The organism is Thalassovita autumnalis (genome assembly GCF_001458255.1).
GTDB lineage: Bacteria > Pseudomonadota > Alphaproteobacteria > Rhodobacterales > Rhodobacteraceae > Thalassobius > Thalassobius autumnalis.
Window position 1 is genome coordinate 57,339 of record NZ_CYSB01000010.1, and the last position, 88,912, is coordinate 146,250.

Annotated in this window: 91 protein-coding genes (1 of these 91 running past the window's edge); 61 read left to right on the top strand and 30 right to left on the bottom strand. The window is 59.8% G+C overall.

Annotation, left to right across the window (positions count from 1 at the left end):
• From ffh to TL5118_RS04020, 3 genes are all read right to left on the bottom strand, one after another.
• A protein-coding gene (ffh, locus tag TL5118_RS04010) for a signal recognition particle protein (RefSeq protein WP_058245541.1) crosses the window boundary here: on the bottom strand, positions 1-868 show its 5' portion. The gene continues 665 nt to the left of window position 1, outside the view; only the first 868 of its 1,533 coding nucleotides appear in the window; the start codon lies at positions 866-868; the stop codon falls past the left edge of the window.
• A gap of 234 nt (positions 869-1,102) precedes the next feature.
• Positions 1,103-2,302: a hypothetical protein gene (locus TL5118_RS04015; RefSeq protein ID WP_179945304.1), complete on the bottom strand. Its 1,200-nt coding sequence runs from the start codon at positions 2,300-2,302 to the stop codon at positions 1,103-1,105.
• A gap of 97 nt (positions 2,303-2,399) precedes the next feature.
• Positions 2,400-3,470 carry an alcohol dehydrogenase family protein gene (locus TL5118_RS04020; protein WP_058245540.1) on the bottom strand — a complete coding sequence of 357 codons (1,071 nt, stop codon included), beginning with the start codon at positions 3,468-3,470 and terminating at the stop codon, positions 2,400-2,402.
• Between the two features lie 88 nt (positions 3,471-3,558).
• On the opposite strand from TL5118_RS04020, the gene TL5118_RS04025 reads away from it, so the two are divergent.
• Positions 3,559-4,116 carry a TetR/AcrR family transcriptional regulator gene (locus TL5118_RS04025; RefSeq protein WP_058245539.1) on the top strand — a complete coding sequence of 186 codons (558 nt, stop codon included), beginning with the start codon at positions 3,559-3,561 and terminating at the stop codon, positions 4,114-4,116.
• On the opposite strand, the gene TL5118_RS04030 is transcribed toward TL5118_RS04025, so the two are convergent.
• Both TL5118_RS04030 and TL5118_RS04035 read right to left on the bottom strand, forming a co-directional pair.
• A complete protein-coding gene (locus TL5118_RS04030; protein WP_058245538.1) occupies positions 4,113-5,207 on the bottom strand; it encodes a serine hydrolase domain-containing protein in 1,095 nt (364 codons plus the stop codon). The genes TL5118_RS04025 and TL5118_RS04030 overlap by 4 nt on opposite strands.
• Positions 5,208-5,403: 196 nt before the next feature.
• Positions 5,404-6,000, bottom strand: coding sequence for an FMN-dependent NADH-azoreductase (locus TL5118_RS04035; protein ID WP_058245537.1), 597 nt, complete (start codon positions 5,998-6,000; stop codon positions 5,404-5,406).
• 175 nt (positions 6,001-6,175) lie between these two features.
• On the opposite strand from TL5118_RS04035, the gene TL5118_RS04040 reads away from it, so the two are divergent.
• Positions 6,176-7,051 carry a LysR family transcriptional regulator gene (locus tag TL5118_RS04040; RefSeq protein ID WP_058245536.1) on the top strand — a complete coding sequence of 292 codons (876 nt, stop codon included), beginning with the start codon at positions 6,176-6,178 and terminating at the stop codon, positions 7,049-7,051.
• Between the two features lie 5 nt (positions 7,052-7,056).
• Positions 7,057-7,944 (top strand): DMT family transporter, encoded by an 888-nt coding sequence (locus TL5118_RS04045; RefSeq protein WP_058245535.1) that lies wholly within the window; start codon positions 7,057-7,059, stop codon positions 7,942-7,944.
• Here TL5118_RS04045 and TL5118_RS04050 read toward each other — a convergent pair.
• Positions 7,941-8,312 carry an ArsR/SmtB family transcription factor gene (locus tag TL5118_RS04050; protein ID WP_058245534.1) on the bottom strand — a complete coding sequence of 124 codons (372 nt, stop codon included), beginning with the start codon at positions 8,310-8,312 and terminating at the stop codon, positions 7,941-7,943. The genes TL5118_RS04045 and TL5118_RS04050 overlap by 4 nt on opposite strands.
• A 289-nt stretch (positions 8,313-8,601) precedes the next feature.
• Here TL5118_RS04050 and TL5118_RS04055 point away from each other — a divergent pair, with 289 nt between their 5' ends.
• The 5 genes from TL5118_RS04055 (at position 8,602) to TL5118_RS04075 (ending at position 11,145) form a co-directional block, all read left to right on the top strand.
• The gene (locus TL5118_RS04055; RefSeq protein ID WP_058245533.1) at positions 8,602-8,931 is read left to right on the top strand and encodes an AtpZ/AtpI family protein; all 330 of its coding nucleotides are present in this window, start codon (positions 8,602-8,604) and stop codon (positions 8,929-8,931) included.
• Between the two features lie 53 nt (positions 8,932-8,984).
• Positions 8,985-9,692, top strand: a complete 708-nt coding sequence (locus TL5118_RS04060) for a F0F1 ATP synthase subunit A (RefSeq protein WP_370701662.1) — start codon at positions 8,985-8,987, stop codon at positions 9,690-9,692.
• 52 nt (positions 9,693-9,744) lie between these two features.
• Entirely contained in the window at positions 9,745-9,969 is a 225-nt protein-coding gene (locus tag TL5118_RS04065) for a F0F1 ATP synthase subunit C (protein ID WP_058245531.1), read from the top strand.
• A gap of 82 nt (positions 9,970-10,051) precedes the next feature.
• A complete protein-coding gene (locus TL5118_RS04070) occupies positions 10,052-10,582 on the top strand; it encodes a F0F1 ATP synthase subunit B' (protein WP_058245530.1) in 531 nt (176 codons plus the stop codon).
• Between the two features lie 5 nt (positions 10,583-10,587).
• Positions 10,588-11,145, top strand: coding sequence for a F0F1 ATP synthase subunit B (locus TL5118_RS04075; protein ID WP_058245529.1), 558 nt, complete (start codon positions 10,588-10,590; stop codon positions 11,143-11,145).
• An 87-nt stretch (positions 11,146-11,232) separates the two neighbouring features.
• Here the strand turns inward: TL5118_RS04075 and TL5118_RS04080 are convergent, their stop codons facing one another.
• Both TL5118_RS04080 and TL5118_RS04085 read right to left on the bottom strand, forming a co-directional pair.
• Positions 11,233-11,706, bottom strand: a complete 474-nt coding sequence (locus TL5118_RS04080; RefSeq protein ID WP_058245528.1) for a GNAT family N-acetyltransferase — start codon at positions 11,704-11,706, stop codon at positions 11,233-11,235.
• 66 nt (positions 11,707-11,772) lie between these two features.
• Positions 11,773-12,612 (bottom strand): prephenate dehydratase, encoded by an 840-nt coding sequence (locus TL5118_RS04085; protein WP_058245527.1) that lies wholly within the window; start codon positions 12,610-12,612, stop codon positions 11,773-11,775.
• Positions 12,613-12,734: 122 nt separating this feature from the next.
• Here TL5118_RS04085 and TL5118_RS04090 point away from each other — a divergent pair, with 122 nt between their 5' ends.
• The 5 genes from TL5118_RS04090 to TL5118_RS04110 all read left to right on the top strand — a co-directional run bounded on the left by TL5118_RS04090 (position 12,735) and on the right by TL5118_RS04110 (position 19,177).
• The gene (locus tag TL5118_RS04090) at positions 12,735-13,256 is read left to right on the top strand and encodes a c-type cytochrome (protein ID WP_058245526.1); all 522 of its coding nucleotides are present in this window, start codon (positions 12,735-12,737) and stop codon (positions 13,254-13,256) included.
• Positions 13,257-13,479: 223 nt separating this feature from the next.
• On the top strand, positions 13,480-15,390 hold the full coding sequence (locus tag TL5118_RS04095) for an extracellular solute-binding protein (RefSeq protein WP_058245525.1): 1,911 nt from the start codon (positions 13,480-13,482) through the stop codon (positions 15,388-15,390).
• Positions 15,391-15,397: 7 nt separating this feature from the next.
• The gene (locus tag TL5118_RS04100; protein ID WP_058260749.1) at positions 15,398-16,483 is read left to right on the top strand and encodes a microcin C ABC transporter permease YejB; all 1,086 of its coding nucleotides are present in this window, start codon (positions 15,398-15,400) and stop codon (positions 16,481-16,483) included.
• A 16-nt stretch (positions 16,484-16,499) separates the two neighbouring features.
• Positions 16,500-17,606, top strand: coding sequence for an ABC transporter permease (locus TL5118_RS04105; protein ID WP_058245594.1), 1,107 nt, complete (start codon positions 16,500-16,502; stop codon positions 17,604-17,606).
• Positions 17,603-19,177, top strand: a complete 1,575-nt coding sequence (locus tag TL5118_RS04110) for an ABC transporter ATP-binding protein (RefSeq protein WP_058245523.1) — start codon at positions 17,603-17,605, stop codon at positions 19,175-19,177. Before TL5118_RS04105 ends, TL5118_RS04110 begins: the two co-directional genes overlap by 4 nt.
• A 65-nt stretch (positions 19,178-19,242) precedes the next feature.
• Here TL5118_RS04110 and hemN read toward each other — a convergent pair whose 3' ends face one another.
• On the bottom strand, positions 19,243-20,598 hold the full coding sequence (gene hemN / locus TL5118_RS04115) for an oxygen-independent coproporphyrinogen III oxidase (RefSeq protein WP_058245522.1): 1,356 nt from the start codon (positions 20,596-20,598) through the stop codon (positions 19,243-19,245).
• Positions 20,599-20,662: 64 nt separating this feature from the next.
• On the opposite strand from hemN, the gene fnrL reads away from it, so the two are divergent.
• The gene (gene fnrL / locus TL5118_RS04120) at positions 20,663-21,409 is read left to right on the top strand and encodes a transcriptional regulator FnrL (protein ID WP_058245521.1); all 747 of its coding nucleotides are present in this window, start codon (positions 20,663-20,665) and stop codon (positions 21,407-21,409) included.
• 74 nt (positions 21,410-21,483) lie between these two features.
• On the opposite strand, the gene TL5118_RS04125 is transcribed toward fnrL, so the two are convergent.
• Positions 21,484-22,323, bottom strand: a complete 840-nt coding sequence (locus TL5118_RS04125; RefSeq protein ID WP_058245520.1) for a universal stress protein — start codon at positions 22,321-22,323, stop codon at positions 21,484-21,486.
• A 228-nt stretch (positions 22,324-22,551) separates the two neighbouring features.
• Here TL5118_RS04125 and ccoN point away from each other — a divergent pair, with 228 nt between their 5' ends.
• From ccoN to ccoP, 4 genes are read left to right on the top strand one after another with little or no spacing between them, the layout of a single operon-like run.
• Positions 22,552-24,156 carry a cytochrome-c oxidase, cbb3-type subunit I gene (gene ccoN, locus TL5118_RS04130; protein WP_058245519.1) on the top strand — a complete coding sequence of 535 codons (1,605 nt, stop codon included), beginning with the start codon at positions 22,552-22,554 and terminating at the stop codon, positions 24,154-24,156.
• 14 nt (positions 24,157-24,170) lie between these two features.
• Positions 24,171-24,902, top strand: coding sequence for a cytochrome-c oxidase, cbb3-type subunit II (gene ccoO, locus TL5118_RS04135; RefSeq protein WP_058245518.1), 732 nt, complete (start codon positions 24,171-24,173; stop codon positions 24,900-24,902).
• A gap of 14 nt (positions 24,903-24,916) precedes the next feature.
• Positions 24,917-25,108 (top strand): CcoQ/FixQ family Cbb3-type cytochrome c oxidase assembly chaperone, encoded by a 192-nt coding sequence (locus TL5118_RS04140; protein WP_058245517.1) that lies wholly within the window; start codon positions 24,917-24,919, stop codon positions 25,106-25,108.
• Between the two features lie 3 nt (positions 25,109-25,111).
• Entirely contained in the window at positions 25,112-25,981 is an 870-nt protein-coding gene (ccoP, locus tag TL5118_RS04145) for a cytochrome-c oxidase, cbb3-type subunit III (RefSeq protein ID WP_058245516.1), read from the top strand.
• Positions 25,982-26,178: 197 nt separating this feature from the next.
• Here the strand turns inward: ccoP and TL5118_RS21310 are convergent, their stop codons facing one another.
• A complete protein-coding gene (locus tag TL5118_RS21310; RefSeq protein ID WP_165590014.1) occupies positions 26,179-26,337 on the bottom strand; it encodes a hypothetical protein in 159 nt (52 codons plus the stop codon).
• A 99-nt stretch (positions 26,338-26,436) separates the two neighbouring features.
• On the opposite strand from TL5118_RS21310, the gene TL5118_RS04150 reads away from it, so the two are divergent.
• From TL5118_RS04150 to ccoS, 5 genes are all read left to right on the top strand, one after another.
• Positions 26,437-27,309 (top strand): LysR family transcriptional regulator, encoded by an 873-nt coding sequence (locus TL5118_RS04150; RefSeq protein ID WP_058245515.1) that lies wholly within the window; start codon positions 26,437-26,439, stop codon positions 27,307-27,309.
• 94 nt (positions 27,310-27,403) lie between these two features.
• A complete protein-coding gene (gene ccoG, locus TL5118_RS04155) occupies positions 27,404-28,894 on the top strand; it encodes a cytochrome c oxidase accessory protein CcoG (protein ID WP_058245514.1) in 1,491 nt (496 codons plus the stop codon).
• Between the two features lies 1 nt (position 28,895).
• Positions 28,896-29,351: a FixH family protein gene (locus tag TL5118_RS04160; RefSeq protein ID WP_058245513.1), complete on the top strand. Its 456-nt coding sequence runs from the start codon at positions 28,896-28,898 to the stop codon at positions 29,349-29,351.
• 4 nt (positions 29,352-29,355) lie between these two features.
• A complete protein-coding gene (locus TL5118_RS04165; protein WP_058245512.1) occupies positions 29,356-31,554 on the top strand; it encodes a heavy metal translocating P-type ATPase in 2,199 nt (732 codons plus the stop codon).
• A 44-nt stretch (positions 31,555-31,598) separates the two neighbouring features.
• On the top strand, positions 31,599-31,757 hold the full coding sequence (gene ccoS, locus TL5118_RS04170; RefSeq protein WP_058245511.1) for a cbb3-type cytochrome oxidase assembly protein CcoS: 159 nt from the start codon (positions 31,599-31,601) through the stop codon (positions 31,755-31,757).
• Between the two features lie 77 nt (positions 31,758-31,834).
• On the opposite strand, the gene TL5118_RS04175 is transcribed toward ccoS, so the two are convergent.
• The 4 genes from TL5118_RS04175 to TL5118_RS04190 all read right to left on the bottom strand — a co-directional run bounded on the left by TL5118_RS04175 (position 31,835) and on the right by TL5118_RS04190 (position 35,342).
• Entirely contained in the window at positions 31,835-33,214 is a 1,380-nt protein-coding gene (locus TL5118_RS04175; RefSeq protein ID WP_058245593.1) for a D-alanyl-D-alanine carboxypeptidase family protein, read from the bottom strand.
• A 291-nt stretch (positions 33,215-33,505) separates the two neighbouring features.
• Entirely contained in the window at positions 33,506-34,021 is a 516-nt protein-coding gene (locus tag TL5118_RS04180) for a GNAT family N-acetyltransferase (protein ID WP_058245510.1), read from the bottom strand.
• Between the two features lie 9 nt (positions 34,022-34,030).
• Positions 34,031-34,570, bottom strand: coding sequence for a helix-turn-helix domain-containing protein (locus tag TL5118_RS04185; protein WP_058245509.1), 540 nt, complete (start codon positions 34,568-34,570; stop codon positions 34,031-34,033).
• Between the two features lie 64 nt (positions 34,571-34,634).
• Entirely contained in the window at positions 34,635-35,342 is a 708-nt protein-coding gene (locus TL5118_RS04190; RefSeq protein WP_058245508.1) for an HAD family hydrolase, read from the bottom strand.
• Between the two features lie 150 nt (positions 35,343-35,492).
• Between TL5118_RS04190 and clpS the strand changes: the two genes are divergently transcribed.
• The 5 genes from clpS to TL5118_RS04215 all read left to right on the top strand — a co-directional run bounded on the left by clpS (position 35,493) and on the right by TL5118_RS04215 (position 39,488).
• Positions 35,493-35,816 carry an ATP-dependent Clp protease adapter ClpS gene (gene clpS, locus TL5118_RS04195; RefSeq protein WP_242601722.1) on the top strand — a complete coding sequence of 108 codons (324 nt, stop codon included), beginning with the start codon at positions 35,493-35,495 and terminating at the stop codon, positions 35,814-35,816.
• Positions 35,817-35,847: 31 nt separating this feature from the next.
• Complete coding sequence (locus TL5118_RS04200; RefSeq protein WP_058245506.1) at positions 35,848-36,840, top strand: class I SAM-dependent methyltransferase; 993 nt, start codon at positions 35,848-35,850, stop codon at positions 36,838-36,840.
• A 56-nt stretch (positions 36,841-36,896) separates the two neighbouring features.
• Positions 36,897-37,694 carry an SDR family NAD(P)-dependent oxidoreductase gene (locus TL5118_RS04205; RefSeq protein WP_058245505.1) on the top strand — a complete coding sequence of 266 codons (798 nt, stop codon included), beginning with the start codon at positions 36,897-36,899 and terminating at the stop codon, positions 37,692-37,694.
• Positions 37,695-37,943: 249 nt separating this feature from the next.
• A complete protein-coding gene (hemF, locus tag TL5118_RS04210; protein WP_058245504.1) occupies positions 37,944-38,837 on the top strand; it encodes an oxygen-dependent coproporphyrinogen oxidase in 894 nt (297 codons plus the stop codon).
• A 246-nt stretch (positions 38,838-39,083) separates the two neighbouring features.
• Entirely contained in the window at positions 39,084-39,488 is a 405-nt protein-coding gene (locus TL5118_RS04215) for a GFA family protein (protein ID WP_058245503.1), read from the top strand.
• Positions 39,489-39,584: 96 nt separating this feature from the next.
• On the opposite strand, the gene TL5118_RS04220 is transcribed toward TL5118_RS04215, so the two are convergent.
• From TL5118_RS04220 to TL5118_RS04245, 6 genes are all read right to left on the bottom strand, one after another.
• Positions 39,585-39,809 carry a formate dehydrogenase subunit delta gene (locus tag TL5118_RS04220; protein WP_058245502.1) on the bottom strand — a complete coding sequence of 75 codons (225 nt, stop codon included), beginning with the start codon at positions 39,807-39,809 and terminating at the stop codon, positions 39,585-39,587.
• Positions 39,806-40,612, bottom strand: coding sequence for a formate dehydrogenase accessory sulfurtransferase FdhD (fdhD, locus tag TL5118_RS04225; RefSeq protein ID WP_058245501.1), 807 nt, complete (start codon positions 40,610-40,612; stop codon positions 39,806-39,808). The genes TL5118_RS04220 and fdhD overlap by 4 nt, the downstream gene beginning before the upstream one ends.
• Positions 40,612-43,494 carry a formate dehydrogenase subunit alpha gene (fdhF, locus tag TL5118_RS04230; RefSeq protein ID WP_058245500.1) on the bottom strand — a complete coding sequence of 961 codons (2,883 nt, stop codon included), beginning with the start codon at positions 43,492-43,494 and terminating at the stop codon, positions 40,612-40,614. Before fdhF ends, fdhD begins: the two co-directional genes overlap by 1 nt.
• Positions 43,491-45,017: a formate dehydrogenase beta subunit gene (locus TL5118_RS04235; RefSeq protein WP_058245499.1), complete on the bottom strand. Its 1,527-nt coding sequence runs from the start codon at positions 45,015-45,017 to the stop codon at positions 43,491-43,493. Before TL5118_RS04235 ends, fdhF begins: the two co-directional genes overlap by 4 nt.
• Positions 45,014-45,493, bottom strand: coding sequence for a formate dehydrogenase subunit gamma (locus TL5118_RS04240; RefSeq protein WP_058245498.1), 480 nt, complete (start codon positions 45,491-45,493; stop codon positions 45,014-45,016). Before TL5118_RS04240 ends, TL5118_RS04235 begins: the two co-directional genes overlap by 4 nt.
• A 92-nt stretch (positions 45,494-45,585) precedes the next feature.
• The gene (locus TL5118_RS04245) at positions 45,586-46,494 is read right to left on the bottom strand and encodes a LysR family transcriptional regulator (protein ID WP_058245497.1); all 909 of its coding nucleotides are present in this window, start codon (positions 46,492-46,494) and stop codon (positions 45,586-45,588) included.
• 165 nt (positions 46,495-46,659) lie between these two features.
• On the opposite strand from TL5118_RS04245, the gene TL5118_RS04250 reads away from it, so the two are divergent.
• Complete coding sequence (locus tag TL5118_RS04250; RefSeq protein WP_058245496.1) at positions 46,660-47,271, top strand: crotonase/enoyl-CoA hydratase family protein; 612 nt, start codon at positions 46,660-46,662, stop codon at positions 47,269-47,271.
• A gap of 77 nt (positions 47,272-47,348) precedes the next feature.
• Here the strand turns inward: TL5118_RS04250 and TL5118_RS04255 are convergent, their stop codons facing one another.
• The 3 genes from TL5118_RS04255 to TL5118_RS04265 form a co-directional block, all read right to left on the bottom strand.
• Positions 47,349-48,311: an acetyl-CoA carboxylase carboxyltransferase subunit alpha gene (locus TL5118_RS04255; RefSeq protein ID WP_058245495.1), complete on the bottom strand. Its 963-nt coding sequence runs from the start codon at positions 48,309-48,311 to the stop codon at positions 47,349-47,351.
• Positions 48,312-48,416: 105 nt separating this feature from the next.
• Positions 48,417-49,034 (bottom strand): hypothetical protein, encoded by a 618-nt coding sequence (locus TL5118_RS04260; RefSeq protein ID WP_058245494.1) that lies wholly within the window; start codon positions 49,032-49,034, stop codon positions 48,417-48,419.
• A 70-nt stretch (positions 49,035-49,104) separates the two neighbouring features.
• On the bottom strand, positions 49,105-49,692 hold the full coding sequence (locus tag TL5118_RS04265) for a LysE family translocator (RefSeq protein WP_058245493.1): 588 nt from the start codon (positions 49,690-49,692) through the stop codon (positions 49,105-49,107).
• 72 nt (positions 49,693-49,764) lie between these two features.
• On the opposite strand from TL5118_RS04265, the gene TL5118_RS04270 reads away from it, so the two are divergent.
• Both TL5118_RS04270 and TL5118_RS04275 read left to right on the top strand, forming a co-directional pair.
• Entirely contained in the window at positions 49,765-50,217 is a 453-nt protein-coding gene (locus TL5118_RS04270) for an Lrp/AsnC family transcriptional regulator (RefSeq protein WP_058245492.1), read from the top strand.
• Between the two features lie 175 nt (positions 50,218-50,392).
• Positions 50,393-51,229 (top strand): AraC family transcriptional regulator, encoded by an 837-nt coding sequence (locus tag TL5118_RS04275; RefSeq protein WP_058245491.1) that lies wholly within the window; start codon positions 50,393-50,395, stop codon positions 51,227-51,229.
• A gap of 82 nt (positions 51,230-51,311) precedes the next feature.
• Here TL5118_RS04275 and TL5118_RS04280 read toward each other — a convergent pair whose 3' ends face one another.
• Complete coding sequence (locus TL5118_RS04280) at positions 51,312-52,271, bottom strand: L-malyl-CoA/beta-methylmalyl-CoA lyase (protein ID WP_058245490.1); 960 nt, start codon at positions 52,269-52,271, stop codon at positions 51,312-51,314.
• 289 nt (positions 52,272-52,560) lie between these two features.
• Between TL5118_RS04280 and dgcN the strand changes: the two genes are divergently transcribed.
• The 3 genes from dgcN (at position 52,561) to TL5118_RS04295 (ending at position 55,642) form a co-directional block, all read left to right on the top strand.
• Positions 52,561-53,562, top strand: coding sequence for an N-acetyltransferase DgcN (dgcN, locus tag TL5118_RS04285; protein WP_058245489.1), 1,002 nt, complete (start codon positions 52,561-52,563; stop codon positions 53,560-53,562).
• A gap of 80 nt (positions 53,563-53,642) precedes the next feature.
• Positions 53,643-54,608 carry an N-acetyl-D-Glu racemase DgcA gene (gene dgcA, locus TL5118_RS04290; protein WP_058245488.1) on the top strand — a complete coding sequence of 322 codons (966 nt, stop codon included), beginning with the start codon at positions 53,643-53,645 and terminating at the stop codon, positions 54,606-54,608.
• 170 nt (positions 54,609-54,778) lie between these two features.
• Positions 54,779-55,642, top strand: coding sequence for a D-amino-acid transaminase (locus TL5118_RS04295; protein ID WP_058245487.1), 864 nt, complete (start codon positions 54,779-54,781; stop codon positions 55,640-55,642).
• Positions 55,643-55,924: 282 nt separating this feature from the next.
• Here the strand turns inward: TL5118_RS04295 and TL5118_RS04300 are convergent, their stop codons facing one another.
• The 4 genes from TL5118_RS04300 to TL5118_RS04315 form a co-directional block, all read right to left on the bottom strand.
• Positions 55,925-56,719 carry a DODA-type extradiol aromatic ring-opening family dioxygenase gene (locus TL5118_RS04300; RefSeq protein WP_058245486.1) on the bottom strand — a complete coding sequence of 265 codons (795 nt, stop codon included), beginning with the start codon at positions 56,717-56,719 and terminating at the stop codon, positions 55,925-55,927.
• Between the two features lie 226 nt (positions 56,720-56,945).
• Positions 56,946-57,263 (bottom strand): DUF1244 domain-containing protein, encoded by a 318-nt coding sequence (locus TL5118_RS04305; protein ID WP_058245485.1) that lies wholly within the window; start codon positions 57,261-57,263, stop codon positions 56,946-56,948.
• 20 nt (positions 57,264-57,283) lie between these two features.
• Positions 57,284-57,628 (bottom strand): 5-carboxymethyl-2-hydroxymuconate Delta-isomerase, encoded by a 345-nt coding sequence (locus TL5118_RS04310; RefSeq protein ID WP_058245484.1) that lies wholly within the window; start codon positions 57,626-57,628, stop codon positions 57,284-57,286.
• A 12-nt stretch (positions 57,629-57,640) separates the two neighbouring features.
• Positions 57,641-58,381 carry an N-formylglutamate amidohydrolase gene (locus tag TL5118_RS04315; protein ID WP_058245483.1) on the bottom strand — a complete coding sequence of 247 codons (741 nt, stop codon included), beginning with the start codon at positions 58,379-58,381 and terminating at the stop codon, positions 57,641-57,643.
• Positions 58,382-58,514: 133 nt separating this feature from the next.
• Between TL5118_RS04315 and pyk the strand changes: the two genes are divergently transcribed.
• The 9 genes from pyk (at position 58,515) to TL5118_RS04360 (ending at position 66,787) form a co-directional block, all read left to right on the top strand.
• Positions 58,515-59,963 carry a pyruvate kinase gene (gene pyk, locus TL5118_RS04320; protein ID WP_058245482.1) on the top strand — a complete coding sequence of 483 codons (1,449 nt, stop codon included), beginning with the start codon at positions 58,515-58,517 and terminating at the stop codon, positions 59,961-59,963.
• A 33-nt stretch (positions 59,964-59,996) separates the two neighbouring features.
• Complete coding sequence (locus tag TL5118_RS04325) at positions 59,997-60,221, top strand: hypothetical protein (protein ID WP_058245481.1); 225 nt, start codon at positions 59,997-59,999, stop codon at positions 60,219-60,221.
• A 161-nt stretch (positions 60,222-60,382) separates the two neighbouring features.
• The gene (rpmI, locus tag TL5118_RS04330; RefSeq protein ID WP_043871133.1) at positions 60,383-60,583 is read left to right on the top strand and encodes a 50S ribosomal protein L35; all 201 of its coding nucleotides are present in this window, start codon (positions 60,383-60,385) and stop codon (positions 60,581-60,583) included.
• Positions 60,584-60,599: 16 nt separating this feature from the next.
• The gene (gene rplT, locus TL5118_RS04335) at positions 60,600-60,962 is read left to right on the top strand and encodes a 50S ribosomal protein L20 (RefSeq protein ID WP_058245480.1); all 363 of its coding nucleotides are present in this window, start codon (positions 60,600-60,602) and stop codon (positions 60,960-60,962) included.
• A 110-nt stretch (positions 60,963-61,072) separates the two neighbouring features.
• Entirely contained in the window at positions 61,073-61,570 is a 498-nt protein-coding gene (locus tag TL5118_RS04340) for a P-loop nucleotide/nucleoside kinase family protein (protein WP_082626447.1), read from the top strand.
• A 176-nt stretch (positions 61,571-61,746) separates the two neighbouring features.
• Positions 61,747-62,595 (top strand): 2OG-Fe(II) oxygenase, encoded by an 849-nt coding sequence (locus TL5118_RS04345; RefSeq protein ID WP_058245592.1) that lies wholly within the window; start codon positions 61,747-61,749, stop codon positions 62,593-62,595.
• 119 nt (positions 62,596-62,714) lie between these two features.
• Positions 62,715-63,788 (top strand): phenylalanine--tRNA ligase subunit alpha, encoded by a 1,074-nt coding sequence (gene pheS / locus TL5118_RS04350; protein WP_058245478.1) that lies wholly within the window; start codon positions 62,715-62,717, stop codon positions 63,786-63,788.
• A 168-nt stretch (positions 63,789-63,956) separates the two neighbouring features.
• Positions 63,957-66,356 carry a phenylalanine--tRNA ligase subunit beta gene (pheT, locus tag TL5118_RS04355; RefSeq protein WP_058245477.1) on the top strand — a complete coding sequence of 800 codons (2,400 nt, stop codon included), beginning with the start codon at positions 63,957-63,959 and terminating at the stop codon, positions 66,354-66,356.
• Positions 66,357-66,361: 5 nt separating this feature from the next.
• A complete protein-coding gene (locus TL5118_RS04360) occupies positions 66,362-66,787 on the top strand; it encodes a GNAT family N-acetyltransferase (RefSeq protein WP_058245476.1) in 426 nt (141 codons plus the stop codon).
• A 5-nt stretch (positions 66,788-66,792) separates the two neighbouring features.
• Here TL5118_RS04360 and TL5118_RS04365 read toward each other — a convergent pair whose 3' ends face one another.
• Positions 66,793-67,704 carry a LysR family transcriptional regulator gene (locus TL5118_RS04365; RefSeq protein ID WP_058245475.1) on the bottom strand — a complete coding sequence of 304 codons (912 nt, stop codon included), beginning with the start codon at positions 67,702-67,704 and terminating at the stop codon, positions 66,793-66,795.
• A gap of 138 nt (positions 67,705-67,842) precedes the next feature.
• Here TL5118_RS04365 and TL5118_RS04370 point away from each other — a divergent pair, with 138 nt between their 5' ends.
• The 18 genes from TL5118_RS04370 to fusA all read left to right on the top strand — a co-directional run bounded on the left by TL5118_RS04370 (position 67,843) and on the right by fusA (position 88,769).
• Positions 67,843-68,487, top strand: coding sequence for a class I SAM-dependent methyltransferase (locus TL5118_RS04370; protein ID WP_106404172.1), 645 nt, complete (start codon positions 67,843-67,845; stop codon positions 68,485-68,487).
• Positions 68,488-68,580: 93 nt separating this feature from the next.
• Positions 68,581-69,030 carry a YtoQ family protein gene (locus TL5118_RS04375; protein WP_058245473.1) on the top strand — a complete coding sequence of 150 codons (450 nt, stop codon included), beginning with the start codon at positions 68,581-68,583 and terminating at the stop codon, positions 69,028-69,030.
• A 101-nt stretch (positions 69,031-69,131) separates the two neighbouring features.
• Positions 69,132-69,329 carry a preprotein translocase subunit SecE gene (gene secE, locus TL5118_RS04380; RefSeq protein WP_058245472.1) on the top strand — a complete coding sequence of 66 codons (198 nt, stop codon included), beginning with the start codon at positions 69,132-69,134 and terminating at the stop codon, positions 69,327-69,329.
• A 221-nt stretch (positions 69,330-69,550) separates the two neighbouring features.
• Positions 69,551-70,084, top strand: coding sequence for a transcription termination/antitermination protein NusG (gene nusG / locus TL5118_RS04385; RefSeq protein WP_058245591.1), 534 nt, complete (start codon positions 69,551-69,553; stop codon positions 70,082-70,084).
• Between the two features lie 304 nt (positions 70,085-70,388).
• Entirely contained in the window at positions 70,389-70,814 is a 426-nt protein-coding gene (gene rplK, locus TL5118_RS04390; RefSeq protein WP_058245471.1) for a 50S ribosomal protein L11, read from the top strand.
• A gap of 1 nt (position 70,815) precedes the next feature.
• Positions 70,816-71,514 (top strand): 50S ribosomal protein L1, encoded by a 699-nt coding sequence (gene rplA / locus TL5118_RS04395; RefSeq protein ID WP_058245470.1) that lies wholly within the window; start codon positions 70,816-70,818, stop codon positions 71,512-71,514.
• Between the two features lie 251 nt (positions 71,515-71,765).
• On the top strand, positions 71,766-72,680 hold the full coding sequence (locus TL5118_RS04405; RefSeq protein ID WP_058245469.1) for a LicD family protein: 915 nt from the start codon (positions 71,766-71,768) through the stop codon (positions 72,678-72,680).
• A complete protein-coding gene (tagD, locus tag TL5118_RS04410; RefSeq protein WP_058245468.1) occupies positions 72,677-73,132 on the top strand; it encodes a glycerol-3-phosphate cytidylyltransferase in 456 nt (151 codons plus the stop codon). Before TL5118_RS04405 ends, tagD begins: the two co-directional genes overlap by 4 nt.
• A gap of 421 nt (positions 73,133-73,553) precedes the next feature.
• Positions 73,554-74,072, top strand: a complete 519-nt coding sequence (rplJ, locus tag TL5118_RS04415) for a 50S ribosomal protein L10 (RefSeq protein WP_058245467.1) — start codon at positions 73,554-73,556, stop codon at positions 74,070-74,072.
• Positions 74,073-74,141: 69 nt separating this feature from the next.
• Positions 74,142-74,519, top strand: coding sequence for a 50S ribosomal protein L7/L12 (rplL, locus tag TL5118_RS04420; RefSeq protein WP_058245466.1), 378 nt, complete (start codon positions 74,142-74,144; stop codon positions 74,517-74,519).
• Between the two features lie 252 nt (positions 74,520-74,771).
• Positions 74,772-78,911 (top strand): DNA-directed RNA polymerase subunit beta, encoded by a 4,140-nt coding sequence (rpoB, locus tag TL5118_RS04425; RefSeq protein WP_058245465.1) that lies wholly within the window; start codon positions 74,772-74,774, stop codon positions 78,909-78,911.
• A 6-nt stretch (positions 78,912-78,917) separates the two neighbouring features.
• The gene (locus TL5118_RS04430; protein WP_131727402.1) at positions 78,918-79,163 is read left to right on the top strand and encodes a hypothetical protein; all 246 of its coding nucleotides are present in this window, start codon (positions 78,918-78,920) and stop codon (positions 79,161-79,163) included.
• A gap of 28 nt (positions 79,164-79,191) precedes the next feature.
• Entirely contained in the window at positions 79,192-83,430 is a 4,239-nt protein-coding gene (rpoC, locus tag TL5118_RS04435) for a DNA-directed RNA polymerase subunit beta' (protein WP_058245463.1), read from the top strand.
• A 104-nt stretch (positions 83,431-83,534) separates the two neighbouring features.
• Positions 83,535-84,362 carry a PhzF family phenazine biosynthesis protein gene (locus TL5118_RS04440; RefSeq protein WP_058245462.1) on the top strand — a complete coding sequence of 276 codons (828 nt, stop codon included), beginning with the start codon at positions 83,535-83,537 and terminating at the stop codon, positions 84,360-84,362.
• A gap of 190 nt (positions 84,363-84,552) precedes the next feature.
• The gene (locus TL5118_RS04445; RefSeq protein ID WP_058245461.1) at positions 84,553-85,458 is read left to right on the top strand and encodes a DMT family transporter; all 906 of its coding nucleotides are present in this window, start codon (positions 84,553-84,555) and stop codon (positions 85,456-85,458) included.
• 317 nt (positions 85,459-85,775) lie between these two features.
• Positions 85,776-86,147 (top strand): 30S ribosomal protein S12, encoded by a 372-nt coding sequence (gene rpsL, locus TL5118_RS04450; RefSeq protein WP_005621086.1) that lies wholly within the window; start codon positions 85,776-85,778, stop codon positions 86,145-86,147.
• Positions 86,148-86,159: 12 nt separating this feature from the next.
• On the top strand, positions 86,160-86,630 hold the full coding sequence (gene rpsG, locus TL5118_RS04455) for a 30S ribosomal protein S7 (protein WP_058245460.1): 471 nt from the start codon (positions 86,160-86,162) through the stop codon (positions 86,628-86,630).
• Positions 86,631-86,651: 21 nt separating this feature from the next.
• Positions 86,652-88,769, top strand: coding sequence for an elongation factor G (gene fusA, locus TL5118_RS04460; RefSeq protein ID WP_058245459.1), 2,118 nt, complete (start codon positions 86,652-86,654; stop codon positions 88,767-88,769).
• Positions 88,770-88,912 lie beyond the last annotated feature (143 nt).

Genomic DNA, 88,912 nt, shown 5'->3' on the forward strand with positions numbered 1-88,912 from the left:
GGTCCGGCTCGAAGGTTTCGAGCGCGTCCATCTTTTCGCCAAGACCGACGTATTTGATTGGCTTGCCAGTCACGGCACGCATTGACAGGGCAGCACCGCCGCGGCCGTCACCGTCCATCCGGGTCAGGACAACGCCGGAGATGCCGATCTTGTTGTCGAACTCCTCGGCCACCTCAACGGCGACCTGACCGGTCAGACCGTCAACCACCAAGAGGGTTTCGCGCGGGCTGACAACGTCACGAACGTCCTCAACCTCTTTCATCAGCACTTCGTCGATCTGCAAACGGCCCGCGGTGTCCAGCATGTAGACGTCATAGCCGCCCATGGTGGCCTGCTGTTTGGCGCGTTTGGCGATATCAACCGGGGTCTGGCCCGGCACGATCGGTAGGGTGTCCACACCGATCTGCTGACCCAGAACGGCCAGCTGATCCATCGCTGCCGGGCGATAAACGTCAAGCGAGGCCAAGAGCACGCGCTTGCCGTCTTTCTCTTTCAGACGTTTGGCCAGCTTACCGGTGGTGGTGGTTTTACCCGAGCCCTGCAGGCCGACCATCAGAATCGGGGCAGGCGGGTTGTCGACCTTCAGCGCGCCGGGATCGCCTTCGCCGCGCAATACATCGATCAGCGCGTCATGCACGATCTTCACGACCTGCTGGCCGGGGGTCACCGATTTGGTCACGGCCTGACCAGTTGCCTGTTCCTGCACCTTCTTGACGAAGTCACGGGCCACCGGCAGCGAAACGTCCGCTTCCAGCAGGGCCACACGCACTTCGCGCAGGGCGGTTTTGACGTCCTCTTCGGACAGCGCGCCCTGTTTTGTCAGACGATCAAAGACACCGCCAAGGCGTTCAGATAGATTTTCAAACATTGGCGCCGCTCCTAACTTCAGCACATTTCCGATGTCCTACAGGTAGGTAGAACAGCCCCATAAGCCAATGTCCCCCGTGGGCGAAACTCGCTGACGGGGGGCGATCCTTGCAAAGGCGAAGGACCGGAAGACAATTGGGGCTTCCGGATGTTGGGTTGGGCGATACGCCGATTGCAGGGCAGAGTCAAGCGCCGTAGGGGTTTGACCTGCTTTTGGCGGTCTAAACCTGCGTGCTCAGCGTGCCGCCATGCGTTGGTTCAGCCGCCACAGCCCCCAGGCCAGCGGAACCGCGGCCAGACCACCAATGACATAGGCCAGTGGCTCATCGGCAAAGGTCTCAAAGAACTGGGTGTAGGCATGGATCGCGGCAAAGGTCATGGCCGTGTTGAACAGCCCGCGGATATTGCGATGGGCCGCCCAGAAAATCATGGCAACCAGCGCAACCGCCCAGAGGATCGAATAGACATCATCCGAAATGCGGGTGGCCTGATCGTAAAAGGCATCACGCGCCGCGCGGTAGGCGGCCCACTGGGCGTCATTGTCACCGGCGTCGGCAAAATCAAAGAAGTCCGGGCCCCAGAGGTGCTCCCCAATGACATCCCCCCAAAGCGATCCGACCAGCGCACACATATTGGCCACAACAAAGGCCAGCACCGCCGCGATCCGTGCATGGCGCGCTGTGCGTTCTGTGCTGCGCTGCGCCAATAGGACACAGCCCGCGATCAGCAGTCCCATCTGCAGGATCGAAAGGGTCGGCTCGGGTGAGTAAAACACATAGATTGCGTGGAAATAGCCAGATCCCGTGTCCAGCGCCTGGGCAAAGGGCACGATGGCAATGGCGGTGATCAGCCGTATGTCGGTGTGCCACCCTGTCAGCGCCAGCAGCACCGCCGCATAAAGGAAAAACAGCGCTTTGATCCCGCCGAACAGATCCGCCTGTTCCAGCAAGAGGGCAAAGCCCCCGATATGCAGGGTAACCCCGGTCAGCAGCAGCGCCGTCAGCACAAAGCCTGCTTTTGGCGCGGGTAGTGACAATCGCCAGGCGCAGAGGCCCGCGATGCCGGCACCGGCCAGGGCAAAGGCCCAGCCGGCGATGTCTTCGGCCTTGTCTATCAGCTCCACCGTGCCGCCACCGATCAACATGCCGGCCCCGATCAGCGCGGATGCATTACCAAACATCCGGTAGGTGTCGCCATCACGTGACAGCACCCAAAGACCGGCTGCCAGCATCAGGCCGCCCAGCACCGCAACGGCAAAGGCATCGGCCAGCCAGAATATGAACCCGCCGGTGGCCGCCAGAATGCCGAAACACAGCACCGCGTTGACGGCCATGGTCACCATGGCATCGCGGGCGCGGGCCTCAATCTCGCGGGCTTGGTCGGGGGTGATGATCTGGTCAGCAACCAGTTGTTTGGTGTCGGCAACGGCGAACATGATGAAATCCAATGTGTAAAAGCACCCATCACAGGGCACGGCGCCAGCATAGGCGCGCCAGGCTGGATTTCAAAATGATTGGTTAATTATTGGGCAGTCAGCCCGAAACGGTTATCCCGATTTTGCCCACATGGGCCTTTTTCAGGAATGCCTCCTGCGCGGCCCTCAGCTCTGCCAGCGGGTAGGTCATCGCCACGGTCGGCTTGATCTCCCCCTGTTCGATGTAGCGCACCAGATCGCTGAAAACGCTGTCCGCCTGCTGGGTGCAGCCAAAGAATGTCAGGTCCTTGAGGTAAAGCGTGCGCAGATCCAGATCCACAATCGGCCCGGCAATGGCACCGGACACGGCGTAGCGCCCACTGGGGCGCAGTGCATCCAGCAGACGCGGCCAGCTGTCGCCCCCCACCAAATCCAAAACCACGTCAAAGCTGTTCTCTGCCAGAGCCGCGTCACGGTTCAGTGTTTCATCCGCGCCGAGATCGCGCAGCGCCTCAGCCTTGCTGGCGCTGGTCACAGCGGTCACATGGGCACCGCGCCGTTTCGCCAGTTGGATCGCCGCCGAACCCACGCCGCCTGAAGCCCCGGTGATCAGCACCCGCTCGGCACCAAGGCCCGCGCGTTGGATCATCCCCTCGGCCGTGGAAAAGGCGCAGGGGAAGCTGGCCAGTTCCACATCGCTGAGGTGGGAGGTGATCCGCACCGCATCATGGCTGCGGATGGTGGTGTATTCAGCAAACCCCCCGTCGCGTTCGGATCCAAAGGTGATCAACGGAAGGTCAGGGTCGTTGGGGCCGGGCCTGTGCATGGCGCGGATCAACACGCGTTCGCCCACCCGCGCCTCCGACACCTCAGCGCCGACCGCCACGATGCGGCCACAGCAGTCTGCCCCTTGGATACGCGGGAACTGCAACGCCCCTGACCAGCCACCATCGGCATCGGCGGCTGCGCCAAACCCATCGGTGCCTGAGGCGGTATCGCCCTCAACCGATTTGGAATACCAGCCGATGCGGGTGTTGATATCTGTGTTGTTCACCGCCGCGGCGCCCACCTGCACCAGCACCTCATCCGGGCGGGGCTGCGGCACCGGCAGATCCTCGCGCCACTCCAGACAATCCATTCCCCCATGCGCGGTGAGAACCATGGCTTTCATCGTTTTGGGCAGGGACATTGCGGCCTCCGGTCTGTGGGGTGCTAGCTGAGGTAGAGCGATCACTTTACCTTTGCATGGGTAGAGCGTTCACTCTACATCTGTCAATATGTCAGACACGCCCAACCAAACTGCACAGAAAATCGCTGCCGGATTAGAGCAGGCTTTTGCAAAACATGGTTTTGCTGAACCAAATGTCGAGGTTTTGCGCGATGCGGCCGGGGTTAGTCTGCGCACGCTTTACAAATACATGCCGTCCCGATCGGACATGGTACTGGCCGCGTTGGAGCATCGCCATCAGCGGTATCTGAACCACATGTTTTCCGCCTTGCCTGGGGGGGCAGGGGACGCGGCAACAGGTCCCGCTGTGTTTGCCGAACTGTTGCGGCGCGTCGGTCAGTGGATGGTTGAGGAGGCTTCACATGGCTGCCTGTTCCACGCCGCGGTTGCAGCGGCGCCGACGGATCAGGCCCTTCAAAGTCTCTTGCAGCGACACAAGGCTGAGGTCGCCGGCAAAGCGGCCAGCGCCGTAGGGCTGCCGGATCAAAGCGCCGCCCTTTTGATGATCTTTGAAGGGGTCACGCAATGCTGGCCCTTGCAGGGGCAGGCTACCTTGCGCACAGCGCAGGCGCTGGGCCGGGGGCTGTTCGCGGCTGAACTGGCTTAAGCCTTTAACGGTACGGCACGAGTTGTATCGGTGGCGGTGAAATACCCCTGCGCCTGTTTCGGCTGATCAGACAGGTCCAGTTTGATGCTGCCCCAAAGGTTTCCCGCGATACCGTTGTTTGACAGGACCGCGCAGGCCTGCGCCCGCTCCGCGCAGATATAAAGCCCGCAGGTGGACCCGGCGGTGCCGCCTGAATGAAACAGAAACCCGGGTGCGGCGGGGTCATAGTTGATCGAAATCCAGCCCCAGGCCTGCGCCATGGGTTGAAAGCTGCCCTTTTTGCCTAGCCCCACAAGCGGTGTGGAAGACCGTGCAATGGCACGGTCCAGCGGGGTGCTGGAACTGCTGAACGCATGGATCACCCGGTCTGAGAACAGCGCCAGATCGCGCCCCGTTGATTTCAGGCATCCAGCGCCTGCCAAGGCTTCAAACACCCAAGGGTTCACCGGCTTGCCCTTGGGCAGCCGTGGCGTGGCAAATCGCGTCAAGTGCTCAGGGCTAAGCTGGTCTGTGGTGTCTTGCAGGCCTAGCGGGGCGATCACCCGTTCTGTCAGCAGATCCACAAAGGGGCGTCCGGTCTGCATCGCCAGCGCCTCCCCCAGCAGACCATACCCTAGGTTGGAATAGGCATGGCGCGGCGTGGCACCGGGATCTTTGCCCGACCAGTTGCGAAACCAGTCCAACAACTCGGCGCGCGCAAAGCTTGCATAGGGGCCGTCCGCTGACTGGTTCAGCACCGCCTTCCACAAGGGCTTGTAGTAATTCGGCAACCCACTGGTGTGGGAGGTCAGGCGTTCCGGCGTGATCCACTCGGGCACCACGCCCAGATCCGGTGCCATCTCGCGCAGGGGCGCTTGCGGATCAACCTTGCCCTCTTCGATCATCAGGCATAGCAAAATCGCGGTGAACACCTTGGTGATGGACCCAATCTCATAAATCACATCTTCGGGCGCGACCCCGGCCAAGGGCACGCCCGCTTGCTGATAGGCGGCCTGTCCACCAGCAAAACGGACCCCCGTCACAGTGTGCTTGGGGCCGGTATAGGTGTTCATCATGGCCGTCAGGCGTTCAGTCTGTGGATGTATCGTCATAGCGGGCACACGGTTTGCTTTCACTGACGAACAATGGGGAGCGTGGTGGCGAATTTCCAGAGTGGCCCCAGCAGATAACCGTCAAATACCTCAAGTGCGACGCCCAAAGGCCCCTTTAGCTGAGGCGCCCCAATGCAAAAAAGCCCCCGACGCGAAGGTCAGGGGCTTTTGACAGTCGTGGAGTGGCGCGTGGGGATCAGGCCGCCAGTTCCGCGATATGTGCGTTGGCCGCTTTCAGCGAGGCCTCGGCATCGATGGCGCCTTTGTCTGCGACGACAAACTGAACATCGGTGATGCCGATAAAGCCCAGAACATGGCGCAAGTAGCCCGAGGCAAAGTCATAATCCGACCCAAAGGCTGTGCCGCCCGAGGTATAGGCGATGATCGCACGGGTGTTTTTGATCAGGCCCTCGGGGCCATTTTCCGTGTAGCTGAAGGTGACGCCAGCGCGGGCAACGTGGTCAATCCAGGCTTTCAGCTGGCTTGGCGCGGAGAAGTTGTAGACGGGCAGGCCAATCACAACGGTATCGGCCTCTTTCAACTCGGCAACCAGCGTGTCTGCCAGATCGGCCGCGTCGTTCTGGTCTGCGGTGCGGGCATCCGCAGGGGTGTTCACGGCTGCCAGCCAGGCGCCGTCAATCTGGCCCAGATGGGTGGCCGCCAGATCGCGATAGGTCACTTCTGTGTCAGCGTGGCTGGATTGCAGCTTTTCGACGATCGCGCGGGTCAGCCCTTTGGAGACCGAATTGTCTGCAGTGATGGCTGAGTCGATGTGGAGAACTTTATGGGTCATTGTCTTATTCCTCAGAGTGGTGGGGTGGTGCTGTGGTTTGTCTGGAACGCAATTTAGCTCTTGCACATTCGAACACAATTTGCGTAATTCGACATAAAGTGTGATAATTTGCACATATGGGCGAGCCTGGCCACAGACGGCCCTTCGCCGATCATTGAGCATTAGGGCAGGTGATATGGACAACTGGGATGAGGTGCGGACCGCCTATCAGGTGGCCAGAATGGGAACCGTCAGCGGGGCGGCAGAAATCCTGGGCGTGCACCACGCCACGGTGATCCGTCACATCGACGCGCTTGAGGGGCGTTTGGGCGTCAAACTGTTCCAACGCCATGCGCGCGGCTATACCCCAACCGAGGCAGGCACCGATCTGATGCGGGTGGCCCAGACCACCGACGAACAGCTCAGCCAGCTGGCCAGCCGTGTCAAAGGGCAGGGCAATGATGTCTCAGGTGAATTGGTGATCACCTCGCTGGCGGGCCTCTCCGGCCTGTTGATGCCAGCGTTAGCAGATTTTCAGGAAAAATACCCTGAGGTAATTCTGCGCTTCCTGACTGGGGACCGATTGTTCCGCCTGGAATATGGTGAGGCGCATGTGGCGATCCGTGCAGGACGCGCGCCAGAAGAGCCTGACAATGTTGTGCAGCCGCTGATGTCGCAGGGGTCCAGCCTCTATGCCTCCAAGGAGTATCTGGAAAAATACGGCATGCCCCAGTCGGAGACGGATTTTGCCAATCACCGCTTTGTCTGCTCGGACGATCGCAACAGTCGTGCCCCGTTCAATCGCTGGATCTGGGAAAACATCCCTGAAGAAAACATCGTCTTCCGCTCCTCGGACCCACGCGCTGTGGGCATGGCGATGCAGGCGGGCATTGGCATTGGCTACGCCACCAAGTGGAGCGCCGAGCAAAACCCCGAGCTGGAAAAGATCTGCGCCCACAAAGAGGAATGGCCGTCGCCCCTGTGGCTGGTGACCCATGTGGATCTGCACCGCACCACCAAGGTGCAGGCTTTCCTGAGCCATATTAAAGAATACGCCAAAAGCTGGACCTAATCCCAATGCGTCAATCCACGCGCGGCCATCTGGCCATGCTGATCTTCTCGTCGCTTGTGGCGGGGTCGTTTTCGCTTGGCTCACTTGCGGCCAATGAACTGGCCCCGGCCGCGCTGAATGCAGTGCGTTTTGCCATCGCGGCGGCGGTTCTGGGGGCGGTGGCTCTGGCGACCACCGGCTTGCCGCGCCAGATGTGGCAGGCACCGTGGCGCTACCTGCTGTTGTCGGGGTTCTTTGCCAGCTATTTCATCCTGATGTTTGAGGGGTTGAAGACCGCCCCGCCGGTCTCTGCCGCAGCGGTCTTTACGCTGACACCGATCATGAGCGGGCTGGCGGGCTATGTCCTGTTGCGCCAGATCACCACGCGCCACATGGCAACGGCCTTGGTGATCGGTGGGGCTGGCGCCCTCTGGGTGATTTTCCGCGCAGACCTGCAGGCGCTCCTGGGGTTTGAGGTTGGCCGGGGTGAGGTGATCTATTTCATCGGCTGCGCAGCCCATGCGGTCTACACGCCTATGGTGCGCAAGCTAAACCGGGGTGAATCGGCGCTGCAGTTTTCCTTTGGTGTGACGCTGGCCTGCTGTTTGGTCGCCATGCTCTGGGGCTGGGGTGATATCGTGGCCACGGATTGGTCGGCGCTGCCGGGTATTGTCTGGATCACCATCCTCTATGTGGCGATCTTCGCCTCCGCTGCCACCTTTGTGCTGTTGCAGTTCGCCGCACTGCGCATCCCGTCCGCCAAAGTGATGGCCTATACCTATCTGGTGCCCAGCTGGGTTCTGGTCTGGGAGGTGGCGCTGGGCCACGGCGTGCCGCAGGTGTTGGTTCTGGGTGGTGTGGCGCTGACCATCGTGGCGCTGATCATGCTGCTCAAGGACGAAGGAGCGGGTTAGCCGGCTTCCTGTTCGGGCTCAATTGGGTCCTTAACGGGATCATCTGCCAGTTCGACTTCGAGGAACCGCTCAAAAGCGTCCAGATTGATCGCTTCAAACTGGCCAAACCCCTGCATCCAGACGCTGGCTTCGCGCAGGGCGTCTGGCTCCAGCTTGCACCATTTCACCCGGCCGCGCTTTTCTTGGGAGATCAGCCCGGCATTGGCCAGGATTGTCAGGTGTTTGGACACTGCTGCCAGTGACATATCAATCGGTTCGGCCACATCCGTGACCGCCATGTCATCCTCCAGCAGCATCGAAAGGATCTGTCGCCGGGTCGGATCCGCCAAGGCCGCGAAGACCGTGTCCAATGTAGGTTTATCAGCCATAGGCCCTGCCTAGCGGCTGTGTTGGGGGATGGTCAATGGCTGGCAGTAGCTCGTGCTGAGGCCGGTTCTGAGATCGGTGCTAAATAAAACTCAACCAATTCGTTAAATAACGCAAAACCCCTTGAATTTGCCTTGGGGTCACCGGTCCGCCCGACGCGGTTGCGCAGTGAGGCGGAAAAATTTGTTTTAAAACAGTACATTGAGTGGTTGCAAATGCCGCATTCAGCGCTGTTGACTCTGACCCCCCAGCCCCTTAGCAAGGCGCCAGTCATCCATAGGGGCTTTGCGCGTGACCGATCCAGAGCAAAAACAGCGACTAGAAGCGCTGGAAGCTAAGATCGAGGCGGCCAAAGAGGCACAGGCACCGAGGCCCCGCGTGGATGAACACTATTCCATGGCAAATCATGCCTGGCGAATGGTGGTCGAATTAGTCTCCGGTCTTGGGATCGGGTTTGGCATAGGATACGGGCTGGACAGCCTGTTCGGGACGATCCCGATCTTCCTTGTCACATTTACATTGTTGGGTCTTGCGGCCGGGATACAGACGATGATCCGAACCGCGCGTGAGATCGAAACGCAGAAATTGGCCGAAGAGGCCGAGAACGACGAGAGGGCATAAACGTGGCAAGCGAAGCACAAGGCGCCAAAGAGGGTGGTCTCGAATTTCACCCGATGGATCAGTTCATCGTTAAGCCGCTGTTCGGTGGTGATGAAATCGCATGGTACACCATCACCAACGTGACCCTGTGGATGGCGCTGGCCGTGATCGGCATCACCGCAATGATGGTGATCGGCACCTCGCGTCGCGCCATGATCCCGTCGCGCAGCCAGTCGATCGGTGAACTGGCCTATGGCTTCATCTACAAGATGGTTGAAGACGTCGCCGGCAAAGATGCGGTGAAGTTCTTCCCCTACATCATGACTCTCTTCATGTTCATCGTCTTCGCCAACTTCCTTGGCCTCTTGCCGATGAGCTTCACCACCACCTCGCATTTCGCTGTGACCATCACTCTGGCCCTCCTGGTGTTTGTCACTGTGACCGTGGTTGGTTTTGTTAAAAACGGCGCTGCCTTCCTTGGCCTGTTCTGGGTCAGCTCGGCACCGCTGGCGCTGCGTCCGATCCTGGCCGTGATCGAAGTAATTTCCTACTTCGTCCGCCCGGTCAGCCACAGCATTCGTCTGGCAGGCAACGTGATGGCCGGCCACGCAGTTATCAAGGTGTTCGCAGGCTTCGCTGCGCTGGCTGTTGTCAGCCCGCTGTCGATCGTCGCCATCACCGCGATGTACGGTCTTGAGGTCCTGGTGGCCTTCATCCAGGCCTACGTCTTTACCATTCTGACCTGTGTATATCTGAAAGATGCTCTGCATCCGTCGCACTAAGGTCTGAACCTCACACCACTTTTTCTAACTTCCAATCGTAAGGAGATACACAATGGAAGGTGAACTCGCACACATCGGCGCCGGTCTGGCAGGTCTGGGTACTGGTCTCGCAGCTCTGGGTGTTGGCAACGTTGCTGCTAACTTCCTGGCAGGCGCACTGCGCAACCCGTCGGCAGCAGCGTCGCAGACCGCGACCCTGTTCATCGGCATCGCATTTGCAGAAGCACTGGGCATCTTCTCGTTCCTGGTTGCTCTGCTGCTGATGTTCGCCGTCTAAGCCTTACGGAACACATCCTTACGGCCGGGTGGGTGCAACGCACTCACCCGGTGTAACCAGGAAGTTCCCGAAGGAGGACGTTATGGCGACCAATACCAACGCCGCCGAAGCTGCTTATTCGGTACACCCTATGCCACAGCTGGAACCCTCGTTTTGGGGCAACCAGGTGTTTTGGCTTCTGGTCACGCTGGTCGTGATCTATTTCGTCCTGTCGCGCATCGCGCTGCCGCGCATTGCTGCGGTTCTGGCCGAGCGTCAGGGGACCATCACCAACGACCTCGCCAAAGCTGAAGAGCTGAAAGCGAAAGCGGTTGAAGCGGAAGAGGCTTATAACAAGGCTCTGGCAGACGCCCGTGCAGAAGCACAGCGCATCGCCGCCGAAACCAAGGCCGAAATGCAGGCCGAACTCGACGCAGCGACCGTTAAGGCCGATGCCGAGATCGCCGAAAAACTGGCCGAAAGTGAAAAAGCTATCGCCGAGATCCGTGCGAACGCCCTGGCATCGGTGGAAGCCGTCGCCAAGGATACCGCAGCGGAACTCATCACTGCCCTGGGCGGTGAAGCCGATGACAAAGCCGTCGACGCAGCTGTGGCTGCTCGCATGAAGGGGTAAGAGATATGCGTAAACTTGCAACTCTCGTCGCTCTGACTGCGGCCAGCCCCGCCTTTGCTGCTGGTGGCCCGTTCTTCTCGCTGCGCAACACCGATTTCATCGTGTTGCTGGCATTCCTCTTGTTCGTCGGCATCCTGCTGAAGTTCAAAGTGCCCTCGATGATCGGTGGCCTGCTGGACAAACGCGCTGACGACATCAAGAACGAGCTGGACGAAGCCCGCGCCCTGCGTGAAGAAGCCCAGGCAATCCTGGCCTCTTATGAGCGCAAGTCGAAGGAAACGCAGGAGCAGGCAGATCGCATCGTGGCTCAGGCCAAAGAAGATGCAGCCGCCTTTGCTGCGCAGGCCAAAGAAGACCTGCAGAAGTCGATCGAGCGCCGCCTGAGTGCTGCGCAGGATCAGATCGCTTCGGCAGAAGCCTCGGCCGTACGTGACGTGCGCAACGCGGCGATTAATGTGGCTGTTGAAGCTGCCGGTGACATCGTTGCCAAGCAGATGAACGCAACCGCAGCCAACAAGCTGATCGACGCTGCGATCGGCGAAGTGGACGCCAAGCTGCACTAATCGCTTTGCATCGTGACATTCAAAACACCCCGTAGCCCGGCTGCGGGGTGTTTTGCTTTTGGTCTGTTTGGTTTTGAACAGCGCTGATCAGCGCAGGTGTTTTTCCATAGCCCAGTTGTGCAGCGTGACACCATTGCGCGCGATTTCACGCCGTTCAAGCACCCCAAATCCCTGTCTTAGAAAGAACCGTTTGGCGGCATCGCTGGCCTCGACCCAGAGCCGGGTGATGCCTTGGCGGCGCGCCTGATCTTCCAGATGATCATAAAGCGCCGTGCCGACACCGCTACCCGCATGCTCGGGATCACGATAGAAACAGTCGATGTGCCCGTCCGGCTGAAGCTCGACAAAGCCAGTGGGGTAATCGTTGGTATCAACCGCGACATAGACTTGATGGTCACCAGCCTGAATGCGGGCCAGATAGCGCTCCGCCGGGATTGGCCTGGCGCTCCAGGCCTGTCGTTGGTCGGCAGAATATTCACCCTCTGGCGTTGCCTGAACCGCCCGGTGAAAGATTCGGCCAAGCGCAGTGGCATCCTCATTGCGGAACGGGCGAATCTGCATGAAACCAATCCTGGGGCTGGGCATGGGCAGCGCCTGCCATCCGGCGGCGCTGCCTGATGTCACGAATTAGGCTCCGTGGTGGGGACGGGCCGCCGGGTAGACGCCAACGATCTTCAGCTCATTGGTGAAATAGCTCAACTCATCCAAGGCAAGCTGCACATTGGCGTCATCCGGGTGACCCTCAATATCCGCATAGAACTGAGTCGCGGTGAATGAGCCGTTCTTCATATAGCTTTCCAGCTTGGTCATGTTGACGCCATTGGTGGCAAAGCCGCCCATCGCCTTGTAGAGCGCCGCCGGGATGTTGCGCACCTCAAAGACGAAGGTGGTGATCATCTCAGCCTCACCCCGCCGTGCGTGGTTTGGTTCACGCGACATGATGACAAAACGGGTGGTGTTGTGGCCGTGATCTTCGATGTCTTTGGCCAGCACATTCAGCCCGTAGATCTTGGCCGCCATTTCCGATGCCAGCACACCCGTGGTGCGCTCATCGGATTTCGCCAGATCGGCGGCGGCACCGGCGCTGTCAGCTGCGGCTTCACCGCGAATCCCGTGTTTTTGCAAGAAGTTAGCCGATTGCGGCAGCAGCACCAGATGGGCTTGAACCTTCTCCAGCTCCTCCAGCGCAACACCCTGATGCGCCATCAGGGCAATGCGCACCCGCACAAAGGTTTCCCCGATGATATGCAGCCCGCTTTCCGGCAGCAGGCGGTGGATGTCCGCAACCCGACCATAGGTCGAATTCTCAATCGGCAGCATGGCCAGATCCGCCTCGCCGTTGCGCACGGCGGCGATCACGTCTTCAAAGGTCCGGCAGGGCAGGGCCTCCATTTCGGGGTAGCAGTTGTGGCAGGCCTCATGTGAGTAGGCGCCCAATTCTCCCTGAAAGGCGATACGATTGGTCATTGCTGATATTTCCCCGTCAAATAGACCCGTTTAGGGCGTTTGGTCGCGGAAACTATACCTTGCGCAAGGCAAGGGGAAGCGGGTAGATACGCCTCTGAACACATGTAACAAACGGGCGACCCATGCTTGATACTATGACCCTTACCAAAGCCGTCGGTGCATTCTGTGGTGCGCTGCTGGTTTTCTTGCTTGGCAACTGGGCGGCAGAGGCACTCTATAACACCGAAGTTGGCGGTCATGGTGATCACCACGCACAGGCCTATGTCATCGACACTGGTGCTGACGACAGCCACGGCGGTGCCGAGGAAGAAGGTCCTGACTTCGCGACCCTGTTGGCAGAAGCTGACGTGGCCAAAGGTGCCAAGGTTTTTGGCAAATGTAAGGCCTGCCACAAACTGGACGATGGTGCGAACGGCACCGGTCCGCACCTCTATCAGATCGTAGACCGCGCCGTGTCTGCAGCCGATGGCTTCGCCTATTCGGGCAAGCTGGTGGCAGTTGCTGACACCTGGACTGTCGACAATCTGAACGGTTTTGTTGAAAACCCCAAGAAATTCGCGCCGGGCACAAAAATGTCCTTCTCGGGCCTGAAAAAAGAGACCGACCGCGCCAATCTGATCGCCTATCTGCAGAGCCTGCAGTAAGCCATTGGCGTCCGCCGTCTGACCGGCGATCTGTTACAGAAAGGACCGTTGCCCAGCCGGGCAGCGGTCCTTTTCTTTGTGCGCAGGTCGCGCCTGATCGGCTATCTTGCTAGAATGTAATCACTATTGGGTGAGGCGTGGCTTGATGTAATGGGCGTGCCGATTTAGCTTTAATCAACGAAGAGATGCGAAGAACGCGTTCCAACAGCTGGAGGATCTTTCAATGGCACCATCCAAAATGCGCGCCCAAACGCACGCAATCGTGGCTGAACCTTCTGCTGGGCTGTACTGGCTTGGGGGTGGATTGACCGCCTTGGCGCTGCTCGGTCTGGCAGGGCAGGCGGGGGCTGAAGAAAAGATCATCACCAGCCATGGTTACAACTTCTTTGGTGAGCTGGAATATGGCGCTGATTTCGATCACCTGCGCTATGTGAACCCCGAAGCACCCAAAGGCGGTGAGATCTCGATCTGGACGCTGGGCACCTTCGACAGCTTTAACCTCTACACCCGCAAGGGCAACGCCGGTGCCCTGTCAAACATTGGCCATGAGGATGTTCTGACCTCCTACGCGGATGATCCCACAGGTGTTTACTGTTTCCTTTGCACGACGATGGAATATCCGGAATCAATCGATTGGGTGACCTTCAACCTGCGCGACGATGTGACGATGGCGGACGGCACACCATGGACCGGCCACGATCTGAAGTTCACCTTTGATATGTTCATGACCGACGGCCTGCCGTCGTTCCGTGCGGCCTTTGGCGCCTTTGTCGAAGAGGTTGAGGTGCTCGACACCTACAAGGTGCGGTTCCACTTCGCCCCCGACAGCCCTGAACGTGATCGCATCGGATTGGCCGGGGGCATGCCTGCCTTCTCGCAGAAATGGATCGAAGAGAACGGCTATAATATCGATGAGGCAAACGTCACACCGATCATGGGTTCAGGCCCATATCAGCTGGACAGCTACGATATTCCCAGCCGCATCATCTACAAGCGCAACCCTGACTACTGGGGCAACGATCTGGCGGTGAACAAGGGGCGCAACAACTTTGACAGCATCCGGGTCGAATACTTTGGTGACAGCGTTGCCGCCTTTGAGGCCTTCAAAGCAGGTGCCTATACCTTCCGGTCTGAAAACAGCTCCAAGACCTGGGCGACAGGTTACAATTTCCCCGGTGTGGTCAACGGCTATGTGAAGCCGGAAAAGCTGCCTGATGGCTCGCTGTCGTTGATGCAGAGCTATGTGTTCAATCTCCGTCGTGAAATCTTCCAGGATCGTCGTGTCCGCGAAGCGGTTGGGCTGATGTTTAACTTCGAATGGTCCAACGAATCGCTGTTCTATGGCCTCTATTCCCGGGTCACCAGTTTCTGGGGCAACTCGGACCTGCAGGCCACCGGCGTGCCCTCTGAGGGTGAATTGGCGCTGTTGCAGCCATTGGTCGATCAGGGGCTGCTTGAGGCATCGATCCTGACCGATGAGGTGGTGATGCCGCCGGTTTCAGGCAGCCGTCAGCTGGATCGCAAGAACCTGCGCAAAGCCTCGAAACTGCTGGATGAGGCGGGCTGGATCGTTGGCGACGACGGCTTGCGCCGCAAGGACGGTCAGGTGCTGACCATTGAGTTCCTGGACGATTCGCCAGCCTTTGACCGCATCACACTGCCCTATGTTGAAAACCTCAAACGTCTGGGCATCGATGCCAGCCTGAACCGTGTTGATCCGGCGCAGGCCAGTGAGCGTGAGCGCAAGTACGACTTTGACATGACCACCCACAACGGCCGCATGTCGCTGGAACCCTCCACCGGGTTGAAGCAATGGTTCGGGTCTGAGGGCGTCAACGAAAGCTCGCGCAACCTGATGGGCGTTGCCGATCCCGCCGTAGATGCGCTGATCGAAGAGGTGGTGGCCGCCACCAGCAAGGCCGAGTTGAAAACCGCAGTACATGCGCTGGACCGGGTGCTGCGCGCGAAACTCTTCTGGGTGCCGCAGTGGTTCAAGTCGGAGCATACGGTGGCCTACTACGACATGTATGAATACCCGACGCCGCTGCCGGCCTATGCCCGCGGAGAGTTGGATTTCTGGTGGTATAACGCCGAAAAGCACGAGGCGCTCAAAGCCGCTGGCGCGCTGAGGTAACGGGGCGATGGGCGCCTATATCCTCCGACGTTTGCTCTTGGTGATCCCGACGCTGATCGGGGTCATGATCATCAACTTTGCCCTGGTGCAGTTTGTGCCCGGTGGCCCGATCGAACAGATCATCGCCCAGACACAGGGCGAAGGAAACGTCTTCGAAAGCTTCGATGGCTCAGGCTCTGAGGTGGCGGGTGGCGATCTGGGTGGCGATGACCGCTATCAGGGCGCCCGTGGCCTGCCGCCTGAATTCATCGCTGAGCTGGAAAAAGAGTTCGGCTTTGACAAGCCGCCGTTGGAACGCTTCCTGTCGATGATGTGGAACTACATCCGCTTTGATTTCGGCGAAAGCTACTTCCGCTCAATCTCGGTGGTGGATCTGGTCATCGAAAAGATGCCGGTGTCGATCACGCTGGGCCTGTGGTCCACTGTCATCGCCTATATCATCTCGATCCCCCTTGGCATCCGCAAGGCAGTCAAGGATGGCTCTCGCTTTGATACATGGACCTCCGGCCTGATCATCGTGGCCTATGCGATCCCGGGCTTCCTCTTTGCGATCCTCTTGCTGGTGCTGTTTGCCGGTGGTTCCTACTGGCAGATCTTCCCGCTCAGGGGGCTGACCTCGGACAATTGGGAACAACTCAGCTGGTTCGGCAAGATCATCGATTACTTCTGGCACATCACCCTGCCGGTGGTGGCCTCCACCATTTCGGCCTTCGCCACGCTCACCCTGCTGACCAAGAACAGCTTCCTTGATGAAATCAAGAAACAGTATGTGGTCACCGCGCGCGCCAAGGGCCTCAGTGAATCGCGGGTGCTTTATGGCCATGTCTTCCGCAATGCGATGCTGATCGTGATTGCGGGCTTCCCGGCGGTGTTCATCGGCGTGTTCTTCGGCGGCTCCCTGATTATTGAGACACTGTTCAGCCTCGACGGTCTGGGCCGCATGGGCTTTGAGGCGGCCGTGGCACGCGACTACCCGGTGGTCTTTGGCACCCTCTTCGTCTTTGGCCTGATCGGGCTGGTTGTCGGGATCATTTCCGATCTGATGTATGTGCTGGTCGATCCGCGCATCGACTTTGAAAAGCGGGAGGGATGAGACCATGGCATTTGGTATGACACTCTCACCGCTGAACCAGCGCCGCTGGTCCAACTTGAAGGCCAACCGCCGCGCCTACTGGTCGCTGATCGTCTTCAGCGTGTTGTTTGTGATCTCGCTCTTTGCCGAGCTGGTGGCAAACGACAAACCCATTCTGGTGAACTACCGCGGCGATTACTTCACCCCGGTCTTCCAGTTTTATCCCGAAACCGCCTTTGGCGGCGATTTCCAGACCGAGGCCGTCTATAGCGATCCTGAGGTGAAATGCCTGATCCGCTCCGGCGGGATGGAGGATTGTTGGGACGATCCGGAAGGGGTGATTGAACAGATCAACGCTGGGGAGTACAGCGCGGAAGGCTTCCACAAAGGCTGGTCGATCTGGCCGCTGATCCCCTACAGCTATCAGTCCACCGTGGACCGCCCCGGCGCCGCGCCGCTGCCGCCGAACGCGCAGAACTGGCTGGGCACCGATGACACCAAACGCGATGTCATGGCGCGGGTGATCTATGGCTTCCGCCTGTCGATCCTGTTTGCGCTGATCGTCACCACGCTTTCCAGCATCATCGGCATCATTGCCGGCGCGGTGCAGGGCTATTTCGGCGGCTGGGTCGACCTGATTTTCCAGCGGATCATTGAGATCTGGAGCGGCACGCCCTCGCTCTACGTAATCATCATCCTGTTTGCGATCATCGGGCGAAGTTTCTGGCTGCTGGTGTTCATCACCGTGCTCTTCGGCTGGATCGGGCTGGTGGGCGTGGTCCGGGCGGAGTTCCTGCGCGCACGTAATCTGGAATATGTCCGCGCTGCCAAGGCGCTTGGCGTCTCCAACATCACCATCATGTTCCGCCATATGCTGCCCAACGCCATGGTCGCCACCGTAACGTTGCTGCCCTTTATTGTGACAGGCACGCTGGCAACATTGGCGGGGCTCGACTTCCTTGGTTTTGGTCTGCCGTCCTCGGCCCCGTCGCTGGGGGAATTGACGCTGCAGGCGAAACAAAACCTGCAGGCGCCATGGCTGGGCTTCACCGCCTTCTTTGTCTTCGCCATCATGCTGTCGCTCCTCGTGTTCATCTTTGAAGGTGTGCGCGATGCCTTTGATCCAAGGAAAACCTTCCAATGAGCATTCTTGAGGTCAAAGACCTGACCGTCAGCTTCCGTCAGGAAGGCAAGGTCAACAGGGCGGTGAAAGGGGTCTCCTTCACCGTGGACCGCGGTGAAACCGTCGCATTGGTCGGGGAAAGCGGTTCGGGCAAATCGGTGACGGCGATGTCCACTGTTTCGCTGCTGGGCGAAAACGCCGAAGTGGGCGGATCGGTCACTTATGAAGGCACCGAAATGATCGGCGCCAGTGAGGCCGAGTTGCAGCGCGTGCGCGGCAATGACATCTCTTTCATCTTTCAGGAGCCGATGACCTCGCTCAACCCGCTGCACACGATTGAAAAGCAGTTGAGCGAATCGCTGATGCTGCACCAGGGCATCGCGGCTGATCAGGCCCGGGGACAGGTACTGGAGCTGCTGGATAAGGTTGGCATCCGGGATGCGGAAAAACGCCTGACCTCCTATCCGCACCAGCTGTCCGGCGGTCAACGCCAGCGGGTGATGATCGCCATGGCGCTGGCCAACAAGCCCGACGTGTTGATTGCGGATGAGCCTACCACAGCCTTGGATGTGACCATTCAGGCGCAGATCCTTGATCTGCTGGTTGAGCTGAAAGAAAGCGAAAACATGGGGCTGTTGTTCATCACCCATGACCTGGGGATCGTGCAGAAACTGGCCGATAAGGTCTGTGTGATGAAAGACGGCGAAGTTGTTGAGGCTGGACCAACCGCCGAGATCTTTGCCAATCCTCAGCACGAATACACCCAGATGCTGTTGTCCGCCCGCGCCGCCGGGGTGCCTACCCCGGTTCCGGAGGGGGCAGAAACCATCCTGACCACCGACAGCCTGCGCATCTGGTTCCCGATCCAGCGGGGCTTCTTCAAACGCACGGTGGGCCACATCAAGGCGGTGAATGACGCCAGTTTTTCCCTGCGGGCAGGCGAAACGCTGGGGGTTGTGGGGGAGTCGGGGTCCGGCAAAACCACATTGGCCCTTGCCGTGATGCGTTTGATCGCCTCGGAGGGCGGGATCAATTTTGAGGGTCGCGACATTCGCAACATCTCAACCAAAGAGTTGCGGGCGCTGCGCAAGGACATGCAGATCGTCTTTCAGGATCCCTTTGGCAGTCTGTCCCCCCGGATGAGCTGCGCCCAGATCATTGCCGAAGGGCTATCGGTCCATGGCGGCGGCAAGAGCGATCAACGCACCAAAGTGGCCGCCGTGATGGAGGAGGTGGGCCTCGATCCCGCCACGATGGACCGCTATCCACATGAGTTTTCCGGCGGCCAACGCCAGCGCATCGCCATTGCGCGCGCGATGATTCTGAACCCGCGCCTTGTGGTGCTGGATGAGCCAACCTCGGCCCTGGATATGACGGTGCAGGTGCAGATCGTTGATCTGCTGCGCGACCTGCAACAAAAACACGGGCTGACCTATCTGTTCATCAGTCACGACCTGCATGTGGTGCGGGCGATGAGCCACAAGATGATTGTGATGCAACAGGGCGATGTGGTGGAGGCCGGGCCGGCAGATGCCCTGTTCAACAACCCGCAGACCGATTACGCCAAGACTCTGCTGGCCGCGACGGTCTGAACCGAAAAACGCCCGCCCCAACATTGCTGGGACAGGCGCCGCATCACTGTAAATATCAAACCAGTTCAGATTGCTGAGCTATGGCCCGCTTTGGACAGGTCATAGGCGTCAAATGCGCGCGCAATCATCCGGGTCAGTGGGCGGGCCGCTTCGGGAATGAACAGATCGCCATTGCGGCGATCAAGCATACCTGGGAAGGCGCTGTCAGCTTGATCCAGCATCGCCTGCAGCTGCGCGGCAGGGACGTCAAAACCATCCAGCAGCTCGGCACTGTCAACCTTGAAGTCGCACATGATCATCTCAATGATTCGGCTGCGCAGCTTGTCCTCAGGTGTGAACCGATGGCCCTTGGTGACTGAAAAACGGCCCTCCCGGATCGCGCCGGTATGGGCACCGGTGGCCGGGGCGTTCTGCGTGTAGCCCTGCGGGAACCGCGAAATTGAAGAGGCCCCAACCCCGATCAACACATCCGATGTGTCATCGGTGTAGCCTTGAAAATTCCGCCGCAACCGCCCGGCCTTCTGCGCGATGGTCAGACCGTCATCCTGCGTCGCAAAGTGGTCGATGCCAATTTCAGCGTAATTGTCCCAGACGAACAGTTTGCGCGCCGTCTCAAACAGTTCCAGTCGTTCTTCGGGTGTTGGCAGCGCGTCCGAGGGGATCATCTGCTGCCGTTTGGCCATCCAGGGCACATGGGCATAGCCGTAAAGTGCCACGCGATCGGGCTCCAGCGACAGCAGCTTCTGCACGCTTTCAGTGATCCGTTCCTGGCTCTGATGCGGCAGGCCAAACAGGATATCAGCGTTCAGGCTGTAGACACCGTGGCTGCGGATCGCCTCCACGGCGTCGCGGGTGATGTCATAGCCCTGAATACGGCCAATGGTTTTCTGGATCTCGTCGTCGAAATCCTGCACCCCGATCGAGGCGCGGTTCATCCCCGCCGCGGCCAAGACCTTGAGCCGCGCGTCGTCAATCTCATTCGGGTCAATCTCAACCGAAAACTCAGCATTGGGCGCGAAAGGCGCCACATCAGCAATTGCGCCGGCCAGCTCATTCATCATCTCAGGTGACAGCAGTGTCGGCGTGCCGCCGCCCCAATGCAGCCGTGACAGGCTGATGCCTTCGGGCAGCTGACGCTTCAGCATCTTCAGCTCAGCCTTGAGCACCTCAAGGTAGGCGGCCACAGGTGATTCACTCTGCGTGCCCTGGGTGCGGCAGGCGCAGAACCAGCACAACCGGCGGCAAAATGGCACATGCACATAGAGCGAAATACTGGAGCCAGGCGCTAAGGCGCTGATCCAGCTGGCATAATCGCTCCCGTTCACTTCCGTCGAGAAGTGCGGGGCAGTGGGATAAGAGGTGTAACGCGGGACTTTCGCGTCAAACAGTCCCAGTTTGGCAAGTTGCGTTTTCGTTTCCATGGACATAGCCTTTAGGAGAACGGCGTCAAAGCCTCTTTGACCCAGATCAAGCGCGAACGGATAGATGCTGAAAGAGATTTCCCTCCCCAGCCCCCATGATTGTTCTGATTGCCCGATTCGGCATCGGGCAGTCTGTGCCAGGTGTGATGCCGATGAATTGGAGCACCTGGATAAGATCAAATATTACCGCAGCTTCGAGGCGGGCCAGACTGTTGTCTGGTCAGGGGATCCGATGGATTTCGTCGGCTCGGTTGTCTCGGGCATCGCGACCCTGACCCAAACGATGGAAGACGGCCGCACCCAGATGGTTGGTCTGTTGCTGCCCAGCGATTTTGTTGGTCGCCCGGGCCGTGATGGTTCGGCCTATGACGTGGTGGCAACCACCGATCTGGTGATGTGCTGTTTCCGTAAAAAACCGTTTGAAAAGATGATGTTGGAAACGCCCCACATCGCGCAGCGGTTGTTGGAAATGACGCTGGATGAACTGGATGCAGCGCGTGAATGGATGTTGGTCCTGGGCCGCAAAACCGCACGCGAGAAAATCGCCAGCCTGCTGTCGATCATCGCAAGGCGCGACGCCACGCTGCACCTGCGCCCGGCGCAGGGCAAGGTGGTGTTTGACCTGCCGCTGACCCGCGAAGCGATGGCGGATTATCTGGGTCTGACGCTGGAGACGGTCAGCCGCCAGATCTCGGCGCTGAAGCGCGACGGGGTGATCCAGCTGGAAGGCAAACGCCATGTGACCGTGCCCGATCTCGACCGGTTGATGGATGAGGCAGGGGATGATTCTGACGGTGGCGTTTTCGCCTGATACGCGCCTATATCCTCAAATGCACATCTGAAAATGGCGGGGCTGGCCCCGCCATTTTCGTTTTCGGGCATTTTTTAGTGCGCCATGAATACTGGCAGCGGTGACAGTTCCAGCATATCCCGCGTGGCACCGCCTAAGATCGCCTCGCGGAACCGCGAATGGCCATAGGCCCCCATCACCACCAGATCGCAGTTGATGTCGCCCGCATGGCGTAGGATCACGTCAGAGACCCGCGGCAGGGTTTTCGACAGCACGTCGATTTCGGTTTTGACGTCGTGACGGGCCAGAAACTGGGACAGCATACCACCGGGATCGGACCGGCTGGGCCCATGGGCTGGCGGGTCCACCACCACAACACAGACGCGCTCGGCCTGTTTCAGGATCGGTAGGGCCGCGCGCACTGTGCGCAGCGCCTCGGGGCTTTCGTTCCAGGCAACCAGAACGGTTTTCGGGGTCGGCAGGGCCGTCACACCTTCTGGCATCACCAGAACCGGCACACCGCCATCAAACAGGGCCGCTTCGACAACCGCTTCCAGCTCCAAACCCAGCCCTTCGCCATAGGGTTTGGCCAGAACCGCCAGATCACTGAACCGGGCATGCAGCCCGACGTGCCGGCCAATGTCGGCCAATTGTGACACGCCGCTTTCAACACCCCAGCGCACATCCTGCAGACCCAGATATTTGTCGGCGCTGTCTTCAAGAGACTTGGCCTCTTCATGCGCGCGCGTTAGGGTTTCTTGTACGACCAAAGCGTTTGTGCCGGCGTAGTGGTACCCTGTTTGGGTGCGATCTACGCCAAGTGCAAGCACCTCAATATGTGCGTCATATTTTCGCGCAATTGTGGTGGTTTGGTCGAGAAGACCGGGGATTTGTGCCGGATCTGTCAGCACAGAAAATAGTGTTTTAAAGGCCATTTCCGAGTTCCTCCTGAGCAGATTGGCTGAATTTGAATTTAACGCCCCAACTGATGTGTGACTTTGACACGTGTCAATTTCACACCCTCTTGTGTCAGAGCCTCGTGAGAACGGTGGATTTTGATGCAGATCAAGGCGGTGACAGGCCCAGGGCCGCATTAAGCCGCCAGTCTGGAACCGCCCGTACGCGAAACGAATCGTGCGGGTTCAGAGACGAAGGGACGCAAAATGGTTAACTATATCAAGCTGATCGCGCTTGGTCTCGCAACGCTCGGTGCGTTGATCGCGGCCAACTACGGTCGGGACTTGGCCTACTCGGTGAACATGCTGATTGCAGCTTTGTTCGCGATTGTGGCTTTTATCTTTATTCTACGTCGCACGGATGAGCCAGCAGGCTCTGACGTGTCAGGCGAATACATGGATGGCGTGGTCCGCTACGGCGTGATCGCTACAGCTTTCTGGGGAGTGGTGGGCTTCCTGGTGGGTGTGGTCATCGCTTTCCAGCTGGCATTCCCAGCACTTAACTTGGATTTCATGCAGGGCTTCACCAACTTTGGTCGCCTGCGCCCGCTGCACACCTCCGCGGTGATTTTTGCCTTTGGCGGTAACGCGCTGCTGGCCACCTCGTTCTACATCGTGCAACGCACCTCGGCCGCGCGGCTGTGGGGCGGCAATCTGGCGTGGTTCGTGTTCTGGGGCTACCAGCTGTTCATCCTGATGGCGGCAACCGGCTACCTGCTGGGTGCAACCAACGCCAAAGAATACGCTGAACCGGAATGGCATATCGATCTGTGGCTGACCATCGTCTGGGTCTGCTATCTGCTGGTCTTCGCCGGTACGATCATGAAACGGAAAGAGCCGCATATCTACGTGGCCAACTGGTTCTTCCTGGCCTTCATCATCACCGTAGCCATGCTGCATATCGTCAACAACCTGGCGATCCCGGTCTCGATCTTCGGCTCCAAATCGGTGCAGGTCTTCTCGGGTGTGCAGGACGCGATGGTGCAGTGGTGGTATGGCCACAACGCTGTGGGCTTCTTCCTGACTGCGGGCTTCCTGGGCATGATGTACTACTTCGTGCCGAAACAGGCGGAACGTCCAGTTTATTCCTACAAACTGTCGATCATCCACTTCTGGGCGCTGATCTTCTTGTATATCTGGGCCGGTCCGCACCACCTGCACTACACCGCGCTGCCGGATTGGGCTTCGACCCTTGGCATGGTGTTCTCGATCGTGCTGTGGATGCCCAGCTGGGGTGGCATGATCAACGGCCTGATGACGCTGTCTGGCGCCTGGGACAAGCTGCGCACCGATCCGGTTCTGCGGATGATGGTGATCTCGCTTGGCTTCTACGGCATGTCGACCTTCGAAGGTCCGATGATGTCGATCCGCGCTGTGAACTCGCTCAGCCACTACACCGACTGGACCATTGGTCACGTGCACTCCGGTGCGCTGGGGTGGAACGGTATGATCACCTTTGGTGCGCTCTACTTCCTGATGCCCAAGCTGTGGAACAAAGAGCGTCTCTATAGCCTGAGCCTGGTGTCCTGGCACTTCTGGCTCGCCACCATCGGCATCATTCTCTATGCGGCCTCGATGTGGGTGACCGGTATCATGGAAGGTCTGATGTGGCGTGAAGTGGATGCCAACGGCTTCCTGGTGAACTCGTTCGCCGACACCGTAAGCGCCAAGTTCCCAATGTATGTGGTCCGCGGACTGGGTGGGGTTCTGTTCCTCGCGGGTTCCTTGATCATGTGCTACAACCTCTGGATGACTGCAAAGCGCGCCCCGGCCTCTGAGGCCGAAGGCTCCGCCGCAGTTCCGGCTGAATAAGGAGGGCCGGACAGATGGCAATTCTAGACAAACACGCGATCCTCGAGAAAAACGTTACCCTGTTGGCAATCTTTGCCTTCCTGGTGGTGACCATCGGCGGCATCGTTCAAATCGCACCGCTGTTCTGGCTGGAAAACACGATTGAGGATGTAGAGGGCATGCGCCCCTACACCCCGCTCGAACTGGCCGGTCGTGACATCTACATGCGCGAAGGCTGCTACGTCTGCCACAGTCAGATGATCCGTCCGATGCGTGACGAAGTGGAGCGTTATGGCCACTACTCGCTGGCGGCGGAGTCGAAATATGACCACCCGCACCAGTGGGGGTCCAAGCGGACCGGCCCGGATCTGGCCCGTGTTGGTGGTCGCTACTCGGATGAGTGGCAGGCAGACCACCTGCGCGATCCGCAGTCGGTGGTGCCGGAATCGGTGATGCCCAAATACGGCTTCCTGGAGAAGACCCGGATTGATGGCAAATACATCGATGAGCTGCTGAACGCACATCGCATCGTGGGCGTGCCCTACACCGATGACATGATTGCAAATGCGCAGGCGGACTTTGCCGCGCAGGCCGATCCTGACAGCGACTATGACGGTCTGCTGGAACGCTACGGCGAAGACTCGGTTCAAGTGCGCAACTTCGACGGTCAGCCTGAACTGACCGAAGCGGATGCGATGATCGCTTACCTGCAGATGCTGGGGACCTTGGTTGATTTCTCAACCTTTACCCCGGACGCAAGCCGCTAAAGGAGGGCGAGAATATGGAAACCTATTCCCTGCTCAGAGAGTTCGCGGACAGCTGGATGTTGCTGGCACTGTTTACGTTCTTCATGGGGGTCGTCGTGTTCGTGATGCGCCCTGGAAGCACCAAGACCTACAGCAATGTCGCTGACATTCCTTTCCGGCACGAAGACAAGCCCGCCGCCAAAAGCGGCGACGCCAAGGAGGCGTGAAACATGGCTAAAAAACCTACGCAAAATAAAGACGTCGGCACCACAGGCCATTCCTGGGACGGCATCGAAGAGCTGAACACCCCATTGCCGCGCTGGTGGCTGTGGACCTTCTACGCCACCATCGTCTGGGGCCTCTACTATGTGGCAGCCTATCCAGCCTGGCCGTTGATCAACGGCGCCACGCAGGGCTTCCTTGGCTTCTCAACCCGTGCCGAAGTTGCGGCTGACATTGCAGAATTTGAGGCCAAACAGGCCCCAATGAACGACAAGCTGGCCTCGGTTGAGCTGACCGCGATTGCCGATGATGCAGAGCTGCTGGGCTATGCAAACTCGGCCGGTGCGGCGGTGTTCAAGACCTGGTGTGCCCAGTGTCACGGTTCTGGTGCGTCGGGGGCCGTTGGCTATCCGAACCTGGTGGATGACGATTGGCTTTGGGGTGGGGATATCGAATCGATCCACACCACCATCACTGTCGGCGTCCGTCAGCCCACCGACGAAGACTATCTTCGCCAGTCGGAAATGCCCGCCTTTGGCCGCGATGAGCTGTTGGAGGATGGTCAGATCGACGAAGTGGTTAATTTCGTGATGTCGCTGTCAGGTGACGCACAGGATGCCACCCTCGTTGAGGCCGGTGCCGTGGTTTACGAAGAAAACTGCGCCGCCTGCCACGGTGACGAAGGAAAAGGTGACATAGATCAAGGCGCGCCGAATCTGGCTGATGCAATCTGGCTCTATGGTGACAGTTACGACGCCATCCGCGAGTCGGTCTATTACGCCCGTTACGGTGCAATGCCGGCCTGGAACACCCGCCTGTCTGAGGCGGAGATCCGCGCGGTATCCACCTTTGTCCACACTCGTGGTGGTGGTCAGTAACACCTGAGATACCCCGGGGCGTTTCCCGACGCCCTAGGGGCTGGCACCGGCCCTTCCGTCCTGTTCGCGCGTTTCCTGGAAGGCCGGTGCCCCTTATTCAGTAAAGCGTGTTGCGTTCCCTTAAAAAGACAAGAGGTCTCGGTTTTCCACCGGGATCTCTTGCTCGTTATGCCCTCTGGGGAGTCGTAGGGCAGGGATTACAGCTGGCGGATCTTGACCATGCCGCGGGCGCTGTCAAAGGCGCAGCAGGATTGGCGCGGCACGCGCAGTTTCGGTTTTTCCTCTGCCCGGGGATCCTGGACAGGCTGGTCCTGCCGGGTTGCAGTCAGAAAGCTATGTGCAAAAATATTCAACATGACCTTGTCTCTATCACTGGGTTTCTTTTGTCTTTTTGCGCTTTATTGTTGGCTATGACGACTCTGGTCTGATTTCTATAATGTAAGTTGAGGTTACACATGGATTGGCGTTCCCTGCCGCCCCTGACAGCACTGCGTGCCTTTCTGGCGTTCCATGAGGCGGGCAATATGGCGGCGGCGGGCCAGTCGCTAAACGTCAGCCACGCGGCAATTTCACAGCAAATCAAATCGCTTGAGGCCCATTTGGGCGTGACCCTGTTGGACCGCCGCGCCCGCAAAACCTCTCTGACCGAAGAGGGGCTGCAGCTGGCTCAGGCAATTGAGCGCGGCTTTGGCGAGATGCTGCGTGTGGTTGAGGTGCTGACCGGGGGTGAGGCTGCGCGCCCTGTGCAGATCTCCGTCACCCCGTCCTTTGCCGCAAACTGGCTGATGCCCCGTCTGGCTGATTTCCGCATCAAACACCCTGAGGTTTCGCTGATGATCGATCCCAGCGCTGAGGTGAAACAGCTGGAACCCGGCGGCATCGATGTGGCGATTCGTCATGGGGATGGGCATTGGCCGGGGCTGGATGTGAAGCTGATCGTGGCAGCGCCGATTGTTCTGGTCGCCGCGCCGCATCTGGTGCCCAAGAAAAACGATCTGCGGCCTGAGGATCTGCTGGACCTGCCTTGGCTGCAGGAGCTGGGCACCCATGAATGCAGCAGTTGGCTGCGCAAACAGGGGGTCAGCAGCGATCCCGCCTTTGGCATTTCCTCGATGCCCGGTAACCTGATGCTGGAAGCGCTGCGACTGGGCCAGGGGATCGGCGTTGCCGCCCGTCCCTTGATCGCCCCTGATATTCAGGCGGGCCGGCTGCAGGTGATCTTCGAAGAGCCCGAAGGCACAGGCTATTACATGGTCACGCGCCCGGGCGTGCAACGCAAGCCGCTGAAAACATTCGCCCGCTGGATGGTGCGACAAAGCGGCCAATAGATGAATTGAAGATGTGAGTTTGATTCAGGTCAAAGTCACCTTAGGTGCATCCCTGTGAGAAGGGTTCAAATGTCATAGCCAACGGAGCGAGTCCGTGTCGCAAAGCCAACCAGATGCCCCGCAAAACCTATATGCCGCCCGCGAGCCCGTATTTCCGCGCCGCGTGAGCGGGAAGTTCCGCAACATGAAGTGGGTGATCATGGCGATCACCCTGGGCATCTACTACTTAACCCCATGGATTCGCTGGGATCGCGGCGTGAACCTTCCGGATCAGGCTGTGCTGGTGGATCTGGCGAACCGCCGTTTCTACTTCTTCTGGATCGAAATATGGCCGCATGAGTTCTACTTCGTTGCCGGGCTATTGGTGATGGCCGGCTTGGGGCTGTTCCTGTTCACCTCCGCGCTGGGGCGGGTCTGGTGCGGCTATGCCTGTCCACAAACCGTCTGGACCGATCTTTTTATTCTGGTCGAACGCTGGGTTGAGGGGGATCGAAACGCCCGCCTGCGTTTACACCGGCAGAAAAAATGGGACGCACGTAAGCTGCGTCTGCGGCTGACCAAATTTGTGCTGTGGATTCTGATCGCTTTGGCGACCGGGGGCGCTTGGGTCTTCTATTTCACCGATGCGCCGCAGCTCGCGGTGGATCTGGTGACGCTGAATGCGCATCCGATTGCCTATTCCACCATGCTGATCCTGACGGCGACCACCTTCTTCTTTGGTGGCATCGCGCGCGAACAGATCTGTATCTACGCCTGCCCCTGGCCGCGTATTCAGGCGGCGATGATGGATGAGGACACGCTGACCATCGGCTACCGCCACTGGCGCGGTGAACCCCGGGGCAAGCTGAAACCGCATAAGAAAACGAAACCCGCCGCTGCGGCTGCGGCCAGTGATGCCCCTGTCATCTCTGAAGCCGCGGCGCCACAGGGCGACTGTATTGACTGTATGGCCTGCGTGAACGTCTGCCCGATGGGGATCGACATCCGCGATGGCCAGCAGATGGAATGCATCACCTGCGGTCTCTGCATCGATGCCTGCGATGATGTGATGGAGAAAATCGGCAAGCCCCGCGGGTTGATCGACTATCTGGCGCTGACTGATGAAACCGCTGAACAGGCCGGGAAAGAACCGAAATCGGTTTGGAAACATATCTTCCGCCCGCGCACCATCCTCTACACCACGCTGTGGTCACTGGTGGGGATTGCGCTGGTGGTGGCGCTGTTCATCCGCGCTGACATCGAACTGACGGTCGCCCCGGTGCGTAACCCGGTTTACGTGACCCTCTCGGATGGCTCGATCCGCAACACCTATGACGTGCGCCTGCGCAACAAAAACGGTGATGACCGACCCTTCAAGATCTCGATCAAAGGGCACCCGACGCTGCGCCTGCAGCTGGAAGGCACCCCTTATGATACAGTGGACGTGCCAGCCGACACCATGAGCCTGCAACGGGTCTATGTGGTGGCCCCCAAAGGGTCAGAGCCAGCGCTGAGCGAACGCATGGACCTGCGGATCTGGGTTGAAGATATCAGCAACGGCGATCGCGCTTACAAAGACACACTCTTTAACGGAAAAGGAAACTGACATGGCCAAGGAACTGACCGGCAAACATGTCTTGCTCATTTTTGTCGTCGCCTTCGGGACCATCATTGCGGTGAACCTGACACTTGCCTTCAACGCCGTCAGCACGTTTCCCGGCCTTGAGGTGAAAAACAGCTACGTGGCATCGCAGCACTTTGACGAACGCAAAGCTGCGCAAGAGGCGCTGGGATGGATTGTCGCCGGCACCCATGAGGCCGGTCAGCTGCGCCTGACCATCACCGGTGCGGATGGTGCCCCGGTTGAGGTGGCTGAACTGCAGGCAACGCTGGGCCGCGCCACCCATGTGGCCGATGACCTTGAGCCAAACCTTGTGTTCGATGGCACCGCCTATGTCGCCAGATTGGACATCGATGATGGCAACTGGAACATTCGTATGAAGGCCACGGCGCAGGACGGCACTGAATTTGTGCAGCGCGTTATTCTGGATGTGATCAGGTAAGCCAATGACCGAAACCCTCCGCCCACAAGTGGCCGCTTGCCCGGCCTGTGTCGCTGCCCCCTCCGCCGAAGCGATTGCCGCCAGCGCCGCCCCGAAAGAGGCGCGTTTGGCCCTTTCGGTGCCTGCCGTGCATTGTGCGGCCTGTATCTCCACGGTGGAAAAAGCATTGGCAGCGGTGCCGGGGGTGCATTCGGCGCGGGTCAACCTGACCCTCAAACGGGCTTTGGTCGAGGCCGATCCCGAGGTGGACGCCACCCCGCTGATCACCGCGCTGGAGGGCGTGGGCTACGAAGCGCATGAGTTGGACGCGGGCGCGCTGAGCGCAACCGAAACCGACAAAGCCGGGCGTGAACTGCTGATGCGCCTTGCGGTGGCGGGCTTTGCCTCGATGAATGTGATGCTGCTGTCGGTTTCGGTCTGGTCCGGGGCGGAGGATGCAACCCGCGATCTGTTCCACTGGATCTCAGCCGCGATTGCCTTGCCCACTATCGTCTTTTCCGGCCAGCCGTTTTTCCGCAATGCCTTTGCCGCGCTGCGGGCGCGGCGGCTCAACATGGATGTGCCGATTGTGCTGGCCATCGTGCTGGCCGTTGCCACCTCGCTCTGGGAAACCTCGCTTTCGGGCGAACACGCCTATTTTGATGCCGCCCTGACCCTTGTCTTCTTCCTGCTGGCGGGCCGTTATCTGGATCACCGCACCCGCGCGGTGGCCCGATCCGCCGCCGAAGAACTGGCCGCGCTGGAGGTGCCGCGCGCCATCCTGCTGCGCGACGGGCAGGAACATCAGGTTGCTGTGTCTGAGGTGCAGGTGGGCGATCTGGTCCTAGTGCGCCCCGGCGGCCGGATGCCGGTCGACGGTGAGATTGCCCAGGGCACCTCTGAAATTGACCGCTCCCTGCTGACCGGGGAAACGCTGCCGGTCTTTGCCACCGCAGGCCAGACGGTCTCCACCGGTGAGGTCAACCTGACCGGTCCCCTGACCCTGCGCGCCACCGCCGTGGGCAAGGACACCTCGCTGCATCAGATGGCGGAACTGGTGGCCATCGCTGAATCCGGCCGATCACGCTACACCTCGCTGGCGGACAGTGCGGCCAAGCTCTACGCGCCGGGGGTTCATATCCTATCTGCGCTCAGCTTCCTGGGCTGGCTGATCTACTCCGGTGACATGCGCACTTCGCTCAACATCGCGGCGGCGGTTTTGATCATCACCTGCCCCTGTGCGCTGGGTCTTGCGGTACCGGCGGTGACCACCGCGGCCTCGGGCCGGCTGTTCCGCAAGGGGATGCTGATCAAGGATTCCACAGCCCTGGAACGTCTGGCGCAGGTCGACACGGTGGTCTTTGACAAAACCGGCACGCTGACCGCAGGCACCCCTGAACTGACGAACCTCAGTGATCATGACGCAACCGCCCTGCAGGTGGCGCTTGGCCTTGCCGAAGGCTCCGCCCACCCGTTGTCACAATCCCTCTCCGCCGCCGCCCGCGCCGCCGGGGTGGAACCTGCCGCCCTGACCGACCTGCGCGAAGTTCCGGGCTACGGGGCTGAGGCCCGCTGGGGCAACAAACAAGTCCGTCTGGGACGTGGCGCCTGGGTTGGCGCCCCCAGTGGGACGATCAGCAATGCCATGACCGTGGCGTGGCTGGCGATTGAGGGGCAAGCGCCCGTGCCCTTCACCTTCACCGATCGGCTGCGCGCCGGGGCTGCAGAGGCAGTGCGCGATCTGCAGGCCGCGGGCAAGGAGGTCCTCCTGATGTCCGGTGACACCTCCGGCGCGGTTGAGGCACTGGCGGATCGTCTGGGCATCCAGCACTGGATGGCCGAGGCGCTGCCCGCCGACAAAGCCGCCCGTATCGATCATATGACCCAGCAGGGCAAAAAGGTGCTGATGGTGGGCGATGGCCTGAACGACACCGCCGCGCTGAGTGCCGCACATGTCTCCATCTCACCTGCGTCAGCACTGGATGCGGCCCGCGTGGCCTCAGACATCGTGCTGCTCGGCGGCGACCTCACACCGATTGCAGATGCTTTGGACACGGCGCAGTCCGCCACCAAACGTATCCGCGAGAACTTTCAAATCGCGACGCTTTACAACGTTATCGCCGTGCCGATCGCCGTCATCGGCCTTGCCACCCCTCTGGTGGCGGCCTTGGCGATGTCGACCAGCTCGATTACAGTGTCGCTGAACGCGTTGCGGCTGCGCTGACGGCCCCCGGGCGACCCGTCGCGACGCATCTAAAGGAACACACTATGGAAATCCTCGCCTATCTGATCCCGATCTCACTGTTTTTGGGCGGCGTGGGACTGGCGGCCTTTGTCTACACGGTGCGCAGCAACCAATATGATGATCCCGACGGCAACAGCCAGCGGATCCTCAGCACCGAATATGACGACAAGCCGAAAAGCTGACGCGATCGGCTGAACAAACAAAAGCCCCCGCGGTGCGTGACCCGCGGGGGCCTTTATGTTCCGGATATGTGAGGGCCTTACCCCGGCCCAACCATGAAACAGGTGACCTGTCGGGCCTGCAGGCGACGGCAGGCAAGATCGGCCTTTTCGCGCGGCATTCCCATGAATTGGGCGTCAAAGCCGCTTTTGCGTTTCACCACTTTGCGCAGCGATCCATCCAGCGTACTCATCTCGGTCAGTGCGGTTTTCAACAGCATCCGTTCCGCCGCATAGCGGCTGGGGAAACGGCCAACGTTGATGCCCCAGTGATTGCCGCCTGAGGTCGACAGGCGGCTGACCACCTCCTGGCCGTCATCCGTTGTGTCCGTCTCTTCCACGGCAGCGGCCAGGCTGGCGGTGGGGTCGGTGCTGGCCAGAACCACATCCTTGGCCTCCATCCGCGCCTTCGGGCGTTTGGTGCTATTGGCTTCGGCAACGGCTTTGTTGATCTCATCCCCCAGCGCCAGCAACACTGGATCTTTCGCCTTCTCCGTATCAGATCCTGTGCCAGATCCGGGGCGGGCCACGGGCCTCAGGCTGCGTTTGACGGTGGTGACCGTGCGAATGATCTTACCCGTGCCGGGCTCTGCGCTATAGACGGGGCGCGCGGGTTTGCGCACCGCGACGCGGGTCTTGGACTTTTGGAACCCCATATCCAACAGCTCGGCCACCCGGGCGTTGCGGGTGGCGGTGGAGCGACCGCCAAACACCGTGGCGATGATACGTTCACTGCCCCGCTCGGCCGAGGCCACAAGGTTAAAGCCCGCCGCGCGGGTGTAGCCGGTCTTGATCCCATCGGCGCCGCGATAGTTGGCCAGCAGGCGGCGGTTGGTGTTGTTCACCGTTTTGATCCCGGCATGGGTCGAACGACGGGAGAACAGATTGTAGTAATCGGGGTAGTCATAAAAGATGTGCCGCCCCAGCGTGGTCATATCGCGGGCGGTGGACATGTGACCTTTCTCGGTCAACCCATGGGCGTTCTTGAAAGTGGTGCGGCTCATCCCCAGCGCTTTGGCAGTGCGGTTCATCCGGCGGGCAAAAGCCGCCTCGGACCCCGAAATCGCTTCGCCGATGGCGGTTGCGGCATCATTGGCGGATTTCACAGCCGCCGCACGGATCAGGTAGCGCAGTTTGATGCGCTGACCGGCCACCAGCCCCAGCTTGGACGGCGGTTCTGCCGCTGCCTTTGAGGAAATTCGCACCTTTGTGTCCAGAGAGATTTCGCCGTTCTCAACCGCCTCAAAGGCGATGTAGAGCGTCATCATTTTGGTCAGCGAGGCCGGATGCAGCCGGGTATCGGCATTGCGCGTATGGATCACACGCCCGTCACGGGCATCGATCACCATCGCTGCATAGGGCGCGGCCTGCGCACCCTGCGGAAGGGCTGCGAAGATGCAAAGGAAGGAGAGAATCAGCATGCCACAAAAAGCACGCCGCCCCTGTCGGAGGGTTTCGATCACTGCCATGTCTGCCTCAGTGCCGCCGGTTTTCCGGTCTGGCCTCAATTATTGTTGCACCAACGCTAGCACAGGCCGGGCGTCGAATAAAGCGTGCAATGATACCGCTTTGGTATGTAAACGCCCGCCCGGCACCCTTTGGGGTAGATCTTGTGGCTGCGGGTAGGGCAGGGGCCAGACCGGGGATTTAACGGGGATTTACGGTGCAGAAAATGGCTGAGTTTGGCTGCGGGGGATGCCGCTAACCGGAGCCTAATCCAGCCGTTTGAACATGTAAGTGGTCGAATCGTAACGTTCCCCGTGCACATCCAGGCAGTAGCCGGGAATGACCCCGGCGGTCTGAAATCCCAGCGCGCTGTACAACGGCTCCGCCGCGTCACCCGTGCGGGTGTCCAGCGTCAGCAGCCCCTTGCCAATCCGGCGCGCCTCCGCCTCAAGATGGTGCATCAGCTGCCGGGCCAGTCCCTTGCGGCGGTGACCGGGATGCACCAGCAGTTTGGAGACTTCACCGCGGTGCGGCTGGTTGCCGGGCATCGCTGTGATCAGCGTCACCACCCCGGCGGGCTGACCCTGATCCAGCGCTACGTACAGACGCCGCGCGCCGCCGTCGACCTCTGCCAGCAGCCCCTGCCAGAAGCTTTTCGCCTCCGCCTGGGTATGGGGCAGAATAAAGCCGACGCTGGCACCATCGGCCACACAGGCGTGCAGAATTTCGGCCAGATCATCCAGCCGCTGCGCCATGTCATAGGCGCTCCATTCAGTGATCATCGGATCCTCTCACAGCAGAAAAAGGTGGTAATGGGCGGCGCTCGCGCCTGTCTCAAACCGGGTCGCGCCGTAAAGCCGGTAGCGCAGGCAATCGCCGGGGCTGAGGCTATGCGCTTTGCCTTCAACGCTCACCGTCAGCTGACCGCTGAGCAGCAACAGGTGATGTTCCAGCCCGGCCCGTGGCGGTGCGTCATAGCTGATGCACTGCCCCGCTGGCAGCTGGCAGTCCAGCCATTCCCCCGCCAGATCCGCACCGGGGGGGGAAATGACACTGCGCGTGAAGCCCGTGTCGCCATCCCGCCAGGACTTGCGACCATCGGCTGGGATCACCGCCGGGGCCTGATCTTCGACCAGCGCCAGCAAGCGCGACATTGAGGTGCCGTAAGCCCGGCACAGCTTGGCCAGGGTGTCTGTTGTCGGGCTGACCTGCGCCTTTTCCACCCGCGCCAATGTGGCCCGGCTGACCCCGGTTTCCTGCGCTAATTGGTCCAGTGACCATCCGGCCTCGGCCCTGAGGCGGGTTAAATGTTGGGCGAGCAAGCTGTCCATGTCTCAATTCCGGTCAATTCTCTCATTTGTGAGAATTGCGACCGAATGTGAGAATGTAAAGGGATTAGCTCTGTTCGATCCGATCGATTAGCGAAACAAGCTGCCCCAGATGGTCCAATGCCTCATATTTAGGCGCGGTTTCGGGGGCCGGGGCTTTTTCGAACTCCCAGACCTCACCATGGGGCACGTAGACCCCCCAACCGCCAGCATCGACCATCGGCACAACATCGGACTTCATCGAATTGCCCGCCATCAGCCCCCGCACCGCGCCGTCGCCATGATCGGCAAAGATCCGAGCGTAGACCTCAGGGGTTTTGTCACTGACAATCTCCACCCCATCAAACAGATCGCCAAGGCCTGATTGCGCCAGCTTGCGCTCCTGATCGATCAGATCGCCCTTGGTGATCAGCAAAACGCGGTGGCTGTCGGCAATGGCCTCCACCGCCTCATGTGCGTGGGGCAACAGCTCAATCGGGTGCTGCAACATCTCTTGCCCGGCATCGATCAGCTCACGCAAGACAGCGCCCGGCACCCGGTTTTCGGTGACCTCCAGCGCGGTTTCGATCATCGACAGCACAAAGCCCTTCACGCCGAACCCGTAGTGCCCCAGATTGCGCCGTTCAGCCGCCAGCAGCCGGTCACTCAGGTGATCAGGGTCGGCATGATCGCGCAGCAAATCGGCGAATCGCTCCTGTGTGATCCGAAAGAACCTTTCGTTGTGCCAAAGCGTGTCATCAGCATCGAAACCAATTGTTGTGAGTTTCTGTGCCAAAATTCACCCCCAATTTCATATCAGTTGCGGGTCTGCGCGCTGCTGACCTCTTTTCTAACCTACAACACAGGTTATATAGACCGTTCAAAGCGTAGTAGCCTCAAACCGAAGACCCTTCTTATGATTGACTGTGCCGTGATGACAACTGTGATGACATCCGACAATGATGATGACTTCGGCGGCGACAGCTCTGTCGCTCTGCAGACCAAGCCGAAGACCAAGCGCCCGCCACTCTACAAGGTGATGTTGCTCAATGATGACTACACTCCGATGGAGTTTGTGGTGCACATCCTTGAGCGTTTCTTTGGCATGACCCACAGTCAGGCGTTTGAGATCATGCTGACCGTGCATAAGAAAGGCGTCGCCGTTGTGGGCGTCTTCAGCCACGAGATTGCAGAAACCAAGGTGACACAGGTGATGGATTTTGCCCGTCGCCATCAGCATCCGCTGCAATGCACCATGGAAAAGGAGTGAACCGCCCCGGTTCACGCATTTAGGTCCTGACATGAGCCACCCGCGTTTGTCCCTCGCCCTTGATGGCGGTGGGCTGGATATTTCGTCTGGCCGCATCGTTGTGTTTGGCGCCCGCAGTGATCTTGATCTGCGCGATCTGCCGAAAGAGCGCTGCCAGCTGATCACCGGCTATAAACCGGATGTGGATACGCTGAGCGCGCAGGGCTGGGAGGTGGCGACAGGGGCCGATGGATCATTTGACACCGCGATCGTCTTTCTGCCCCGCGCCAAGAAACTGGCCAAAGCGATGATCGCTGAGGCCGTGGGTCTGGGTGTGGCCACTGTGGTGGTGGATGGTCAGAAAACCGATGGCGTCGACTCGCTCCTGAAAGAGATGCGCAAACGCGGTGAGGTGGCCAATGTCCTGTCCAAGGCCCATGGCAAACTGTTCTGGGTCACCGGGCTGTGTGCCGCAGATCTGGCGGACTGGCAGGCCCCCGCAAAACAGGAAATCGAAGAGGGGTTTGTGACCGCGCCGGGGGTGTTTTCCGCTGACGGTATCGATCCTGCCTCCCGCCTTTTGGTGGATGTGCTGCCGCAGAAGCTGGGCAAACACTTGGCCGATCTGGGGGCCGGTTGGGGCTACCTGTCGCGCAATCTCTTGACCCGGGATAGCGTCAAAACGCTCTCTCTGGTAGAATCAGACCATGCGAGTCTGACCTGCGCCAAGGCCAATCTAAGCGATGATCGCGCGACATTTCACTGGGCGGATGCCACCAAATGGCGCTCGGACCGGCTGTTGGATGGGGTGATCATGAACCCGCCGTTCCACACTGGTCGCGCGGCAGAACCTCAATTAGGTCAAGCATTTATCGCAAATGCTGCGCGAAATCTTTCGCAGTCCGGCCAACTTTGGCTGGTGGCAAACCGCCAATTGCCTTATGAAACATCTCTTGCCGAACTCTTCCTGGATGTGGAAGAAATTGGCGGAGATAATCGGTTCAAGGTTCTTCACGCTGCGCGGCGCCGCCGCTCGGGTCGTTAACACAGCTCGTCACCAAATCGCCGCCGGCTGACCCCGCGGCCCCGCAGGAGAAACCCATGTCATTTGCGATTTCCGGCAAAACTGCCATCGTCACTGGTGGCGCTAACGGCATCGGTTTGGCCATTGGCCGCCATTTCCTCGACAAAGGCGCCAATGTGATCTTCGCCGATATGGACGAAGACAACCTGATCCGCGAATTGGGCCCGAATGAGGAAGGCAACCCGCACCGCTACTTTGCCGGCGATCTGCGTGAGAAACTGACCTTGGCGAACCTGCTCTCGGCCACTCTGGACGCTTTTGACAGTGTCGACATTCTGGTCAACGCCTCACGCCAGATCATCGCCGCCGACCCGCTGAACGGGGATGACGCGATGGAGATCATGCTGCAGCAGAACCTGCTCACTGCGCTGAAACTGTCGCAGCTGGTGGCCAAGCGCATGATCAAACAGGGCGCTGAGGAGGAGGAGGGCATCCTTGGCACCATCGTTAACATCTCTTGCATCGCCTCACGCCGCACCTCGCCGGACCTGCTGGCCTATTCGGTCAGCTCGGCGGCATTGGATCAGATGACCCGCTCCCTGGCTGTGGCCCTCGCGCCCAACCGGATCCGCGTCAACGGTCTGGCTTTTGGGTCGGTCATGTCGAACAGCCTGAAAGAGACCCTGCGCGAACATGGTGAGTTCCGCGATGAGATTGAGGCGCGCACCCCGCTTGGTCGGATCGCCGCCCCCACCGAACTGGCCGAAGCGGCACAGTTCCTGGCCTCAGACGCCTCGGGCTTTATGACCGGTCAGATCATGACCGTGGACGGCGGCCGCACCCTGATGGACCCGGTCACCGCACCGGCGCATTAACTGACCTTCCGTCCGGGTCACGTAGTGAGCCGGTTCGCACCCGACCCGCCCCCAAGGCGGGTGCGAATTCTTGATGATCGTCCAGTGCACAACGACTCTTTGGGCCCAGAGGCCACGCAAGTTATAGAGCCGCCTTCGGATCGGGCGCGAACCTCCCGTTGCACTCTATTCGTGACGCGACCGAACGCGCGCTTTTCGCCCTTCGCCGCACCTGCTACATCCCTAACAATAGGATGAAGGAGCGCCGCAATGTCGGAAGAGTTTGCACAAGAAAAACAACGCGCCAGCCAGTGGTTCCGCCAGCTGCGTGATGAGATTGTTGCCGCCTTTGAGGCGCTGGAGGACAGCCAGACCACCGGCCCCTTCGCGGATCAGCCTGCCGGACGCTTTGAGGTGACCGAGACCAAACGCGCTTCGGCGGATGGCTCGGACGCAGGCGGCGGCTTGATGAGTGTGATGCGCGGCGGCCGGGTGTTTGAAAAAGTGGGGGTTAATATCTCCACTGTTTACGGTGAGTTGGGCGAACGGGCGCAGAACGCTATGGCCGCGCGCAAAGGCATCCCCGGCATGAAACAGGATCCGCGCTTCTGGGCCTCGGGCATTTCGCTGGTGGCGCATATGCAGAACCCGCATACCCCTGCCGTGCATATGAACACCCGCATGTTCTGGACCCCGCATGCCTGGTGGTTTGGCGGTGGATCGGACCTGAACCCCTGCATCGAATATGATGAGGACACCGCGCATTTCCACGGCGTGCAGAAAGAGTTCTGTGACAAGCACGACACCGCGTTCTATCCGCGCCTGAAGGAATGGGCGGATGAGTATTTCTTTGTGCCCCATCGCGGCCGCGCGCGCGGGGTTGGCGGCATCTTTCTGGATGATCACAACTCGGGCGACTGGGAGGCGGATTTTGCCTTTATTCAGGACGTCGGCCGCGCCTTCCTGCCGGCTTTCCTGCCGGTGACTGAGAAACGCCGTGATACGGTCTGGAGCGAGGCGGACAAAGACCAGCAGCTGCAGCACCGTGGCCTTTATGCGGAATATAACCTTGTCTATGACCGTGGCACCAAGTTTGGTCTGGAAACCGGCCATGACGCCAATGCGGTCCTGATGAGCCTGCCGCCGATGGCGAAATGGGTGTGAGCGGATCCACACGACCGGCTTAGAAATGGGCCTCCACCGCGGTGGGGGCTTTTTCTTTGGCGAGCTTCGTAGCAGTGTCTGGAAGGTATCAGAAGAGCCCAAAGGTGATTGCCTTCAAGCTGGGCCACTGCGGCCGAACCGAGGGGCAAAGCGAAGCGCCCGCCCCGTGGGGGCGGTTCGGGCGCTGCCAAATCGAAGATTTGGCTGAGTGAAACTGTGGAAGGGGCAAGAGTAAGGGAGAGAGCCATGGCCAAAGGGGAATGCAATTGCGGCGCGGTCCGGTTTGAGATCACGTCCGAGATCCGCGATGTCTACATGTGCCACTGTTCCATCTGTCGCCGTATGACCGGCGGCGCAGGGGTGCCGGTGGTCGTGGTCCCGAATGAGGATTTCCGCTGGCTGTCAGGGCAAGACAACATCGCCACCTGGAAAAAGCCAGACGTCGATTGGCAGGGCTGGTTCTGCCGCACCTGTGGTTCGCCTTTGCCGGGCGACAATGATCCGGCGCGCACCTATGTGCCTGTGGGCGTGCTGACCGAAGGCGCCGAGGCTCTGGAGGTGAAACATCACATCTGGGTTGGCTCCAAGGCGCATTGGGATGTGATTGGGGACGCGGGCAAACAACACCCCGAGGCCTTTGGCACTGGCTGAGTGGCTCAGGCTGAAAAGGGGCAGGGGGCGTTGCCCCCTCCGTTCAAAAGGGTTTTGAACGTCACCCCCAGAGTATTTGTGAAACGATGAAAAGCGTCAGTCGATCTCAACTGGTTTGCGGATCTGCGGCGCGGCTTTCAGCACCAGCGGTTTCAATCCTTGGCCGCCGGCGGCGATAATTTCGGACAGTTGATCGCGCATCCGTGGCTCCCAGAAGTCACTGATATGGGCAGCCACACCTTCGATGCCTTCAGCTTCTTTTTTGCTTTCGAAAAAGGTGGCGATCTGGTTCGCCATATAGATCAGTTTTTCCGGTTTCATTGCGGTTCTCCGCTGTGGATGCGGTGGGTGTGGGTGAAGACGTCAAAGCGGGTGCCGCGGGCGCGGGTCACCAGGGTGAGCCCGGCCTGATCAGCCAGATCCACCCCCAAGGCGGTGGGGGCGGAGACCGCGATCAGCACTGGCGCGCCGATCTGGGCGGTCTTCTGGATCATCTCAGACGACAGGCGGCTGGTGACGGTGATGGCACCGGTGCTGGCGTCGATCCCGGCAAGGGCCAGGGCGCCTGCCAGCTTGTCCAATGCATTGTGGCGGCCTACATCCTCGCGCACGAGGATCAGCCCGTCGCCGGGGCGATAAAACCCGGCCGCGTGGGCGGCATGGGTTTCGTCATGCAGCGGCTGTTGCTGGCGCATGGCTGTGGTGGCCAGATGGATGTCCTGACGGCGCAGCCGCAGGTTGGCGGTGACACGCGGCAGGGCGCGCATCGCCTGTTCTAGGCTTTCCACCCCGCAAAGGCCGCAGCCCACAGGACCAGCCAGCGCACGGCGGCGCTTGGCCATTGCGGCGGCACGCTCCTCGGGCAGCCACATCTGCAGCTCCACGCCTTGGGCGTGGCGGATCACCTCCACCTCACCCAGCTCATCGGCACTGTCGACCAGCCCTTCGGTCAGGGAAAACCCAACGGCAAAGTCGATCAGGTCCGCAGGCGAGCCCATCATCACCGCCAGCGTGGTGCCATTATAGACCAGCGCAATCGGCATCTCCTCGGCCAGCGCGGTGGTCTGGTCGCTGAGGCCCAGAGGCCCGGCCGTCAGGCCCGGTTTATCAACCGCCGCCCGCATCACTCGGCCGCCGGCAGGATGCGGCGCGATTTCTCGGCCTGGGCGTTATAATCTTCCTGCCAGTCGCTGGGACCGTTTGACAGGCTGACCTGCACTGCGGTGACCTTGTATTCCGGACAGTTGGTGGCCCAGTCGGAGTAATCCGTGGTGATCACATTGGCCTGCGTATCGGGGTGGTGGAAGGTGGTATAGACCACGCCGGTGCTGACCCGATCGGTAATCTTGGCCCGCAGCGTGGTTTCGCCCGAACGCGAGGCCAGCTTCAGCCAGTCGCCATCCTTGATGCCGCGCACTTCGGCGTCATGGGCGTGGATCTCCAGCTCATCCTGATCGTGCCAGACCACGTTCTCCGTCCGCCGGGTCTGCGCGCCCACGTTATACTGCGACAGGATGCGGCCGGTGGTCAGCAGCAGTGGGAAGCGTGGGCCGGTTTTCTCATCCGTGGCGACATATTCGGTGACGATGAAGCGGCCTTTGCCCCGGACAAACCCATCGACATGCATCAAAGGCGTGCCTTCGGGGTTGGCCTCATTGCAGGGCCACTGGATCGAGCCTTTCTCCTCCAGCATGGCGTAGTCCACACCGGCGAAGCTGGGGGTGGTGGCGGCAATTTCGTCCATGATCTGGCTGGGGTGGGTGTAGTGCCAGTCTGCCCCCATCGCCTGCGCCAGCAGCTGCGTCACCTCCCAGTCGGCATAGCCGTTTTTCGGCGCCATTACCTTGCGCACGCGGTTGATGCGGCGTTCGGCATTGGTGAAGGTGCCGTCCTTTTCCAGGAAGGTCGAACCGGGCAGGAAGACATGCGCGTAGTTGGCAGTTTCATTGAGGAAGAGGTCATGCACGATGACACATTCCATTGCCGCCAGACCAGCTGCTACGTGTTTGGTGTCGGGGTCTGATTGCAGGATGTCCTCACCCTGACAGTAAAGGCCCTTGAAGGTGCCATCGACCGCCGCGTCCAGCATGTTGGGGATGCGCAGACCAGGTTCGGGATCGATGGTGACACCCCAGGCGTCTTCGAAAATGGCGCGGACTTCCGGGCCTTTCACATGGCGATAGCCCGGCAGTTCATGCGGGAAGCTGCCCATATCGCAGGAGCCCTGCACGTTGTTCTGACCCCGCAGCGGGTTCACCCCCACACCGCGCCGGCCGATGTTGCCGGTCAGCATGGCCAGGTTGGCGATGCCGATCACGGTGGTGGAGCCCTGCGAATGTTCGGTCACCCCCAGCCCGTAGTAGATTGCACCGTTGCCACCGGTGGCAAACAGACGCGCGGCCGCGCGCAGTTCGGCCGCTGGCACGCCGGTCAGCAGTTCGACGGCTTCGGGGCTGTGACGCGGATCGCTGACAAATTCGGCGTATTCCTGGAACTCTTCCCAGTCACACCGCTCCTGGATGAAGGCCTGATCCATCAGCCCTTCGGTCACGATCACATGGGCCAGCGCGGTCACAACCGCCACATTGGTGCCGGGGCGCAGGGCAAGGTGATGCTGCGCCTCAATGTGGTTCGAGCGCACCAGATCGGTGCGGCGCGGGTCCACCACAATCAGCTTGGCGCCCTGACGCAGACGTTTCTTCAACCGGCTGGCAAATACCGGATGCCCGTCGGTCGGGTTGGCGCCGATCACGATCACCACATCGGTGTCTTCGACACTGTCGAAATCCTGGGTTCCTGCCGAGGTGCCAAAGGTCTGCCCCAGCCCGTAGCCGGTGGGCGAATGGCAGACACGGGCGCAGGTGTCGGTGTTGTTGTTCATGAACACGCCACGCGCCAGTTTCTGCACCAGGAAGGTTTCCTCATTGGTGCAACGGCTGGAGGTGATCACCCCGATAGAGCGGCGGCCATGTTGTTCCTGCAGCCCTTTCAGACGGTTGGCCGCAAAGCTCAGCGCCTCGTCCCAGCTGACCTCTTGCCACGGCTCATCGATCGAGTCGCGGATCATCGGGTTCAGGATGCGGTCTTTGTGGTTGGCATAGCCATAGGCAAAACGGCCCTTCACGCAGGAATGGCCACGGTTCGCCTTGCCGTGTTTGTAGGGCACCATACGCACCAGTTCGTCACCGCGCATCTCCGCCTTGAAGGAACAGCCGACGCCGCAATAGGCGCAGGTGGTGACCACGGATTTGTCCGGTGTGCCCAGCTCGATCACGGATTTTTCCTGCAGGGTTGCGGTGGGGCAGGCCTGCACACAGGCGCCACAGCTGACGCAATCGGACCCCAGGAAATCATCCCCCGCCATCCCGGCGGAGACACGGCTGTCAAAACCACGGCCTTCGATGGTCAGCGCAAAAGTGCCCTGCACCTCTTCGCAGGCGCGCACGCAGCGCGAACAGACGATGCATTTGGAAGGATCATAGGTGAAATAGGGGTTGCTGTCGTCTTTGGGCAGCCACTGCGGGTTTTCTTCGCCGCTGGTGTTGCGGGCCTCGAAATGGGTCTCTTTGGCCTCATAACGCACATCGCGCAGGCCCACGGCCCCGGCTGCATCTTGCAATTCACAGTCGCCGTTGGCGGCGCAGGTCAGGCAGTCCAGCGGGTGGTCCGAGATGTAAAGCTCCATCACGCCTTTGCGCAGCTTCTGCACCTTCTCGGTCTGAGTTTTCACCACCATGCCTTCGCTGACCGGCGTGGTGCAGGAGGCCGGGGTGCCCCGGCGGCCCTCAATCTCCACCAGACACAGGCGGCAGGAGCCAAACGCTTCAACCGAGTCGGTGGCGCAAAGCTTGGGGATCTTGATCCCCGCCTCCATCGAGGCCCGCATGACCGAGGTGCCTTCGGGGACCGAAACCTCAAAGCCATCCACGATGAGCGAGACCATATTGGTGGATTTCGACGCGGGCGTGCCCATGTCGTAATCGTCGGGCATCATGAAATCTTTCATTCTGCGGCCTCCTTCGCGGGGGTGAATTCTTCGGGGAATTGTTCAAGGGCGGACATGACGGGGAAGGGGGTGAAGCCCCCCAGCGCGCAGAGTGATCCCTCTTTCATCGTGTCACACAGGTCGGTCAGCAGCTCCACCGCGGCGCTGTCACCGGCTTTGATCCGGTCGATGGTTTCCACACCGCGCACCGCGCCAATCCGGCAGGGGGTGCATTTGCCGCAGCTTTCCACCGCGCAGAACTCCATCGCGAACCGCGCCATGCCCAGCATGTCGGCGCTGTCATCAAAAACCACAATACCGGCGTGACCGATCAGCGCGTCCTCGGCGGTGAATTCCTCATAGCCAAAGAGCGTGTCGAACTTGGCTGGCGCCAGATAGGCGCCTAAGGGGCCACCGACCTGCACCGCCTTGACCGGACGGCCCGTCGCGGTGCCACCGGCGATGTCGTTGATCAGATCCCCCAGCGGCATGCCAAAAGCGGTTTCAAACAGCCCGCCAAACTTGACGTTGCCCGCGATCTGGATCGGCATGGTGCCGCGCGACCGGCCAAGGCCGAAGTCCGCGTAATGCTGCGCGCCTTTTTCCAGAATGACCGGCACGGTGGCCAGCGAGATCACGTTGTTGACCACGGTGGGTTTGCCCAGAAACCCCTCAAGCGCGGGCAAGGGCGGTTTGGCCCGCACGATGCCGCGCTTACCTTCCAGCGAGTTCAGCAGCGAGGTTTCCTCACCACAGACATAGGCCCCCGCACCCACGCGGATTTCCATGTCGAAGGCTTTGCCTGATCCCAACAGATCCGCGCCCAGCAGACCGTTCAGCCGCGCGATGCGCACCGCCTCATTCATCACACGGATGGCAACGGGATATTCCGAACGCAGGTAGACATAGCCCTTGGTCGCCCCAACGGCGAGGCCGGCAATCGCCATGCCTTCGATCAGGGTGAAGGGGTCCCCTTCCATGATCATCCGGTCGGCAAAGGTGCCGCTGTCGCCTTCATCGGCGTTGCAGATGATGTATTTCTGATCCGCCTCAGCGCCCAGAACCGTGTTCCATTTGATGCCCGTCGGGAAGCCCGCGCCGCCCCGGCCCCGCAGGCCCGAGTCGGTGACTTCCTGAACCACATCGGCAGGCGTCATCGCCAGCGCGCGGCGCAGACCGGTCAGACCGCCATGCGCCTCATAATCCGCAATCGACAGCGGATCGATCACGCCGCACCGGGCAAAGGTCAGGCGGGTCTGGCGCGCCAGATAGGGGATCTCCTCCACCGGACCCAGCGCCTTGGCGTGGCCCTCAAGATCGTCAAACAGAAACGGCACATCGGCGGTCTCCATCGGGCCGAAGCCGATGCGGCCCGCCTCGGTCTCAACCTCGACCAGCGGTTCCAGCCAGACCATGCCACGGGTGCCGTTGCGGATCAGTTCCACAGGGATGTCGCGGGCTTTGGCTTCTGCCACGATCGCTGCGGCAACCTCATCTGCGCCAACCGCAACGGCGGCGGTGTCGAGGGGCACGTAGATCTTCATGCGCTTGCCTCCGCCAGTAGGGTTTCCAGCTTCTCTGCGGTCAGCCGGCCATGCAGCGTGTCATCCACCATCGCAGCCGGACCTGAGGCACAGAGGCCCAGGCAATAGACCGGTTCAATCGTCACCGCCCCGTCCTTTGAGGTGCCGTGCCATTCCAGCCCCAGCTTTTGCAGCGCGTCATCGGCCATCTGGTTCACACCCATGGCCTGACAGGCCTCGGCGCGGCAGATTTTCACCACATGGCGGCCCGCAGGCAGGTCGCGGAAATCGTGGTAGAAGCTGACAACGCCATGCACCTCGGCGCGGCCGATGTTCAGGTGATCCGCGATGACCGGCACCGCAGCAGCGGGGATATGGTCGAATTCTTCCTGCACTGCATGCAGGATCGGCAGCAGCGGTCCTTCCAGCCCAACATGCTGGGCGAGGATATTGTGCAGCGCCTCGGCTTGAGTATCGGCAAGCAATGCATCTGGCATCGCAGGGCCCTCCCTAACAGTAACTTACCACGATTTGGGTGATTTTTACATCACCGATCAATATCGAAATTTCGTTACTTGATAGAAATTGACTATCGTTGACCCAACCGTTCCGAAAGCGACATGGCAGAGTCGAGAAGCGCCGTCAGCACCGGCGCATGGGGTTCGCGGTGTGGCGCAATAAGCCCAATTCGATGGCTGGCTTCGGGGCTGACCAGCGGAACGGCCACCAATCCGCCGTCAGGTGATTCGTTTTGCAGGAAGATTTCGGTGCTTTTCTGCGGCAGGATCGACGCCCATCCGCCGCTCATCACATGGGAAATCAACACGATCAGGGAGGAGGCTTCGATCTGCGGCTGCGTTTCCACCCCGGCGGTGCTGAGATGGGTGTTGATGATACGGCGGTTCTGCATGTCCGGGGTCAGCAGGCACAGCGGCAGCTCTGCCAGTTCGGCCCATTTCACCTGCGCCCGGCTGGCCAGCGGGTGATCGCGCCGCAGCATCAGCACATAGCGTTCGGCATGGATCGGCACCGTGGTCACCCGGCCCAGCGGTTCATTGTCCAGATAGGTCAGCCCGGCATCGATCTGCAAATTGTCCAGCATCGACAGGATCTCACCCGAGGTGCGCGACCAGATGGTCAGCCGCACATTTGGATGGGCACGAGCAAAATCCGCCGTCAGGTCAGACACCAGCGTCAGCGCGGTCGGGATCACCGCCAGCCGCAGATTGCCGGAAAGCCCCTGCCGCGCGGTGCGCATCTCTTCTTTCATGGTGCGCACATCGCCCACGATCTGGCGCGCCCAGTCCAAAACCCGTTGCCCTTCAGGCGTCAGCCCCTGAAACCGCGATCCCCGATGCACCAGCACCACGCCCAGCTGTTCCTCCAGCTGCTTGATGGCGGCCGAAAGGCTGGGCTGGGTGACCCGGCAGGCCTCCGCCGCGCGGCCAAAGTGCTGCTCACGGGCGAGGGCGATGAACATTTCCAACTTGTCGATCATCCGGCGACTATTGCGCGTCCCTGCGGAAAACGGAACCGGGGGGGCAGCAATTCCTTTGGCCCGACTCTCGGTGATGGATGCAAGCCAAGTGACGGCCAAGTGACGGGGCGAAACAATTTACAGCCTTTCGCGTGCCGTGTTCCCTGACCGCAGGGAGGAACCGAAATGAGCAAAGTGTTGTATGAACGCGTCGGCCGCATCGCGCGGATCACCTTGAACCGGCCTGAGGTGATGAAACCGGTGATCTGCAAGGTGCACGGGTTTGCGGTTGCCGGGGGTTCGGACATCGCGCTCTGCGCAGATCTGACCATCATGGCGGAGGAGGCGCAGATCGGCTACATGCCCGCCCGCGTCTGGGGGTGCCCGACCACCGCGATGTGGGTCTATCGTCTGGGGCCGGAACGGGCCAAGCGGATGCTGTTCACCGGTGACAAGATCACCGGGCGTGAGGCTGCGGATATGGGGCTGGTGCTGAACGCCGTGCCCGCCGCGGATCTGGACGCTGAGGTTGAGGCGATGGCCGAACGGATGGCGGCGGTTCCGATCAATCAGCTGGCGATGCAGAAGATGGTGATCAATCAAGCGATGGAGCAGACCATGCAGGCCACGCAACGTCTGGCCACCGTGTTTGACGGTATCACCCGCCATTCGCCCGAAGGGTTGAACTTCAAACAGCGGGCTGAGGCGGTGGGCTGGAAACAGGCGGTGTCGGAACGCGACAGCGGCACCTGGGATTGGACGGCAAACGGCCCGTTGCCCGGCGCGAACCGCCCGTAACCACTAGACCTTGATTGCAAAAGAAAAGCCGCCCGGCAGACAGCGCGGGCGGCTTTTAATCTAACTCATTTATAGGCTTAGGCAGCCAGGCCCTTGCTGCCCATATCGAGGAACTTCTGGCGGCGGTCTTTGACCAGCTGCTCCGGCGACTGGCCGGCCAGCTCATCCAGCATTGACTGGATGTGTTCGCCAACCGCTTTGATCGAGGCACCGGCATCGCGATGTGCGCCGCCCAGCGGTTCGTCGATCACCCGGTCGGTCACGCCCAGCTTGGTCAGGTCCTGCGCGGTTAGACGCAGCGCCTCAGCGGCTTCGCGCATCTTGTCGGCGTTCTTCCACAGGATCGAGGCACAGCCCTCAGGCGTGATCACCGAATAGACCGAATGTTCCATCATCGCGACGCGGTTTGCCGTGGCAAAGGCCACCGCCCCGCCCGAGCCACCTTCGCCAACGATCACCGAAATCAGCGGCACGCCGATCTGCAGGCATTTTTCTGTCGAACGGGCGATGGCTTCGGACTGGCCGCGCTCTTCCGCGCCTTTGCCGGGATAGGCACCGGGGGTGTCCACCAGGGTGATCACCGGCAGGCCAAACTTGTCTGCCATTTCCATCAGACGCACGGCTTTGCGGTAGCCCTCGGGGCGCGCCATGCCAAAGTTGCGGTCGATTCGGCTTTTGGTGTCATTGCCTTTTTCGTGGCCGATCACCATCACCGGGGTGTCGCCGAAACGCGCCAGGCCGCCCATGACGGCGTGATCATCGGCAAAGTTCCGGTCACCCGCCAGCGGCGTGTATTCGGTGAACAGCGCGTCGATGTAATCTTGGCAATGCGGCCGGTCGGGATGCCGTGCCACCTGGCATTTGCGCCACGGTGTCAGGGTCTTATACAGTTCGGCCAGCATTTCGGACGCTTTTTTGTCCAAAGCAGCAGCTTCTTCTTCGACGTCCATTTCCTCGTTCTGGCGGGCCATCGCACGCAGCTCTTCGGCTTTGCCTTCGATCTCGGCAAGGGGGCGTTCAAAGTCGAGGTAGTTGGTCATTTTATGTCAGTCTCCAGCCTTGGATGGCAGGTTATATGGCGCTGCCTGCGCTCAGATGCAACAACGCATGTGACCTAAGGGGAGGGGCAGGCGTATTTTCCCCAATCAAATCGCGCCAGAGAGCGCCGCTCGCAGCGCCAATTCAGGCGAGGTCAAAACAGGGCAGGGCAGGTCTTGCAATGCCGCTGCCGCCCCCGCCATGGAGGCCTGCGCCAGAACGATGGCGCTATACTGCCCTTGCCCGGCCACATGCCGGATATCCTGGCTAAGCGCCGTGGCAAATCCCTGCAAATCACCAGTCTCGAACAGCGGCCAATGTTGACCCAGAAACAGCGGCGCGGCTGGGGTCATGTTGCCCTCGGCCTGCAACTCCCGCTCAAGCAGCGACAGGCTGGGCGCCTCGGTTGAGCGCAGGCAATAGACGATCAGCACCCGCCCCCCGGTTTGTGCGGCGGTGCGCATCATCGGCTGATCGATGCGAATGGCGCCAAACGCCTCAGCGATCGGGCCCAGGCTGGTGCAGCTGCACAAAACAGCCCCCTCCGCGGCGTCAATCGCCGCGCCAACCTCATCGCGCAGTGCCTCACTGATCCCGGCCTGCGCCTGCGCCAGCCAATCGGGACGCACCAGATGGGTCAGCGCAGCCTCCGGCGCCAACTGCTCGCGCAGAGTATTAAAGGTCAGGCGGTGCACATCGGCAGTGTGGATCAGGGTCAGTGTCATGAAACAGAGATTAGGCTCAGAACCCATTAATGTTCCAGCACCGGTGCGGAAAAATTATTGATTTCTGAGCCTAGAGAACCGGCAGGAGCGACGCCACCAGCAACACGGCCATAAAGATATTGAACGCTCGCAGCCGTTGCGGTGAGGACAGTACACGGCTCATCTGCTGGCCCAGCGCCGTCCAGCTGCTGACCGAAGGCAGGTTCACCGCGCCGAAAATCGCCGCCACCATCAGGATCGAAAACACCGTGCGTTCCGGCGCATAAAGGGTGATCGCGGTCAGCGCCATCTGCCAGGCCTTGGGGTTCACCCATTGAAACGCCGCTGCCTGCAGAAAGGTCATCGGCGTGCCGGTGCTTCCGCTGGTATCCGGCATGCCCGCATTGGCAATCTTCCACGCCAACCACAACAGATAGGCGATCCCGGCAACCTTCAACACCGTGTGGGTTACTGGAAAGGCATCAAACAGACCCATCAGCCCAACCCCGACAAGGGCCACCATCAGAACAAACCCCAGCGCCACCCCCAGCATATGCGGAATGGTGCGCCGGAACCCGTAATTGGCGCCTGAGGCCATCAGCATCAGGTTGTTCGGGCCAGGGGTGATGGAGGTCACAAAGGCAAAAGCGGCGAGGGCGGTGAGCAGGTCGTAAGTCATTGGGCAAGAATATGCTGTTCTTGCTGCATTGAAATTGCAATGTTGGGCGTGGATACGCAGATGAGACAATAAATGGCGAAGATAGATCAAATCAACGACAGGATATTGCAGGAATTGTCGCGTGACGGTCGGATTTCCAACCTGGAACTGGCGGATCGGGTGGGCCTGTCGCCCTCGGCCTGCCTGCGCCGGGTGCAGGAGCTGGAGCGTTCAGGCGTCATTCAGGGCTATCGCGCGGTGATCAACCCGGCGGCGCGGGATGTTGGCTTTGTGGCCTATATGACGGTGGGGCTGGGGCTGCACACCAAATCCGCGCAGGAGGCTTTTGAGCGCTCCATTGCTCTGGCTCCGGAAGTGCGCGAATGCCACAACATTACGGGCACGGTCGAGTATCTCTTGCGGGTCGAGGCGCGGGATCTGGCGGACTACAAGCGGTTCCATACCGATATCTTGGGCACCTTGGATCAGGTCAATTCGATCACCACCTTTGTTGTCATGGGCTCCCCCAAGGATGAACGGGCGTGATCTGCGGGGGGTGACGGGGGCGGTTCGGTTGGCGGAATGGGGCGCTGCCCCCTTGGCCTGCGGCCAATTCCCCCGGAGTATTCGGGAAACAGTGAAAAATGCAGCATCTGCAGGTCAGCAAGACTTGTTCATCCGGGCTGGGGCACATCTGCCCTGCGAAATGAAAGAGGGCGTTATGGCTGGAAGCTACGAAGACCGGATCCTGCGGGTGGTGAAATATATCCACGACCATCCGGCGGGGGATCTGTCGCTGGACCGGCTGGCCGATGTGGCGGCGATGTCGCGGTTTCACTGGCATCGGGTGTTTCATGCGATGATGGGGGAAACCTGCGCCGAGATGGTGCGCCGGGTGCGGCTGCATCAGGCTGCGCTGCGGCTGGTGCAGGGCACCGATCCGGTGGCCGAGGTTGCCACCCAGGTGGGCTATCCCACACCGCAAAGCTTTGGTCGCGCCTTTCGGGCGGCCTATGGGCTGACGCCTCTGGCGTTTCGCAAGCAAGGGGTGCCGCTGGTGGCGCTCCGGCAGATGAAACCTGAGGAGTTTAAAGTGTTTGATGTAAAAATTGAGGAGCGTGGCGCGTTGCGTCTGGCAGGCTGGGAACATCAGGGATCCTATATGGGGATCGGTGCCAAGTTTGAGGAACTGGCGGCCTTGGCCACGGCGCGGGGCCTGTGGGAGAAGACCTGCGGCATGGCGGGGATCTACTGTGGCGATCCAACCGAAATGCCTGAGGAGCAGCTGCGCAGCTTTGCCGCGCTGATCCTGCGCGACGGTCAGGATCTGCCCGAAGGTCTGGAAGAACGCGGCTACGCTGCCGGTCGGGTGGCGGTGCTGGTCTTCAAAGGTCCCTATTCCAGCATGGCAGAGGCCTATCAGTATCTTTACGGCCGCTGGTTGCCGGAAAGCGGTGAAGAGGCCGCCGATGCCGCGCCCTATGAGGTCTATCTGAATTCACCCGCCGACACCCCGGCGGAGGAGTTGCTGACCCAGCTCTGTGTGCTGTTGAAGTAAAGCGAAACGCGGTTCAGAAATGCAAAAGGGCGCCGGGTGTCGGCGCCCTTCTTGGTGTTGGGGATAGCGTATTGGGGATGGCTCAGCTGCCGGCGATCAGCTCGGCCTGGGCGACGATCACCTCGGCCTGTTTGATCGAGGCGATATCGACCAGACGGCCCTTGTAGACCGTGGCGCCTTCGCCGTTGGCCTTGGCCTGTTCCATCGCGGCAAGGATTTCGCGGGCTTCGGTCACAGCGGCTTCAGACGGGGTGAAGACCTCATTGGCCAGTGCGATCTGTTTCGGGTGGATCGCCCATTTGCCGACCATGCCCAGAGTGGCCGAGCGTTTGGCCTGCGCGATGTAACCTTCGTCATCCGAGAAATCGCCAAACGGCCCGTCCACCGGCAGCACACCATGGGTGCGGCAGGCGGCAACAATGGCGGCCTGAGCCCAGTGCCAGGGGTCGGACCAGTGTTTCTGGCCTTCGTGCAGCATGTAGTAGTTTTCCTGCGTGCCACCGATGCCGGTGGTCTGCATGCCCATTGAGGCGGCGAAATCCGCGGCGCCCAGGCTCATCGCGGCCATCCGGGGGGAGGCGGCGGCAATCTCTTCAACATGGGCGATGCCGGCGGCGGATTCGATGATCACCTCAAAATCAATGCGCTTGGTGCGGCCCTTGGCGACCTCAATCGCGGTGACCAGTGCATCGACGGCGTAGATATCCGCAGCGCAGCCCACTTTCGGGATCATGATCTGATCCAGCCGATCGCCGGCTTGTTCCAACAGATCCACCACATCGCGGTACCAATAGGGGGTGTCCAGCCCGTTGATCCGCACTGACAGGGTTTTGCTGCCCCAATCGATGGTGTTGATCGCCTCAATCGCATTGGCACGTGCCATGTCCTTGTCCGAGGGGGCCACCGAATCCTCAAGGTCGATGTTGATCACATCCGCAGCCGACGCCGCCATCTTGGCAAACAGCTTGGTGTTGGAGGCCGGGCCAAACAGCTGGCAACGGTTGGGGCGTGCAGGGGCGGCTGGTTGCAGGCGGAAGCTCATTGGGCGATTCCTCTGGGTAACGAAATTGCAGATTTTTCACCTTGAGGGTTATTAAATTGCGCCCCTGTTCGCAAGGATATTTTGCACCTGCGGCATCGCGCCTGCAGAGAAACCCGCGATGCGGTGATTAATTCGCAGGCAGAATGTAAACTTCGAAGAATTTTCGAGTGATCGGCCAAAATTCAGAGGTTTCTCCCAATGACGCAGGGTGCCCAGCTGCAATCGCGAAGACACTCCCGGTACGAATCCATCACACTGCGCCAGCTAAAAGAAATGAAAGGCCGATACGATGATCAAGACCCCCTATCTGCTGTTTTTGGGTGACGCCCCGGACCAACTGGCTGCAAAAGTGGCCCAAGGTATCAAGGACTGGCGTCCTGAATTTGCTGTAGGCCAGTATCGGATGGACGGCTGCAAGGCCGACATGGGCCTGCCCGACATGACCCTGGAAGAGGCCAAAGCGGCGGGCGCCAAAACCCTGGTGATCGGCGTGGCCAACCGCGGCGGCGTGATCAGCCAGGCCTGGAAAAAGGTTCTGGTCACCGCGCTGGAAGAGGGTTTTGATCTGGCCTCCGGCCTGCACAACCTGCTGAAAGACGAAGAAGACCTGGTTGCCGTGGCCAAAGCCACCGGTCAGGAACTGCACGACGTGCGCGTGCCTGAGGTCGACTATCCGATCGCCAACGGCAAAAAACGCACCGGCAAACGTCTGCTGGCGGTGGGCACCGACTGTTCGGTGGGCAAGATGTACACTGCCCTGTGCATGGAAAAGGAAATGCGTGAGCGCGGCATGAAAGCCTCGTTCCGCGCCACCGGCCAGACTGGCATCCTGATCACCGGCGACGGTGTGCCGCTGGACGCGGTAATTGCTGACTTTATGGCGGGTTCGATCGAATACATCACCCCCAACAATGACACCGATCACTGGGACATCATCGAAGGTCAGGGCAGCCTGTTCCACGTCTCCTACTCGGGCGTGACCATGGCACTGATCCACGGCGGTCAGCCAGATGCGCTGGTGGTCTGCCATGAGCCGACCCGCGATCACATGCGTGGTCTGCCGGATTACCAGCTGCCGTCGCTTGAAGCGGTGCGCGATATGGCGCTGTCGCTGGCCAAAGTGGCCAACCCGGACTGTCAGGTTGTGGGCTATTCGATCAACACCCAGAACATGCCCGAGGATGAAGCCAAGGCCTATTGTGCCAAGGTTGAAGCCGAGCTGGGCCTGCCGGCAACCGACCCGTTCCGCTTTGGCGCGGGCAAGCTGGTCGACGCGCTGGACGCGATCTGATCTAACAGCCTTGAAGGCCGGAGCGGACGACCCCTCCGGCCTTTTGAGTATTTAAGGAACATTGAAAGGGGAGGGGCGGCATGACCATCACCGTTCAAAAAGACGTCTTTAAACTGGCGCAGGTTTTCACCATCAGCCGGGGCAGCCGGACCGAGGCCAAGGTGCTGACGGTCAAGATCGAACGCGACGGCCATGTGGGCTGGGGCGAATGTGTGCCTTATGCGCGTTATGATGAGACGCTTGAGTCGGTCACCGCTGAAATCGAAGGCCTGCCCGCAGATGTCACCCGTGACGCCTTGCAGGATCTACTGCCTGCAGGCGCAGCCCGCAACGCGGTTGATTGTGCGCTCTGGGATTTGGAGGCGAAACAGGCTGGCAAACGGGTCTGGGAACTGGCGGGCCTGCCCGCGCCGGAGCCGGAAATCACCGCCTATACCCTGTCGCTTGCCTCCCCTGAGGAGATGCAGGCACAGGCCGCCAAGAACGCCCATCGCCCGCTGTTGAAGATCAAGCTGGGCACGCCCGACGATATGGTTCGCCTTGAGGCCGTGCGCAAAGGCGCCCCCGATGCGCGGATCATCGTCGACGCCAATGAGGGCTGGAGCGCCGAGGTCTACGCCGATCTGGCACCGCATCTGGTGCGTCTGGGGGTGGATCTGGTGGAACAGCCCCTGCCGGCCGGTGAAGATGACGCGCTGCTCGGCATGGACCGTCCGGTGCCAGTCTGCGCCGACGAAAGCTGCCATGACCGCACGTCGCTGGCGAAGCTGAAGGGCAAATATGATGTGGTGAACATCAAGCTCGACAAAACCGGCGGTCTGACCGAAGCGCTGAAGCTGCGCGATGCCGCGCTGGCCGAAGGTTATAAGGTGATGGTGGGCTGTATGGTCGGCTCCTCCCTCGCGATGGCACCGGCGACGCTGGTGGCACAGGGCGCCATGGTCACCGATCTGGATGGTCCGCTGCTGCTGGCCGAAGACCGCGATGCCCCGCTGACCTTTGATGAGGCCGGTGTGCACGGACCTGAGGCAGCGCTCTGGGGCTAAGCCCTGGCGCGTCCCATCAAAACCCTAACTGACAGCCCCATTCCGCCTTTCACAAAGGCGGGGCTGTTGTTGCGCCCTGTTGCCGCGTCCTGTTGCGGTGCAGCCAGCTAATGCTTGACACATCGGGCAATGCGCCCAAGAAGAAACCAACCCAAATTCAGGAGCCAGTGATGACCCGCACCGTATTCGTTAACGGAGAGTATTTGCCCGAAACCGACGCCAAAATCTCGATCTTTGATCGTGGTTTCCTGATGGCGGATGGCGTCTATGAGGTGACCAGCGTGCTGGGGGGCAAGCTGATCGATTTTGACGGTCACCTGAAACGTCTGGAGCGGTCGCTGAATGAGCTGGACATGGAGAAACCATCTGAGTTTGACGACCTGCTGGAGATCCACCGCAAACTGGTCGAGTTGAACGGCATCGAAGAGGGCATGATCTACCTGCAGGTCACCCGTGGCGCCCCCGGCGATCGTGACTTCGTCTTCCCCGATCCGGCAGAAACCCGTCCGACGCTGGTTCTATTCACCCAGAACAAACCCGGTCTGGCCGATAGCCCTGCCGCCCAGAAAGGCATCAAGGTCATTTCGATCGAAGATATCCGCTGGGGCCGCCGGGATATCAAAACGGTGCAGCTGCTCTACCCGTCGATGGGCAAGATGATGGCGAAGAAAGCTGGTTGTGATGACGCCTGGCTGGTCGAAGAGGGCAAGGTGACCGAAGGCACCTCGAACAACGCCTATATCGTCAAAGACGGCAAGATCATCACCCGCGCGCTGAGCAATGACATCCTGCACGGCATCACCCGAGCGGCCGTCCTGCGGTTCGCCCGCGAAGCGCAGATGGAAGTGGTGGAGCGCAGCTTTACCATTGAAGAGGCGCAACAGGCTGATGAGGCTTTTGTGACCTCTGCCTCAACCTTCGTGATGCCGGTTGTTGAAATTGATGGCGCTGAGATTGGTGAAGGCGCGGTTGGTCCGGTGGCCAAACGTCTGCGCGAGATTTACCTGGATGAGAGCCTGAAAGCAGCGGTCTAACCCACCCGACAGGACGAAATTTGCAAGGGCGGCCAGGGGCCGCCCTTTTGCGTTGCGTTGCCGCTAGGTCGCAGTCTCCCGGTGGTTGCGCGTAGCGCAAGTTGCCGGAATAGCAAGATATTCTAATGGGGGGCGCTAGTTTTTTGACAGTTATGCTCTTTTCGGTTGAAGTGCCTGTGTCATATCCGATACCCGACGGTATGGGCAGCCAAAGTGAGTGGCGCTGTTTTCAGCGGTGGCTGCCCAAGGCTTCTGCCTGCCGGGGGGCGGGCAGAAGCCGATCTACCCTTCAAACCGATAGCTTGAGGCCGTGACGCCACCAAAGATGTCCTTCTGGTGGTAGGTGCGCTGGGCAGTGGCGCCTTCGGCGGCACCAAGGGCGGCAAACAGCGGCGCCAGATGGTCCTCTTTGGCGTGACACTCGCGGGCATAGGGGGCCTGTTCCCAGTTCAGGATCGCCTCACGCCGTGCTTCAGGCGGCAGCGCCAGTGTTTCATGCAACCAGGCATCAAAGGCTTCGGAGGGCACTTTGGCCTTCGGGCCGAACTGGCGCAGGTTGTGATAGCTGAGGCCTGAGCCGATGATCAGCACGCCCTCATCGCGCAGGGGCGCCAAGGCGCGGCCCATTTTCCAGTGTTTTTCAGGGTCATACCCCTTTTGGAGGGAGACCTGAAACAGCGGCACATCCGCCTCGGGATAGATCAGCGCCATCGGCACGAAGGTGCCGTGGTCATAACCCATCGCATCATCCAACCGCGTCGGCAGACCCGCCTGATGCAACCGCTGTGCCACATCCTCGGCCAGTTCCGGCGCGCCGGGGGCGGGGTAGCTCAGCTCATAGGTTTCAGGTGGGAAGCCGTGATAGTCATAGACCATCCGCGGACGTTTGCAGTGCATCACCGCAAAACTCTCGGTTTCCCAATGGCCCGAGATCATCAGCACCGCTTTGGGCTTCTGATGCAACTCGGCTGAGATCTGGCGCAGGGAGGCCGCAAGCGGTTCCAGCTCCTGTGCCATGTTGGGCACCCAGGGCCAGGGGCCGCCGCCGTGCGAAATGAAATGTGTGGGCAGGGTCATGTCACGTGCCTTTGCTGCTAAGAAGGTGTTGCATCAAAGGTAGGGGGGCACTGCGCGGGCGAAAACGCCCCGTGCCCCACAGATTATGTGCAGATCTGCGCGGTCACCTTCGCCGTTTTGGCGGTGCCACAAAGATGTTGGTCTGGTGCCAGCCCACAGCGGCAACAAAAAACCTGAGGCCGGTTTGCGCAGCCTCAGGTCAAAGAATGCTTGGCAATGCGGCGGCTTATTTGCCCGCGTCACCAACGTTTTCGGCAAAGGCCTTGGTAAACTCGGCCTGTTTTTCCGCGCTGGCGTCGGTTTGATAGTTGGTTTTCCACTCATCCATCGTCATGCCGTAGAAAATCTCACGCGCGGCGTTTTTGTCCATCTCGATGCCACGTTCATTGGCGGCTTCCTGATACCAGCGGCTGAGGCAGTTGCGGCAGAACCCGGCGAGGTTCATCATGTCGATGTTTTGCACATCGGTGCGCTTTTCCATCAGGTGTTCACGCAACGCGCGGAAGGCGGCGGCTTCCAGCTCAATCCGGGTTTGATCGTCCATGTCTGTCTCCTTTTAGCGTGTCACAACACGCGTTTGGCGTAAGAGGCACCGTGCATATCCACCGCCTCAGCTGTCAGGCTGCCCACCTCTGGCAGGTGGGCTTTCATCACATCTAGCACAATCCCGGTGAGATGCGATTTGGTCGCATCGTCGCGCCCTGGCAGTAGCCGCAGGGTGGCGTGGGTGTAGCTTTGCGGATCCGTTCCAATCACGCCAAAGGGCTGCGGGCAGGCGCGGATTTTCAGGCTGGCGGGGTTGGGAATTGCCGGCTCTTTCGCCAGCGCGCCAAACAGGGCCTGGCAGAGCGATTGCAGATCAGCCTGCGTTTCAAGGCCGGCAGAATATTCCAGAACAACATGGGGCATGATGGGGCTTTCTCAGACGCCGCTGCGCGACAGGGTTTCGGTCAGGATCGGGGCCAGGCGCTGCCCCCATTGGGCCTGCTGCTGGTCGGTTTCGATCAGGTCATTGCGGATCTCAATCAGGGCGTTGGGGCGGCCATGCGCAGTGGCATGGGTGTCAATCGCATCGCCGGGCAGATAGCCGGTGTAGGGTTCATTGTCCCCGACACAAAGGTCCGGTTCCTCCTTCAGCCGGGTGATCAGCGGCTGGGCATAGCGCCCGTCCTCCGCCCAGAGCACACCGATATGCCAAGGGCGCGGCGCGCGGCCCTGCAGCTGCGGGGTGAAGGAATGCATCGAGATGATCACTGTATCGTCGCGCCGTGCCGCCAGATCTGCCAGGGCTGCATGATAGGGCCGGTAACAGGCGTCGAGCCGCCGCTCCAGCTCAGCCGCGTCGGCATGGCGGTTGGCGGGGATGATGGTGCCGTCATAGAGCTTCATCAGCAGGGTCGGATCATCGTCACCACGGTTGGGGTCAATCACCAGCCGGGAGAAATCCGACAGGATCGCGGCACATCCCAAGGCATCGGCCAGCGCCCGGGTCACCCCGGCAGCACCGACGTCATAGGCGATGTGGCGGTTCATATCGCCCGCGCCCAACCCCAATTCGCCGCCATTCACAAAGGGCGGCACGGTATTGGTGGCATGGTCGCAGGTGATCAGGAAGCGGCTGTCGCGGTCATCGCCGTGAATGTGGAAGGGATGGTAGGTCATGAAACTTTCACTTGGTTTGAAAAGCCTCTATGCCACTTTGCGCGTGATTGGAATTGTTTCTGCCGTACCATATGCGTATAAGGCAGCGAAGTTAGCGGTAACATTAGCCTGCTAGGAAGGGAATTGATCTGATATGAGACGCTTTCGCAACGTGAAAATCGTGGCCACTTTGGGCCCGGCCTCCAGCGACTATGAAACCATCCGTGCGCTGCATGAAGCCGGGGCGGACGTGTTCCGCCTGAACATGAGCCACGGCGACCACGAAGAAATCCGCGAACGTCACGCGATCATTCGTCAGGTGGAAAAAGATCTGAACAACCCGGTGGGCATTCTGGCCGACCTGCAGGGCCCGAAGCTGCGTGTGGGTGTCTTCGTCAATGATGCGGAGGAGCTGGAAAACGGCGCAAGCTTCCGTCTGGATCTGGATGAGACCCCGGGTGATGCAACCCGCGTCTGCCTGCCGCACAAAGAAATCTTTGATGCGCTGGAAGTGGGCACCACCCTGTTGGTCAATGATGGTAAGATCCGCCTGAAAGTCACCGAATGCGGTGCTGACTTCGCCGAAACCGAAGTGATTGCGGGCGGCACGATCTCAAACCGTAAAGGTGTGAACGTGCCGGATGTGGTGCTGCCGCTGGCGGCGCTGTCGGAGAAGGACAAGAAAGACCTGGAGTTCGTCTGTCAGCTGGGTGTTGACTGGCTGGCGCTGAGCTTTGTGCAGCGTCCCGAAGATGTCTGGGAAGCGCGCAATCTGGCCAATGGCCGCGCCGCCATCCTGTCGAAGATTGAAAAACCTGCGGCGGTGAAAGCCTTTGAAGAGATCCTTGATGTCTCGGACGGGATCATGGTGGCGCGTGGCGATCTGGGTGTGGAGCTGCCGGTGCAGAACGTCCCGCCGATCCAGAAACGCCTGATCCGCAAGTGCCGCAAAGTAGCCAAGCCAGTGATCGTGGCAACGCAGATGCTGGAATCGATGATCGATTCGCCGATGCCGACCCGGGCTGAGGTGTCGGATGTGGCAACCGCTATCTATGAAGGCGCCGATGCCATCATGCTGAGCGCCGAGTCCGCCGCCGGGTCCTTCCCGATCGAAGCGGTGACCACGATGAACAACGTGGCAGTCGAAGTGGAAAGCGATGCCACTTACACCGAAATCATCGAGGCCAGCCGGATCGCGGACCGCAAAACCGTTGCCGATGGCATCGTTGCGGCTGCACGTGAGATTGCGGAAACCACCGATATTAAGGCGATCTGCTGCTACACCCAGTCGGGGACAACGGCGCTGCTGGTGTCACGGGAACGTCCGCGGGTGCCGATCATCGCGCTGACCCCGCTGCGCGATACGGCGCGTCGTCTGGCGCTGAGCTGGGGCACCGACTGTGTGGTCATCAGCGGCGACGTCGATCGCTTCAAACAGGCGGTGGTCAATGCGGCGCGGGCAGCGCGGATGGGCGGCTATGCCACTGAGGATGATCAGATCCTTGTCACCGCGGGTGTGCCGTTCAATGTGACCGGCACCACCAACATTCTGCGGGTGGCGCCCTGTGCAGAACGTTTGATCTACGCGCACGATCCGGAATAACCTCTGCTGCAGGGCAGCCAGAGGGGCATCAAGATGCAGGCGGATTTGATCATGGTTATTGGCGTGGTGATCGCCTGCTTTGCGATCCCCGCCCTTGTGTCTGCCTGGAGTGAGAAAGAAGCGCCGCGTGCAGCGGCGCTTTTTGTACTTATCGGCTTTGCGCTGGGCTATTACGCCACAACGGTCAAACCCGGCGGCTTTGCCTTGGTGGATATTCCGATGGCCTTTGTCGTCGTGGCAGGTCAGGTACTGAACTGATTCTGAGGGGTTTCGGTCGTCCGCCTTATTTTATTGGCGATTACGGTGCAGATTCCCCCTTGCCAGCGGCGCCTATCCCCCCTAAAGAAGCGGCCTGTCTGCGCGGCCGGCTATATGGCATGCCGAGTCGCGTGTAATCGTACAAAGACTAGGAGACGAAAATGCCTAAGATGAAGACCAAGTCGAGCGCCAAAAAGCGCTTCAAGGTGACCGCGACCGGTAAAGTGATCGCAGGTCAGGCCGGCAAACGCCACGGCATGATCAAACGCACCAAGAAATTCATCCGCGACGCTCGCGGCACCACCACGCTGTCGGCTCCCGACGCGAAAATCGTCAAGGGCTACATGCCCTACGACCGCTAAGTAGAGGAGAGCTGATATGTCCCGCGTTAAAGGTGGTACCACGACTCACGCCCGCCACAAGAAGGTCATTAAGGCAGCAAAAGGCTATTACGGCCGCCGCAAGAACACCTTCAAGGTCGCCCGTCAGGCCGTTGACAAGGCGAACCAGTACGCAACCCGCGACCGTAAGAACCGCAAGCGTAACTTCCGTGCGCTGTGGATCCAGCGTATCAACGCTGCTGTACGTGCACATGACGAAGCGCTGACATACTCGCGTTTCATCAACGGTCTGGGCCTGGCTGGCATCGAAGTTGACCGTAAAGTACTGGCCGACCTGGCCGTACATGAGCCCGACGCTTTCGGCGCAATCGTCGAAAAAGCCAAGGCCGCTCTGGCGTAAGCCAAGCACTCGGTTACAAGATCAAAGGCGGTGCCCCCGGGTGCCGCCTTTTTCTTTGTTTATCAGGATTTCGCCGTGGTGGACGCGGCATCAGCAATTTTGAGGCTGTTATGACAACTGATCGATCCCCTACGCTGCATATGCTCTGTGGCAAAATCGCCTCGGGCAAGTCGACGCTTTGCGCCCGGTTGAGTGCGGCGCCGGGCACGGTTCTCTTGTCTGAGGATGATTGGCTGGCCGCGCTTTATGGGGATCAGATGCAAACGCCGCAGGATTTCCTGCGCTGTTCGGCGGCGCTGCGCTCGGTCGTTGGGCCGCATGTGGTGCAGTTGCTGGCTGAGGGCCTGTCGGTGGTGTTGGATTTTCAGGCCAACACAGTGGCAAGCCGGACATGGATGAAGGGGCTGCTGGCGCAGACAGGGGCCGATCATCAGCTGCATGTGATGACCACACCGGATGCGCTGTGCCTGCAACGTCTAAAAGCCCGCAATGCGGCGGGGGAACATGCCTTTGCCGCGACGGAGGCGCAGTTTGCCCAGTTTGCCAAACACTACGCCGAACCCACCGCTGAGGAAGGGTTCAACATTGTGCTGCATGACGCAAGCTAGCGGCGTCAGTGCGCGTGTTGAAGCGCTGTTTGTCTGAAGCACCCCGATCCAAATTCGCCTAGCGGTGCGCAAATGTGCCGCCGCCGCGTTGTTTTGTGCCTGAAGGGCCGCATTGCTTGACAGTGACGGGCGGCGCCCTGTTTGCTGTTGTAAATTATAGCCATTTGGATTGTGCGATGACTGCTTTTTACCCTCTGGACCCGGAAACGCTGAGCATTCCGCAGCAGCGCGCCAAGGAAATTGGCGCCACTTTGGCGGCGGAGTATCAGGCGCAGGCGCCTTATCACTACACCAGCGTCGACAATTTTCTGCCGTTGGAGGTGCTGGAAAAGGTGCGGGCTGAGGTGATGGCGCTGCCGGATCAGGATCCGGAGTTTTCCAGCGGCAATGAAAAGCTCAAGACCTCCTATAACCCCGACCGTCTGCCGCCCTACACCCGCTCGGTGTTTCAGGCGTTGAACGCGCGACCTTTCATTCAGTTTCTGGAAAACATGTCAGGCATCAAAGGTCTGATCCCCGATCCCTATTTCATGGGCGGCGGCATTCACCGGATCAACACCACCGGGTTCTTGGACATCCATGCGGACTTCAACCACCATTCGATCATGAACCTGGAACGGCGCCTCAACGTGCTGATCTACCTCAATCCTGACTGGCAGGAGGACTACGGCGGATCCTTTGAGATCTGGACCAATGACATGAGTGAGAAGGTGGAAAGCTTCGTGCCGATCATGAACCGGATGTGCTGTTTTTCCACCGGGAATAACACCATGCATGGCAACCCAGAACCGGTGAACCATCCGGACGGTCTGCCGCGGCTGTCCATTGCGCTTTATTACTACACAGCCACCTGGGAAGAGGGGCGCACGGCGCAGTCCACCGTGTTCAAGCGTCGCCCCGGCAGTGAGGATGCGCGCAGCTATGAAGGCACGTTGCGGGTGGTGCGCGGTGTGGTGCCGCCGGTGCTTTATCGCAAGACCAACAATCTGATCCGCAAGCTGCGCGGCGTTGACCGCGCCAAGTAGAGCGGCGGAGTTGTGCCTCCGTTGCGTCTGGGTCTCAACCCGGGCGCGCCCCTGTGTCCAACCCTTGCGTTTTATGGCTCTGCTCGCTAGCAGGGGCGTAACGGAATTGGAGGGGTCGGATGGACGATCTGAAACAGAAATACCTCAGCGCGATTGCCGATGCCGGTGATGAAGCCGCGCTAGAGGATCTGCGCCTGCAGGCAGTGGGTAAAAAGGGCGAGGTCAGCCTGAAGATGCGCGAGCTGGGCAAGATGACGCCAGAAGAGCGCCAGGTGGCAGGCCCGGCACTGAACGCGCTGAAAGATGAGATCAACTCGGCCCTGGCCGCGAAGAAAGCCGCACTTGCCGATGCCGCGCTGGAAGAGCGTCTGCGCACCGAATGGCTGGATGTGACCCTGCCGGGCCGGACCGAGCGCCGTGGCACCATCCACCCGATTTCGCAGGTCAGCGAAGAGATCGCTGCGATCTTTGCCAATCTGGGCTTTGCCGTGGCCGAAGGCCCGCAGATCGAGACCGATTGGTACAACTTCGACAGCCTGAACATCCCGCCGCATCACCCCGCGCGGCAGGAGTTTGACACCTTCTACATGAACCGTGCCGAAGGCGACGACCGCCCGCCGCATGTGCTGCGCACCCACACCTCGCCGGTCCAGACCCGCGCGATGGAAAAACAGGGCGCGCCGATCCGTGTGATCGCGCCGGGCCGTGTGTACCGTTCGGACTATGACCAGACCCACACGCCGATGTTCCACCAGGTGGAGGGGCTGTGCATCGACAAGGACGTGTCGATGGCGAACCTTAAGTGGGTGCTGGAAGAGTTCTTTGCCGCCTTCTTTGAAATCGATGGCATCAAGACCCGTTTCCGCGCCTCGCACTTCCCGTTCACGGAACCGTCGGCCGAGGTGGATATCCAGTGTTCCTGGGTTGATGGCCAGCTGAAGATCGGTGAAGGCGATGACTGGATGGAGGTGCTGGGCTCCGGCATGGTGCATCCGAAGGTGCTGGAAGCGGCCGGTGTGAACCCCGACGAATGGCAGGGCTTTGCCTTTGGCATGGGGATCGACCGTCTGGCGATGTTGAAATACGGCATCCCCGACCTGCGCGCCTTCTTTGACAGCGACCTGCGCTGGCTGCGCCACTACGGCTTTGCCTCGCTGGACGTGCCGACCCTGCATGGGGGCCTGAGCCGTTAAGCCAACGCCCGGCCGATAGGCCGGGCAGCGCCCGACCCGCCCCATGGGCGGGCGCTTTACGCCCACCCCGGGACGGGCGCTGCCCTTTGGGCAAGTCCCGAGACATGAGATACTTGCGCGCGATACCGCCGCATCCGAACCGAATATTTGCCAAAAGGGCGCTGAGACATGAAATTCACCCTCTCCTGGCTGAAAGAGCACCTGGACACCCAGGCTAGCCTTGATGAAATCCTCTACGCCCTGACCGATCTGGGTCTGGAAGTGGAAGAGGTCACCGATCCGGCGGCGACTTTGCAGGGCTTCACCCTTGCCAAGATCGAAGAGGCCGAAAAACACCCCGACGCGGATAAGCTGCGGGTCTGTCAGGTCGCCACCGACGAAGGCGAAAAACAGATCGTCTGCGGCGCCCCCAACGCCCGCGCGGGCATCACCGTGGTGCTGTGCAAACCGGGCATGTATATCCCCGGCCTCGACATCACCATCAAGGTGGGCAACATCCGCGGCGTTGAAAGCCACGGCATGATGGCCTCTATGCGTGAGCTGGAACTGGGCGATGATCACGACGGTATCATCGAACTGCCCTCGGGCGAGGTTGGTGAGAGCTTTGCCGATTGGCTGGCCGCCAACATGCCGGAAAAAGTGGATCCGGTGATCGAAATTGCGATCACCCCGAACCGTCCCGATGCTCTGGGTGTGCGCGGCATTGCGCTGGATCTGGCGGCGCGGGGTCTGGGTGAGATGAAACCGGCCAAGACCGCATCGGTCGCGGGCGGGTTCAAATCCACCATCAACGTCACCATTGACGAAGACACCCGCGAAGGCGGCTGTGAGGTCTTTGCCGGGCGTCTGATCAAAGGTGTGAAAAACGGCCCCTCGCCAGAATGGCTGCAGCAGCGTCTGACCGCCATTGGTCTGCGCCCGATTTCGACGCTGGTCGATATCACCAACTTCTTCACCTATGACCGCAACCGCCCGCTGCACGTCTTTGACGCCGATAAGGTCAAAGGCGACCTGCGGGTGCATCGCGCCAAGGGTGGCGAGACCCTGCTGGGTCTGGATGAGAAGGAATACACCTTCTCCGCCGGTCAGGTGGTGATTTCGGATGACAACGGTGTGGAATCCATCGGTGGCATCATGGGGGGTGAGGTGTCTGGCTGTACCGAAGAGACCGTGAATGTCTTCCTTGAGGCGGCGTTCTGGGACACCATTCAGATTGCTAAAACCGGCCGCGCGCTGAAGATCAACTCGGACGCGCGGTATCGCAACGAACGCGGCATTGATCCGGCCTACAACATGCAGGCGATGGAAGATGCCACCCAGATGATCCTGGATCTCTGCGGTGGTGAAGCCTCCGAGGTTGTGGTTGCAGGTGAGGTGCCCGATGTGGCGCGTGCCTATAAGCTGGACACCGATCGCGTGCAGTCGCTGGTGGGGATGGAAATCCCTGCTGACACCCAGCGCGAAACCCTGACCAAACTGGGTTTCGTGATGGAAGGTGACATGGCCCATGTGCCCAGCTGGCGCCCTGACGTGCAGGGTTCTGCCGATCTGGTGGAAGAGGTGGCGCGGGTTGCCTCGCTCACCAAGCTGGAGCCGATCCCCTTGGCGCGCCCCTCGGCCGGGGTGCCACGTCCGACGCAATCGCCCATTCAGCGCCGCGAACAGATCGCGCGTCGCACCACGGCGTCGCTGGGGTACAACGAATGCGTGACCTATAGCTTCATCGACCGCAAATCGGCGGAACTGTTCGGCGGTGGTGACAATGCCACCATGCTGGACAACCCGATTTCTTCCGAGATGAGCCATATGCGCCCGGCGCTGCTGCCCGGTCTGTTGCAGGCCGCGGCCCGCAATCAGGCGCGTGGTTTCAACGATATGGCGTTGTTTGAATGTGGTCCGGCCTTCCACGGTGGGGAGCCGGGCGAACAGCACCTCTTGGTCACCGGCCTGCTAATTGGTCAGACTGGTCCCAAGGATGTGCATGGTGCATCGCGCGCGGTGGATGTTTATGACGCCAAGGCCGATGCCGAGGCGGTTCTGGCTGCGATCGGTGCGCCTGCCAAGGTACAGATCCTGCGCGGCGTGCAGGATTGGTGGCATCCGGGCCGTTCGGGCAAGATTTGCCTCGGCCCCAAAAAGGTGCTGGGCGTCTTTGGTGAGGTACACCCGAAGATCCTGCAGGAAATGGGCGTGAAGGGCCCGGCCGTGGCCTTTACCCTGTTCCCCGAGGAAATCCCGCAGCCGAAAAAGAAATCGGCCACGCGCCCGGCGCTGGATATCAGCGATCTGCAGGCGGTGGAGCGGGACTTTGCCTTTGTGGTGGATGCTGAGGTTGAGGCGCTGACGCTGGTCAATGCCGCGGCTGGCGCCGACAAGGCCCTGATCGAAGAGGTGCGGGTCTTTGACCAGTTCATCGGTGGGTCTTTGGGCGAGGGCAAGAAATCCATCGCCATCACCGTGCGCCTGCAGCCAAGCGATAAGACCCTGAAAGAAAAGGATATCGAGGCTGTGGCAAGCAAGATCGTCGAAAAGGTCAGCAAGGCCACCGGCGGCGCGCTGCGCGGTTAAACCTGATGCAAGAGATCCGATCAGCCCGACCAGATGAGGCAGACGCCTTGGCCGGGCTGATCGACGCGGCCTATCAGCCCTACCGCGACTGTGGCCTTGTGTTGCCCGATGTCAGCGGCGGCTTGGATGAGGCCATTGCGGCCGGACAGGTCTGGGTCATTGGTGAAGTGCCTTTGGGTGTCCTGATGATGGCTACCACGCCACCCGACGCCCATCTGATGAACATCGCCGTCTCTGCCGCTGCCAAAGGGCAGGGGATCGGCGGGCAGCTGATCCGCTTTGCACTGGACCATGCCCGCGCGACGGGGTGCAGCCGGATGGCCTTGGCCACACATAAAGACATCCCCGAAAACGTTGCGCTTTATGAACACCTTGGCTGGCAGGTGACTGCGCGTGACGGCATGAAAGTGCTGATGTCGCGGGATCTGTGACAGGGTCAGTCTGAGAATTTGGCCTCAGGCTTTTGCGCCAGAAATTCGGCCAGCAGATCAAAGACCAGCCGGATGCGGCGGCTGGTGTGCAACTCGCGGTGGGTGGTCAGCCAGACCGGAAAGACCACCGGCGCCAGATCGGGCAGCACACGTTCCACATCGGGGGTGGCAGCGGCCACATCATCAGCCATGGCCGCAATACCAAAGCCCTGGCGTACCAGCTCCCATGAAACCACGCCGCTTTCACTGCCGATGCGAAAGTTATTTTCGCTGATCGGGAAGCCCAGCGGATGCAGGAAACCAAGCATCTGCGTCACGTTACCAAAGCTGATGAAGTCATGGTCGCGCAGATCGTCCAGCGTTTCAGGGCGGCCCTTGCGGTCAAGGTAGTCGGAGGAGGCGTAGAAGTATCCCCGCGCCTCACGCACCAGACGGGCAATCAGATCGGGTTGATCCGGGCGGACGTGGCGGATGGCGATGTCGGCCTCACGTCGCATCAGATCGCGGATGTCATTGGCGGCGACAATGTCAATTTCCAACTGCGGGGCGCGGGCGCGCAGCTCTTTCATGATCGGGGGCAGCAGATAGGCTGAGAAGACATCGCTGGCGGTGATCCGCACCACGCCCTCCACCGCCTGCGATTGGCCCGAGGCAACCAGCGCCACCTGATCAGCGGCGGCGTTCATGGCGCGCACGTGCTGCAGCAGCTCCTCCCCGGCCTGGGTCAGCACCAGATTGCGCCCGACCCGTTCAAACAGCATCAGGTTCAACTCAGCCTCCAGCGCGGTGACCTGACGGCCCAGCGTCGGTTGGGTCAGCCCAAGTTTGCGGGCCGCAGCCGAGAGCGAACCCTCCTCGGCAGTGGCCAGAAAGGCGCGCATATGGTTCCAGTCAAAACTGTTGGCCCCTTGGATCATGGTATCCTCAGCTGCGCCTGAACAGGCGGCGTTTATGCGTTTACGTATGGATGACTTGCAAATTTCCGCAATTTTTATCGCCTTTCTGCATGGCTATCTTCAAGGTGAAAAGATGAGGATGTGCAAATGACGGCTCAAATGACCAATCAGAAGACGGCGAAGTTCTGGGACAACGTGGCGGATGGCTATGTCAAATCCAAGATCGGGGATATGGCGGCCTATGAATATACGCTGGAACGCTCGGCCTCTTATATGAAGGCGACCGATGAGGTGCTGGAACTGGGCTGCGGTACCGGGATGACGGCGGTCCGGCTGGCACCGCATGTGGCCCGTTTCACCGGGTCGGACGTGTCGGAGGGGATGCTGAAACATTGCCGTGCCCGCGCCGAGGAGGCGGGGGCAGAGAACCTGACCTTCACCCAGGCGATGGTGGGCGATCAGACCTTTAAGGGGCAGCAGTTTGATGTGGTGATGGCCCATTCCCTGCTGCATCTGCTGCCGGATCTGGAACAGCGGCTGACCGATATTCGCGACCTTGTGAAACCCGGTGGTCTGCTGATCAGCAAAACCGTCTGTCTGGGCGAAGGACGCAGCCTGAAGGCGCGGGGTATCCGCATGCTGATCCCGATGATGCAGATGGTCGGCAAGGCGCCCTATGTGAACTCCATCTCGGTCTCAGAGTTGGAGGGGCTGTTGACCTGGGCGGGCTTCAAGATCGTGGAAAGCGGCAACTTCCCCAACAAGGTGCCGCCGGCGCGGTATCTGGTGGCCAGAAAGATCTGAGCGCGGTCCTGTGGTCTGATTTGAAACTCCTTCGCTCTGGGCAAGGGGCATGTGGCGGGCTAGACAGGTTTCCAAATGAATGGAGGGCGCGATATGACGCTGAAAGTATACCTGTCTGGCGAGATTCACACCGATTGGCGTGAGCAGATCATTGAGGGCGCAAAAGAGCTGGATGTCAGCTTCTCTTCGCCCAACACCGATCACGATTCCAGCGATGACTGTGGTGTGGCGATTCTGGGCGAGGAGCCAAACAAGTTCTGGCACGACCACAAAGGCGCCAAGCTGAACGCGATCCGCACCCGCACCCTGATTGGTGAGGCCGATGTGGTGGTTGTGCGCTTTGGCGAGAAGTACAAACAGTGGAACGCCGCCTTTGATGCGGGCTATGCCGCCGCGCTGGGTAAATCGCTGATCGTGCTGCACCCGCCAGAGCATCAGCACGCGCTGAAAGAGGTCGACGCGGCCGCATTGGCGGTGGCGGAACAGCCGGGTCAGGTGGTTGAGATGCTGCGCTATGTGCTGACCGGCGCGTTGCCGAAGTGATCACAACAGCCGGGGCAGAGGGGTTCAATGCACCGCTGCCCCTTGAAATCGGGCGCGGATAAGCGTATCTGCGCCCCATCCTGACAGAGAAGACAGACATAATGGCACGTACAAATCCGCTTCAGTTCATTCAGCAGGTCCGCGGCGAAGTGGGCAAGGTTGTCTGGCCGACCCGTCGTGAAGTTCTGCTGACCACCGTAATGGTGTTCATCATGGCCACCGTCACGGCGCTGTTCTTTGCCCTTGTTGATATGGGGATCAAAGGCGGTTTGCGCGGGGTTCTGTCGCTGTTTGGCTGATCCGATCAGGCGCGGCCGGGGGACCGGTATCTGCGCCTTTTCTCTTGAAATCCTGCGCCCTGCGGCGTAGGTGGGAAATCTAACCGGTTAGGGCGTGCGGCGATTCGAGTTGCACGCCGTATTTTTGTTCCGGGTAGCCGCAGATCAGATCTGCGAATGAGTTTTGAATTCCGACCAGAGGGCCAGAGATGCCCAAGGTCGCAGGTGCGGAGACACAGAAGATGGCGAAGCGTTGGTATTCGGTGAGCGTTCTCTCGAACTTCGAGAAGAAGGTGGCCGAGCAGATCCGTACCTCCGTGGAAGAAAACGGTCTGGAAGATGAGATCGTAGAGGTGCTGGTGCCGACCGAAGAGGTCATCGAAGTACGCCGCGGTAAGAAAGTCACCACTGAGCGTCGTTTCATGCCCGGCTACGTGCTGGTGCGCATGGAGATGAGCGATCGTGGCTATCACCTGATTTCGACCATCAACCGCGTGACCGGTTTCCTTGGTCCGCAGGGGCGCCCGATGCCGATGCGCGATGCTGAGGTGAACCAGATCCTCAACCGCGTTCAGGAAGGCGAGGAGCAGCCGCGTACCCTGATCCGCTTCGAAGTGGGTGAGAAGGTAAAAGTGAACGACGGCCCGTTCGAAGACTTCGACGGTATGATCGAAGAAGTGGACGACGAGGCCCAGAAGCTGAAGGTTTCGGTGTCGATCTTTGGTCGCGAAACCCCGGTGGAGCTGGACTTCACCCAGGTGACCAAGCAGGGCTGACCCGCCCCCGCTTGAAGAGACAGAGTTCTGCAAAGCGCGTTCCGATCGGGGCGCGCTTTTGCTGTTGGTGGTGCAATCTTCTCGACCTAACTTTGGCTGGAAAACGCCAATAAAACAGCACCAGATTGCCTGTTCTGCAGCTGCTGGGGCTTGTCAAAACCCGGTCCCCGGTGTAGATCGCGCGTCACTTGCCGCTCATGCGGCGAATCCCTCGTGGGAGGCACGGCCATCGCGATGGTCTAACCCAACCACGGCAACGTAGGCCAAAGGACGCGTCCCGCGGCTGTTTGAAAAGGAAAAGACAATGGCTAAGAAGCTCGTTGGCACCCTGAAACTGCAGGTGCCCGCCGGTCAAGCTAACCCGTCCCCGCCGGTAGGTCCGGCTCTGGGTCAGCGCGGCATCAACATCATGGAATTCTGTAAGGCCTTCAACGCGAAGACCCAGGAAATGGATCCTGGCGCGCCTTGCCCGACCGTGATCAGCTACTACCAGGACAAGTCCTTCACCATGGACATCAAGACGCCGCCCGCGTCTTACTACCTGAAGAAAGCTGCCAAGCTGAAATCCGGCGCCAACAACCCCGGTCGTGAGACCGTAGGTTCGGTGTCCGTGGCTCAGGTGAAAGAAATCGCCGAAGCCAAGATGAAAGATCTGAACGCCAACGACATCGACGCGGCAATGCAGATCATCCTGGGCTCCGCCCGCTCCATGGGCATCGAGGTGAAGTAAGATGGCAAAGCTCGGAAAACGTACCGCCGCTGCGCGTGAAGCTTTCGCTGGCAAAGCAGACGTCACCGTTGAAGAAGCTGTTGCACTGGTGAAAGCCAACGCAACCGCCAAATTCGACGAGACCGTTGAAATCGCTGTGAACCTGGGTGTTGATCCGCGTCACGCTGACCAGATGGTCCGCGGCGTTGTTGGTCTGCCGAACGGCACCGGTAAATCGGTTCGTGTTGCTGTATTTGCACGCGGCCCGAAAGCCGAAGAAGCTCAGGCTGCAGGTGCAGACATCGTAGGCGCCGAAGACCTGATGGAAACCATCCAGGGCGGCACCATCGATTTCGATCGCTGCATCGCGACCCCAGACATGATGCCGGTTGTTGGCCGTCTGGGTAAAATCCTGGGCCCGCGCAACCTGATGCCGAACCCCAAAGTTGGCACCGTGACCATGGACGTGAAAGCGGCCGTGGAAGCTGCCAAAGGTGGTGAAGTTCAGTTCAAAGTCGAAAAAGCTGGTGTGATCCACGCCGGTGTTGGCAAAGCCTCCTTCGACGAAGGCAAGCTGGTTGAAAACATCCGTGCCTTTGTTGACGCGGTTCAGAAAGCCAAGCCCGCAGGCGCCAAAGGTGCCTACATGAAGAAGATCGCAATCTCTTCGACCATGGGCCCGGGCGTTTCTGTCAACGTGGACAACGCCAACGGCAACTGATCTGACGGATCAGATTTGAATTTGAAAGGCGCGCCCCAACGGGTGCGCCTTTTCTTTTGCCTTTGTCGCGCCAGAAAAAGGCGACGCTGCCGGGCGGGCGGTTTTCAGAACATTGTGCTGAAAAAGATGCTGTTTTCCGGCTTGGCGGTTAGGGGCTTGGAAACCCTTTGGCGGCGATGCGCATCAATGATAGGGTCACCGCAATTGCAGCAAGGATCGCGGAACACCGCGGCGTAGGAAGCAGGCATATTTTGGACAGTAAAGCGTTGATTGAACGCGCCAAGACGCTGAAAGGCGATCACCGCGTGGCGCGGATTGAAGAAATTCGAATGATGGCCTTTGCCGCGCTGCATGGCGTGCAGGGGCCATTTGATGCATGGCACTACTATGCTGAGCTGAAGAAGCTTCGGCGCAATCCGCCATCCATTTTGTTCAATGAGGCGTTGGTGGCGACCTGTGTGTTTGGCCAGCTGCGTCCGTCTGGTACTGTGCGGGCTCTCGGAACGTTGAGGGCGCAACGCGAAGAACAGGGGCAATTGCAGGAGTTTCTGGCGTTTGAGGCCCTGCTGGGGGATCGTATCCCGACGAACCACGGATATAGTGGCCAGACCTTCGATACTATGGATCATAGCCGGATATGGGGGGCTGTAGGGGGCCATATCGAGGCCTTGGGCAGGATGGGCTATCGCTGCTTCTTGAACTCGGGCACGTTGCTGGGTGTGGTGCGCGATGGCAAGTTGATCGACCATGATGACGATGTGGATCTGGCACTGATCCTGCAGGCCGACAACGAAGCGGACGCCGCTGAGGAGTGGCGCCAGCTGTGGGCGCGGTTGGGTGAGCTGGGGCTTGATGGGGCTGGTGGTTTGAAATCGCCGGGTATTTACAAGCTCAAAGGGCAGGATGGCTGTGAGATCGATCTGTTCCCGGCTTGGGTGAAAGAGGGCCGCATGTATATTTACCCGCACACGTATGGCGAATTGAGTGCTGATGAGGTTTTGCCCCTGGCGTCCTGCAAGGTTTCTGGCCGTCCGATGCCGGCTGAGCCGGAGAAGATGCTTGCGGTGAATTATGGCCCGGAGTGGCGCCAGCCCGACCCCTATTTCAAGTTTCCCTGGAGCCGTGCGAAGGTGCGGTTTCACAATTTTCTGGAGGCCGTCGCATGAGCGCAGCACGTACCAGCAGAACGGTTTTGACCTACGGCACATTTGATCTGTTTCACTTTGGCCATGTCCGGCTGTTGCAGCGGCTGGCCAAGATGGGCGATCGGTTGATTGTGGCCTGTTCGACCGATGAGTTTAACGCGGTGAAGGGCAAGAAGACGGTTGTGCCTTATGAGAACCGCGTCGAGGTGCTGGAGGCCTGTCGCTACGTGGATCTGGTGATCCCGGAGACCGACTGGGCGCAGAAGCGGCAGGATGTGCAGCTTTATGACGTTGACGTCTTTGCGATGGGCGATGATTGGGCGGGCAAGTTTGATGATCTGGCGGATCTGTGTGACGTGGTCTATCTGCCGCGCACCGAAAACGTCTCAACCACCGATCTGAAACGCGCAGTGATCCGCACCCAGAACGCCAAAGCCTTGGGGTTGCCAGAAAATTTCTCCTTCGCGGACTGATCTTCTTGGCGGTATCGCATCGCCCTTGCCCGCGGTTTTGCAATTTGGCTGATTTTGCTGTAAGGTTGTGGCCGGCGTTACTTTGGCGCCGGTTGTTGGGGCATCCCTCAGGGAATGCAGCTGCCTGTCGGTTTTCCGGCGGGTTTTCCTGTTGGGGACTTGCGCCCGGTCTGTTTTCACAATAATTACCTCTCACGCTTTCAGCGTACGATTCGTCGTGCGCTGTTTTGCGTTTCGTCCAAGACGGTGGGTGACTTCGGTAACGGGGTCTTAATTTCCCTCCTGAGACGGGAATACGACAAAGATTAGCCGAAGGCTTCCTTCGGGTGATGTTGGCGCAGCCCCGTAAAAAGGACCTGAGTGTCGGACCTAGTCCGGCAGACAAGAGCCGGGGGGTAACCCCCAAATTTGGAGTGAAACTGTGGATAGAGCACAAAAAGAGAAGTTGGTCGAAGAGCTCGGCCAGATCTTTGACAGCTCTGGCGTTGTGGTCGTAGCCCACTACGCAGGTCTCACGGTTGCTGAGATGCAGGACCTGCGCGCACGCGCACGTGAGGCTGATGCCTCGGTCCGCGTTGCCAAGAACAGGCTCGCCAAGATCGCCCTTGAGGGTAAGCCCTGTGAAAGCATGGGTGAATACCTGACGGGTATGACCGTTCTGACCTACTCGGAAGACCCTGTAGCGGCCGCTAAGGTTGCTGCTGGTTTCGCCAAGGACAACTCGAAGTTCGAGATCCTCGGTGGTGCCATGGGTGAGAACGCTCTCGACGTTGCTGGCGTTGAAGCCGTGTCCAAGATGCCGTCCCGCGAGGAGCTTATTGCTACCATCGCAGGCATGCTGGGCGCACCTGCTTCGAACATCGCCGGCGCGATTGGCGCACCTGCCTCGGATATCGCGGGCATCCTGTCTACTATCGAAGACAAGGCGGAAGCCGCGTAAGCAACCTAATGATCTGCGTGGGGCGAAGCTCACACGTTGGAACACACTTAAACATACGGAAACAGTACAATGGCTGATCTGAAAGCACTTGCAGAAAGCATCGTGGGTCTGACCCTGCTGGAAGCACAAGAACTGAAAACCATCCTGAAGGATGAGTACGGCATCGAGCCCGCCGCTGGCGGCGCGGTAATGGTTGCAGCTGGCGGCGACGCCGGTGGCGCAGCTGCCGAAGAGAAAACCGAATTTGACGTGATCCTGAAGTCGGCTGGCGACAAAAAGATCAACGTCATCAAAGAAGTCCGCGGCATCACCGGCCTGGGCCTGAAAGAAGCAAAAGAGCTGGTTGAAGCCGGCGGCAAAGCCGTCAAAGAAGGCGTCGACAAAGCTGAAGCCGAAGACATCAAAGCCAAGCTGGAAGCAGCTGGCGCCGAAGTCGAGCTGAAGTAATCAGCGCCGGGGCAACCCGGTTGGCAAAAGATTTGGCTGGGTCCGGGGTTTCTCGGGCCCAGCCGAACCTGTCTTGGCAAGGGCCTCAATCACAAGTGGTGTGAGGTTTTTTCCAAGGTCTGGTTCAGCGATCGGGAGGCCTCTGGTGGGACAGAGGCCATGAATGGATCGAAACTGACCTGTTTCGGATGGGCGTGGCGCCGGGGCCCGACGGCTGCCACAACCGGTTAGAAACGAAAGGTGACACCTGTCATGGCTCAAAGCTTTCTTGGCCAGAAACGTTTGCGCAAATACTACGGCAAAATCCGCGAAGTGCTGGAGATGCCGAACCTGATCGAGGTTCAGAAATCCTCGTATGATCTTTTCCTCCGCTCTGGTGATGCCGAGATGCCGACTGACGGCGAAGGTATCATGGGCGTGTTCCAGTCGGTCTTCCCGATCAAGGACTTCAACGAAACCTCCGTGCTGGAGTTCGTGAAGTACGAACTGGAAAAACCAAAATATGACGTCGAAGAGTGCATGCAGCGCGACATGACCTACAGCGCACCGCTGAAGGTTACCCTGCGTCTGATCGTGTTTGATGTCGATGAAGACACTGGCGCCAAGTCGGTGAAGGACATCAAAGAACAGGACGTCTTCATGGGCGACATGCCTCTGATGACCCCGAACGGCACCTTCATCGTGAACGGCACCGAGCGTGTGATCGTTTCGCAGATGCACCGTTCGCCGGGCGTGTTCTTCGATCACGACAAAGGTAAAACTCACAGCTCGGGTAAGCTGCTGTTCGCCTGCCGCATCATCCCCTACCGCGGTTCCTGGCTGGACTTTGAGTTTGACGCCAAAGACATCGTGTTCGCACGGATCGACCGTCGTCGTAAGCTGCCTGTGACCACCCTGCTTTATGCGCTGGGTCTGGACCAGGAAGGCATCATGGATGCCTATTATGACACCGTCGATTTCAAACTGGAAAAAGGTCAGAAGGGCTGGATCACCAAGTTCTTCCCGGAGCGTGTGCGCGGCACCCGCCCGGCCTATGATCTGGTTGACGCAGGCACCGGTGAGATCATCGCCGAAGCCGGCAAGAAAGTGACCCCGCGTGCGGTCAAGAAGATCCTCGACGAAGGCAAGATCACCGAACTGCTGGTGCCCTTCACCCACATCGTGGGCAAATTCGTTGCCAAGGACATCATCAACGAAGAAACCGGTGCGATCTACGTCGAAGCCGGTGATGAACTGACCCTGGAATACGACAAAGACGGTGAAGTGACCGGTGGTTCCCTGCAGGAGCTGCTGGACGCGGGCATCACCGAGATTCCGGTTCTGGACATCGACAACGTCAACGTGGGCGCCTACATGCGCAACACCCTGGTACAGGACAAGAACCTGAACCGTGAGAGCGCGCTGATGGACATCTACCGCGTGATGCGTCCGGGTGAGCCGCCGACCGTTGAGGCCGCGTCGAACCTGTTCGACACCCTGTTCTTCGACAGCGAGCGTTATGACCTGTCGGCCGTTGGTCGTGTGAAGATGAACATGCGTCTGGCGCTGGATGCTGAGGACACTCAGCGGACCTTGCGCAAGGAAGACATCGTATCCTGCATCAAAGCGCTGGTTGACCTGCGTGATGGCCGTGGCGACATCGATGACATCGACCACCTCGGCAACCGTCGTGTGCGTTCGGTCGGCGAACTGATGGAAAACCAGTACCGCGTTGGCCTGCTGCGCATGGAACGTGCGATCAAAGAGCGTATGAGCTCGGTTGAGATCGACACAGTGATGCCGCAGGATCTGATCAACGCGAAACCTGCAGCGGCGGCTGTGCGTGAATTCTTCGGCTCCTCGCAGCTGTCGCAGTTCATGGACCAGACCAACCCGCTGTCGGAAGTGACCCACAAACGCCGTCTGTCGGCGCTTGGCCCGGGCGGTCTGACCCGCGAACGCGCTGGCTTTGAGGTGCGTGACGTTCACGCCACCCACTATGGCCGTATGTGTCCGATTGAGACGCCGGAAGGTCCGAACATTGGTCTGATCAACTCGCTGGCAACCTTTGCTCGCGTGAACAAGTATGGCTTCATTGAGACCCCTTACCGCGTTGTAAACGAAGGTAAAGTCACCGACGAAGTGCACTACATGTCGGCGACCGAAGAAATGCGCCACACTGTGGCTCAGGCGAACGCCTCGCTGGACGAAGAAGGCCGGTTCCAGAACGAACTGGTGTCGACCCGTCAAGCCGGTGATTACACCCTGGCCCCGCGTGACAACGTTGACCTGATCGACGTGTCGCCCAAGCAGTTGGTCTCGGTCGCAGCCTCGCTGATTCCGTTCCTGGAAAACGACGACGCGAACCGCGCACTGATGGGTTCGAACATGCAACGTCAGGCCGTTCCGCTGCTGCGTGCTGAGGCACCGCTGGTCGGGACCGGTATCGAAGAAGTTGTGGCCCGTGACTCGGGTGCTGCGATCATGGCGAAACGCGCCGGTATCATCGACCAGGTCGATGCCCAGCGTATCGTTATCCGCGCCACCGAAGATCTGGAGCTGGGCGATGCAGGCGTAGACATCTACCGCATGCGCAAGTTCCAGCGTTCGAACCAAAACACCTGCATCAACCAGCGTCCGCTGGTGAAAGTGGGTCAGCGGGTTTCGAAAGGCGAAGTGGTTGCTGACGGTCCGTCCACCGATATCGGTGAACTGGCATTGGGTAAAAACGTGATCGTCGCGTTCATGCCCTGGAACGGCTACAACTACGAAGACTCGATCCTGATTTCTGAGCGTATTGCACGTGACGACGTCTTCACCTCGATCCACATTGAGGAATTCGAAGTCGCCGCCCGTGACACCAAGCTGGGTCCGGAAGAGATCACCCGTGACATCCCGAACGTCGGTGAAGAAGCGCTGCGCAACCTCGATGAGGCTGGCATCGTTTACATCGGTGCGGATGTTGAGCCGGGCGATATCCTCGTCGGTAAGATCACCCCGAAAGGTGAATCGCCGATGACCCCGGAAGAGAAGCTGCTGCGTGCCATCTTTGGTGAGAAAGCTTCCGACGTGCGTGACACCTCGCTGCGCGTGAAACCGGGTGATTTCGGTACCGTTGTTGAGGTCCGCGTCTTCAACCGCCACGGCGTTGAGAAAGACGAGCGTGCCCTGCAGATCGAACGTGAAGAGGTGGAACGCCTTGCACGTGACCGTGACGACGAGCTGGCGATCCTGGATCGCAACATCTACGCCCGTCTGCGCGACATGCTGATCGGCAAGGTTGCTGTGAAGGGTCCGAAAGGCGTGAAACCGTCGTCGGTCATCAACGAAGACCTGCTGGAAACCCTGACCCGTGGTCAGTGGTGGCAGCTGGCCCTGGAAGAAGAGGGTGACGCCCAGATCGTGGAAGCGCTGCATGAGCAGTATGAAGCGCAGAAACGTGCCCTGGACGCCCGCTTTGAAGACAAGGTTGAGAAGGTCCGTCGTGGTGACGATCTGCCACCGGGTGTGATGAAGATGGTTAAAGTCTTCATCGCGGTGAAGCGTAAGCTGCAGCCGGGCGATAAGATGGCGGGTCGCCACGGGAACAAAGGTGTGATTTCGCGCGTTGTTCCGATGGAAGACATGCCGTTCCTGGCAGATGGTACCCCGGTTGACTTCTGTCTGAACCCGCTGGGCGTTCCGTCGCGTATGAACGTTGGTCAGATCCTTGAAACCCACATGGGTTGGGCCGCACGCGGTCTGGGTCTGAAAATCGACGACGCGCTGCAGGACTACCGTCGCACCGGCGATCTGACCCCAGTTCGCGAAGCGATGCAGCACGCCTATGGCGACAACGTCTATCAGGAAGGCCTAGCCAACCTGGAAGAGGCGGATCTGCTGGAAGCTGCAGGCAACGTGACCCGTGGTGTTCCGATCGCGACTCCGGTCTTCGACGGCGCCAAGGAACTGGACGTGAACGACGCGCTGCTGCGTGCTGGCTTCTCGGAATCGGGTCAGTCGATCCTGTTCGACGGCCGCACCGGTGAACAGTTCGCCCGTCCCGTGACCGTGGGTGTGAAATACCTGCTGAAACTGCACCACCTGGTGGATGACAAAATCCACGCACGTTCGACCGGTCCGTACTCGCTTGTTACTCAGCAGCCGCTGGGTGGTAAGGCACAGTTCGGTGGTCAGCGTTTCGGGGAAATGGAAGTTTGGGCGCTGGAAGCATACGGCGCGGCTTACACCCTGCAGGAAATGCTCACCGTTAAGTCGGATGACGTGGCAGGCCGGACCAAGGTCTACGAAAGCATCGTCAAGGGCGAGGATAACTTCGAAGCGGGCATCCCAGAATCGTTCAACGTTCTGGTCAAAGAAGTCCGTGGCCTCGGCCTGAATATGGAACTCCTGGATGCGGAGGAAGAGGAGTGATCCGACGTGGCCGGTATGCCAAGTATGGGTCAAATCTGGCTGTTGCTACTTGTGGCAACAGCTGGGCTTTTCCTCATCGGAGCGTTAATCGCGTTTTTGATTACTTTGGCAAGGCACAGGGAGCCTTCAGACGATCTTTCTGTAATTGGCGTGAAAGGCTTTCTCAGAGAGTTCGCATCCAGATCATGCAAAATATCGTCTGCTCTGATCATCTTATCTTTGCTGATCTTAGCTTTGACCATGGCCGCCTGAACGTGGCTGCTCGACAAGGAGCAAAAATATGAACCAGGAACTGACCAACAACCCGTTCAACCCGCTGACCCCGCCGAAGGTCTTTGACGAGATCCGCGTTTCGCTGGCTTCGCCCGAACGTATCCTGTCGTGGTCCTACGGTGAGATCAAAAAACCGGAAACCATCAACTACCGGACCTTCAAGCCTGAGCGCGACGGTCTGTTCTGTGCGCGTATCTTTGGTCCGATCAAAGATTATGAATGCCTTTGCGGCAAATATAAGCGCATGAAGTATCGCGGCGTTGTCTGCGAGAAATGTGGTGTTGAAGTTACCCTCCAGAAAGTGCGCCGTGAGCGTATGGGCCACATCGAACTGGCCGCGCCTGTTGCACATATCTGGTTCCTGAAATCGCTGCCGTCCCGCATCGGTCTGATGCTGGATATGACGCTGCGTGATCTGGAACGTGTGCTGTACTTTGAAAACTACGTCGTCATCGAGCCGGGTCTGACCGACCTGCAATACGGCCAGATGATGTCCGAAGAAGAGTACATGGACGCCCAGGACCAGTACGGCATGGACGCCTTCACCGCCAACATCGGTGCGGAAGCGATCCGTGAGATGCTGTCGGCGATCGATCTGGAATCTGAAGCCGAGCAGCTGCGCGCTGAACTGGCTGAGGCGACCGGTGAACTGAAGCCGAAGAAAATCATCAAGCGTCTGAAGGTTGTTGAAGCCTTCCTCGAGTCGGGCAACCGTCCTGAGTGGATGATCATGACCGTTGTGCCTGTGATCCCGCCAGAACTGCGCCCGCTGGTGCCGCTGGATGGTGGCCGTTTCGCGACCTCCGACCTGAACGACCTCTACCGTCGTGTGATCAACCGGAACAACCGTCTGAAGCGTCTGATCGAACTGCGTGCGCCTGACATCATCGTCCGCAACGAAAAGCGGATGCTGCAGGAATCCGTTGACGCCCTGTTTGACAACGGCCGTCGCGGTCGTGTCATCACCGGTGCCAACAAGCGTCCGCTGAAATCGCTCAGCGACATGCTGAAAGGTAAGCAGGGTCGTTTCCGTCAGAACCTTTTGGGTAAGCGCGTCGACTTCTCGGGCCGTTCGGTCATTGTGACCGGTCCGGAGCTGAAGCTGCACCAGTGTGGTCTGCCGAAAAAGATGGCGCTGGAGCTGTTCAAGCCCTTCATCTACTCGCGTCTGGAAGCGCGCGGTCTGTCTTCGACCGTGAAGCAAGCCAAGAAGCTGGTGGAAAAAGAGCGTCCCGAGGTGTGGGATATCCTCGATGAGGTGATCCGCGAACACCCGGTTCTGCTGAACCGTGCACCAACGCTGCACCGTCTGGGCATCCAGGCGTTTGAACCCACGCTGATCGAAGGTAAGGCTATCCAGCTGCACCCGCTGGTCTGCTCGGCGTTCAACGCGGACTTTGACGGTGACCAGATGGCTGTTCACGTGCCGCTCTCGCTGGAAGCTCAGCTGGAAGCGCGTGTTCTGATGATGTCGACGAACAACGTTCTGTCGCCTGCAAACGGCGCCCCGATCATCGTTCCTTCGCAGGACATGATCTTGGGTCTCTACTACCTCACCATCGCCCGCGATGGCATGAAGGGCGAAGGCATGGTCTTCTCCTCGCTGGAAGAGGTTATGTACGCGCTGGACGCTGGTGAGGTGCACCTGCATTCCAAGATCAAGGCCCGCGTGCCGCAGATCGACGAAAACGGTATGGAAGTTCAGCAGATCTTTGAAACCACCCCGGGCCGTGTTCGTCTGGGCGCCCTGCTGCCGCAGAACGCCAAGGCACCGTTTGAGCTGGTGAACCGTCTGCTGCGGAAGAAAGAAGTGCAGCAGGTCATCGACACCGTCTACCGTTACTGCGGTCAGAAAGAGTCGGTCATCTTCTGTGACCAGATCATGTCGATGGGCTTCAAAGAAGCGTTCAAGGCCGGTATCTCGTTCGGTAAGGACGACATGGTGATCCCCGATAACAAGTGGACCATCGTGAACGAGACCCGCGATCTGGTGAAAGACTTCGAACAGCAGTACATGGACGGTCTGATCACTCAGGGCGAAAAGTACAACAAAGTTGTCGATGCGTGGTCGAAGTGTAACGACAAGGTCACCGACGCCATGATGGGTACAATCTCGGCGATCCCGACCGATGAGAACGGCGCCGAACTGGAACCGAACTCGGTTTACATGATGGCCCACTCGGGTGCGCGTGGCTCGGTCACACAGATGAAGCAGCTGGGCGGGATGCGCGGCCTGATGGCGAAGCCGAACGGCGACATCATCGAGACCCCGATTATCTCGAACTTTAAAGAAGGCCTGTCGGTTCTCGAGTACTTCAACTCGACCCACGGTGCCCGTAAAGGTCTGTCGGATACGGCGCTTAAGACGGCGAACTCGGGTTACCTGACCCGTCGTCTGGTGGACGTGGCACAGGATTGTATCGTTCGCGATCGTGACTGTGGCACCGAAAACGCCATCACGGTTGAGCCTGCTGTCAACGACGGTGAAGTTGTTGCGTCGATCGGTGAGCGTATGCTGGGCCGTGTCGTCGCTGAGGACGTCATGAAGCCGGGCACCGATGAGGTGATTGCGGCCCGTGGCACCCTGGTGGATGAACGTATGGCAGATGCCATCGAAGATGCCGGTGTTCAGACCGCTCAGGTCCGCAGCCCGCTGACCTGTGAAAGCGACGATGGCGTCTGTGCCACCTGCTACGGCCGTGACCTGGCCCGTGGTACCCCGGTGAACGTCGGCGAAGCCGTCGGCATCATCGCGGCACAGTCGATCGGTGAACCTGGTACACAGCTGACGATGCGGACCTTCCACATCGGCGGCGTTGCACAGGGTGGTCAGCAGTCGTTCCTCGAAGCCAGCCAGGAAGGCACCGTTGAGTTTGAGAACCCACAGGTTCTGACCAACTCCAACGGCGAAGTTCTGGTTATCGGTCGGAACATGAAGCTGAAGATCATGGACAACGGTGAAGAGCGCGCCAGCCACAAGCTGGGCTACGGCACCAAGCTGTTCGTCTCGGAAGATCAGAAAGTTGCCCGTGGCGACAAACTGTTCGAATGGGACCCCTTCACCCTGCCGATCATCGCCGAGAAAGACGGTACTGCTAAATATGTTGACCTGATCAGCGGCATCGCCGTTCGTGATGAGACCGACGAAGCCACCGGTATGACCCAGAAGATCGTGATCGACTGGCGTGCAGCACCGAAAGGCAATGAGCTGAAGCCGGAAATCATTCTGGTGGACGGCGATGGTGAACCGGTGCGCAACGCACAGGGTCACCCGCTGACCCACCCGATGTCGGTGGACGCCATTCTGTCGGTTGAAGATGGCCAGCAGATCCAGGCCGGTGACGTTGTTGCGCGTATCCCGCGTGAAGGCGCCAAGACCAAGGACATTACCGGTGGTCTGCCGCGCGTTGCGGAACTGTTCGAAGCCCGTCGTCCGAAAGACCACGCGATCATCGCCGAAATCGATGGTTACGTGCGCTTTGGCCGCGACTACAAGAACAAGCGTCGCATCACCATCGAGGCTGCCGAGGAAGGTCGCGAGCCCGTCGAATACATGGTGCCCAAAGGCAAGCACATTCCTGTTCAGGAAGGTGACTTCGTCCAGAAGGGTGACTACATCATGGACGGCAACCCGGCCCCACACGACATCCTGTCGATCATGGGCGTTGGCGCGCTGGCGGACTATATGATCAACGAGGTGCAGGAGGTTTACCGACTGCAGGGCGTTAAGATCAACGACAAGCACATCGAAGTGATTGTGCGCCAGATGCTGAAGAAGTGGGAGATTTCGGACAGCGGTGACACCACCCTGCTGAAAGGCGAACACGTCGAAAAGACCGAACTGGACGAGGCCAACGAAAAGGCCATCGCCCGCGGTGGTCGCCCGGCATCCGGTGGTCCGATCCTGTTGGGTATCACCAAAGCGTCGCTGCAGACCCGTTCGTTCATGTCGGCTGCGTCGTTCCAGGAAACCACCCGCGTGCTCACCGAAGCGTCGGTTCAGGGCAAGCGCGACCGTCTGGTTGGCCTCAAGGAGAACATCCTTGTTGGTCGTCTGATCCCAGCCGGTACCGGTGGCGCCACCGATCGCGTCCGTCGCATTGCGCGTTCGCGTGACAATGTGGTGCTGGAAGCCCGTCGCGAAGAGGCAGAAGCCGCCGCAGCGCTGGCCGCGCCGATTGACGACATGGCTGGTGGCGAAAGCTTCGACACCCTGGTCGACACCCCGGAAAGCCGCGACGAATAAGTCGCTGCCCACCTGGGTTGAGAAAGATAGAAAGGCCCTCGCATTGCGGGGGCCTTTTTGCTGTTATGCACGGCGAGGATTGGACCGTTGCATGGGAGAGGCAGATGAAAATGTATCAGGTGGATGCCTTCAGCAGCGAGGTGTTCAAAGGCAACCCGGCGGCAGTTCTGCTGCTGGACCAGCCGATGGAAGATGCGCTGATGCAGAACATTGCGGCGGAAAATAATCTTGCGGAAACGGCCTTTGCCCTGCCTTTGGAGGCAGGCGGTTGGCACCTGCGCTGGTTCACCCCAACGCAGGAAGTGGATTTTTGCGGCCATGCAACGCTGGCAACCGCACATGTGTTGATTGCCCATCAGGGCTGTGCGGGGCCGTTGCAGTTTGAGACCCGCGTGGGCCGGATCACCGTGACTGAGGCGGCGATTGATCGGGCTGGGGCAGGGCAGGTGGGCTATCAGCTGGATCTGCCCCGGTTTGCGCCAGAGCCATTGGAGGCTCTGCCGCCGGAGATTGCCGCGACCTTTGCGGTGGAACCACAGGCGCTGTTCCGTAACTTCGAAAACCTGTTTGTTGTTTTGCTGGATGAGGCGGCGGTGCGTGGCTTTGAGCCGGATCTGCCCGCCATGACCAAACTGGGCCGACTTGGTGTGGTGGTGACCGCGCGGGCGGACGCTGACTCGGAGGCTGACTTCGTCTCGCGCTATTTTGCGCCGGGGGCGGGCATCCCCGAAGATCCGGTGACGGGATCGACCCATTCCACCCTTGTGCCCTATTGGGCGGAGGTCTTGGGCAAGCCTGATCTGCTGGCCTATCAGGCGTCTAAACGCGGCGGTTGGCTGCAGTGCACCGATACAGGGGAGCGCGTTCTGGTGCGCGGGCAGGCGGTGACCTATATGGCCGCCGATCTTACCCTGCCGGAGGCGACTGACTGACAGGTAGCGCTGCACCTGAGGCAAGCGGGGCCTCCGGCGGAAGTATTTGCTGATCATTGAAAGGGGCGCGCGCCGATACCGGGTTTTGCCAGATTTGACTTCGCCTGATTTGACTTTGCCGCAGCCTTTGGCCACAGTCGGCCAGTCGCGCGGCCGAGGAGGGCGCGCGCGATTTTCATGGAGATGCAGCATGCCCCTTTCCGACAACACGCGCGGTGCGTTGTTGATGATGGCCTCTATGGCGGCCTTTACCTTCAACGATGCGTTCATGAAATCGCTGGCAGGCACGGTGCCGCTGTTTCAGCTGCTGTTTCTGCGTGGGGTGATGACCTCAGCGATGACCGGGGGCTGGGCGCTGAAACAGGGGGCCTACCGGGTGCAGCTGCCCGCCAAGGACTGGGGGCTGGTGGCGCTGCGGGTGATTGCCGAGGTTGGCGCGGCCTATTTCTTTCTGACGGCGCTGTTTGTCTCCCCCCTGGCCAATGTCACCGCGATCCTGCAATCGCTGCCGCTGACGGTGACGCTGGCCGCATCGATCCTGTTTGGTGAGGCGATTGGCTGGCGCCGGATGTCGGCGATTTTTGTTGGCTTTCTGGGGGTGCTGCTGATCATCCGGCCGGGGCCGGACGGGTTTGACATCAATTCGATCTACGTGCTGATCGCCGTTGCCTTTATCACCATGCGGGATCTGGCGACCCGGCGGCTGTCACCGAAGGTGCCATCGATGCTGGTCACCTCGCTAAGTGCAGTTGGGGTGATGATCTTCTTTGGGCTGGGCGCCCTTGGGCAGGAGTGGGTCAGTCTGGACAGCCGCGCCTGGGCCGTGACCGCGCTGGCGGCGCTGATGGTCATGGGGGGCTATATGTTTTCGGTCATGGTGATGCGGGTAGGCGAGATTTCCTTCATCGCGCCGTTCCGCTACACCAGCCTGGTCTGGGCGCTGCTGCTGGGCTGGCTGGTTTTTGGCGACTGGCCGGATCCTGTGACCCTGTTGGGGGCGGCGATTGTGGTCGGCAGCGGCATGTTCATGCTCTACCGTGAGGGCCAGATTGCCCGCCGCAAAAAGCGCCAGAACACCCCGGTGCGCAGCAGCTGAGGGGCCAGTCCCCAGCCCGTGGGTCCGATGGCGCCGGGCCAGCGCGGGCAGGCTCTGTTGACAAGCGGTGCGACTCCCCCTATATGCCGCTTCATCCGGCTCATGGGGGACGTCCCAATTACGCCGAATCCATAACTGAGAAGGCCAAGTCCTAAGCTACTTTGAAGCTTGCGACCTCTGGAAACTCACCGCGTTGTTTGCCTCGGTACGGGAACATCGCGGATTTTGCGCTATGCAGACGTGTGTTGCGCAAACCGTCATCGTCCGGGGCCCTGGCCGCGGATAAAACATTGTGAAGCAAACGGGAAAGTGACCCTATGCCAACGATCCAACAGCTGATCCGCAAGCCGCGTCAGCCTAAAGTCAAGCGCTCCAAATCGATGCACCTGGAGCAGTGCCCGCAGAAACGCGGCGTCTGCACCCGCGTCTACACCACCACTCCGAAGAAGCCGAACTCGGCGATGCGTAAAGTTGCGAAGGTTCGCCTGACCAACGGCTTCGAAGTGATTTCCTACATCCCGGGTGAAAGCCACAACCTTCAGGAGCACTCGGTGGTTCTGATCCGTGGCGGTCGTGTAAAAGACCTTCCCGGTGTGCGTTACCACATCCTGCGCGGTGTTCTGGATACCCAGGGCGTTAAAGACCGTAAGCAACGTCGTTCGAAATACGGCGCCAAGCGTCCGAAGTAAGGAGATCGAAGAATGTCTCGTCGTCACGCTGCAGAAAAGCGCGAAGTACTGCCCGACGCCAAATATGGCGACCGCGTACTGACCAAGTTCATGAACAACCTGATGATCGACGGTAAGAAGTCGGTTGCGGAAAAGATCGTCTACAACGCGCTGGACCGCGTTGAAGGTAAGATCAAACGCGCCCCCGTCGAAGTGTTCCACGAAGCACTGGACAACATCAAACCCGCCGTTGAGGTTCGCTCGCGTCGTGTTGGTGGTGCCACCTACCAGGTTCCTGTCGAAGTGCGCCCTGAGCGCCGTGAAGCACTGGCCATCCGCTGGTTGATCTCGGCCTCGCGTTCGCGCAACGAAAACACCATGGAAGAGCGTCTCGCCGGCGAACTGCTGGATGCTGTGCAATCCCGTGGTGCCGCTGTTAAGAAGCGCGAAGATACTCACAAGATGGCAGACGCGAACAAAGCGTTCAGCCATTACCGCTGGTAATTCCATAGGGGCATTAGACCAATGGCACGCGAATATCCGCTCGAACTATACCGTAACTTCGGTATCATGGCGCACATCGATGCAGGTAAAACCACCTGTTCCGAGCGCATCCTGTACTACACCGGTAAAGAACATAACATCGGTGAGGTGCACGATGGTGCGGCCACCATGGACTGGATGGAACAGGAACAAGAGCGCGGGATCACCATCACCTCGGCTGCGACCACCACTTTCTGGGAACGCACCGAAGATGGTCAAACCGCTCAGACTCCGAAGCACCGTCTGAACATCATCGACACCCCCGGCCACGTTGACTTCACTATTGAAGTTGAGCGTTCGCTGGCGGTTCTCGATGGTGCTGTCTGTGTTCTGGACGCAAACGCTGGTGTTGAACCCCAGACCGAAACCGTGTGGCGTCAGGCTGACCGCTACAAGGTTCCGCGGATGGTTTTCGTCAACAAAATGGACAAGATCGGCGCAGACTTCTTCAACTGCGTTCGCATGATCGAAGACCGTACCGGCGCACGCGCTGTACCGGTTGCTTTCCCGATCGGCGCCGAAACCGAGCTGGAAGGCCTGGTTGACCTGGTGACCATGGAAGAGTGGCTGTGGCAGGGTGAAGACCTGGGCGCTTCCTGGGTCAAAGCACCGATCCGTGAGAGCCTGCAGGACCTGGCTGCTGAGTGGCGCGAAAAGATGGTCGAAGCGGCCGTTGAGCAAGACGAAGAAGCCATGATGGAATACCTGGAAGGCGAAGAGCCTTCGGTTGAGAAGCTGCGTGAGCTGCTTCGCAAAGGTACCCTGGCCCTGGACTTCGTTCCTGTTCTTGGCGGTTCGGCGTTCAAAAACAAAGGCGTACAGCCGCTGCTGAACGCTGTGATCGACTATCTGCCCAGCCCGCTGGACGTTGTTGATTACATGGGCTTCGCACCGGGTGACGAAACCGAAGAGCGTAACATTGCCCGTCGTGCAGACGACGACATGGCGTTCTCGGGTCTGGCGTTCAAAATCATGAACGACCCCTTCGTTGGCTCGCTGACCTTCACCCGTATCTACTCGGGCGTTCTGAACAAGGGCGACAGCATCCTGAACTCGACCAAAGGCAAGAAAGAGCGCGTTGGTCGTATGATGATGATGCACTCGATCAAGCGTGACGAGATCGAAGAGGCATTTGCAGGCGACATCATCGCGCTGGCGGGTCTGAAAGACACCACCACCGGTGACACCCTCTGCGACGCCAAAGAGCCGGTTGTTCTGGAAACCATGACCTTCCCTGATCCGGTGATCGAGATCGCCGTTGAGCCCAAAACCAAGGGTGACCAGGAGAAGATGTCGCAGGGTCTGGCCCGTCTGGCCGCTGAAGACCCCTCCTTCCGTGTGGAAACTGACCTGGAATCGGGCCAGACCATCATGAAAGGCATGGGCGAACTTCACCTCGACATTCTGGTTGATCGTCTGAAGCGTGAATTCAAGGTTGAAGCGAACATCGGTGCACCTCAGGTTGCCTACCGTGAGACCATCAGCCACGAAGCCGAAGTTGACTACACCCACAAGAAACAGTCGGGTGGTTCGGGTCAGTTCGGTCGCGTTAAGCTGGTCATCACCCCCACCGAGGCGGGCGAAGGTTACTCCTTCGAGTCCAAGATCGTTGGTGGTGCAGTGCCGAAGGAATACATCCCCGGTGTTGAAAAAGGCATCCAGTCCGTCATGGACAGCGGCCCTCTGGCTGGCTTCCCCGTGATCGACTTTAAGGTTGCCCTGATCGACGGTGCATACCACGATGTGGACTCCTCGGTTCTGGCCTTTGAAATTGCTGCACGTGCAGGTATGCGCGAAGGCATGAAGAAGGCAGGCGCTAAGCTGCTGGAACCGATCATGAAGGTCGAAGTGATCACCCCGGAAGAATACACCGGCGGTATCATTGGTGACCTGACCTCGCGTCGTGGCCAGGTATCTGGTCAGGAGCCGCGCGGCAACGCAATCGCGATCGACGCGAACGTTCCGCTGGCCAACATGTTCGGCTACATCAACACCCTGCGTTCGATGTCGTCGGGCCGCGCCCAGTTCACCATGCAGTTCTCGCACTACGATCCGGTGCCGCAGAACATCAGTGAAGAAATCCAGGCGAAATACGCCTAAGCGATTTGGGGGACCGGCCCGTTCGGTCCCCCCTTTCCAGACTTGGGGGCTGGCAGATCAGCCCTTCATTCAGACTAAGGAGGCCATCATGGCAAAGGAAAAGTTTGAGCGTTCCAAACCGCACGTTAACATCGGCACCATCG

What these genes read in the sequence shown, in the direction of transcription:
- TL5118_RS04015 (WP_179945304.1), bottom strand. Translation starts at nt 2,302, where the DNA reads ATGTTCGCCGTTGCCGACACCAAACAACTGGTTGCTGACCAGATCATC.
- TL5118_RS04020 (WP_058245540.1), bottom strand. Translation starts at nt 3,470, where the DNA reads ATGTCCCTGCCCAAAACGATGAAAGCCATGGTTCTCACCGCGCATGGG.
- TL5118_RS04025 (WP_058245539.1), top strand. Translation starts at nt 3,559, where the DNA reads ATGTCAGACACGCCCAACCAAACTGCACAGAAAATCGCTGCCGGATTA.
- TL5118_RS04030 (WP_058245538.1), bottom strand. Translation starts at nt 5,207, where the DNA reads ATGACGATACATCCACAGACTGAACGCCTGACGGCCATGATGAACACC.
- TL5118_RS04035 (WP_058245537.1), bottom strand. Translation starts at nt 6,000, where the DNA reads ATGACCCATAAAGTTCTCCACATCGACTCAGCCATCACTGCAGACAAT.
- TL5118_RS04040 (WP_058245536.1), top strand. Translation starts at nt 6,176, where the DNA reads ATGGACAACTGGGATGAGGTGCGGACCGCCTATCAGGTGGCCAGAATG.
- TL5118_RS04045 (WP_058245535.1), top strand. Translation starts at nt 7,057, where the DNA reads ATGCGTCAATCCACGCGCGGCCATCTGGCCATGCTGATCTTCTCGTCG.
- TL5118_RS04050 (WP_058245534.1), bottom strand. Translation starts at nt 8,312, where the DNA reads ATGGCTGATAAACCTACATTGGACACGGTCTTCGCGGCCTTGGCGGAT.
- TL5118_RS04060 (WP_370701662.1), top strand. Translation starts at nt 8,985, where the DNA reads ATGGATCAGTTCATCGTTAAGCCGCTGTTCGGTGGTGATGAAATCGCA.
- TL5118_RS04065 (WP_058245531.1), top strand. Translation starts at nt 9,745, where the DNA reads ATGGAAGGTGAACTCGCACACATCGGCGCCGGTCTGGCAGGTCTGGGT.
- TL5118_RS04070 (WP_058245530.1), top strand. Translation starts at nt 10,052, where the DNA reads ATGGCGACCAATACCAACGCCGCCGAAGCTGCTTATTCGGTACACCCT.
- TL5118_RS04075 (WP_058245529.1), top strand. Translation starts at nt 10,588, where the DNA reads ATGCGTAAACTTGCAACTCTCGTCGCTCTGACTGCGGCCAGCCCCGCC.
- TL5118_RS04080 (WP_058245528.1), bottom strand. Translation starts at nt 11,706, where the DNA reads ATGCAGATTCGCCCGTTCCGCAATGAGGATGCCACTGCGCTTGGCCGA.
- TL5118_RS04085 (WP_058245527.1), bottom strand. Translation starts at nt 12,612, where the DNA reads ATGACCAATCGTATCGCCTTTCAGGGAGAATTGGGCGCCTACTCACAT.
- TL5118_RS04090 (WP_058245526.1), top strand. Translation starts at nt 12,735, where the DNA reads ATGCTTGATACTATGACCCTTACCAAAGCCGTCGGTGCATTCTGTGGT.
- TL5118_RS04095 (WP_058245525.1), top strand. Translation starts at nt 13,480, where the DNA reads ATGGCACCATCCAAAATGCGCGCCCAAACGCACGCAATCGTGGCTGAA.
- TL5118_RS04100 (WP_058260749.1), top strand. Translation starts at nt 15,398, where the DNA reads ATGGGCGCCTATATCCTCCGACGTTTGCTCTTGGTGATCCCGACGCTG.
- TL5118_RS04105 (WP_058245594.1), top strand. Translation starts at nt 16,500, where the DNA reads ATGACACTCTCACCGCTGAACCAGCGCCGCTGGTCCAACTTGAAGGCC.
- TL5118_RS04110 (WP_058245523.1), top strand. Translation starts at nt 17,603, where the DNA reads ATGAGCATTCTTGAGGTCAAAGACCTGACCGTCAGCTTCCGTCAGGAA.
- hemN (WP_058245522.1), bottom strand. Translation starts at nt 20,598, where the DNA reads ATGGAAACGAAAACGCAACTTGCCAAACTGGGACTGTTTGACGCGAAA.
- fnrL (WP_058245521.1), top strand. Translation starts at nt 20,663, where the DNA reads ATGCTGAAAGAGATTTCCCTCCCCAGCCCCCATGATTGTTCTGATTGC.
- TL5118_RS04125 (WP_058245520.1), bottom strand. Translation starts at nt 22,323, where the DNA reads ATGGCCTTTAAAACACTATTTTCTGTGCTGACAGATCCGGCACAAATC.
- ccoN (WP_058245519.1), top strand. Translation starts at nt 22,552, where the DNA reads ATGGTTAACTATATCAAGCTGATCGCGCTTGGTCTCGCAACGCTCGGT.
- ccoO (WP_058245518.1), top strand. Translation starts at nt 24,171, where the DNA reads ATGGCAATTCTAGACAAACACGCGATCCTCGAGAAAAACGTTACCCTG.
- TL5118_RS04140 (WP_058245517.1), top strand. Translation starts at nt 24,917, where the DNA reads ATGGAAACCTATTCCCTGCTCAGAGAGTTCGCGGACAGCTGGATGTTG.
- ccoP (WP_058245516.1), top strand. Translation starts at nt 25,112, where the DNA reads ATGGCTAAAAAACCTACGCAAAATAAAGACGTCGGCACCACAGGCCAT.
- TL5118_RS21310 (WP_165590014.1), bottom strand. Translation starts at nt 26,337, where the DNA reads ATGTTGAATATTTTTGCACATAGCTTTCTGACTGCAACCCGGCAGGAC.
- TL5118_RS04150 (WP_058245515.1), top strand. Translation starts at nt 26,437, where the DNA reads ATGGATTGGCGTTCCCTGCCGCCCCTGACAGCACTGCGTGCCTTTCTG.
- TL5118_RS04160 (WP_058245513.1), top strand. Translation starts at nt 28,896, where the DNA reads ATGGCCAAGGAACTGACCGGCAAACATGTCTTGCTCATTTTTGTCGTC.
- TL5118_RS04165 (WP_058245512.1), top strand. Translation starts at nt 29,356, where the DNA reads ATGACCGAAACCCTCCGCCCACAAGTGGCCGCTTGCCCGGCCTGTGTC.
- ccoS (WP_058245511.1), top strand. Translation starts at nt 31,599, where the DNA reads ATGGAAATCCTCGCCTATCTGATCCCGATCTCACTGTTTTTGGGCGGC.
- TL5118_RS04175 (WP_058245593.1), bottom strand. Translation starts at nt 33,214, where the DNA reads ATGCTGATTCTCTCCTTCCTTTGCATCTTCGCAGCCCTTCCGCAGGGT.
- TL5118_RS04180 (WP_058245510.1), bottom strand. Translation starts at nt 34,021, where the DNA reads ATGATCACTGAATGGAGCGCCTATGACATGGCGCAGCGGCTGGATGAT.
- TL5118_RS04185 (WP_058245509.1), bottom strand. Translation starts at nt 34,570, where the DNA reads ATGGACAGCTTGCTCGCCCAACATTTAACCCGCCTCAGGGCCGAGGCC.
- clpS (WP_242601722.1), top strand. Translation starts at nt 35,493, where the DNA reads ATGACATCCGACAATGATGATGACTTCGGCGGCGACAGCTCTGTCGCT.
- TL5118_RS04200 (WP_058245506.1), top strand. Translation starts at nt 35,848, where the DNA reads ATGAGCCACCCGCGTTTGTCCCTCGCCCTTGATGGCGGTGGGCTGGAT.
- TL5118_RS04205 (WP_058245505.1), top strand. Translation starts at nt 36,897, where the DNA reads ATGTCATTTGCGATTTCCGGCAAAACTGCCATCGTCACTGGTGGCGCT.
- hemF (WP_058245504.1), top strand. Translation starts at nt 37,944, where the DNA reads ATGTCGGAAGAGTTTGCACAAGAAAAACAACGCGCCAGCCAGTGGTTC.
- TL5118_RS04215 (WP_058245503.1), top strand. Translation starts at nt 39,084, where the DNA reads ATGGCCAAAGGGGAATGCAATTGCGGCGCGGTCCGGTTTGAGATCACG.
- TL5118_RS04220 (WP_058245502.1), bottom strand. Translation starts at nt 39,809, where the DNA reads ATGAAACCGGAAAAACTGATCTATATGGCGAACCAGATCGCCACCTTT.
- fdhD (WP_058245501.1), bottom strand. Translation starts at nt 40,612, where the DNA reads ATGCGGGCGGCGGTTGATAAACCGGGCCTGACGGCCGGGCCTCTGGGC.
- fdhF (WP_058245500.1), bottom strand. Translation starts at nt 43,494, where the DNA reads ATGAAAGATTTCATGATGCCCGACGATTACGACATGGGCACGCCCGCG.
- TL5118_RS04235 (WP_058245499.1), bottom strand. Translation starts at nt 45,017, where the DNA reads ATGAAGATCTACGTGCCCCTCGACACCGCCGCCGTTGCGGTTGGCGCA.
- TL5118_RS04240 (WP_058245498.1), bottom strand. Translation starts at nt 45,493, where the DNA reads ATGCCAGATGCATTGCTTGCCGATACTCAAGCCGAGGCGCTGCACAAT.
- TL5118_RS04245 (WP_058245497.1), bottom strand. Translation starts at nt 46,494, where the DNA reads ATGATCGACAAGTTGGAAATGTTCATCGCCCTCGCCCGTGAGCAGCAC.
- TL5118_RS04250 (WP_058245496.1), top strand. Translation starts at nt 46,660, where the DNA reads ATGAGCAAAGTGTTGTATGAACGCGTCGGCCGCATCGCGCGGATCACC.
- TL5118_RS04255 (WP_058245495.1), bottom strand. Translation starts at nt 48,311, where the DNA reads ATGACCAACTACCTCGACTTTGAACGCCCCCTTGCCGAGATCGAAGGC.
- TL5118_RS04260 (WP_058245494.1), bottom strand. Translation starts at nt 49,034, where the DNA reads ATGACACTGACCCTGATCCACACTGCCGATGTGCACCGCCTGACCTTT.
- TL5118_RS04265 (WP_058245493.1), bottom strand. Translation starts at nt 49,692, where the DNA reads ATGACTTACGACCTGCTCACCGCCCTCGCCGCTTTTGCCTTTGTGACC.
- TL5118_RS04270 (WP_058245492.1), top strand. Translation starts at nt 49,765, where the DNA reads ATGGCGAAGATAGATCAAATCAACGACAGGATATTGCAGGAATTGTCG.
- TL5118_RS04275 (WP_058245491.1), top strand. Translation starts at nt 50,393, where the DNA reads ATGGCTGGAAGCTACGAAGACCGGATCCTGCGGGTGGTGAAATATATC.
- TL5118_RS04280 (WP_058245490.1), bottom strand. Translation starts at nt 52,271, where the DNA reads ATGAGCTTCCGCCTGCAACCAGCCGCCCCTGCACGCCCCAACCGTTGC.
- dgcN (WP_058245489.1), top strand. Translation starts at nt 52,561, where the DNA reads ATGATCAAGACCCCCTATCTGCTGTTTTTGGGTGACGCCCCGGACCAA.
- dgcA (WP_058245488.1), top strand. Translation starts at nt 53,643, where the DNA reads ATGACCATCACCGTTCAAAAAGACGTCTTTAAACTGGCGCAGGTTTTC.
- TL5118_RS04295 (WP_058245487.1), top strand. Translation starts at nt 54,779, where the DNA reads ATGACCCGCACCGTATTCGTTAACGGAGAGTATTTGCCCGAAACCGAC.
- TL5118_RS04300 (WP_058245486.1), bottom strand. Translation starts at nt 56,719, where the DNA reads ATGACCCTGCCCACACATTTCATTTCGCACGGCGGCGGCCCCTGGCCC.
- TL5118_RS04305 (WP_058245485.1), bottom strand. Translation starts at nt 57,263, where the DNA reads ATGGACGATCAAACCCGGATTGAGCTGGAAGCCGCCGCCTTCCGCGCG.
- TL5118_RS04310 (WP_058245484.1), bottom strand. Translation starts at nt 57,628, where the DNA reads ATGCCCCATGTTGTTCTGGAATATTCTGCCGGCCTTGAAACGCAGGCT.
- TL5118_RS04315 (WP_058245483.1), bottom strand. Translation starts at nt 58,381, where the DNA reads ATGACCTACCATCCCTTCCACATTCACGGCGATGACCGCGACAGCCGC.
- pyk (WP_058245482.1), top strand. Translation starts at nt 58,515, where the DNA reads ATGAGACGCTTTCGCAACGTGAAAATCGTGGCCACTTTGGGCCCGGCC.
- TL5118_RS04325 (WP_058245481.1), top strand. Translation starts at nt 59,997, where the DNA reads ATGCAGGCGGATTTGATCATGGTTATTGGCGTGGTGATCGCCTGCTTT.
- rpmI (WP_043871133.1), top strand. Translation starts at nt 60,383, where the DNA reads ATGCCTAAGATGAAGACCAAGTCGAGCGCCAAAAAGCGCTTCAAGGTG.
- rplT (WP_058245480.1), top strand. Translation starts at nt 60,600, where the DNA reads ATGTCCCGCGTTAAAGGTGGTACCACGACTCACGCCCGCCACAAGAAG.
- TL5118_RS04340 (WP_082626447.1), top strand. Translation starts at nt 61,073, where the DNA reads ATGACAACTGATCGATCCCCTACGCTGCATATGCTCTGTGGCAAAATC.
- TL5118_RS04345 (WP_058245592.1), top strand. Translation starts at nt 61,747, where the DNA reads ATGACTGCTTTTTACCCTCTGGACCCGGAAACGCTGAGCATTCCGCAG.
- pheS (WP_058245478.1), top strand. Translation starts at nt 62,715, where the DNA reads ATGGACGATCTGAAACAGAAATACCTCAGCGCGATTGCCGATGCCGGT.
- pheT (WP_058245477.1), top strand. Translation starts at nt 63,957, where the DNA reads ATGAAATTCACCCTCTCCTGGCTGAAAGAGCACCTGGACACCCAGGCT.
- TL5118_RS04360 (WP_058245476.1), top strand. Translation starts at nt 66,362, where the DNA reads ATGCAAGAGATCCGATCAGCCCGACCAGATGAGGCAGACGCCTTGGCC.
- TL5118_RS04365 (WP_058245475.1), bottom strand. Translation starts at nt 67,704, where the DNA reads ATGATCCAAGGGGCCAACAGTTTTGACTGGAACCATATGCGCGCCTTT.
- TL5118_RS04370 (WP_106404172.1), top strand. Translation starts at nt 67,843, where the DNA reads ATGACCAATCAGAAGACGGCGAAGTTCTGGGACAACGTGGCGGATGGC.
- TL5118_RS04375 (WP_058245473.1), top strand. Translation starts at nt 68,581, where the DNA reads ATGACGCTGAAAGTATACCTGTCTGGCGAGATTCACACCGATTGGCGT.
- secE (WP_058245472.1), top strand. Translation starts at nt 69,132, where the DNA reads ATGGCACGTACAAATCCGCTTCAGTTCATTCAGCAGGTCCGCGGCGAA.
- nusG (WP_058245591.1), top strand. Translation starts at nt 69,551, where the DNA reads ATGGCGAAGCGTTGGTATTCGGTGAGCGTTCTCTCGAACTTCGAGAAG.
- rplK (WP_058245471.1), top strand. Translation starts at nt 70,389, where the DNA reads ATGGCTAAGAAGCTCGTTGGCACCCTGAAACTGCAGGTGCCCGCCGGT.
- rplA (WP_058245470.1), top strand. Translation starts at nt 70,816, where the DNA reads ATGGCAAAGCTCGGAAAACGTACCGCCGCTGCGCGTGAAGCTTTCGCT.
- tagD (WP_058245468.1), top strand. Translation starts at nt 72,677, where the DNA reads ATGAGCGCAGCACGTACCAGCAGAACGGTTTTGACCTACGGCACATTT.
- rplL (WP_058245466.1), top strand. Translation starts at nt 74,142, where the DNA reads ATGGCTGATCTGAAAGCACTTGCAGAAAGCATCGTGGGTCTGACCCTG.
- rpoB (WP_058245465.1), top strand. Translation starts at nt 74,772, where the DNA reads ATGGCTCAAAGCTTTCTTGGCCAGAAACGTTTGCGCAAATACTACGGC.
- rpoC (WP_058245463.1), top strand. Translation starts at nt 79,192, where the DNA reads ATGAACCAGGAACTGACCAACAACCCGTTCAACCCGCTGACCCCGCCG.
- TL5118_RS04440 (WP_058245462.1), top strand. Translation starts at nt 83,535, where the DNA reads ATGAAAATGTATCAGGTGGATGCCTTCAGCAGCGAGGTGTTCAAAGGC.
- TL5118_RS04445 (WP_058245461.1), top strand. Translation starts at nt 84,553, where the DNA reads ATGCCCCTTTCCGACAACACGCGCGGTGCGTTGTTGATGATGGCCTCT.
- rpsL (WP_005621086.1), top strand. Translation starts at nt 85,776, where the DNA reads ATGCCAACGATCCAACAGCTGATCCGCAAGCCGCGTCAGCCTAAAGTC.
- rpsG (WP_058245460.1), top strand. Translation starts at nt 86,160, where the DNA reads ATGTCTCGTCGTCACGCTGCAGAAAAGCGCGAAGTACTGCCCGACGCC.
- fusA (WP_058245459.1), top strand. Translation starts at nt 86,652, where the DNA reads ATGGCACGCGAATATCCGCTCGAACTATACCGTAACTTCGGTATCATG.